General features: G+C 57.9%; 104 protein-coding genes and 1 tRNA gene. 38 read left to right on the top strand and 67 right to left on the bottom strand.

Going from position 1 to position 109,652, the window contains the following annotated elements:
* Positions 1–23: 23 nt before the first annotated feature.
* The 10 genes from IM273_RS01875 to mltB all read right to left on the bottom strand — a co-directional run bounded on the left by IM273_RS01875 (position 24) and on the right by mltB (position 9,750).
* A tRNA-Ser gene (locus tag IM273_RS01875) sits at positions 24–116 on the bottom strand.
* A 342-nt stretch (positions 117–458) separates the two neighbouring features.
* Positions 459–644: a carbon storage regulator CsrA gene (csrA, locus tag IM273_RS01870; protein WP_000906486.1), complete on the bottom strand. Its 186-nt coding sequence runs from the start codon at positions 642–644 to the stop codon at positions 459–461.
* A gap of 241 nt (positions 645–885) precedes the next feature.
* Positions 886–3,513: an alanine--tRNA ligase gene (gene alaS / locus IM273_RS01865; RefSeq protein WP_193050542.1), complete on the bottom strand. Its 2,628-nt coding sequence runs from the start codon at positions 3,511–3,513 to the stop codon at positions 886–888.
* A gap of 131 nt (positions 3,514–3,644) precedes the next feature.
* The gene (recX, locus tag IM273_RS01860; protein WP_193050544.1) at positions 3,645–4,145 is read right to left on the bottom strand and encodes a recombination regulator RecX; all 501 of its coding nucleotides are present in this window, start codon (positions 4,143–4,145) and stop codon (positions 3,645–3,647) included.
* Between the two features lie 68 nt (positions 4,146–4,213).
* Complete coding sequence (gene recA / locus IM273_RS01855; protein ID WP_028014189.1) at positions 4,214–5,272, bottom strand: recombinase RecA; 1,059 nt, start codon at positions 5,270–5,272, stop codon at positions 4,214–4,216.
* Between the two features lie 89 nt (positions 5,273–5,361).
* Complete coding sequence (gene pncC / locus IM273_RS01850; RefSeq protein WP_028014190.1) at positions 5,362–5,859, bottom strand: nicotinamide-nucleotide amidase; 498 nt, start codon at positions 5,857–5,859, stop codon at positions 5,362–5,364.
* Between the two features lie 129 nt (positions 5,860–5,988).
* Positions 5,989–6,867 (bottom strand): metal ABC transporter substrate-binding protein, encoded by an 879-nt coding sequence (locus tag IM273_RS01845; protein WP_028014191.1) that lies wholly within the window; start codon positions 6,865–6,867, stop codon positions 5,989–5,991.
* A gap of 14 nt (positions 6,868–6,881) precedes the next feature.
* Positions 6,882–7,742: a metal ABC transporter permease gene (locus IM273_RS01840; RefSeq protein ID WP_108780345.1), complete on the bottom strand. Its 861-nt coding sequence runs from the start codon at positions 7,740–7,742 to the stop codon at positions 6,882–6,884.
* Positions 7,739–8,392 (bottom strand): metal ABC transporter ATP-binding protein, encoded by a 654-nt coding sequence (locus IM273_RS01835; RefSeq protein WP_028014193.1) that lies wholly within the window; start codon positions 8,390–8,392, stop codon positions 7,739–7,741. Before IM273_RS01835 ends, IM273_RS01840 begins: the two co-directional genes overlap by 4 nt.
* A gap of 257 nt (positions 8,393–8,649) precedes the next feature.
* Positions 8,650–9,750, bottom strand: a complete 1,101-nt coding sequence (mltB, locus tag IM273_RS01830) for a lytic murein transglycosylase B (RefSeq protein WP_168733281.1) — start codon at positions 9,748–9,750, stop codon at positions 8,650–8,652.
* Between the two features lie 253 nt (positions 9,751–10,003).
* On the opposite strand from mltB, the gene srlA reads away from it, so the two are divergent.
* The 7 genes from srlA (at position 10,004) to gutQ (ending at position 14,914) form a co-directional block, all read left to right on the top strand.
* Positions 10,004–10,567 carry a PTS glucitol/sorbitol transporter subunit IIC gene (srlA, locus tag IM273_RS01825; RefSeq protein WP_003862164.1) on the top strand — a complete coding sequence of 188 codons (564 nt, stop codon included), beginning with the start codon at positions 10,004–10,006 and terminating at the stop codon, positions 10,565–10,567.
* Positions 10,564–11,523: a PTS glucitol/sorbitol transporter subunit IIB gene (locus IM273_RS01820; RefSeq protein WP_045261264.1), complete on the top strand. Its 960-nt coding sequence runs from the start codon at positions 10,564–10,566 to the stop codon at positions 11,521–11,523. The genes srlA and IM273_RS01820 overlap by 4 nt, the downstream gene beginning before the upstream one ends.
* Positions 11,524–11,535: 12 nt before the next feature.
* Positions 11,536–11,898, top strand: coding sequence for a PTS glucitol/sorbitol transporter subunit IIA (gene srlB, locus IM273_RS01815; protein ID WP_041908503.1), 363 nt, complete (start codon positions 11,536–11,538; stop codon positions 11,896–11,898).
* Between the two features lie 14 nt (positions 11,899–11,912).
* Positions 11,913–12,692 (top strand): sorbitol-6-phosphate dehydrogenase, encoded by a 780-nt coding sequence (srlD, locus tag IM273_RS01810; RefSeq protein WP_023294411.1) that lies wholly within the window; start codon positions 11,913–11,915, stop codon positions 12,690–12,692.
* Between the two features lie 67 nt (positions 12,693–12,759).
* Entirely contained in the window at positions 12,760–13,119 is a 360-nt protein-coding gene (gene gutM, locus IM273_RS01805; RefSeq protein ID WP_028014197.1) for a transcriptional regulator GutM, read from the top strand.
* Between the two features lie 63 nt (positions 13,120–13,182).
* Positions 13,183–13,956, top strand: coding sequence for a DNA-binding transcriptional repressor (locus tag IM273_RS01800; RefSeq protein WP_010434430.1), 774 nt, complete (start codon positions 13,183–13,185; stop codon positions 13,954–13,956).
* Entirely contained in the window at positions 13,949–14,914 is a 966-nt protein-coding gene (gene gutQ / locus IM273_RS01795; RefSeq protein ID WP_041908497.1) for an arabinose-5-phosphate isomerase GutQ, read from the top strand. The genes IM273_RS01800 and gutQ overlap by 8 nt, the downstream gene beginning before the upstream one ends.
* Here gutQ and norR read toward each other — a convergent pair.
* Positions 14,911–16,425 (bottom strand): nitric oxide reductase transcriptional regulator NorR, encoded by a 1,515-nt coding sequence (norR, locus tag IM273_RS01790; protein ID WP_045261262.1) that lies wholly within the window; start codon positions 16,423–16,425, stop codon positions 14,911–14,913. The two genes, gutQ and norR, sit on opposite strands and share 4 nt — an antisense overlap.
* Before the next feature lie 187 nt (positions 16,426–16,612).
* On the opposite strand from norR, the gene norV reads away from it, so the two are divergent.
* Together norV and norW are read left to right on the top strand one after the other, a co-directional pair.
* On the top strand, positions 16,613–18,055 hold the full coding sequence (norV, locus tag IM273_RS01785) for an anaerobic nitric oxide reductase flavorubredoxin (protein ID WP_193050546.1): 1,443 nt from the start codon (positions 16,613–16,615) through the stop codon (positions 18,053–18,055).
* Positions 18,052–19,185 (top strand): NADH:flavorubredoxin reductase NorW, encoded by a 1,134-nt coding sequence (gene norW / locus IM273_RS01780; protein ID WP_193050548.1) that lies wholly within the window; start codon positions 18,052–18,054, stop codon positions 19,183–19,185. Before norV ends, norW begins: the two co-directional genes overlap by 4 nt.
* A gap of 90 nt (positions 19,186–19,275) precedes the next feature.
* On the opposite strand, the gene IM273_RS01775 is transcribed toward norW, so the two are convergent.
* The 4 genes from IM273_RS01775 to IM273_RS01760 form a co-directional block, all read right to left on the bottom strand.
* Positions 19,276–20,298 (bottom strand): HoxN/HupN/NixA family nickel/cobalt transporter, encoded by a 1,023-nt coding sequence (locus IM273_RS01775; RefSeq protein WP_063155075.1) that lies wholly within the window; start codon positions 20,296–20,298, stop codon positions 19,276–19,278.
* 1 nt (position 20,299) lies between these two features.
* Positions 20,300–22,516 carry a carbamoyltransferase HypF gene (gene hypF, locus IM273_RS01770; RefSeq protein WP_193050550.1) on the bottom strand — a complete coding sequence of 739 codons (2,217 nt, stop codon included), beginning with the start codon at positions 22,514–22,516 and terminating at the stop codon, positions 20,300–20,302.
* A gap of 6 nt (positions 22,517–22,522) precedes the next feature.
* Positions 22,523–23,068 carry an electron transport protein HydN gene (gene hydN, locus IM273_RS01765; protein WP_008499565.1) on the bottom strand — a complete coding sequence of 182 codons (546 nt, stop codon included), beginning with the start codon at positions 23,066–23,068 and terminating at the stop codon, positions 22,523–22,525.
* Positions 23,069–23,201: 133 nt separating this feature from the next.
* The gene (locus IM273_RS01760; protein WP_032644912.1) at positions 23,202–24,215 is read right to left on the bottom strand and encodes a LacI family DNA-binding transcriptional regulator; all 1,014 of its coding nucleotides are present in this window, start codon (positions 24,213–24,215) and stop codon (positions 23,202–23,204) included.
* Positions 24,216–24,428: 213 nt separating this feature from the next.
* Here IM273_RS01760 and ascF point away from each other — a divergent pair, with 213 nt between their 5' ends.
* Positions 24,429–25,880 (top strand): PTS cellobiose/arbutin/salicin transporter subunit IIBC, encoded by a 1,452-nt coding sequence (ascF, locus tag IM273_RS01755; RefSeq protein WP_045261256.1) that lies wholly within the window; start codon positions 24,429–24,431, stop codon positions 25,878–25,880.
* Positions 25,881–25,898: 18 nt separating this feature from the next.
* Entirely contained in the window at positions 25,899–27,323 is a 1,425-nt protein-coding gene (locus tag IM273_RS01750) for a 6-phospho-beta-glucosidase (RefSeq protein ID WP_045261255.1), read from the top strand.
* 79 nt (positions 27,324–27,402) lie between these two features.
* On the opposite strand, the gene hycI is transcribed toward IM273_RS01750, so the two are convergent.
* From hycI to hycA, 9 genes are all read right to left on the bottom strand, one after another.
* Positions 27,403–27,858: a hydrogenase maturation peptidase HycI gene (gene hycI / locus IM273_RS01745; protein WP_193050552.1), complete on the bottom strand. Its 456-nt coding sequence runs from the start codon at positions 27,856–27,858 to the stop codon at positions 27,403–27,405.
* Positions 27,851–28,261 carry a formate hydrogenlyase maturation HycH family protein gene (locus tag IM273_RS01740; RefSeq protein ID WP_028014209.1) on the bottom strand — a complete coding sequence of 137 codons (411 nt, stop codon included), beginning with the start codon at positions 28,259–28,261 and terminating at the stop codon, positions 27,851–27,853. Before IM273_RS01740 ends, hycI begins: the two co-directional genes overlap by 8 nt.
* Positions 28,258–29,025 carry an NADH-quinone oxidoreductase subunit B family protein gene (locus tag IM273_RS01735; protein WP_028014210.1) on the bottom strand — a complete coding sequence of 256 codons (768 nt, stop codon included), beginning with the start codon at positions 29,023–29,025 and terminating at the stop codon, positions 28,258–28,260. Before IM273_RS01735 ends, IM273_RS01740 begins: the two co-directional genes overlap by 4 nt.
* Positions 29,025–29,567 (bottom strand): formate hydrogenlyase complex iron-sulfur subunit, encoded by a 543-nt coding sequence (locus tag IM273_RS01730; protein WP_193050554.1) that lies wholly within the window; start codon positions 29,565–29,567, stop codon positions 29,025–29,027. The genes IM273_RS01735 and IM273_RS01730 overlap by 1 nt, the downstream gene beginning before the upstream one ends.
* A 9-nt stretch (positions 29,568–29,576) precedes the next feature.
* Entirely contained in the window at positions 29,577–31,286 is a 1,710-nt protein-coding gene (gene hycE / locus IM273_RS01725) for a formate hydrogenlyase subunit HycE (protein ID WP_069732775.1), read from the bottom strand.
* Between the two features lie 15 nt (positions 31,287–31,301).
* Positions 31,302–32,225: a respiratory chain complex I subunit 1 family protein gene (locus IM273_RS01720; protein ID WP_193050556.1), complete on the bottom strand. Its 924-nt coding sequence runs from the start codon at positions 32,223–32,225 to the stop codon at positions 31,302–31,304.
* A 1-nt stretch (position 32,226) separates the two neighbouring features.
* The gene (hycC, locus tag IM273_RS01715; protein ID WP_193050558.1) at positions 32,227–34,041 is read right to left on the bottom strand and encodes a formate hydrogenlyase subunit 3; all 1,815 of its coding nucleotides are present in this window, start codon (positions 34,039–34,041) and stop codon (positions 32,227–32,229) included.
* A complete protein-coding gene (locus IM273_RS01710; protein WP_028014215.1) occupies positions 34,038–34,646 on the bottom strand; it encodes a 4Fe-4S dicluster domain-containing protein in 609 nt (202 codons plus the stop codon). The genes hycC and IM273_RS01710 overlap by 4 nt, the downstream gene beginning before the upstream one ends.
* A 73-nt stretch (positions 34,647–34,719) precedes the next feature.
* Positions 34,720–35,184, bottom strand: coding sequence for a formate hydrogenlyase regulator HycA (gene hycA / locus IM273_RS01705; protein WP_041908468.1), 465 nt, complete (start codon positions 35,182–35,184; stop codon positions 34,720–34,722).
* A gap of 211 nt (positions 35,185–35,395) precedes the next feature.
* On the opposite strand from hycA, the gene hypA reads away from it, so the two are divergent.
* From hypA to IM273_RS01655, 10 genes are all read left to right on the top strand, one after another.
* Positions 35,396–35,746, top strand: coding sequence for a hydrogenase maturation nickel metallochaperone HypA (hypA, locus tag IM273_RS01700; RefSeq protein WP_192978742.1), 351 nt, complete (start codon positions 35,396–35,398; stop codon positions 35,744–35,746).
* Positions 35,747–35,749: 3 nt separating this feature from the next.
* Positions 35,750–36,613 carry a hydrogenase nickel incorporation protein HypB gene (gene hypB / locus IM273_RS01695; protein ID WP_193050560.1) on the top strand — a complete coding sequence of 288 codons (864 nt, stop codon included), beginning with the start codon at positions 35,750–35,752 and terminating at the stop codon, positions 36,611–36,613.
* Positions 36,604–36,876: a HypC/HybG/HupF family hydrogenase formation chaperone gene (locus IM273_RS01690; protein WP_100170788.1), complete on the top strand. Its 273-nt coding sequence runs from the start codon at positions 36,604–36,606 to the stop codon at positions 36,874–36,876. Before hypB ends, IM273_RS01690 begins: the two co-directional genes overlap by 10 nt.
* 3 nt (positions 36,877–36,879) lie before the next feature.
* Complete coding sequence (gene hypD, locus IM273_RS01685; protein ID WP_193050562.1) at positions 36,880–38,001, top strand: hydrogenase formation protein HypD; 1,122 nt, start codon at positions 36,880–36,882, stop codon at positions 37,999–38,001.
* Entirely contained in the window at positions 37,998–39,008 is a 1,011-nt protein-coding gene (hypE, locus tag IM273_RS01680) for a hydrogenase expression/formation protein HypE (protein ID WP_193050564.1), read from the top strand. Before hypD ends, hypE begins: the two co-directional genes overlap by 4 nt.
* Before the next feature lie 63 nt (positions 39,009–39,071).
* Positions 39,072–41,144: a formate hydrogenlyase transcriptional activator FlhA gene (gene flhA / locus IM273_RS01675; RefSeq protein ID WP_193050565.1), complete on the top strand. Its 2,073-nt coding sequence runs from the start codon at positions 39,072–39,074 to the stop codon at positions 41,142–41,144.
* Positions 41,145–41,295: 151 nt separating this feature from the next.
* Positions 41,296–42,294, top strand: coding sequence for an ABC transporter substrate-binding protein (locus IM273_RS01670; protein WP_193050566.1), 999 nt, complete (start codon positions 41,296–41,298; stop codon positions 42,292–42,294).
* Positions 42,294–43,331, top strand: coding sequence for an iron ABC transporter permease (locus IM273_RS01665; RefSeq protein WP_193050616.1), 1,038 nt, complete (start codon positions 42,294–42,296; stop codon positions 43,329–43,331). Before IM273_RS01670 ends, IM273_RS01665 begins: the two co-directional genes overlap by 1 nt.
* Positions 43,331–44,092, top strand: coding sequence for an ABC transporter ATP-binding protein (locus IM273_RS01660; RefSeq protein WP_048960092.1), 762 nt, complete (start codon positions 43,331–43,333; stop codon positions 44,090–44,092). The genes IM273_RS01665 and IM273_RS01660 overlap by 1 nt, the downstream gene beginning before the upstream one ends.
* 16 nt (positions 44,093–44,108) lie before the next feature.
* Positions 44,109–45,329, top strand: a complete 1,221-nt coding sequence (locus tag IM273_RS01655) for an MFS transporter (RefSeq protein ID WP_193050567.1) — start codon at positions 44,109–44,111, stop codon at positions 45,327–45,329.
* 5 nt (positions 45,330–45,334) lie between these two features.
* On the opposite strand, the gene IM273_RS01650 is transcribed toward IM273_RS01655, so the two are convergent.
* A complete protein-coding gene (locus IM273_RS01650) occupies positions 45,335–45,679 on the bottom strand; it encodes a nitrous oxide-stimulated promoter family protein (RefSeq protein ID WP_193050568.1) in 345 nt (114 codons plus the stop codon).
* Between the two features lie 175 nt (positions 45,680–45,854).
* Here IM273_RS01650 and IM273_RS01645 point away from each other — a divergent pair, with 175 nt between their 5' ends.
* On the top strand, positions 45,855–46,085 hold the full coding sequence (locus IM273_RS01645; RefSeq protein WP_193050569.1) for a SymE family type I addiction module toxin: 231 nt from the start codon (positions 45,855–45,857) through the stop codon (positions 46,083–46,085).
* 113 nt (positions 46,086–46,198) lie between these two features.
* Positions 46,199–48,760 (top strand): DNA mismatch repair protein MutS, encoded by a 2,562-nt coding sequence (gene mutS / locus IM273_RS01640; RefSeq protein ID WP_059358075.1) that lies wholly within the window; start codon positions 46,199–46,201, stop codon positions 48,758–48,760.
* A gap of 93 nt (positions 48,761–48,853) precedes the next feature.
* Here mutS and IM273_RS01635 read toward each other — a convergent pair whose 3' ends face one another.
* The 3 genes from IM273_RS01635 to IM273_RS01625 are packed head-to-tail and all read right to left on the bottom strand — an operon-like array spanning position 48,854 to position 51,105.
* Positions 48,854–49,075, bottom strand: a complete 222-nt coding sequence (locus IM273_RS01635; RefSeq protein WP_003862116.1) for a non-oxidative hydroxyarylic acid decarboxylases subunit D — start codon at positions 49,073–49,075, stop codon at positions 48,854–48,856.
* Between the two features lie 10 nt (positions 49,076–49,085).
* Positions 49,086–50,513, bottom strand: a complete 1,428-nt coding sequence (locus IM273_RS01630; protein ID WP_041908445.1) for a non-oxidative hydroxyarylic acid decarboxylases subunit C — start codon at positions 50,511–50,513, stop codon at positions 49,086–49,088.
* Complete coding sequence (locus IM273_RS01625; protein ID WP_028014231.1) at positions 50,503–51,105, bottom strand: non-oxidative hydroxyarylic acid decarboxylases subunit B; 603 nt, start codon at positions 51,103–51,105, stop codon at positions 50,503–50,505. The genes IM273_RS01630 and IM273_RS01625 overlap by 11 nt, the downstream gene beginning before the upstream one ends.
* 173 nt (positions 51,106–51,278) lie before the next feature.
* On the opposite strand from IM273_RS01625, the gene IM273_RS01620 reads away from it, so the two are divergent.
* Entirely contained in the window at positions 51,279–51,686 is a 408-nt protein-coding gene (locus IM273_RS01620) for a MarR family winged helix-turn-helix transcriptional regulator (RefSeq protein WP_028014232.1), read from the top strand.
* Here IM273_RS01620 and IM273_RS01615 read toward each other — a convergent pair.
* The gene (locus IM273_RS01615; protein WP_193050618.1) at positions 51,683–52,570 is read right to left on the bottom strand and encodes a LysR family transcriptional regulator; all 888 of its coding nucleotides are present in this window, start codon (positions 52,568–52,570) and stop codon (positions 51,683–51,685) included. The two genes, IM273_RS01620 and IM273_RS01615, sit on opposite strands and share 4 nt — an antisense overlap.
* Positions 52,571–52,678: 108 nt before the next feature.
* Here IM273_RS01615 and IM273_RS01610 point away from each other — a divergent pair, with 108 nt between their 5' ends.
* A complete protein-coding gene (locus tag IM273_RS01610; RefSeq protein WP_193050570.1) occupies positions 52,679–53,881 on the top strand; it encodes an MFS transporter in 1,203 nt (400 codons plus the stop codon).
* Complete coding sequence (locus IM273_RS01605) at positions 53,878–54,255, top strand: DUF4440 domain-containing protein (RefSeq protein WP_049002053.1); 378 nt, start codon at positions 53,878–53,880, stop codon at positions 54,253–54,255. Before IM273_RS01610 ends, IM273_RS01605 begins: the two co-directional genes overlap by 4 nt.
* A 52-nt stretch (positions 54,256–54,307) precedes the next feature.
* Here the strand turns inward: IM273_RS01605 and rpoS are convergent, their stop codons facing one another.
* The 13 genes from rpoS to cysG all read right to left on the bottom strand — a co-directional run bounded on the left by rpoS (position 54,308) and on the right by cysG (position 65,300).
* A complete protein-coding gene (rpoS, locus tag IM273_RS01600) occupies positions 54,308–55,300 on the bottom strand; it encodes an RNA polymerase sigma factor RpoS (protein WP_013098493.1) in 993 nt (330 codons plus the stop codon).
* Positions 55,301–55,359: 59 nt separating this feature from the next.
* On the bottom strand, positions 55,360–56,484 hold the full coding sequence (nlpD, locus tag IM273_RS01595; protein ID WP_041908436.1) for a murein hydrolase activator NlpD: 1,125 nt from the start codon (positions 56,482–56,484) through the stop codon (positions 55,360–55,362).
* Positions 56,485–56,600: 116 nt separating this feature from the next.
* Entirely contained in the window at positions 56,601–57,227 is a 627-nt protein-coding gene (locus IM273_RS01590; RefSeq protein ID WP_028014237.1) for a protein-L-isoaspartate(D-aspartate) O-methyltransferase, read from the bottom strand.
* Entirely contained in the window at positions 57,221–57,982 is a 762-nt protein-coding gene (gene surE / locus IM273_RS01585; RefSeq protein ID WP_028014238.1) for a 5'/3'-nucleotidase SurE, read from the bottom strand. Before surE ends, IM273_RS01590 begins: the two co-directional genes overlap by 7 nt.
* The gene (gene truD, locus IM273_RS01580) at positions 57,963–59,012 is read right to left on the bottom strand and encodes a tRNA pseudouridine(13) synthase TruD (protein WP_193050571.1); all 1,050 of its coding nucleotides are present in this window, start codon (positions 59,010–59,012) and stop codon (positions 57,963–57,965) included. The genes surE and truD overlap by 20 nt, the downstream gene beginning before the upstream one ends.
* The gene (gene ispF / locus IM273_RS01575) at positions 59,009–59,488 is read right to left on the bottom strand and encodes a 2-C-methyl-D-erythritol 2,4-cyclodiphosphate synthase (protein ID WP_006811766.1); all 480 of its coding nucleotides are present in this window, start codon (positions 59,486–59,488) and stop codon (positions 59,009–59,011) included. The genes truD and ispF overlap by 4 nt, the downstream gene beginning before the upstream one ends.
* Positions 59,488–60,198, bottom strand: coding sequence for a 2-C-methyl-D-erythritol 4-phosphate cytidylyltransferase (gene ispD / locus IM273_RS01570; protein ID WP_028014240.1), 711 nt, complete (start codon positions 60,196–60,198; stop codon positions 59,488–59,490). Before ispD ends, ispF begins: the two co-directional genes overlap by 1 nt.
* Positions 60,199–60,217: 19 nt before the next feature.
* Complete coding sequence (gene ftsB / locus IM273_RS01565; protein ID WP_003862095.1) at positions 60,218–60,529, bottom strand: cell division protein FtsB; 312 nt, start codon at positions 60,527–60,529, stop codon at positions 60,218–60,220.
* Positions 60,530–60,608: 79 nt separating this feature from the next.
* Positions 60,609–60,935, bottom strand: a complete 327-nt coding sequence (locus tag IM273_RS01560; RefSeq protein WP_028014241.1) for a DUF3561 family protein — start codon at positions 60,933–60,935, stop codon at positions 60,609–60,611.
* A 58-nt stretch (positions 60,936–60,993) separates the two neighbouring features.
* On the bottom strand, positions 60,994–61,599 hold the full coding sequence (gene cysC, locus IM273_RS01555) for an adenylyl-sulfate kinase (protein ID WP_028014242.1): 606 nt from the start codon (positions 61,597–61,599) through the stop codon (positions 60,994–60,996).
* Complete coding sequence (gene cysN / locus IM273_RS01550) at positions 61,599–63,023, bottom strand: sulfate adenylyltransferase subunit CysN (protein WP_045261235.1); 1,425 nt, start codon at positions 63,021–63,023, stop codon at positions 61,599–61,601. Before cysN ends, cysC begins: the two co-directional genes overlap by 1 nt.
* Positions 63,024–63,032: 9 nt before the next feature.
* Entirely contained in the window at positions 63,033–63,941 is a 909-nt protein-coding gene (cysD, locus tag IM273_RS01545) for a sulfate adenylyltransferase subunit CysD (RefSeq protein WP_008499613.1), read from the bottom strand.
* 9 nt (positions 63,942–63,950) lie between these two features.
* A complete protein-coding gene (gene cysG, locus IM273_RS01540) occupies positions 63,951–65,300 on the bottom strand; it encodes a siroheme synthase CysG (protein ID WP_193050620.1) in 1,350 nt (449 codons plus the stop codon).
* A gap of 246 nt (positions 65,301–65,546) precedes the next feature.
* On the opposite strand from cysG, the gene IM273_RS01535 reads away from it, so the two are divergent.
* Complete coding sequence (locus tag IM273_RS01535; RefSeq protein WP_045261234.1) at positions 65,547–66,590, top strand: aminopeptidase; 1,044 nt, start codon at positions 65,547–65,549, stop codon at positions 66,588–66,590.
* A 71-nt stretch (positions 66,591–66,661) separates the two neighbouring features.
* Here IM273_RS01535 and cysH read toward each other — a convergent pair whose 3' ends face one another.
* Genes cysH through cysJ form a run of 3 tightly spaced genes read right to left on the bottom strand, consistent with a single transcriptional unit; the run spans position 66,662 to position 70,929 of the window.
* Positions 66,662–67,396: a phosphoadenosine phosphosulfate reductase gene (gene cysH / locus IM273_RS01530; RefSeq protein WP_008499616.1), complete on the bottom strand. Its 735-nt coding sequence runs from the start codon at positions 67,394–67,396 to the stop codon at positions 66,662–66,664.
* Between the two features lie 15 nt (positions 67,397–67,411).
* On the bottom strand, positions 67,412–69,124 hold the full coding sequence (gene cysI, locus IM273_RS01525) for an assimilatory sulfite reductase (NADPH) hemoprotein subunit (RefSeq protein ID WP_045261277.1): 1,713 nt from the start codon (positions 69,122–69,124) through the stop codon (positions 67,412–67,414).
* A complete protein-coding gene (gene cysJ, locus IM273_RS01520) occupies positions 69,124–70,929 on the bottom strand; it encodes an NADPH-dependent assimilatory sulfite reductase flavoprotein subunit (RefSeq protein WP_193050573.1) in 1,806 nt (601 codons plus the stop codon). The genes cysI and cysJ overlap by 1 nt, the downstream gene beginning before the upstream one ends.
* 306 nt (positions 70,930–71,235) lie before the next feature.
* Between cysJ and queD the strand changes: the two genes are divergently transcribed.
* Positions 71,236–71,598: a 6-carboxytetrahydropterin synthase QueD gene (gene queD / locus IM273_RS01515; RefSeq protein WP_003862700.1), complete on the top strand. Its 363-nt coding sequence runs from the start codon at positions 71,236–71,238 to the stop codon at positions 71,596–71,598.
* A gap of 29 nt (positions 71,599–71,627) precedes the next feature.
* Here queD and queE read toward each other — a convergent pair whose 3' ends face one another.
* From queE to IM273_RS01500, 3 genes are read right to left on the bottom strand one after another with little or no spacing between them, the layout of a single operon-like run.
* Positions 71,628–72,299, bottom strand: a complete 672-nt coding sequence (queE, locus tag IM273_RS01510) for a 7-carboxy-7-deazaguanine synthase QueE (RefSeq protein ID WP_028014249.1) — start codon at positions 72,297–72,299, stop codon at positions 71,628–71,630.
* Between the two features lie 54 nt (positions 72,300–72,353).
* Positions 72,354–73,061: an N-acetylmannosamine-6-phosphate 2-epimerase gene (locus IM273_RS01505; RefSeq protein WP_028014250.1), complete on the bottom strand. Its 708-nt coding sequence runs from the start codon at positions 73,059–73,061 to the stop codon at positions 72,354–72,356.
* Positions 73,061–74,620 carry a PTS transporter subunit EIIC gene (locus IM273_RS01500; protein WP_193050575.1) on the bottom strand — a complete coding sequence of 520 codons (1,560 nt, stop codon included), beginning with the start codon at positions 74,618–74,620 and terminating at the stop codon, positions 73,061–73,063. The genes IM273_RS01505 and IM273_RS01500 overlap by 1 nt, the downstream gene beginning before the upstream one ends.
* A 165-nt stretch (positions 74,621–74,785) precedes the next feature.
* Between IM273_RS01500 and IM273_RS01495 the strand changes: the two genes are divergently transcribed.
* Together IM273_RS01495 and IM273_RS01490 are read left to right on the top strand one after the other, a co-directional pair.
* Positions 74,786–75,610, top strand: a complete 825-nt coding sequence (locus tag IM273_RS01495; protein ID WP_028014252.1) for a MurR/RpiR family transcriptional regulator — start codon at positions 74,786–74,788, stop codon at positions 75,608–75,610.
* 357 nt (positions 75,611–75,967) lie between these two features.
* Positions 75,968–77,077 (top strand): SDR family oxidoreductase, encoded by a 1,110-nt coding sequence (locus IM273_RS01490; RefSeq protein WP_028014253.1) that lies wholly within the window; start codon positions 75,968–75,970, stop codon positions 77,075–77,077.
* A gap of 53 nt (positions 77,078–77,130) precedes the next feature.
* Here the strand turns inward: IM273_RS01490 and eno are convergent, their stop codons facing one another.
* The 5 genes from eno to rlmD all read right to left on the bottom strand — a co-directional run bounded on the left by eno (position 77,131) and on the right by rlmD (position 84,810).
* On the bottom strand, positions 77,131–78,429 hold the full coding sequence (gene eno, locus IM273_RS01485) for a phosphopyruvate hydratase (protein ID WP_006811784.1): 1,299 nt from the start codon (positions 78,427–78,429) through the stop codon (positions 77,131–77,133).
* A gap of 81 nt (positions 78,430–78,510) precedes the next feature.
* Entirely contained in the window at positions 78,511–80,148 is a 1,638-nt protein-coding gene (pyrG, locus tag IM273_RS01480) for a glutamine hydrolyzing CTP synthase (RefSeq protein ID WP_028014254.1), read from the bottom strand.
* Positions 80,149–80,371: 223 nt separating this feature from the next.
* The gene (mazG, locus tag IM273_RS01475) at positions 80,372–81,163 is read right to left on the bottom strand and encodes a nucleoside triphosphate pyrophosphohydrolase (RefSeq protein ID WP_193050576.1); all 792 of its coding nucleotides are present in this window, start codon (positions 81,161–81,163) and stop codon (positions 80,372–80,374) included.
* 65 nt (positions 81,164–81,228) lie between these two features.
* Positions 81,229–83,460 carry a GTP diphosphokinase gene (gene relA / locus IM273_RS01470; protein ID WP_193050578.1) on the bottom strand — a complete coding sequence of 744 codons (2,232 nt, stop codon included), beginning with the start codon at positions 83,458–83,460 and terminating at the stop codon, positions 81,229–81,231.
* A 51-nt stretch (positions 83,461–83,511) separates the two neighbouring features.
* Entirely contained in the window at positions 83,512–84,810 is a 1,299-nt protein-coding gene (rlmD, locus tag IM273_RS01465) for a 23S rRNA (uracil(1939)-C(5))-methyltransferase RlmD (protein ID WP_193050580.1), read from the bottom strand.
* A gap of 57 nt (positions 84,811–84,867) precedes the next feature.
* Between rlmD and barA the strand changes: the two genes are divergently transcribed.
* Positions 84,868–87,627: a two-component sensor histidine kinase BarA gene (barA, locus tag IM273_RS01460; RefSeq protein ID WP_126326398.1), complete on the top strand. Its 2,760-nt coding sequence runs from the start codon at positions 84,868–84,870 to the stop codon at positions 87,625–87,627.
* An 86-nt stretch (positions 87,628–87,713) separates the two neighbouring features.
* Here barA and IM273_RS01455 read toward each other — a convergent pair whose 3' ends face one another.
* From IM273_RS01455 to syd, 8 genes are all read right to left on the bottom strand, one after another.
* Positions 87,714–88,853, bottom strand: a complete 1,140-nt coding sequence (locus IM273_RS01455; protein WP_193050582.1) for a glycerate kinase — start codon at positions 88,851–88,853, stop codon at positions 87,714–87,716.
* Positions 88,854–88,930: 77 nt separating this feature from the next.
* Positions 88,931–90,268: a glucarate dehydratase gene (gudD, locus tag IM273_RS01450; protein ID WP_045261271.1), complete on the bottom strand. Its 1,338-nt coding sequence runs from the start codon at positions 90,266–90,268 to the stop codon at positions 88,931–88,933.
* 15 nt (positions 90,269–90,283) lie between these two features.
* Entirely contained in the window at positions 90,284–91,624 is a 1,341-nt protein-coding gene (locus IM273_RS01445) for an enolase C-terminal domain-like protein (protein ID WP_063155170.1), read from the bottom strand.
* A complete protein-coding gene (gene gudP / locus IM273_RS01440; protein WP_041908405.1) occupies positions 91,624–92,979 on the bottom strand; it encodes a galactarate/glucarate/glycerate transporter GudP in 1,356 nt (451 codons plus the stop codon). The genes IM273_RS01445 and gudP overlap by 1 nt, the downstream gene beginning before the upstream one ends.
* A 292-nt stretch (positions 92,980–93,271) precedes the next feature.
* A complete protein-coding gene (locus IM273_RS01435) occupies positions 93,272–93,721 on the bottom strand; it encodes a flavodoxin (protein ID WP_193050584.1) in 450 nt (149 codons plus the stop codon).
* A gap of 24 nt (positions 93,722–93,745) precedes the next feature.
* Entirely contained in the window at positions 93,746–94,522 is a 777-nt protein-coding gene (gene truC / locus IM273_RS01430) for a tRNA pseudouridine(65) synthase TruC (protein ID WP_045261316.1), read from the bottom strand.
* Positions 94,519–94,848, bottom strand: a complete 330-nt coding sequence (locus tag IM273_RS01425; protein WP_028014265.1) for a YqcC family protein — start codon at positions 94,846–94,848, stop codon at positions 94,519–94,521. Before IM273_RS01425 ends, truC begins: the two co-directional genes overlap by 4 nt.
* Positions 94,849–95,478: 630 nt before the next feature.
* A complete protein-coding gene (gene syd, locus IM273_RS01420) occupies positions 95,479–96,024 on the bottom strand; it encodes a SecY-interacting protein (protein WP_063943196.1) in 546 nt (181 codons plus the stop codon).
* A 69-nt stretch (positions 96,025–96,093) separates the two neighbouring features.
* Here syd and queF point away from each other — a divergent pair, with 69 nt between their 5' ends.
* From queF to xni, 5 genes are all read left to right on the top strand, one after another.
* On the top strand, positions 96,094–96,936 hold the full coding sequence (gene queF, locus IM273_RS01415; RefSeq protein ID WP_193050586.1) for an NADPH-dependent 7-cyano-7-deazaguanine reductase QueF: 843 nt from the start codon (positions 96,094–96,096) through the stop codon (positions 96,934–96,936).
* A 114-nt stretch (positions 96,937–97,050) separates the two neighbouring features.
* Positions 97,051–98,415, top strand: a complete 1,365-nt coding sequence (ppnN, locus tag IM273_RS01410) for a nucleotide 5'-monophosphate nucleosidase PpnN (protein WP_023309027.1) — start codon at positions 97,051–97,053, stop codon at positions 98,413–98,415.
* Positions 98,416–98,929: 514 nt separating this feature from the next.
* Entirely contained in the window at positions 98,930–100,225 is a 1,296-nt protein-coding gene (locus tag IM273_RS01405) for an HAAAP family serine/threonine permease (RefSeq protein ID WP_028014268.1), read from the top strand.
* A gap of 65 nt (positions 100,226–100,290) precedes the next feature.
* On the top strand, positions 100,291–101,658 hold the full coding sequence (gene sdaB / locus IM273_RS01400; protein WP_028014269.1) for an L-serine ammonia-lyase II: 1,368 nt from the start codon (positions 100,291–100,293) through the stop codon (positions 101,656–101,658).
* 112 nt (positions 101,659–101,770) lie between these two features.
* Positions 101,771–102,526 carry a flap endonuclease Xni gene (gene xni, locus IM273_RS01395; RefSeq protein ID WP_028014270.1) on the top strand — a complete coding sequence of 252 codons (756 nt, stop codon included), beginning with the start codon at positions 101,771–101,773 and terminating at the stop codon, positions 102,524–102,526.
* 62 nt (positions 102,527–102,588) lie between these two features.
* Here the strand turns inward: xni and rlmM are convergent, their stop codons facing one another.
* From rlmM to IM273_RS01375, 4 genes are all read right to left on the bottom strand, one after another.
* Entirely contained in the window at positions 102,589–103,689 is a 1,101-nt protein-coding gene (rlmM, locus tag IM273_RS01390) for a 23S rRNA (cytidine(2498)-2'-O)-methyltransferase RlmM (RefSeq protein WP_193050588.1), read from the bottom strand.
* On the bottom strand, positions 103,682–104,077 hold the full coding sequence (locus IM273_RS01385; RefSeq protein WP_193050590.1) for a DUF423 domain-containing protein: 396 nt from the start codon (positions 104,075–104,077) through the stop codon (positions 103,682–103,684). Before IM273_RS01385 ends, rlmM begins: the two co-directional genes overlap by 8 nt.
* 39 nt (positions 104,078–104,116) lie before the next feature.
* On the bottom strand, positions 104,117–105,034 hold the full coding sequence (gcvA, locus tag IM273_RS01380) for a glycine cleavage system transcriptional regulator GcvA (protein WP_014885066.1): 918 nt from the start codon (positions 105,032–105,034) through the stop codon (positions 104,117–104,119).
* Positions 105,035–105,383: 349 nt separating this feature from the next.
* Complete coding sequence (locus IM273_RS01375) at positions 105,384–105,611, bottom strand: YgdI/YgdR family lipoprotein (RefSeq protein ID WP_008499648.1); 228 nt, start codon at positions 105,609–105,611, stop codon at positions 105,384–105,386.
* A gap of 192 nt (positions 105,612–105,803) precedes the next feature.
* Between IM273_RS01375 and csdA the strand changes: the two genes are divergently transcribed.
* Positions 105,804–107,009, top strand: a complete 1,206-nt coding sequence (gene csdA, locus IM273_RS01370) for a cysteine desulfurase CsdA (RefSeq protein ID WP_193050591.1) — start codon at positions 105,804–105,806, stop codon at positions 107,007–107,009.
* The gene (gene csdE, locus IM273_RS01365) at positions 107,009–107,455 is read left to right on the top strand and encodes a cysteine desulfurase sulfur acceptor subunit CsdE (protein WP_045261322.1); all 447 of its coding nucleotides are present in this window, start codon (positions 107,009–107,011) and stop codon (positions 107,453–107,455) included. The genes csdA and csdE overlap by 1 nt, the downstream gene beginning before the upstream one ends.
* Here the strand turns inward: csdE and tcdA are convergent.
* Both tcdA and mltA read right to left on the bottom strand, forming a co-directional pair.
* Entirely contained in the window at positions 107,446–108,252 is an 807-nt protein-coding gene (gene tcdA / locus IM273_RS01360) for a tRNA cyclic N6-threonylcarbamoyladenosine(37) synthase TcdA (protein ID WP_045261323.1), read from the bottom strand. The two genes, csdE and tcdA, sit on opposite strands and share 10 nt — an antisense overlap.
* Positions 108,253–108,327: 75 nt before the next feature.
* Positions 108,328–109,425: a murein transglycosylase A gene (gene mltA, locus IM273_RS01355; RefSeq protein WP_028014275.1), complete on the bottom strand. Its 1,098-nt coding sequence runs from the start codon at positions 109,423–109,425 to the stop codon at positions 108,328–108,330.
* Positions 109,426–109,652: the final 227 nt, after the last annotated feature.

Here is a 109,652-nt window from a genome sequence, read left to right as displayed (position 1 = left end):
CCAGCTGAGCTACGGATGCAAAATGGCGGTGAGGCGGGGATTCGAACCCCGGATGCAGCTTTTGACCGCATACTCCCTTAGCAGGGGAGCGCCTTCAGCCTCTCGGCCACCTCACCACACAACGCCTCTTTCGAGTGCTTCGAGCAACTCGTTAAGAGCTTCTCGTCGCTGCGTGGCGCATATATTACTTTCTGGGACTTATAAGTCAAACAATTTTCCAAAAGCTTTTATCGTTTGCACAAATCACACGCAATTCGCATGTAAAAGCCGCAAAGAGGGTGTTTTATAAGCGGATTTTGCAGGCAACGCCACAGAAAACATCTGCCGAAATGGCGGTATTGAGACGAGTTAAGGGTAACGGAGTGGTTAAAAAGAGAGCGATTGAAATTAAACGGTAACTTTGAGCAGGAAAAATAGCGGGAGGGTTGCGTCTCGCCCGACAGCGAGACGCGACAATATCAGTAACTGGACTGCTGGGATTTTTCAGCCTGGATACGCTGGTAGATCTCTTCACGGTGGACAGATACTTCTTTAGGAGCGTTAACACCAATACGTACCTGGTTACCCTTTACCCCTAAAACTGTCACGGTGACCTCATCCCCAATCATGAGGGTCTCACCAACTCGACGAGTCAGAATCAGCATTCTTTGCTCCTTGAAAGATTAAAAGAGTCGGGTCTCTTGTATCCCGGCATTATCCATCATATAACGCCAAAAAGTAAGCGATGACAAACACGTAAAGTGTAAGCAGTCACGGCATCACATTCTGTTAAACGTAAGTTTAGCCGATATACACAAACTCAACCTGACTTTATCGTTATCGATAGCACAGTGAACAAGACGCCATAACGTTGCCGCTATGGCGTCTGCTTGTGCTTTGTAGTTATTACAGTTTCGCGCTTACCCAGCTTTCAACGCTGGCTAATGCCGCAGGAAGTGCCGCCGCATCCGTACCACCGGCTTGCGCCATGTCCGGACGACCGCCACCCTTGCCACCCACCTGCTGAGCGACCATACCAATCAGTTCCCCTGCTTTAACGCGGTCGGTCACATCCTTAGAGACGCCCGCAATCAGAGAAACCTTACCTTCTGCCACCGTCGCCAGCACGATAACGGTAGAACCAAGCTGGTTCTTGAGATCGTCGACCATAGTGCGCAGCATCTTAGGCTCAACGCCCGCCAGATCGCTGACCAGCAGTTTGACGCCCTTAATGTCTACAGCCTTGCTGGAGAGGTTTGCACTCTCCTGCGCCGCAGCCTGCTCTTTCAGCTGCTGCAGCTCTTTTTCCAGCTGACGCGTGCGATCCAGCGCAACGCGCACTTTCTCGCCCAGGTTCTGGCTATCGCCTTTCAGCAGCTGCGCGATGTCGTGCAGCTGATCGCTCTGCGCATGCAGGCTGGCAATCGCACCTTCACCGGTCACCGCTTCAATACGACGCACACCTGCCGCCGTTCCCGACTCGGAAATAATGCGGAACAGGCCAATGTCACCGGTGCGCGAGGCATGCGTACCGCCGCACAGCTCGGTGGAGAAGTCGCCCATGCTCAGCACGCGAACACGTTCGTCATATTTCTCACCAAACAGCGCCATCGCACCTTTTTTCTTCGCGTCCTCAAGATCCATGATATGGGTCTCGATTGGCAGGTTACGACGGATCTGCGCGTTCACCAGATCTTCCACCGCGCGGATTTCACACGGCTTCATCGCTTCAAAATGCGAGAAGTCGAAGCGCAGCACTTTGTCGTTAACCAGAGAACCTTTCTGTGCAACGTGGTTACCGAGCACGTCGCGCAGGGCAGCGTGCATCAGGTGGGTTGCCGAGTGGTTCAGACGAATGCGCGCGCGGCGAGCTTCATCAACGTTAGCCTGGACGCCCTCGCCCACTTTCAGAGAACCGGAAACCAGTTTGCCCTGGTGACCGATCGCCTGACCGTATTTCTGGGTGTCGCTGACGCTGAAGCTAAAACCGTTGCCTTTCAGTTCGCCTTTATCGCCAACCTGGCCGCCGGATTCCGCATAGAACGGCGTTTTGTCCAGAATGACAACGGCTTCCTGACCCGCGCTGATGCTGTCTACGGCTTTACCGTCAACAAACAGGGCGGTCACTTTGCCGGTCAGTTCCAGCGCTTCATAACCTTTGAATTCAGACGCGCTATCAACGCGGATCATCGCGTTGTAGTCTGCACCGAAACCGCTGGACTCACGCGCACGACGACGCTGCTCTTCCATCGCGGCTTCAAAGCCTGCTTCATCAACTTTGATGTTGCGCTCGCGGCAAACGTCCGCCGTCAGGTCAACCGGGAAGCCGTAAGTGTCGTACAGGCGGAAAGCAGTTTCGCCATCCAGCGTGTCGCCCTTAAGCTTCGCCAGTTCTTCGTCCAGCAGCGCCAGACCGCGCTCCAGCGTACGAGCGAACTGCTCTTCTTCGGTTTTCAGAACCTGCTCAACCTGCGCCTGCTGGCGTTTCAGCTCGTCGCCGGCTGACCCCATCACGCCAATCAGTGGCCCAACGAGTTTATAGAAGAAGGTGTCCTTCGCGCCCAGCATGTTGCCGTGACGGATCGCACGGCGAATGATACGACGCAGCACGTAGCCACGGTTTTCATTCGACGGAATAACGCCGTCGGCAATCAGGAACGCACAGGAACGAATATGGTCTGCGATAACGCGCAGCGATTTGTTGTTCAGATCGGTCGCGCCGGTAACGTTCGCAACGGCTTTGATCAGAGTGCTGAACAGGTCAATCTCGTAGTTGGAGTTAACGTGCTGCAGAACCGCGGCGATACGCTCCAGGCCCATACCGGTATCAACGGATGGCTTCGGCAGCGGCTCCATAGTGCCGTCAGCCTGGCGGTTGAACTGCATGAAGACGATGTTCCAGATCTCAATATAGCGATCGCCGTCTTCTTCCGGGCTGCCTGGAGGGCCGCCCCAGATATGGTCGCCGTGATCGTAGAAGATCTCGGTGCACGGACCGCAAGGACCGGTGTCGCCCATCTGCCAGAAGTTATCAGACGCATATGGCGCGCCTTTGTTATCACCGATGCGAATAATACGCTCGCGCGGGATACCCACTTCTTTTTCCCAGATTTCGAACGCTTCGTCATCGGTTTCGTAGACGGTCACCCACAGACGCTCTTTCGGCAGGTTGAACCAGTTTTCACCGGTCAGCAGCTCCCATGCGTATTGAATGGCATCATGTTTGAAGTAGTCGCCGAAGCTGAAGTTACCCAGCATTTCGAAGAAGGTGTGGTGGCGCGCGGTGTAACCGACGTTTTCCAGGTCGTTGTGTTTACCGCCCGCACGCACGCAACGCTGTGAGGTTGTGGCGCGGGAATAATTACGCTTGTCGAGACCAAGGAACACATCCTTGAACTGGTTCATCCCGGCGTTGGTAAACAGCAGAGTCGGATCGTTGTTCGGTACCAGGGAGCTGCTGGCAACAACCTGGTGTCCCTTACTATGGAAAAAATCGAGAAACGCCTGACGGATCTCAGCGGTGCTCTTGCTCATAATTATCCTGAAATCAAGCTAACGAAATGTCGTAGCCAGCCTGTATCGGTAAACCGTTGGACGGACCAGCTACTGGAAAAAGTGGGAATAAGATAAGTTTTCTTTAGTGGGAAGTAAAATCCCGCATGCGTTCAATCGGCAAAATTACGCCAGATATCCTGAATATCTTCCATCAGAAAGCCGCGGTAGAGCAAAAAGCGCTGGATTTTGACTTTTTCTGAAAATTCACGCGGCAGCGGTTCGCCGTACTTACGAATCGCCTGCTCTTTTGCCAGATCGCACCAGTCGATGTCGCTTTCGCGCATCGCTTTTTCGATGGACTCCCTGGCCACCCCTTTCTGGCTTAGCTCCTGGCGGATGCGCGCGGGCCCATACCCTTTGCGACCACGGCTGGCGAGAAAACGCGAGGCAAACCGGTCATCGTCCAGGTAATGATGCTCATAGCACCAGGCCACCACGCGGTCGTAGTCTTCCGCAGTGGCATCAATCTCCTCCGGCCCGTTTTTGCTCATGACGGGCGCTGACAGCTTCCGCCGCAGCTCCTGTTCACTGTGGTCGCGCACGGCGAGAATGCGTACCGCACGATCCAGCAAGCGCGCGTAGGCGGGTCGGCGTGATGTCGGTTCACTCATAAAAAACCTGCAGAATCAGAAATGCAAAAAGGGCCGCGTCAGCAGCCCTTCATCTTTACACGAGAGACTTAAAAGTCTTCGTTGGTTTCTTCAGCATCCGCGGCATCCACCACGAAATCAGGTTTGGAGTCCTGGTTGTTCAGCAGAAGCTCACGCACCTTCTTCTCAATCTCTTTCGCCGCAGCCGGGTTCTCTTTCAGCCAGGAGATAGCATTCGCTTTACCCTGACCAATCTTGTCACCGTTGTAGCTGTACCAGGCGCCCGCTTTTTCAATCAGCTTCTCTTTCACGCCCAGGTCAACCAGCTCGCCGAGGAAGTTGATACCTTCGCCGTAGAGGATCTGGAATTCAGCCTGTTTGAACGGTGCTGCGATTTTGTTCTTCACAACCTTCACGCGGGTTTCGCTACCCACCACGTTCTCGCCCTCTTTCACCGCGCCGATACGGCGGATATCCAGACGGACAGAGGCGTAGAATTTCAGGGCGTTACCACCGGTGGTGGTTTCCGGGTTACCGAACATCACACCAATTTTCATACGGATCTGGTTGATGAAGATCAGCAGCGTATTGGACTGCTTCAGGTTACCGGCCAGCTTACGCATCGCCTGGCTCATCATACGTGCCGCGAGGCCCATGTGAGAGTCACCGATTTCACCTTCGATTTCCGCTTTTGGCGTCAGCGCCGCAACGGAGTCGACGATGATCACGTCAACCGCACCGGAACGTGCCAGCGCGTCACAAATTTCCAGCGCCTGCTCGCCGGTGTCCGGCTGGGAACACAGCAGGTTGTCGATATCAACGCCCAGCTTACGGGCATAGACCGGGTCCAGCGCGTGCTCGGCATCGATAAACGCACAGGTTTTACCTTCGCGCTGTGCCGCTGCAACAACCTGCAGGGTCAGCGTCGTTTTACCTGAGGATTCCGGACCGTAGATTTCTACGATACGCCCCATCGGCAAACCGCCCGCGCCCAGTGCGATATCCAGAGAAAGCGAACCGGTGGAGATTGTTTCCACATCCATGGAACGGTCTTCACCCAGGCGCATGATGGAGCCTTTACCGAATTGCTTTTCGATCTGGCCCAGTGCTGCCGCCAACGCTTTCTGTTTGTTTTCGTCGATAGCCATTATTACTCCTGTCATGCCGGGAGAAGCAACTGCGCTTCACCATGGACTTCTGTTCTGTTGGTGCAATTATACTGTATAGTCATACAGTATCAAGTATTTTGTAGAAATTGTTGCCAGAGCGTTTTTAACGCATAAACGGTAGCCTGACGACGCACGCTTTCGCGATCGCCGCTGAAGCACTCCCGGCGGGTGATCCCCTCCCCTTTGGACGTGGCAAACCCGAACCAGACGGTGCCGACAGGCTTCACGTCGCTGCCGCCGTCCGGCCCCGCGATGCCGCTGATGGAAATGGCGTAATCTGCCCGCGCCTCTTTCAGCGCGCCAATGGCCATTTCAATGACAACCGGTTCGCTGACCGCGCCATGCTGTTCCAGCGTGGCTTCGCGCACGCCAATCATCTGCGCCTTAGCTTCGTTACTGTAGGTCACAAAGCCACGTTCAAACCAGGCGGAACTGCCGGCGATATCGGTAATCGCTTTCGCCACCCAGCCGCCGGTGCAGGATTCCGCGGTGGTAATAGTCGCGCCACGCTGCTTCAGGGCAAGGCCAACGATCTCGCTTAGCTGCATCAATTCATGGTCAGTCATTCTTGCTCCAGGCTTGAGAAAAACGTGCAGCACAAGATAGCACTTTCTCGTCAGATATGGGGATGCGCTTCAGGTTTTACGAGGGGGCTTCAGAAAAAAGCCGGTGCGGGCGCACCGGCTGTAGAAATATTATTTCATGCTGTTCGCAAGCGTATCGACATTATGGCGAAACGCCTTAACGTAGGTGTCTGCTGCTCCACCTTTTGCCGACAAGGCTTCCGGGTAAAGTTCGCCGCCCGGCTGTGCGCCCGTCGCCGACGCAATCTGCTTCACCAGACGCGGGTCGAGCTGGTTTTCCATAAACCACGTTTTCACGCCGTCGGCTTTAATCTGCTTGATAATCTCCGCCACCTGCGACGCGCTGGCCTCGCTCTCTGAAGAGAGTCCTTGAGGTGCCATGAAGGTTACGCCGTAAGCGCGGCCAAAATAACCAAACGCGTCATGGCTGGTCAGCACTTTGCGCTTTTCCTGCGGGATCTGGCTAAAGCGCGTTTTGGCCCAGCTGTCCAGTTGGGTCAGTTGCGCAATGTATGGTTTTCCTGAAGCCTCCAGCGCCGCTTTGTCTTCCGGATCGGCTTTCACCAGCCCGTTCAGAATATTTTGCGCATACAGCGCACCGTTCGCCGCGCTGTTCCAGGCGTGCGGATCGGTCACGGTCTTTCCATCTTCCTCAAGCGTGTGGGTTTTCACCCCGTTTGAGGCAACGACCAGCTGGCCTTTGAACCCGGAGGCTTTCACCAGGCGGTCGAGCCAGCCTTCCAGCCCTAAACCGTTGACCACGACCACGTCAGCCTTGCTCAGCGCTGCGCTGTCCTTAGGCGACGGTTCGAAGGTATGCGGATCGCCGTCCGGCCCCACCAGCGTCGTCACGTTTACACGATCGCCCCCCACCTCCTGCGCGATATCCCCCAGTATCGAAAAGCTGGTGACTACATTCAGCGTTTTCGCCATCACGCTATGCGACATCATCCCCAGCGCTAGCGCCATGATTAATCCTGTACTTTTCATCGTTTCCCCTTGCGTTAATAAAGCGCCCGCAGGCTGCCAGCCAGCCTGCTGCGCGTGCCAAATAAAACGGAAATAAAGAACAGCGCGCTGGCGGTCAGCACAATAGATGGCCCCGCGGGTAAACTTGCCGCCCAGGAGAGGCTTAGCCCCAGCCACGCGCAGAAAATACCGCTGATACCAGCCATCAGGAGTAATCCGGGTAAGGTGCGGACCCAACAGCGCGCCGCCACCGCCGGGAGCATCATCAGCCCGACGGCCATCAGCGTGCCGAGCACCTGAAAACCGGCCACCAGGTTCAGGACCAGCAGCGCCAGAAACAGACCGTGCAATAAGCCTGGTAGCCAGCGGGCATTCACCTCCAGCCAGGCGGTGTCAAACGCCTCCGTCACCAGCCCGCGGTAAAAAAGGGCCAGCATGATAAGGGTGAAGATGCACACGCCGGTCACAAACAGCGCGGCGTCGTTGTCCACCGCGAGGATTGAGCCAAACAGCAGATGCAGCAGATCGACATTCGAGCCGCGAAGAGATACCAGCGTGACGCCCAGCGCCAGTGACCCCAGGTAAAAACCGGCAAAGCTGGCATCCTCTTTCAGCGGCGTGCGGCGGCTGACCAGCCCGGCCACCAGCGCAACGGCAATCCCGGCGATAAACCCGCCGACGGTCATAGCCAACAGCGACATCCCGCTGAGCAAATACCCCACGGCGACGCCGGGCAAAATGGCGTGAGAAAGCGCATCGCCCATCAGGCTCATCCGGCGCAGCTGAAGAAACACGCCGAGCGCGGTGGTGCTGACGGAGAGCGCCAGGCAAACCACCAGCGCGCGGCGCATAAAGCCGAATTCGATAAACGGCTGGAAGAATGTGTGCCAGATCATGCCACCCTCACCCGTTCGGTTTTCCACTGGGGGGCGTCAGCATCCAGCCGCAGCGTCTGCGGGAAGTGGCGCGCCACGCGCTCGCTGTCGTGCAGTACCGCGAGCAGCGTTTGCCCCTGCATATACATCTCCAGCATCAGGTCCATCAGCACGTTGCAGGTCGCTTCATCAACGCCGGTGAAGGGCTCGTCGAGCATCACCAGCGGCGCCTGCTGTACTAACACGCGGGCAAAAAGCATGCGCTGAAACTGGCCGCCGGAGAGTTCATCAATGGTGGAGAGCGCCATCGACTCCAGCCCCACGCGCTCAAGCGCACCACTAATGCGCAGACGCGCTTCGCGACGAAAACCGGCGAAAAGCGAAATTCCGGGCCAGCAGCCCATGCTCACCACGTCCTGCACGGTCAGCGGAAACTGCGCTTCCAGCGCGTGACGCTGCGCCAACCATCCGATTACCGGTCGTCTACCCTGCCAGTGAAATCTGCCGCTGACGGGCGGAATAAATCCGGCGAGGGTTTTCAGCAGCGTGGATTTGCCGCAGCCGTTGGCGCCGATAATGGCGGTCATGCTGCCGCGCTCAATCACGCCCGAAAGCGGACGCGTGACGGGCTGGCGGTCGTAGCCCGCAACCAGTGCGTTCATCACGATCATGGCAGCGCCACCGCCCAGCGCACGGCCAGCCCGAGAAAAAGAATGAGCACCATCGCCAGCAGCAGCCGAACCGGGGATGAGAGAGAAAACAGGGACATGGATATTTCAACTCAAAAATAATGTTATAACATAACAATAATGAAAGGCGATGAAGATGTAAACGGCGGGAATGAAATGGGAGTGTGGCGAAATGTTTCTGCGGGAAAGAGGTGCGCGCGGGTGCCCTCTCCCACAGGGAGAGGGCGGAATAAGGCGAGTTACTGACTAAACGGCGACGCCGCCGGGACGCGAGCCTGCGATACCGCCAGCCCCAGTTGCCACACCGCCATCGCATAGTGGGTGCTATGGTTGTAGCGGGTGATGGTGTAGAAGTTCGGCATGCCGTACCAGTACTGGTAGCCGGTTCCCACGTCCAGACGCAGCAGGCTCACCTGGTCAACGTTGCCCAGCGGCTGGGTTGGCGTTAAGCCTGCCGCCGTCAGCTGCGCAACGCTGTATTTGGTTTTAAAGCCGTTTTCCAGACCAAACGCTTCACCGTTCGCCTGCACGGCAACCTGGCCGCCCGGCGTCCAGCCGTGTGCTTTAAAGTAGTTCGCCACGCTGCCGATGGCATCCACCGGATCCCACAGGTTAATGTGACCATCCCCGTTAAAGTCGACAGCATACTGCTTATAGGAGGACGGCATAAACTGGCCGTAGCCCATCGCGCCGGCAAATGACCCTTTCAGATCGAGCGGATCGTCCTGCTCGTTGCGCGCCATCAGCAGGAAGGTTTCCAGCTCGGAAGAGAAATACTCCGCGCGGCGCGGGTAGTTAAAGGAGAGTGTCGCCAGTGCGTCGAGGATGCGGGTTTTGCCCATCACGCGCCCCCAGCGGGTCTCTACGCCGATAATCCCGACGATGATTTCCGGCGGCACGCCGTACACCTGCCACGCGCGGTTGAGCGCATCTTCATACTGGTTCCAGAACGCCACGCCGTTTTGCACGTTGTCCGGGGTAATAAACTGTTTGCGGTAGCGCAGCCATGCGCCGTTCGGCCCGCTCGGCACCTGGGCGGACGGTGCCTGCCTGTCCATCAGGCGCAGAACGTAGTCCAGACGCTTCGCCTGAGACAAAATTTCATGCAGCTGCTGGCGGTCGAAACCGTGTTTGCTCACCATTTTATCGATGAACTGCTCGGCCGCCGGGTTATTCGCGAAGTCGCCTCCCATCTGCATCATATTGTGCTGCGGCTCCAGCAGGAATCCCCCGGAAGGCGCGCCCGCCGTTTGCTGAACGGCTTCGGTCTTAGGTTTGCTGCTACAGGCAGACAGCAGGATAAGCGCAGGCAACAGCGCTGCATAACGACGCTTGAACATGAGACATCCATTTAACGGGTTCGATAAGAACCCAGTATGGTAAAGCATCCGCAACACCTCAAGGAAGCGGTACGCGCCTCCACAACGCAAATCCGCGCTTTTTTCCACCGAAAATCATTCACCCCATCAATTAACTTTCAAAATAATACATTTTTCTTTCATTGTGAGATCTAACTAACACTTTAAAACCTTTCAAAGTGATTATTATTAGCCGCAGTTATACAAAAACAAAAAAGCCCCACAGGAGAGAAGAATGATAGAGACCATTACCCACGGCGCCGAGTGGTTCATCGGGCTGTTTCAGAAAGGCGGAGAAGTGTTCACCGGCATGGTGACCGGGATCCTGCCCCTGCTGATCAGCCTGCTGGTGATCATGAACGCGCTGATCAACTTTATCGGCCAGCAGCGCATCGAACGCTTTGCCCAGCGCTGCGCCGGTAACCCGCTGTCCCGCTACCTGATATTGCCATTCATCGGCACCTTTGTTTTCTGTAACCCGATGACCTTAAGCCTCGGCCGCTTTATGCCGGAAAAGTACAAGCCGAGCTACTACGCCGCCGCCTCCTACAGCTGCCACTCGATGAACGGCCTGTTCCCGCACATCAACCCCGGAGAGCTGTTTGTCTACCTCGGGATCGCCAGCGGCCTGACCACGCTTGGCCTGCCGCTCGGCCCGCTGGCGGTGAGCTACCTGCTGGTTGGCCTGGTGACCAACTTCTTCCGCGGCTGGGTGACTGACCTCACCACCGCTATTTTCGAGAAAAAAATGGGCATCCAGCTTGAACAGAAGGTCCATCTTTCAGGAGCGACAGCATGAACCGGATCCGCATTGAGAAAGGCACGGGCGGCTGGGGCGGCCCGCTGGAGTTCGACGCCACCGAAGGCAAAAAGATCGTCTACATCACCGCGGGCACGCGCCCGGCGATTGTCGACAAGCTGCGCGAGCTGACCGGCTGGGAAGCGGTTGACGGCTTTAAAGAGGGCGAGCCGCCGGAAGCGGACATCGGCGTGGCGGTGATTGACTGCGGCGGCACGCTGCGCTGCGGCATCTATCCGAAGCGCCGCATTCCGACGGTGAATATTCACTCCACCGGGAAATCCGGCCCGCTGGCGCAGTACATCCTCGAGGACATTTATGTCTCGGGCGTGAAGGAGGACAACATCACTCTGGTGAATGGCACTGCCGCGCCGCAAAAAGCAGCCCCGCGCGAGTACGACACCAGCAAGAAGATCACCGAGCAAAGCGACGGCCTGCTGGCGAAGGTCGGGATGGGGATGGGCTCCGCCGTGGCGGTGCTGTTCCAGTCCGGGCGCGACACTATCGATACGGTGCTGAAAACGATTCTGCCGTTTATGGCGTTCGTCTCGGCGCTGATCGGCATCATCATGGCGTCCGGTCTGGGCGACTGGATTGCCCACGGCCTCGCCCCGCTCGCCAGCCACCCGCTCGGGCTGGTGACGCTGGCGCTGATCTGCTCCTTCCCGCTGCTGTCGCCGTTCCTCGGCCCGGGCGCTGTGATTGCTCAGGTCATCGGCGTGCTGATTGGCGTGCAGATTGGACTGGGAAACATTCCCCCGCACCTCGCCCTGCCCGCCCTGTTTGCCATTAACGCCCAGGCGGCGTGCGACTTCATCCCCGTGGGGCTGTCGCTGGCCGAAGCGCGCCAGGACACCGTGCGCGTGGGCGTGCCGTCCGTGCTGGTGAGCCGCTTCCTGACGGGCGCGCCGACGGTGCTGATTGCCTGGTTTGTCTCCGGCTTTATCTATCAATAAGAGGTTCCTGCAATGAACGTCATTTACCAGACCACCATTACCCGCATCGGCCAGAGCGCAGCGGACGCGCTGAGCGACCAGATGCTGATCACCTTCCGCGAAGGCGCTCCGGCGGATATCGAAGAGTTTTGCTTTATCCACTGCCACGGCGAACTGAACGGCGAGCTGAAGGCCGGAAGCCAGCTGGAGCTGGGCGAGGCGCGCTATGCCGTCACCGCCGTCGGCGACGTGGCGGAGCAAAACCTGCGCGAGCTCGGCCACATCACCCTGCGCTTCGACGGCCAGCCGCAGGCGGAATACCCCGGTACGGTTCACGTGGATGGCCCGGTTCCGCAGTCTGTCACCCCAGGCTGCACGTTAAAATTTGTTGCGTAATTAAGGAGAGTCACATGAGTCAGGTTGCCGTTGTCATTGGTGGGGGACAAACCTTAGGCGAGTTCCTCTGCCGTGGGCTTGCCGCAGAAGGTTACCGCGTGGCGGTAGTGGACATTCAGAGTGAAAAAGCCGCCCGCGTGGCGGACACCATTAACACCGAGTTTGGTGAAGGGATGGCGTACGGGTTTGGCGCCGACGCCACCAGCGAGCAGAGCGTGATGGCGCTGGCCCGCGGCGTGGACGAGATTTTTGGGCGCACCGACCTGCTGGTCTACAGCGCGGGGATTGCGAAAGCGGCGTTTATCAGCGATTTCGAACTGGGGGATTTTGACCGTTCGCTGCAGGTGAATCTGGTGGGCTATTTCCTTTGCGCCCGCGAGTTTTCCCGCCTGATGATCCGCGACGGCATTCAGGGGCGCATCATTCAGATCAACTCAAAATCCGGGAAAGTGGGCAGCAAGCACAACTCCGGGTACAGCGCGGCGAAGTTTGGCGGCGTGGGGCTGACGCAGTCCCTGGCGTTGGATCTGGCCGAATACGGGATTACCGTGCACTCGCTGATGCTGGGCAACCTGCTGAAATCGCCGATGTTCCAGTCCCTGCTGCCGCAGTACGCCACCAAGCTCGGCATCAAGGCTGAGGAAGTGGAGCAGTACTACATCGATAAAGTGCCGCTGAAGCGCGGGTGTGACTATCAGGACGTGCTGAACATGCTGCTGTTTTACGCCAGTCCGAAAGCGTCGTACTGCACCGGGCAGTCGATTAACGTGACCGGTGGGCAGGTGATGTTCTGATCGAGCGGCCTGATGCCCTCACCCTAACCCTCTCCCACCGGGAGAGGGAACAAAACAAGGAGTCGATATGGTAACCGCACTCATCACCGTCGCCGCCCTCGCCTGGCTGTGCCAGATGGCGTTTGGCGGCTGGCAGATCCACCAGTTTAACCGCGCGTTTGATGCGCTGTGTCAGAAGGGCCGCGTCGGCGTCGGGCGTTCCGGCGGACGCTTTAAACCGCGCGTGGTCGTCGCCGTAGCGCTGGACGAGCACGACCGGGTGTGCGATTCCCTCCTCATGCGTGGCATGACGGTATTTGCCCGTCCGGCCAAAATCCAGGCAATCAACGGCCTCTTGTTACAGGAATTGCAGCCTGATGTGATCTTTCCCCATGATCCACTCTGTCAGAATGCACTATCATTAGCGCTCAATCTGAAACATGGATAATTTCGTTGTGAAAGTTATAGACTTGCGAAATTATCATTTCGCAACCTAAGGAACGAAGCGCCTATGAAACCACGTCAGCGGCAGGCGGCCATTCTCGAGCATCTGCAAAAGCAGGGAAAATGTTCGGTAGAGGATCTGGCCCACTACTTTGACACCACCGGCACGACAATACGCAAGGACCTGGTATTGCTCGAAAACTCTGGCGCCGTTATTCGCACCTACGGTGGCGTGGTGCTCAACAAGGACGAAGCGGACCCGCCAATCGATCACAAAACGCTGATCAATACCCACCAGAAAGCGCTGATTGCCGAAGCCGCCGTCAAATTTATCCAGGACGGCGATTCCATCATCCTCGACGCAGGCAGTACCGTCCTGCAGATGATCCCCCTGCTCAGCCGCTTTAACAACATCACGGTGATGACCAACAGCCTGCACATCGTCAACGCGCTGTCCGAGTTCGACAGCGAGCAGACCATCCTGATGCCCGGCGGCACCTTCCGCAAAAAATCGGCGTCCTTTCACGGCCAGCTGGCGGAGAACGCTTTCGACCACTTCAGCTTCGATAAACTGTTTATGGGCACCGACGGCATCGACCTGAACGCAGGCGTCACGACGTTTAACGAGGTGTTCAGCGTCAGCAAAGCCATGTGTAACGCCGCGCGGGAAGTGATTTTAATGGCCGACTCGTCGAAGTTTGGCCGCAAAAGCCCCAATATTGTCTGTAGCCTCGAAAGCGTTGATAAGCTGATTACCGACGCGGGTATCGATCCGGCGTTCAAAAAAGCGCTGGAAGAGAAAGGGATCGACGTGATCGTAACCGGAGAAAGAGATGAGTGATTTTCTGTTAGAAACGGGCCGCCAGACGCTGATGCTGGAGCTGCAGGAAGCCAGCCGCCTGCCGGAACGTCTGGGCGAGGATTTTGTCCGCGCCGCCAACACCATTATCCACTGCGAAGGCAAAGTGATTGTGGCGGGCATCGGTAAATCTGGCCATATCGGCAAGAAGATTGCCGCGACGCTCGCCAGCACCGGTACCCCGGCGTTCTTCGTGCATCCGGCAGAGGCGCTGCATGGCGATCTCGGGATGATCGAAAGCCGCGACGTGATGCTGTTTATCTCCTACTCCGGTTCGGCCAAAGAGCTGGATCTGATTATTCCGCGCCTGCAGGAAAAATCTGTCGCCCTGCTGGCGATGACCGGGAAACCCCGCTCGCCGCTGGCGCTGGCCGCCAAAGCGACGCTGGATATTTCCGTTGAGCGTGAAGCCTGCCCGATGCACCTCGCCCCGACCTCCAGCACCGTTAACACCCTGATGATGGGCGACGCGCTGGCGATGGCGGTAATGCAGGCGCGCGGATTCAATGAGGAAGATTTTGCCCGTTCGCATCCGGCAGGTGCGCTCGGCGCGCGACTGCTCAACAAGGTTCACCATCTGATGCGCACTGACGATGCCATTCCGCAGGTCAAACTCGATACCAGCGTGATGGACGCGATGCTGGAGCTGAGCCGCACCGGTCTGGGGCTGGTGGCGGTATGCGATGACGGCGGAAACGTGAAGGGCGTGTTCACCGACGGCGACCTGCGCCGCTGGCTGGTGGGCGGCGGCAGGCTGGAAACAAACGTGTCTGACGCCATGACCAAAGGCGGGCTGACGCTCAACGCCGACAGCCGCGCCATTGAAGCCAAAGAGGTGCTGATGAAGCGCAAAATCACTGCCGCACCGGTGGTGGACGAGCACGGCAGGCTGTGCGGCGCTATCAACCTGCAGGACTTCTACCAGGCCGGGATTATTTAACCCTTCAGCCCAAGACGCTTCGCCAGCCGGTGCAGGTTGGCGACGTCCATCTCCAGCGCCCGCGCGCACGCCGCCCAGCTGCGGTTATTCTGCTCCAGCGCGCGGGTAATCATCTGACGCTGAAACTCTTCCGTCGCTTCGCGCAGGTTTTCGATTGCGATCTCAGGCACAGCAGGCTTCACGGTCGGAGCATTTTCCTCATGCAGCGCAAAATGGCGCGCATGAATCACCACTTCATCCCCCGAGCGCGTCGCCCTCGCCAGCACCACCGCGCGGTGAATCGCATGCTCCAGCTCGCGCACGTTGCCCGGCCAGCCGTAGCTGAGCAGATGCGCTCTCGCCCCTGGGCTAAGCACCACGCGGGACAGCCCCATTTTGAGACGGCACTGTTCGCAGAAATAACCCGCCAGCAGCACCACGTCGTCTCCGCGCTCGCGCAGCGGCGGCACGGACAGCGGGAACACGCTCAGGCGATGGAACAGGTCGGCGCGGAACTGCCCGGCCAGCACCGCTTCGCGCAGATCCCGGTTGGTCGCAGCAAGGACCCGCACATCCACCCGCAGGCTGCGGTCATCCCCCACGCGCTGGATGTCGCCGTACTGCAATACGCGCAGCAGCTTGGCCTGAAGTGAAAGGGAAAGCTCGCCAATCTCATCAAGAAACAGCGTGCCGTTATCGGCCATTTCAAACTTGCCGCTGCGGTTGCTGATGGCCCCGGTAAACGCCCCTTTGACGTGACCGAAAAGTTCGCTCTCCGCCACGCTTTCCGGCAGCGCGGCGCAGTTGAGGTACACCAGCGGGTTGACCGCGCGCGGCGAAGCTTCATGGATGGACTTCGCCACCAGCTCCTTACCGGTACCGGTCTCTCCGAAGATCAGCACGTTCAGATCGGACGCGGCAACAATCTCAATCTCTTTTTTGAGCTGCGCCATGCCGGGCGAAAGGCCGATCATCTCCGTATGCGCCACCTGCTCAAACGCCGCCGGGCTGCCGGGAAGAATATTCTGGCTCTCCAGCTGCTCTATCAGCAGCGCATTATTCAGCGCCCCGGCGGCCAGCGCGGCAATCAGCCGTAGCTCTTCGTCGCTGAAGGTGTCGAACTGATCCGGCGACATCCCGTCGAGGGTTAATGCGCCAATCAGATTCTGCCCGGCGAAAAGCGGCAGACCAATACAGGCGTGCACCTTCAGGCTCTCCTGCCCCGGAATCAGGCCGTCGTACGGATCGGGCAGATCGCTATCTGCCGGGAAACGCACCACGTCGCCCGCGCGGGCGATGGTTTCCAGACGCGGGTGGCCCTCCAGCGTAAAGCGCCGCCCGAGTACGTCCTTCGCCAGGCCGTCGATAGCCAGCGGAATAAACTGCCGCCCTTCGTAACGCAGCAGCGCCGACGCATCGCAATCCAGCACGTGGCGCAGCGTGGAGATCAGGCGCTGAAAGCGGTCCTGATGGCCGATACCGGTTTGCAGCTCAATGGCGATCTTCGCCAGGACGTCTACGGAAAAGCTCATGTCTGCCTCACTGTCATTTTGACAATGCATAATGTCATATTGACTCTTTTTAGGATAGTCATAATGACTACTCATTATGGGGCATTAAATCACAACTTATTGAATATAAATAACTTAAAAAGTTGGCACGCAACTTGATATGAGCAAACCATCTTATTTGAAAACGCTGTATTAAGTTGAGGTTGCTATGTCTATTCTGGTTAAAAATAACATTCATTGGGTGGGTCAACGTGACTGGGAAGTGCGCGATTTCCACGGGACGGAATACAAAACGCTGCGCGGCAGCAGCTACAACAGCTATCTCATCCGCGAAGGTAAAAACGTCCTGATCGATACCGTCGATCACAAATTCAGCCGTGAGTTCGTGCAGAACCTGCGCGGTGAAATCGACCTGAATGACATCGACTACATCATCATCAACCATGCGGAAGAGGACCACGCCGGGGCGCTGACCGAGCTGATGTCCCACATTCCGGATACCCCAATCTACTGCACCACCAACGCCATTGATTCAATTAACGGCCACCACCACCATCCGGAGTGGAACTTCCACACCGTAAAAACCGGCGACACGCTGGATATCGGCAACGGCAAGCAGCTGATCTTCGTCGAAACCCCGATGCTGCACTGGCCGGACAGCATGATGACCTACATGACCGGCGACGCGGTGCTGTTCAGCAACGACGCCTTCGGCCAGCACTACTGCGACGAACGCCTGTTCAATGACGAAGTGGATCAGACCGAGCTGTTCGAACAGTGTCAGCGCTACTACGCCAATATCCTGACCCCGTTCAGCCGTCTGGTGACGCCTAAAATTACCGAGATCCTCGGCTTCAACCTGCCGGTGGAGATGATTGCCACCTCCCACGGCGTGGTGTGGCGTGAAAACCCCACCCAGATCGTCGAGCTGTACCTGAAGTGGGCCGCGGATTACCAGGAAGATCGCATCACCATCTTCTACGACACCATGTCCAACAACACCCGCATGATGGCGGACGCGATTGCCCAGGGTATCAATGAAGTTGACCCGAACGTGGCGGTGAAAATCTTCAACGTGGCGCGCAGCGATAAGAACGAGGTATTGACCAACGTCTTCCGCTCCAAAGGCGTGCTGGTGGGTACCTCCACCATGAATAACGTGATGATGCCGAAGATTGCCGGCCTGGTGGAAGAGATGACCGGCCTGCGCTTTCGTAACAAACGCGCCAGCGCCTTTGGCTCTCACGGCTGGAGCGGCGGCGCGGTAGACCGTCTTTCCACCCGTTTACAGGATGCGGGTTTTGAGATGTCCATTAGCCTGAAGGCGAAATGGCGTCCGAATATCGACGCGCTGGAAATCTGCCGCCAGCATGGCCGCGACATCGCCCGTCAGTGGGCGCTCGCCCCGCTTCCTGAAGTCACCGCAAAACCTGCGGAACAGCCACAAACCTGTTCTACGGCAGCCAGCGCCGATCTCGGTCCGCGCATGCAGTGCAGCGTCTGCCAGTGGATCTACGATCCTGAGCTGGGCGAACCGCTGCAGGATGTTGCCCCGGGCACGCCGTGGAGCGAGGTGCCGGACAACTTCCTCTGCCCGGAATGCTCCCTCGGTAAAGACGTGTTTGATGAACTGGCAACGGAGGCAAAATGAGCAACGGCATCGTTATCATCGGCTCGGGCTTTGCTGCCCGCCAGCTGGTGAAAAATATCCGCAAACAGGATGCAAACGTGCCGTTGACGCTGATCGCCGCCGACAGCATGGACGAGTACAACAAGCCTGATTTAAGCCACGTCATTAGCCAGAATCAGCGCGCCGATGACCTCACCCGCCAGACGGCGGGGGAGTTTGCGGAGCAGTTCAACCTGCGTCTGTTTCCGTACACCTGGGTCACCGATATCGATGCCGACGCCCACGTGGTAAAAGCGAAAGAGAAAACCTGGCAGTACGACAGGCTGGTGCTGGCGACCGGGGCATCTGCGTTTGTGCCGCCGGTTGAAGGCCGCGAGCTGATGATTACCCTCAACAGCCAGCAGGAGTATCAGGGCAGCGAAACCCTGTTACGCGATGCGCAACGGGTGATGATTGTCGGCGGCGGGCTGATCGGCACCGAGCTGGCGATGGACTTCTGTCGGGCGGGTAAATCCGTCACCCTGGTTGACCACGCGGCCTGCATTCTGTCGGCGCTGATGCCCGCGGAAGTGAGCAGCCGCTTACAGCATCGTCTGACCGATATGGGCGTGCATCTGATGTTGAAATCGCAGCTACAAAGCCTGAGCAAAACCGAAGGCGGTATCCGTGCCACGCTCGACCGCAGCCGCAGCGTAGAAGTGGATGCGGTGGTTGCCGCGACGGGCCTGCGCCCGGAAACTGCGCTGGCGCATCGCGCAGGGGCTGAAATAAACCGCGGCGTGAAGGTAAATAGCTACCTGCAAACCACGCGGCCGGATATTTATGCCCTGGGCGACTGCGCGGAAATTAACGGCCAGGTGCTGCCCTTCCTGCAGCCGATTCAGTTAAGCGCCATGTATCTGGCAAAAAACCTGCTCGGCGGCAGCGCGCCGCTGAAATTACCCGCCATGCTGGTAAAGGTCAAAACGCCGGAATTGCCGCTGCATCTTGCAGGTGAAACGCAGCGTCAGGATCTGGACTGGCAGATTGCCCTTTCGCCGCAGGGCATGGTGGCGCGCGGCACCGATGCTGACGGTCAGATACGCGCCTTTGTCGTCAGCGAAGACCGGATGAAGGAGGCCTTCGCCCTGCTGAAATCGCTACCAGCTTAACCCTCGTATTGCCGGGTAGCGCTCCGCTTACCCGGCCTACATGCAGACCCGTGCAAGCGTAGCGCCGCCGGGTAAAACAGGGTGGGGAGTTCAGGAGCGCACCACCAGCGCGTCGTAGCCGCGCCAGCGATAGTTGGCCATGGAGATGAGCCAGCAGGCAACGAACAGCCCGACAACCACAAACCCGGCGTTGCCCAGGTTGTCATTTACCGCGCCGATCAGATCCCAGATGCCGCCGCTGAGGGCAAATTTATCCATCAGCAGGCCCAGCGCTTCCAGCCCGCCGATAAACAGCGCAACCACCACGGAGGTGCCGGTGATGGTCATGTTGTAGTAGAGCTTGCGCTGCGGTTTATCAAACGCCCAGCCGTAGGCACCGACCATCAGCAGGTTATCGAGCGTATCCACCAGCGCCATGCCGCTGGCGAAGAGCGCCGGGAAGATCATGATTGACCACACGGACATCCCGCTGGAGGCGCTGGCGGCGGAGATCCCCAGCACGCCAATTTCGGTGGCCGTGTCGAAGCCGAGGCCAAACAGGAAACCCACCAGATACATCTGCCAGCTTTTATTGACGAGGCGGAAGGTTTTACCGAACAGCCAGTTCATAACGCCCCCCTGGGTAGGCAGCGTGACGTCCCCCTGCACCGTCTGGCCCTTTTTCAGCGCCTGGAAACTGCGCCAGACGCCGCGCAGGATCACCATATTCACCAGCGCCATCGCCAGCAGGAAAGTGGCGGATACCGCAGTGCCAATCAGGCTGCCGGTTTCGTGGAACCATTCCATGTTTTTCTGAAACGCCGTGGCGGTGGCGGCGATGGCAATGGAGGCCAGCACCACGATGGTGGAGTGCCCCAGCGAGAACCACGCCCCCACCCCGCACGGGCGTTTGCCCTGCTGCATCATCTTACGCGTCACGGTATCAATGGCCGCGATGTGGTCGGCATCCACCGCATGGCGCAGCCCGTAGCACCACGCCAGCAGGCTGGCGGCCATCAGCGCCGTGCTGCCGCTAAAAGAGTGCCATGCCCATCCCCAGGCCAGCAGGTTTGCCATTACCAGAGCCAGCAGCAGAAGCGCGGCGCGAGGTTCGTTGCGTAACAGTCGTAACATTTTAAATCCTTTTTGAACATGACCGGGCAGCGGCAACCACCGCCTGCCCGAAGGAGATCGCTCCGTCACCTGCGGGCAGGCGCGAAGGAAAAAGAAGCGTAAAGTCAGAGAGATGATGACGCAGGCGTGCGCGCAGCAGGCGGTTGTGCAACACGCCGCCGCTGAAGCAGATTGTCGAAATCGATAAGCGTCGGGCATTGCGCGCGGCGAGCTGAGCCAGCCCTTTTGCCAGCGCGTCGTGAAACGCCCACGCGCGCTCGCAGGGCTCCGCCTGCCAGTTCAGCCACTGCTGCCAGAACAGCGCAAGGTTATTCGCGTCCAGAATCACCGGATGGTCAACGCCCGCGCACTGCGATGCCAGCGCCTCCAGCCTGCACGCTGCCTCGCCTTCATAGCGCTGCGCGTCGATGCCCAGCGCGCAGGCGACCGCGTCAAACAAACGACCGCAGGACGACGCCTGCGGCGCGTTGATACCACGCTGGATCGCCGTTGCCAGCAGCGGCCAGCTGTGGCGCTGAACCGCTCGCGTTTCCGGGTAGCGTTGCCAGTCCGGGACAAACGCCAGGCAGTGGGCGAGCAGATTACGCCACGGCTGCTTTGCCGCCAGATCGCCGCCCGGCAGCGCCACGGCAGGCAGGCCGCCGAGCCGTTCGCAGTCGAGATAGTTCACCCGCAGGCACTCTCCGCCCCACAGCGCGCCGTTCTCGCCCATGCCGATCCCGTCCAGCGTCAGAGCGATAGCGTCTCCGCCGTCGAGCGGCCAGCCGTTCTCCGCCAGGCACGCCGCCGCGTGAGCGTGATGATGCAGCACGGTTTCGACGGGCAGCGCCTGCTCCTGCGCCCACCGGCGCGCGCGATACCCCGGATGGGCATCGCACACCAGCTTATCAGGCTGGAAAGCGTAGATGCCCTGCATCGTCGAGAGCGCGCTGCGCCACTGCGCCTCTACGCCCTCGTCGCTCAGATCGCCAAAGTGCTGGCTCAGCACCGCCTGGTTGCCGCGCACCAGGCAGAAGGTGTTTTTCATCTCTGCACCGGTGCACAGCATGGCGGGGATATTCTCAAAACCCGCGGGCAACGTGACGGCATCGGGCACAAAACCCCGGGCGCGACGCAGGATAGCGCCATCCCGATCCATCACCGAATCATCCATGCGCTGCAGGATGTCGCGGTTGTGCAGCAGGAAGCCGTCCGCGATGCCGCTGAGATCCTCCAGCGCCTGCGCGTTGGTGACGGCAGGCGGCCTGCCACTGAGGTTGCCGGAGGTCATCACCAGCGGGCGCCGGCAGTCCATCAGCAAAAGATGCTGGAGCGGGTTCGCGGGCAGCATCACGCCTACGCAGTCGAGCCCTGGGGCAATTTCCTCGGGAAACGCGGGAAGCGAAGCTTTCGGCGTCAGCACGATCGGTGCCGCGGGCGAGCGTAACAGCGTCTGTATCGTCTCCGGCAGATCGTCCGCATCCGGTAGCATCACCGCCAGCGGCTTCGTCGGGCGCTGCTTGCGTGCCCGTAGCGTCGCCACTGCCTGCGGGTTAAGCGCGTCGCAGACCAGATGAAATCCCCCCAGCCCTTTAACCGCCACGATCCCGCCGTTTTTCAGCCTCTTCACCGCCGCGTTTAAGGCCGATTCGCGAGTGGCAATAGTGTCTCCGGCTCGCCATTCCAGCTGCGGCCCGCAGTCCGGGCAGGCCACCGGCTGGGCGTGGAAGCGGCGGTCGGCCGGGTTGCGGTACTCGGTTTCGCACGGCGGGCAGAGCGGGAATGCGGCCATCGACGTGGCCGGACGGTCGTACGGCATGGCGCGGATAATGGTAAACCGCGGCCCGCAGTGGGTGCAGTTGATAAACGGGTAACGATAGCGGCGCTCGCGGGGATCGCGTATTTCAGCCAGACACGCCGGGCAGGTGGCGGCATCCGGTACGATTTGCGTATCCATCGCCCCGCGATCGCTGTGGCGGATGGTAAAGTCCTCAGGCATGTCCGCCCAGGTGAACGGCTGCGTTTCAACGCGATCGATGCGCGCCAGCGGTGGGCAGTCCTGATGCAGCCTCGCGGTAAAGTCCCCCCCATTACCCGCGAGACGCACCAGGACACCCTCTCCGTCGTTGCAGACATCGCCCACAAGCTTCAGCCGGTGCGCCAGCTGCCAGACGAAGGGCCGAAACCCCACGCCCTGCACTTTGCCGCGCACCCGAAGCAGTACGCCGTTAACGCTCATCGCAGCTTAAAACAGCAGCGATGACGAGGTGTCGAACGCCGCGCGACGGCGTTTTTCTGCGCTCATCTGCTCAAGCTTGTCACGATCCACGCAGACCAGCGCGTGCGTCGGGCAGGCCTCCATACAGGCCGGGCCGGCTTCGCGGTGATAGCAAAGATCGCATTTATTGGCTTCGGCTTTCTCTGCCCGCACGCTCAGCCCCATGCCGCTGTTGCGCACCACCGGGCGGACAACCACCTCCATCGCGCCATACGGACACGCCACCACGCAGGTTTTGCAGCCGATGCAGCGCTCCTGCATCACGTGCACAAAGCCCTTCTCGCGCTTAATCGCCCCGTTCGGGCAGACGTTCGCGCACGGCGCATCTTCGCACTGGCGACAGATGGCGGCGGTGGAAATATTCACACCTTTAATGACGTGAATGCGCGGCAGGAAGGTATCGGGAGTGAGAGAGGCGCAATCCTGCTCCGCCTGGTGGGAAACCACGCACGCCACTTCACAGGTACGGCAACCAATGCACTTGCTGGCATCGGCCATAATAAAACGGTTCATCTGCTTCTCCGGCATAACTGTTATGCGCGAAGCTATTCATAAACCGTGCCAATATTTAACGTACTGATTTTTAAGAATAATAAAAACGCAGCGTTTCTGTCATCGTCATTAGTGACGATGACAGATGTCGACGTCAGCGGTGCGGGCCATCGGTAACGGAGTCGCGCAGGACAAGCTCGCCAGAAAAGGTTTGCTGATATTTGAACTCTCCGCCGTCGAGCATGAAAATCAGGCGACTGACGATCTCCTGGATCATCGCCGTCACCGGAATACGCACGCTGGAGAGCGACGGCACGATGTAGGGCGCAATCGCCACGTCGTCAAAGCCGATGACGGACACCGCGTCCGGCGTGGCGACCCCGCTGTCGTGCAGCTGCTTGATGGCGCCGATCGCCATATCGTCGTTGCTCGCCACCAGCGCGGTAAACGGTTCGCCGCGGGAGAGGAGTTGAGTGACCGCCGCCGCGCCGCTGGCCGGGTTCCACTTCCCTTCGGCGATAAGCGCGTCACGCGCTGCAATACCGTGCTGCGCCAGCGCATCCCTGTAACCGGAAAGACGCTCAACCCCGGTGGGGGAATCCAGCGAACCGGTGATAAAGGCAATCTCCCGGTGCCCTTTCGCAATCAGCTGCGACACCGCGTCCTGACACGAGGCTTTATGATCGGACCAGACGCTGTGGCTGCTGTTTTTCCGCAGGCGGCGGTTAAGCACCATAATCGGCTGCTCGCATTTCTCGACGAGCTCGTCCAGCTCTTCCACGCTCAGAAAACGCGGGTAGATAATTACCGCATCGCAGCGCATATCCAGTAAATACTGGATCGCCTCGCGCTCTTCTTCGGCGCTGTGCTTGCCGTCGGCGAGGATCAGCTGCCGCCCTTTTTCTTCCGTCATCCGCGCGGCGTTAAACAGCAGCTCGCTAAAGTAGACGCCGTGATACAGGGTGTTGGTCACTACCAGCCCAAGCGTCTGGGTGCGTTTGGTCGCCAGGTTTCGCGCCAGCAAGTTCGGGCGATAGCCGCTCTCTTCAATGGCCTGAAAAACCCGGTCTTTGGTCTCCTGGCTAACGTAGCCGTTGCCCGACAACACCCGGGAGACCGTCGCTTTCGATACGCCTGCCCGCTTCGCCACTTCCAGCATCGTGGTCATATTGTTCTTCCATCCGAAACTCATGCGGGCAGTGTACTGCACCGCGAAAAAATTGTCGCAGCGACGACGTCACGCTTTCTACACCCCACTGCGATCTTCATCACGAAAAGAAAAAATGTCCAAAAAGCGGTCTTGTTTCGACAAAAGAAACTCATGATGATTATGTGGAACCGGTTTCCTACATTTCACACAACGATAACAGGAACAGATCCGATGGCCAAAAACTACGCTGCGCTGGCAAACGACGTTATCAGCGCGCTGGGCGGCAAAGAGAACATCGTCGCCGTCACCCACTGCATGACGCGCCTGCGTTTCGTTCTGAAAGACGAAAATCTTACCGACGTTGCGCGCCTGAAAAGCATCAGCGGCGTGCTTGGCGTGGTGCGTAACGACAACCAGTGCCAGGTGATTATTGGCAACACGGTTTCACAGGCGTACCGCGAAGTAGTGAGCCTGCTGCCCGTTGACCTGCAGCCCGTGGTACCGGAAGGCCCGCAGAAGCTGACGTTACGCCGCATTGGCGCCGGGATCCTCGACGCGCTGATCGGCACCATGTCGCCGCTGATCCCGGCGATCATCGGCGGTTCGATGGTCAAGCTGCTGGCGATGATCCTCGAAATGACTGGCGTGCTGGAAAAAGGCGCGCCGACGCTCACCATTTTGACGGTCATTGGCGACGGGGCGTTCTTCTTCCTGCCGCTGATGGTGGCGGCCTCGGCGGCGGTGAAGTTTAAAACCAACATGTCGCTGGCGATTGCCATCGCGGGCGTGCTGGTGCACCCGAGCTTTATCGAGCTGATGGCGAAAGCCGCGCAGGGCGAGCACGTTGAGTTCGCCTTTATTCCGGTGACGGCGGTGAAATACACCTATACGGTGATCCCGGCGCTGGTGATGACCTGGTGCCTGTCGTATATCGAACGCTGGGTGGATCGCATCACCCCGGCGGTGACCAAAAACTTCCTCAAGCCGATGCTGATCGTGCTGATTGCCGCCCCGCTCGCCATCGTGCTGATTGGCCCGCTGGGGATCTGGATCGGTAGCGCCATCTCCGCGCTGGTTTACACCATTCACGGCTACCTGGGCTGGCTCTCCGTCGCCATCATGGGCGCACTGTGGCCGCTGCTGGTGATGACCGGGATGCACCGCGTGTTTACGCCGACAATCATTCAGACCATTGCCGAAACGGGCAAAGAAGGAATGGTGATGCCGTCAGAAATCGGTGCCAACCTGTCGCTCGGCGGCTCGTCGCTGGCGGTGGCATGGAAAACGAAAAACCCGGAACTGCGCCAGACGGCGCTGGCCGCGGCGGCCTCCGCCATCATGGCGGGGATCTCTGAACCGGCCCTGTACGGCGTAGCGGTACGCCTGAAGCGTCCGCTGATTGCGAGCCTGATCAGCGGCTTTATCTGCGGCGCGGTGGCGGGTATGGCAGGCCTTGCCAGCCACTCGATGGCGGCGCCGGGGCTGTTTACCAGCGTGCAGTTCTTCGACCCGGCCAACCCGATGACCATCGTCTGGGTGTTTGGCGTAATGGGGCTGGCCGTGGTGCTGTCATTTGTTCTGACCCTGCTGTTAGGGTTTGAGGATATCCCGGTCGAAGACGAGGCTGAAAAAGCGCGCGCCCTGCAGACCGCACCGGTACAGAACAACGCAGCAAAAGCATAAATTGAAAGCGAGGTAAGAATGTCTGTTTTTCCACAAGGATTTTTATGGGGCGGCGCGCTTGCCGCCAACCAGAGTGAAGGTGCTTACCGTGAAGGCGGCAAAGGACTGACGACGGTCGATATGATCCCCCACGGCGCGAACCGCCTGGCGGTGAAGCTGGGTAAGGAAAAGCGTTTTTCGCTGCGTGACGATGAGTTTTACCCGAGCCATGAAGCGATTGATTTTTACCATCGCTATAAAGAGGACATCGCCCTGATGGCGGAGATGGGCTTTACGGTGTTCCGCACCTCGATCGCCTGGAGCCGCCTCTATCCGAACGGCGACGAGCCGCTGCCGAATAAAGAGGGCATCGCCTTCTACCGCGCGGTGTTCGAGGAGTGCAAAAAGTACAACATTGAGCCGCTGGTAACGCTTTGCCACTTCGACGTGCCGATGCACCTGGTGACGGAGTACGGCTCCTGGCGCAACCGTAAGATGGTCGATTTCTTCGCCCGCTACGCCCGCACCTGCTTCGAGGAATTTAACGGGCTGGTGAAATACTGGCTGACCTTCAACGAAATCAACATCATGCTGCACAGCCCGTTCTCCGGCGCGGGGCTGGTGTTTGAGGAAGGTGAAAACGAGGATCAGGTGAAATACCAGGCCGCGCACCACGAGCTGGTGGCGAGCGCGCTGGCGACCAAAATCGCTCACGAGGTGAACCCGGAAAACCAGGTCGGCTGCATGCTGGCGGGCGGTAACTTCTACCCGTACTCCTGCAAGCCGGAAGACGTGTGGATGGCGCTGGAGAAAGACCGCGAGAACCTGTTCTTTATCGACGTGCAGGCGCGCGGCAGCTATCCGGCCTACTCTGCCCGCGTGTTCCGCGAAAAAGGCGTTGTGATTGTGAAAGATCCCGGCGACGACGAACTGCTGAAAAACACCGTCGATTTTGTCTCGTTCAGCTATTACGCCTCGCGCTGCGCGTCGGCGGACATGAACGCGGGCAACACCAGCGCGGCAAACATCGTGAAGTCCCTGCGTAACCCGCATATTCAGGTAAGCGAGTGGGGCTGGGGCATCGATCCGCTCGGCCTGCGTATCACCATGAACATGATGTACGACCGCTACCAGAAGCCGCTGTTCCTGGTGGAAAACGGCCTCGGCGCGAAGGACGTCATTGATGAAAACGGCGAGATCAACGACGACTACCGCATCAGCTATCTGCGCGAGCATATCCGCGCGATGGGCGATGCGATTGAGGACGGCGTGCCGCTGATGGGCTACACCACCTGGGGCTGCATCGACCTGGTGTCGGCCTCAACGGGCGAGATGAGCAAGCGCTACGGGTTTGTGTACGTTGACCGCGACGACGCCGGCAACGGCACGCTGGACCGCAAGCGCAAGAAGTCGTTCTGGTGGTATAAGAAGGTGATTGCGAGTAACGGGGCGGATCTGGCGTAGCCAGTTGCCCGGTGGCGCTAAGCTTACCGGGCCTACGGTTTTGTAGGCCGGGTAAGGCGTAGCCGCCACCCGGCGCTGCTCAGAGCGGAGAAAACCCTCCATCCCCAACCCACCCCGCCAGCCGCGAATACACCTCTTCCACCGCCGCCTTCACCGGCGGCGTCATCGGGTAATAAAAGCCGACAATGTCCGGCTGGATCCCCAAAAACAGCACCTCGCCCACGTCGTCTTTAATCTGATCGACCAGGTAGTTCAGCGGCATATTGTGGGTGGTCATCATAAACATCTCGGCGATGTCGTCCGGATCAATCAGGCGGATTTCGCCCGGGTTCAGCCCCATATCGGTGGCATCGACGATTAGCAGCCTTTCCGGGTGCAGCTCGCGAATGGCGACCACATCGTTTTCCGGCGCGCTACCGCCGTCGATTACCACCCAATCGCCCTGCGGTTTTGCGGCACACATCTCCGCCAGCAGCGGGCCCGCGCCGTCGTCGCCCATCATGCTGTTGCCGACACACAGTAAAACGTCAGTCACGTAATCTCCTCACCATCAGGTAGATGGCGCTCTCCTGATGAATATCGTGCAGCATGCCGAGCAGCGTTTTGCTCCACGCCTGCTGCGCCGGGGTTTGCCTGCCGAGCGCCGCGTCAAAGGCGTTGGCGAGCATTGTGATATGGTTGGCGTCGATGACGATCTCGCCATACTTCGGCACGCCCTCCATCTTGCGCCGCGCGGTGCTGCCCTCCTCCAGCGTGGCGATCCACGCCAGGTATTCCGTCCACGGGCAGGTTAGCGCCGCCTCCAGACAGTCGATCACCCCGAGGTGGTGCCCAATCGCCAGGCTGTAATAGACCACCTGCTGCGCCGCATCCGGCGTGGCATCGTTCTCATCAATAAACTTACGGCTCAGCTGGCTGAACACCACCGTTTCACTCATCGGATACGCGCCTCATCCACAATGCTGTTCAGGTTCGCCACGATCTCATTGAGACGCGGATCGTTTTCCGCCTCCAGCCAGCGCGCCACCTGATGGTCGCCCTGGCTCAGCAGGCGCAGGTAATCGTCGGCAATCTGACGCCCGTAGCGATAGCCCGCCAGCCTGCGCGCCGTGCGGTCCACCTTCACGCGCAGCGGCTGCACCATGTCCGGATGCAGAATGGCCGCGGGCTGGTTGTCGATCTCGCCAGGGGCGCGGGCATGGATCTTCTGCTCCAGCAGGCCGAGCGCCATCGCAAAGCCGTACAGCGTGGCGGCAGGCGTCGGCGGGCAGCCCGGAATATAGACATCCACCGGCACGATTTTGTCGGTGCCGCCCCAGACGCAGTAAAGATCGTGGAAGATGCCGCCGCTGTTGCCGCAGGCGCCGTAGGAGATGCAGATTTTCGGATCCGGCGCGGACTGCCAGGCGCGCAGCGCGGGCGATCGCATGGCGCGGGTCACCGCCCCGGTAAACAGCAGAATGTCCGCATGACGCGGGGACGGTACCACTTTGATGCCGAAGCGCTCGGCGTCAAATAGCGGCGACAGGGTGGCGAAGATCTCGATCTCACAGCCGTTGCAGCCGCCGCAGTCCACGCGGTAGACGTAGGCCGAGCGTTTGATTTTTTTCAGTAGCGACGCTTTCATGCTGGCGATGGACTCCTCCACCGTCAGCGGCACCGGAATGCCGTTATCGTCGCGCGGGCCGAGTAAGTTTTCCATCAGCTGGCCTCTCTCATATGGCGGGTAATATCAATGCGGTCGGACGGCAGCAGGCACTTCTGACGTTTGCACTCCGGGCAGGTTTCGAAGCTTTCGCGGTGATGCTCCGCGCGGGCGTCGCCGTTGTGCTGCAGCAGCGCGATGGCGTAGTCGATCTCTTTTTGCACGGCGAACGGACGCGTGCAGACGCGGCAATTGCACAGCGCGAAGCGCGACTGCTGGAGAAAATCCTCTTTTTTCCACACCGCCAGTTCGTACTCCTGAGAAAGTCGAATGGCGACCGTCGGGCAGACCTCCTCGCAGCGGCCGCAGAAGATGCAGCGCCCGAGGTTAAACTGCCAGGCCAGCTCGCCGGTTTTGAGGTCCGTTTCCACCGTTAAGGCGTTCGACGGGCAGGCGTTGACGCAGGCCGCGCAGCCGATGCACTGCTGCGGGTTGTGCTCCGGCTTGCCGCGAAAGTTTTTATCCACCGGGATCGGCTCCAGCGGATAGCTGCTGGTCTGCGCGCCGGTTTTGATTACTTTTTTGATAAAGGTAAACATGGCGTGTCCTTATTTCAGCGGCGAGTTCTTGCGCTCGATGCCGTAGCGCTCAAGCTCTTTGTACGGCACTACCTGGCTTTTCTTCTTGCGCACGTCCACCACCGTCATGCGGTCGGTGCAGGAGTAGCACGGATCGAGGCTGCCGATGATCAGCGGCGCGTCAGAGACCGTGTTACCGCGCAGCATATAGCGCAGGGTAGGCCAGTTGGCGTAGGTCGCCGCGCGACAGCGCCAGCGGTAGAGCTTCTGATTGTCGCCGGTCATGCTCCAGTGGATATCATCCCCTCGCGGCGCTTCGGCAAAGCCGAGGGCAAAGCGGTTTGGAATGTAGGTGAAGCCCTCCACCATCAGCGGACCGCCCGGCAGGTTGTCCAGGCCGAAGTCAATCATGTTCAGGGCGGTGTAGACCTCGTTGATACGAACCTTGAGGCGAGAAATAACATCGCAGCCCTGTTCGCTGTGCACGGTCATCGGCAGCAGGCCGTAGCCGACGAACGGGTGATCGGCGCGGGTGTCGCGGGCGTGGCCGCTGGCGCGCACCATCGGGCCGACATTGCTGAAGTCGCGGGCAATTTCCGGATCGAGGCGACCAATCCCGACGGTGCGCTGCTCGATGTTTGGCGTGCTGAGCAGCATGTCCACCAGCTCCTGCACGTCCCGGCGCATCTGCTGCGCCAGCTGGCGGGTCTTGATCATATCGTCTTTCAGCAGGTCGCGGCGGATCCCGCCGATCAGATTCAGGCCGTAGGTTTTACGCGCCCCGGTGAGAATTTCCGCCATCTTCATCGACGCTTCGCGCACGCGGAAGAACTGCATAAACCCGGAGTCAAAGCCGACGAAGTGGCAGGCCAGGCCGAGGTTCAGCAGGTGCGAGTGCAGGCGCTCCACCTCCAGCAGAATGGCGCGGATCATCTGCGCGCGCTCCGGCACCACGATCCCCATGCCGTTCTCCACCGAGGTGGTGTAGGCGGTACTGTGGGCGAAGCCGCAGATGCCGCACACGCGGTCTGAGAGGAACGTGACCTCGTTGTAGCCCATGCGGGTTTCCGCCAGCTTCTCCATGCCGCGGTGGACGTAGAACAGGCGGTAGTCGGCGTCGATGATATTTTCGCCGTCGACGAACAGGCGGAAGTGGCCCGGTTCGTCGGAGGTGACGTGCAGCGGGCCGATCGGCACCACGTTGTTCTTCTTGCTGCCCAGCTCGTTGATGAACTCGTAGGTTTCGCTGTCGGTGGTCGGGGCCGGACGCTGGCGGTAATCCATGCTGTCCTTGCGCAGCGGATAGAGTTCATCCGGCCAGTCGTCCGGCAGCACCAGACGACGCTCGTCCGGCAGGCCGACCGGCACCAGGCCGTACATGTCGCGCACCTCGCGCTCACCCCAGACGGCGGCAGGAACGCGCGGCGTCACGGACGGGTATTCCGGCTTATTCGGGTCGACTTCGACGCGCACGGTGAGCCAGCACTTCTCGCCCTGCTCCATCGACATCACGTAGTACACCGCGTAGTTGCCGCACAGCTGGCGCTCGTCGTTGCCGAACAGCACCGACAGCCAGCCGCCCTGCTGGTAATAGAGAAACTCCACCACTTCCGGCAGGTAGTTCACCTTCACGGTAATGGTGATCTGATCTTTGGTTTGCCAGGACTCCTCCAGCACCACGCCGGGGAAAGCCTGATGCAACGCGGCGAGATACTGCTGACCTTTCTTTTCTTCAGACATAAACACTCTCTTTAATCACGCCACCAGCAAGGAGACGAACGCTAAAAATGCAAAACCAAAACCGGCCCAGGTGATGCGCGAGGTTGCCGCAAAACGCAGGCGTGCCATGCTGTTTTCAAACAGGGCGATGACCAGCACGCCGACCAGCAGCTTGAGGGCGGCCACCACCACGGCCAGCAGCAGGCCGCCTGCAGAGAAGTACGTCATCTGCCCCCACGGGAAGAAAACGCCAACAAACATCTGCAACACCACCAATTGCTTAAGGCTGATGCCCCACTTCAGCACCGCAAAGCCGTAGCCGCTGTACTCGGTGAGCGGCCCTTCCTGCAGCTCCTGCTCCGCTTCCGCGAGATCGAACGGCAGCTTGCCCATCTCAATAAACGTGGCGAATGCGCAGGCGCAGAGTGCCAGCACGAGCGGGATGGAGCGGGCCACCGGCCAGTGGTAAACGGTGTCGGTGATAAAACTGATGTGGGTCGAACCTGCAACCTGCGCGGCCACCCACAGCCCCAGCAGCAGGATCGGCTCAACCAGCACGCCGAGCATCGCCTCGCGGCTGGCGCCGATGCCGGTAAACGGGCTGCCGGTGTCCAGGCCCGCAATCGCAAAGAAGAAGCGCGCGATGGCGAATAGATAGATGAGCGTAATCAGATCGCCGAGCACCGGCAGCGGCGAGCCTACCGTGACCACCGGCAGCGCGGTGGCGATGGTGAGCATCACGCCGACCATCACGAACGGCGTCAGGCGGAACACCCAGCCCGCGGCATCCGGCGCGACGCTCTGGCGGGAGAGCAGTTTGAAGAGATCGCGGTACTCCTGGAGCACGCCAGGCCCGCGACGGTTGTGCATTCGGGCGCGCGCCACGCGCGTGATGCCCGACAGCAGCGGCGCGGCGGCGAACAGCACCAGCGCCTGAAGAATTGCCAGTAACAGACTCATGTCAGGCTCCTCGTGAAATCACAATCACCACCAGCACCGCCAGCTCGATCAGCGCCAGTCGGCGGAACAGCACGGGCACGGCAGCACTCTGCCAGCCCGGCACCCAGCCCTGCGGGTTAAGCCACTGGCGCAGCTTCAGCACGGCGGCAAAGTTCTCCTTCACCGGCATGGCAAAACCGTGGGCGGTGATAACCATTGACGGCTCGTGTTCGTAACCGCAGGCCCACGCCGCGCCGCGAGAGCGGGAGGCGAGACGGTCGCGTCTGAAGAACAGCATCAGCACGAACGGCAGGAGCGTCCCGGCGATCAGCAGCAGCGCCATCATCGGCTGGGAGACAACGGTATGCGCCGTCGACAGCGGCAGCGGAACGGCGTGGCCCAGCAGCGGCAGCAGCCACGGCGCGGCAATTCCGCCCGCAATGCAGCACAGCGCCAGCGCGACCACGCTGGCACACATCAGTACCGGGGCGCAGCAGGCGTTCTCCGCTTCACGGGTGCGCGGCGCGCCGAGGAAGGTGACGCCATAGACTTTCGCCATGCACATCACCGCCAGCGCCCCGGTGATCGCCAGGCCCACCGCCAGCAGCGGGCCGAGCAGCCGCGCGATAAACGCGTCGCTCTGGCCGAGCGCGAAGAAGGACTGATAGATCACCCATTCCCCGGCAAAGCCGTTCAGCGGCGGCAGCGCGGCCATCGCCATCAGCCCCACCAGCATGGCGAGTGAAATCATCGGCATCTTTTTGCCAATCCCACCGAGCTTTTCGATATCCCGGTGCCCGGTGCGGAACCAGACGCTGCCCGCGCCGAGGAACAGAGTGGTTTTAAACAGGCTATGGTTGACGAGGTGATACAGACCGCCGATAAACCCGGCGGCAATCAGCGCCGGTTGGTTGAGCGCCAGCCCGGTGACGCCCGCGCCCATGCCGAGCAGGATAATCCCGATGTTTTCCAGGGTGTGGTACGCCAGCAGACGCTGGATGTTGTGCTCCATCAGGGCGTACAGGCCGCCGACAAAGGCGGTGATCATCCCCGCAATCAGCAGCGCTACCCCCCACCACAGCGGCGGCTGACCGCCCGTCAGGGTAATCGTCAAAATGCCGAACAGACCGACCTTCATTACCACCGTCGAAAACAGCGCGGCGGCGGGCGCAGAGGCATTCGCGTGCGCCTGCGGGACCCAACCGTGCAGCGGGATAATCCCGGCCAGCAGGCCAAAGCCGACTGCGCCCAGCAGCCAGACGTCGTTCCCCAGCGGCTGGCCGTTAAGCGCGGCAAAATCCAGGGTGCCGAAACGCTGCCACACCAGCCAGCAGGCCAGCGCCAGCAGCAGCGTGCCGAGGCGTCCGAGCGCAAACCACAGCTTGCCGGAGGCGCTGCAGCCGGTCAGGAACACGCCACACAGCGCCATGATCTCCGCCATCACCACCAGCGCGCCAAGGTTGCTGGCGATAACCGTGCAGACCGCGGCGGCCATCAGCAGATTGACCAGCAGGCCGTTGGCTTTGGTCTGCTGATGGCGGTGCCAGTCGATATTGAACAGGCTGATAAACAGCCCGCACAGGCCAAAGGTCACCAGCCAGATGGCGTTCAGCGGCGTAATCGCCACGGTATGGCGAATCAGCGGCATGAGTGTTTCCACGGATTGTCCGCCGAGCAGGACGACACCGCCCGCCGCCAGCGTCATCAGGCTGCCGACTGCCCCGCCGATACCGGCTATCCAGCCGCTCAGGGTTTTATGGAAAGAGAACACCAGCGCCAGCGCGGCGGCAGCGGCAAAGTACGCCACGGCGCTGTTAATCATAAATATCGCGTTCATTTCGCCCCCTCGTTAAGCGCCTGCAGAAGCGAAAGATCGCCGACGTCGGTATTAATGGTCAGCTCGCGTTTGCGCCTGCTGGTGCGGGCGATATCGCGGATGTTAACCAGGATCAGCGCTTTGGTCGGGCAGGTCCGCACGCAGGCCGGGCCCTGTTCGTCAAAGCTGCACAGGTCGCACTTCACCGCAATAGCGCGGATGCCGGGCACCCAGTCCAGCAGCGTGCTCACGCGTGCCGGAGCCGGTGGCGCAGGCGGCGCTTTCGGGGTATTGGCGTTCGCCGGGATATGCAGCGGGCGGCTGCCGGAGAATTCAATGGCACCGAACGGGCAGGCGATGCCGCACAGCTTGCAGCTCACGCACAGGCTTTCGTTCAGCTGGACCGCGCCATCGACGCGGGTGATGGCATTGACGGGACAGACGCCCGCGCACGGGGCATCTTCACAGTGGTGGCAGAGCTGCGGGGCAGACTCTTTTTCATTACGCATGACGCGCAGGCGCGGCATAGACTGCAGCCCGTGCAGGCGGTGCGTTTCCGAACACGCCGCCTCACAGGTCCGACAGCCAATACAGACCGTCGAGTCAGCAATTACAAAACGGTTCACCGGGCAATCCTCTGGTGATGGTCATTTTTGACGACGAAAAACTGTCTCATCGACACTTTTCGACATTCGGTTATCAGGCAAGATTTGCGGGGGCCTTTCCCACGACGAGCTGTTTGAGGTCGACCGGCAAGTCGTGCTCAACCGCGGCGTAGAGACCGTTGTAAACCGGCGCGATTTTCTCCAGATAGTGCTCAAGTACCTGCTGGCGATCGCGGTTGCTGACGTAGCCGTCGACCATGCCGTCGGCCATCAGCTGCGCCTGCGCAATACGTTGTTTTTCACCCTCTTTATTCTCAACGTAGTACTCGATGGTGTGGCTGTTAAAGCTGTCTGCCAGGGTCACAAAGACCGTGAAATGACCGAACAGGACAAAGCGCATATCCCCCTGCGCCGCACAGCTCATCGCATGATGCAGTCGGGCTTTTGACAGGGTGATCCCCTGAACCAGAGAGTTACAGTAGAGGTGCCACTGATCCTGAAGCTGCTGGTGGCGCTGCGCGATGTAATCCGCTTTTTCGCTAATTTCCCAAATAGTCATAGAAGGTATCCGGTTAATGGAGATAGCGGCTGTTAAGCAGATTCCGTGCCAGTTTTTAATGTGTTGATTTGAATGATTTTTATCAAAAAAGATACTGTCAACGCCGCCGTGTCGACGTGTCATTTCGACAGCGCTGACATCGTCACGCCGTAACGCAAATCAAGCTGGCACCGTTATTGCATTTACTGGCGCAAATCATTGAGGAGGCGTCATGCACGAAATCACCCTCTGCCAGCGGGCTCTGGAACTTATCGAACAGCAGGCAGTGCAAAACCACGCGAAGCGCGTCACCGGCGTCTGGCTGAAGGTCGGGGCGTTTTCCTGCGTCGAGACCAGCGCCCTGAACTTTTGTTTTGAGCTGGTGTGCCGCGGCACGCTGGCGGAAGGCTGCGCACTGCATATTGAAGAGCAGCAGGCAGAGTGCTGGTGCGAGCAGTGTCAGCAGTACGTCACCCTGCTCTCATCAAAGGTTCAGCGCTGCCCGCAGTGTCAGAGCACGGGTCTTCGCATCGTGGCGGATGACGGCATGCAGATCCTGCGCCTCGAAATCGAGAAGGAGTAAGTTATGTGTAGTACCTGCGGTTGCGCCGAAGGCAACCTGTATATAGAAGGGGATGAACACCGTCCTCACTCCGCGTTTCGCTCCGCGCCCTTTTCCCCTGCCCCGCGTCCCGCGGCGGCACTGACCGGCATCACCTTTGCGCCGCAGCGTTCCGACGCGGGCGACCTGCATTACGGCCACGGCGAAGCGGGCACCCACGCGCCGGGCATAAGCCAGCGCCAGATGCTGGAGGTGGAGATCGACGTGCTGGACAAAAATAACCAGCTTGCCGCCCGCAACCGCGCCCGCTTTGCGGCCCGTCAACAGCTGGTGCTCAACCTGGTCTCCAGCCCCGGCTCCGGTAAAACCACGCTGCTGACCGAAACGCTCAAGCGCCTGAACGAACGCGTCTCCTGTGCGGTGATCGAAGGCGATCAGCAAACCGTTAACGACGCGGCGCGCATCCGCGAAACCGGGACGCCCGCCATCCAGGTTAACACCGGCAAGGGCTGCCACCTGGATGCGCAGATGATTGCCGACGCCGCCCCTCGCCTGCCGCTGGCGGATAACGGCATCCTGTTTATCGAAAACGTAGGTAACCTGGTATGCCCGGCAAGCTTCGACCTCGGCGAACGGCATAAAGTGGCGGTGCTCTCCGTGACCGAAGGGGAGGACAAGCCGCTGAAGTACCCGCACATGTTCGCCGCCGCCTCCCTCATGCTGCTGAACAAAGTTGACCTGCTGCCGTACCTGAACTTCGACGTGGATAAGTGCCTTGCCTATGCCCGCGAGGTGAACCCGGACATTCACATCCTGCTGGTTTCCGCCACGCGCGGCGACGGCATGGACGCCTGGCTGGACTGGCTGGAGAGCGAACGATGTGCATAGGCGTACCGGGACAAATCCATTCCCTCGACGGCAATCAGGCCAAAGTGGAGGTTTGCGGCATCCTGCGCGACGTCGACCTGACGCTGGTGGGCTGCACGGATGAGACGGGCGCGTCGCGCCTCGGCCAGTGGGTGCTGGTCCACGTGGGGTTTGCGATGAGCGTGATTAACGAAGCGGAAGCCCGCGACACGCTGGACGCGCTGCAAAACATGTTTGACGTGGAGCCGGACGTGGGCGCGCTCCTGTACGGCGAGGAGCGCTAGCCTATGCGTTACGTTGATGAATACCGCGCGCCAGAACAGGTGATGCAGCTTATCGGACATCTGAAAACGCGCGCGGCGCTGCTGGACTACACGAACGAAAGGCCGCTGCGGATCATGGAGGTGTGCGGCGGGCACACGCACGCCATCTTCAAGTTTGGCCTCGACCAGCTGCTGCCGGAGAACATCGAGTTTATTCACGGCCCCGGCTGCCCGGTGTGCGTTTTGCCGATGGGGCGTATCGACAGCTGCATCGAAATTGCCGGCCAGCCCGACGTTATTTTCTGCACCTTTGGCGACGCGATGCGCGTGCCGGGGAAAAACGGCTCGCTGCTGCAGGCGAAGGCGCGTGGCGCGGACGTGCGGATCGTTTACTCGCCGATGGATGCCCTGACGCTGGCAGAGGCTAACCCTGAGCGCAAGGTCGTCTTTTTCGGGCTGGGTTTTGAAACCACCATGCCCGCTACGGCCATCACGCTGCAGCAGGCGAAAGCGCGCAACGTCACTAACTTTTTCTTTTTCTGCCAGCATATTACGCTCATTCCCACGCTGCGCAGCCTGCTCGAAGAGCCCGACAACGGCATAGACGCGTTTCTGGCGCCGGGCCACGTCAGCATGGTAATTGGCACAGACGCCTACGGTTTTATCGCTGAGCAGTACAATCGTCCGTTAGTGGTGGCTGGTTTCGAACCGCTTGATCTACTGCAAGGCGTAGCCATGCTGGTTGAGCAGAAAATAGCGTCCCTGAGCGCGGTTGAAAACCAGTACCGCCGCGTGGTGCCCGATGCGAGAAATGAACGGGCGCAGCAGGCGATTGCCGACGTGTTTAGCGTTGAGGGCGACAGCGAGTGGCGCGGGCTGGGGCTGATTGCGGAATCCGGCGTGCGCCTGACGCCTGCCTATCGCGAATTTGATGCCGAAGCGCACTTCCGCCCTCAGCCGCAGCAGGTGTGCGACGATCCCCGGTCCCGCTGCGGCGAGGTGCTTACCGGCAAATGCAAACCTCATCACTGCCCGCTATTTGGCAACACCTGTAACCCGCAAACCGCGTTTGGCGCACTGATGGTCTCCTCTGAAGGGGCATGCGCCGCGTGGTATCAGTATCGCAACCAGGAGTGTGAAGCATGAACACGGTGGAAATGGCGCACGGAAGCGGTGGACAGGCGATGCAGCAGCTGATTAACCGGCTGTTCATGGAGGCCTTTAATAACCCCTGGCTCGCCGAGCAGGAGGATCAGGCGCGCATCGCGCTCTCAACCCTCACCGCACACGGCGACCGGCTGGCGTTCTCCACCGACAGCTACGTGATTGACCCGCTGTTCTTCCCGGGCGGCGATATTGGCAAGCTCGCCGTCTGCGGTACGGCCAACGACGTGGCCGTCAGCGGCGCCATTCCGCGCTACCTCTCGTGCGGATTTATCCTCGAAGAGGGATTACCGATGGAGACGCTTGCGGCAGTGGTCAACAGCATGGCGCACACCGCCCGCGAGGCGGGGATCGCTATCGTCACCGGCGATACCAAAGTGGTCCAGCGCGGCGCGGCGGATAAGCTCTTCATCAACACCGCCGGAATGGGGGCGATCCCCGCCGACGTTCACTGGGGCGCGCAACGCCTTAGCGCGGGCGACGTGCTGATTGTCAGCGGAACGCTGGGCTGCCACGGGGCAACCATCCTGAACCTGCGCGAAGGCCTGGGGCTGGACGGCGAGCTTCGCAGCGACTGCGCGTTGCTCACCCCGCTTATCCAGACGCTGCGCGACATGCCGGGCGTCAAAGCCCTGCGCGACGCCACGCGTGGCGGGGTGAATGCCGTCGTCCACGAGTTCGCCGCAAGCAGCGGGTGCGGGATTGAACTGAGCGAGCGCGCCCTGCCCGTTAAGCCTGCCGTCCGGGGGCTGTGTGAGCTTTTAGGGCTTGACCCGCTAAACTTTGCCAACGAGGGCAAGCTGGCGATCGGCGTGGAACGTTCGGCGGCGGAAGCCGTACTTGAACAGCTTAGAGCGCATCCCTTAGGGAAAGACGCGGCCATCATTGGCGACGTGGTTGAGCGCAAAGGGGTGCGCCTGACCGGACTTTATGGCGTGAAGCGCACGCTGGATCTACCGCACGCTGAGCCGTTACCCCGAATTTGCTAGAACCGCGCCATAAGCGGTCAGCAGTGAAGTCTCTTTTTTGCCAGTTTCTAGTGGAAAGCAATAATGCCGTATACACCGATGAGCGATCTTGGACAGCAGGGCCTGTTTGATATCACGCGCACACTTTTACAACAGCCCGATCTCGGCGCGCTGAGCGATGCCCTGACGCGGCTGGTCAGGCAATCAGCGCTGGCGGACAGCGCGGCGATTTTGCTCTGGCATAGTGGAACGCACCGCGCGAGCTACTATTCCACGCGCGAGAATGGCAAAACGTTTGAATACGAAGACGAAACGTACCTCGCGCACGGCCCGGTGCGCCGCATTCTCTCCCGGCCTGAAGTGCTGCACTGCAATTTTGAAGAGTTTCGGATGGCATGGCCGCGGCTGGCAGAGAGCAATCTCTATCAGCCTTTCGGTCATTACGGCATGCTGCCGCTGGCGGCGGAGGGCCATATTTTTGGCGGCTGCGAGTTTATCCGCAATACCGACCAGCCCTGGAGCGAGGCGGAGTACGAGCGGCTGCACACCTTTACCCAGATTGTGGCCGTCGTCGCGGAGCAGATCCAAAGCCGCGTCACCAATAACGTGGATTACGACCTGCTGAGCCGCGAGCGCGATAACTTCCGCATTCTGGTCGCCATCACCAACGCCGTACTCTCAAGACTCGACATGGACGAGCTGGTCAGCGAAGTCGCCAAGGAGATCCACCACTATTTCAGGATCGACGCCATCAGCATCGCGCTACGCGGGAACCGCAAAGGCAAGCTAAACATCTACTCCACCCACTATCTTGATGAGGCCAATCCGGCGCACGAGCAGAGCGAGGTGGACGAAGCGGGCACCCTTTCTGAGCGGGTATTTAAAAGCAAAGAGATCCTGCTGCTGAATCTTAGCGAGCAGGACCCGGTGGCGCCGTACGAGCGGATGCTGTTTAACACCTGGGGCAACAAAATTCAGACCCTGTGCCTGCTGCCGCTGATGTCCGGCAGCACCATGCTTGGGGTGCTCAAACTGGCGCAGTGCGATGAAGCCGTGTTTACCACCGCCAACCTGAAGCTGCTGCGCCAGATCGCCGAGCGTATTTCCATCGCGCTGGATAACGCCCTCGCCTATCAGGAGATCCACCGCCTGAAAGAGCGGCTGGTGGACGAAAACCTGGCCCTGACCGAACAGCTCAACAACGTGGACAGCGAGTTTGGCGAAATCATCGGGCGCAGCGATGCCATGTACAGCGTCCTCAAGCAGGTTGAAATGGTGGCCCAGAGCGACAGCACGGTGCTGATCCTCGGTGAAACCGGCACCGGTAAAGAGCTGATAGCCCGCGCCATTCATAACCTGAGCAACCGCAACAGCCGCCGGATGGTGAAGATGAACTGCGCGGCGATGCCCGCGGGTCTGCTGGAAAGTGACCTCTTCGGCCACGAGCGCGGCGCGTTTACCGGAGCCAGCAGCCAGCGGCTGGGCCGTTTCGAACTGGCGGATAAAAGCTCGCTGTTTCTCGACGAAGTGGGCGATATGCCGCTGGAGCTGCAGCCCAAGCTGCTGCGCGTTTTGCAGGAGCAGGAGTTTGAGCGCCTCGGCAGCAACAAGCTGATCCAGACCGACGTGCGGCTGATTGCCGCCACCAACCGCGACCTGAAAAAAATGGTCGCCGACCGCGAGTTTCGCAGCGATCTCTACTATCGTCTGAACGTCTTTCCGATCTGCCTGCCGCCGCTGCGCGAGCGACCTGAGGATATCCCGCTGCTGGTTAAAGCCTTTACCGCGAAGATTGCCCGCCGGATGGGGAGGAATATCGACAGTATTCCTGCCGAAACGCTACGTACCCTCTCGTCGATGGAGTGGCCCGGCAACGTGCGCGAGCTTGAAAACGTCATTGAGCGCGCGGTGCTGCTGACGCGCGGGAACGTGCTGCAGCTCTCTTTGCCTGAAGTCTCCCTTCAGGAAGCCCCCACGCTTTCGGCAGAAGTCGCGCAGGAAGGCGAAGATGAATATCAGCTGATATTGCGCGTGCTAAAAGAGACCAACGGCGTGGTAGCCGGACCGAAGGGCGCAGCTCAGCGGCTGGGGCTGAAACGAACTACCCTGCTCTCTCGCATGAAGCGTCTGGGAATCGATAAAGAGAGCCTGCTTTAACCCGTCATTCCGGCGCCGCTTATGGCGCCGCTTTTCGTCACCCTGCGCAATTGTCCCTCATTGACACAATATATTTTCCTCTGTATAAAATTCCGCCTTAATAATGCGTTTCATTTGCATCAAAAATAATATTAATGAAGGGTAGCGTTTCATGAAGAAGGTCATCTGCGCGTTAGGCCTGGCGATTGCGTCGGTCAGTTCTGCTCTGGCAACCACATATCCTCTGACGATTGAAAACTGTGGCTATAAAGAGACATTCACTAAAGCGCCGGAACGCGTCGTGGCCCTCGGTCAGAACACCGTGGAAATTTTGCTCCTGCTGGGGCTGGAAGATAAGGTCAAAGCCAGCGCCTTCTGGCCGACCAAAGTGCTGCCGCAACTGGCTGAGCAGAATGCAAAAATCAAAACCCTGACCGTCGAAATTCCGACTCTTGAATCCATCCTTGCGCAAAACCCCGATTTTGTTCCTGCACAGCTGCCCCTGCTGCTTGGGCCGGAAAGTAAGGTCGCAAAACGTGAAGATCTGGCTACCGTCGGCGTGAACAGCTATTTATCTCCAGGCATGTGCGCCACCAAAAAAGCGGCAGGCGATATGTACGGCAGCCGCCAGACGCTGTGGGATATGACGTACCTTTATAAAGAGATTGAAGATTTCGCGAAGATTTTCAACGTTGAAGCGCGCGGCCTGGCCGTTATCGCTGATTTCAAAAAACGTGAGGCCGACCTGCGTCAGGAATTTGGTAAAAACAAAAAAGATCTCTCGTTTGTTTTCTGGTTCTCAAGCGCCTCGCCTTCGGCAGATGCCTATGTCGGCGGGAAAAACAGCGCCTCCGGTTTTATTGCTAACGTACTGGGTGGCCATAACGCCATTACCGCTGAGACCGAATGGCCGACCGTCGGCTGGGAAAGTATTATTGCCGCGAACCCTGATGTGATTGTCGTCTCCAGTCTGGACCGCAACCGCTGGGCGCTGGATAACGCGGATGAGAAAATCAAATTCCTGAAAAGCGATCCTGCCGTGAGCCAGCTTGATGCCGTCAAAAAAGGCCATATCGTGGTGATGGACGGTCAGGCGATGAACCCGACGATTCGTACGATTTACGGTGCTGAACAGGTGGGTGAACAGCTCAGAAAACTGGGGCTGAAATGATGACGGCAGCCGTACTTCAGGCCCGCCAGAGCCTGATCCTGACCACTTCCGCTCTGCTTGCCGTTGTCCTGCTGTTTTTAGTGATTGCTCTTGGCGTCAGCGTCGGCGAGCTGTCGATTCCGCTGTCCAACGTCTTTTACGCTATTGGTAATAAGCTGGGGCTGACCGACGTTCCGCTCAACCGCATCTATGAGAGCGTAATCTGGGACTTTCGCCTGAGCCGCGCGCTGGTGGCGGCCTGCTGCGGAGCCGGTTTAGCCATCTGCGGGGCCGTGCTGCAAAGCCTGCTGAAGAACGCGCTGGCGGAACCCTACGTGCTCGGCGTGTCGGCGGGTGCCTCAACCGGGGCGGTGTCGGTCGTCGTCCTGGGCATCGGCACCGGCGCGGTGTCGCTCTCTGCGGGCGCGTTTGCCGGGGCGTTCGCCGCCTTTGCGTTTGTCGCCTTTCTGACGAACGGCGCGCGCGGCGGCAATGAACGCACCATTCTGGCAGGCGTTGCTGCATCTCAGCTTTTCAACGCCATTACCGCCTACACCATCAGCACCTCCGCCAGCGCGCAGCAGGCGCGCGACGTGATGTTCTGGCTGCTGGGCAGCTTTAGCGGCGTGCGTTGGCCGGAATTCCAGCTGGCGCTGGTTGTCGTGCTGGCGGGCCTTGCCGTCTGCCTCTACTATTCCCGGGCACTGGACGCCTTTACCTTTGGTGATGACGCGGCTGCCTCCTTAGGCATTGCCGTGCCCTGGGTGCGTCTTGCCCTGTTTACCACCACGGCCCTGATCACCGCGACCATCGTCAGCATGGCGGGCTCAATCGGCTTTGTAGGGCTGGTGGTGCCGCACGTCATGCGCTTCCTGTTCGGGCCGCTGCACCGCACGCTGCTGATTGCCAGCGCGCTGGCGGGGGCGATCCTGATGGTGCTGGCCGATATCGCCTCGCGGATGCTGATTGCCCCGCAGAGCCTGCCCGTCGGCGTGGTCACCGCGCTGGTGGGCGTACCTTTCTTTGCCGTGATTATCTACCGCTCAAGGAATAAGTGATGAGTATCTGCGCTGAAAATATTACCTGGAAGGTAGGCAAAAAAGTTATCGTCAATGGTGTCTCGCTGAAGGTTTCACGCGGCGAAACGGTGGGTTTGCTTGGTCCTAACGGCTGCGGCAAATCGTCCCTTTTGCGTATCCTGGCAGGCCTGCGTCGCCCGGATGCGGGCAGCGTGACCCTGGACGGGCAGGACATTTCCCGCATCGCCAAAAAGCAGCTTGCCCGCCGGGTGGCGTTCGTTGAGCAGCACGGGATGACCGACGCCAACATGCGCGTGCGCGACGTGGTCAAACTTGGACGTATTCCGCACCACTCCCCTTTTTCTAACTGGAGCGCGCAGGATGACGACACCGTCACCGCGGCTCTGCAGCGTGTCGATATGCTGGACCGCAGCGAGCAGGGCTGGCTGAGCCTGTCCGGCGGCGAGCGTCAGCGGGTGCATATTGCCCGCGCGCTGGCGCAAACGCCAACCGAAATCCTGCTGGATGAACCGACCAACCACCTGGATATCCATCATCAGATGCAGCTGATGCAGTTGATCAGCCAATTACCCGTTACCAGTATCGTCGCCATCCACGATCTCAACCACGCTTCAATGTTCTGCGACTCGCTGATTGTGATGCAGAAAGGGCAAATTGTGGCGACCGGAACGCCGCAGGACATCTTATCCGAGTCATTGCTCTGGGATGTCTTCCGGGTCAAAACCAAAATTGAGATCTCGCCCTTTCATGGCAAAAAGCACATTCACTTTATCGTTTAGGGACGAGTGATCGACAATGTCCCTTCGCCCCGCCACCACGCTCTGGCCGCCCGTTTTACTGGGTAGCCAGTTTGTTTTTAACATTGGTTTTTACGCCGTCGTTCCCTTCCTGGCGGTATTTCTGCGTGACGACATGCTGCTCTCCGGTGGGCTCATCGGGCTGATCCTGGGCCTGCGCACGTTCTCGCAGCAGGGGATGTTTATCGTTGGCGGTGCGCTCTCGGACCGGTTTGGCGCGAAGGTCATCATCCTCAGCGGCTGTATAGTTCGTGTTGCAGGCTATCTGCTGCTGGCCTTCGGGGGATCGCTGTGGCCGATTATTCTGGGCGCGTGTCTGACGGGCGTCGGCGGCGCGCTATTTTCTCCCTCAATTGAGGCTCTGCTGGCGAAAGCGGGTACCCACAGCGAGGCGAAAGGGAAACGAAGCCGGGCGGAGTGGTTTGCGCTCTTTGCCGTCTGCGGGGAGCTCGGCGCGGTACTGGGCCCGGTTGCTGGCGCTCTGCTAACGGGGCTTGGCTTCCGCCAGGTGGCGCTGGCGGGGGCAGGCGTCTTTATCATTGCGCTAGTGGTGCTTTACTTCTGTCTGCCTGCTGCCGGGCAACGTTCACAGAAGATAAAAATAGTGCCCTGGTGGACGACGTTCCGCCAGCCGCGCTTTGTCGCCTTTATCATTGCCTACAGCTCCTGGCTGTTAAGCTACAACCAGCTCTATCTGGCGCTGCCGGTGGAGATCCAGCGCTCCGGCGGTAACGAGAAAGATCTCGGCCCGCTTTTTATGCTGGCCTCCGTTCTGATCATTACCTTACAGCTGCCGCTGGCGCGTTTCGCCCGACGCGTGGGCGCGGTGAACATTCTTCCGGTGGGCTTTTTGCTGCTTTCCGCCGCCTTTGCGAGCGTGGCAATGTTTGCGGCAACAGAACCGCCTGAGGGCTGGCTGCGGCTTCTGCCCTCGGTCTCGTTTGTCACGCTGCTGACGCTGGGGCAGATGCTGCTGGTGCCGTCGGCAAAAGATCTCATTCCGCGGTTCGCCGATGAATCCACGCTGGGCGCGCACTATGGCGCACTCTCCACCGCCGGAGGCATTGCGGTACTGGCTGGAAACTTGTTATTTGGCAGCCTGCTGGATCGCGCGCTGGTGCCTTCAACGCACGCGATTTATCCGTGGCTGCTGCTGGCGCTCTTTCCACTCTGCAGCGCGCTGGCCCTGAACGTGATTTGCCGCCCGCTACGAAGCTGATCGGTTCACTTTTTCGGGCGATACTTCTCCGGCCGTTCCGGCACCGGACGACGGTCATCCATCAGATGGAGGAAGGTCAGAATGGGGTGACGCCATAACATACGCGGGCCTGCCCAGCGCATAATCTGCTTCATCTCTTCACGTCTGGCAGGCTGGTAGCAGTGCACCGGGCATTGTTTACAGGCGGGCTTTTCTTCACCAAAAACGCACTTATCCAGGCGCTTATCAGCATACGCGTTGAGCGCCTGATAATGCCCCGCTTCCTGAGAAGCCTGTGGACACTGCTTTGCGTACAACGCGATCATTTTCGCGATGGTCTCTTTTTCACGTGATATGCGTTTACCGGTCATAGCGACTTACCAAATAATAAGATGCATCAATAATACACTTTAAAACTGTGGATTTCAGGTGTTGCATTCCGTTTTCTGAAGCCTGATTCCACTATTAACCCTGCACCTCCTGAAAATCACTGGTATTTTATACAGGCATCAGGAATGACCGTTGTCCGTATAGTCTGGAGACCCTATGAAAGAGATCGCGATCGGCAAACCCTACCGCTATTTAAAAGTGGGATATTTCAGAAAACGTCACGAGGATCGAAAAACGAAGATACCAAAGCGATACAGCGTGCATGCGGCGCTGAGCTTAAAAGGAGACTGGCTTGAAAAGGCGGGCTTTACCACCAACTCCCAGGTCAGGGTGGGCGTTGAGCATGGAAAAATCGTCATTGAGTTAATGTCTGAAGGTGCCTCGTAAAGCCGCCACATTTTTCTGCGCCGTACCTTTTTTTCATGCGACAATAGAACGAACAAACGGCCAATGAGCCGCTCAAAACGGTTTATTTTCAAAGAAATGGACATCATAACTCCATGAGCACAATCGACAATTTCGACGCACATACGCCGATGATGCAGCAGTACCTGAAGCTGAAGGCACAGCATCCGGAAATCCTGCTGTTTTACCGCATGGGCGATTTTTACGAGCTGTTTTATGACGATGCTAAACGTGCCTCGCAGTTGCTCGACATCTCGCTAACCAAACGTGGCGCATCCGCAGGCGAGCCCATCCCGATGGCCGGTATCCCGCACCACGCGGTTGAAAACTATTTGGCCAAGCTGGTGAATCAGGGTGAGTCCGTTGCCATCTGCGAACAAATCGGCGATCCGGCAACCTCGAAAGGCCCGGTTGAGCGTAAAGTCGTACGCATCGTCACGCCAGGCACCATCAGTGATGAAGCCCTGCTTCAGGAGCGCCAGGATAACCTGCTGGCGGCGCTGTGGCAGGACGGCAAAGGGTTTGGCTACGCCACGCTGGACATCAGCTCCGGGCGTTTTCGCCTGAGTGAGCCGGCTGACCGCGAAACGATGGCTGCCGAACTGCAGCGCACCAACCCGGCAGAATTGCTCTACGCCGAAGACTTCGCCGAAATGGCGCTGATTGAAGGCCGTCGCGGATTGCGCCGTCGCCCGCTGTGGGAATTTGAAATTGATACCGCGCGCCAGCAGCTGAACCTGCAGTTCGGTACCCGCGATCTGATTGGCTTTGGCGTGGAAAATGCTCAGCGCGGGCTGTGTGCCGCTGGTTGCCTGCTGCAGTACGTGAAAGACACCCAGCGCACCGCCCTGCCGCATATCCGCTCTATCACCATGGAGCGCCAGCAGGACAGCATCATCATGGATGCCGCCACGCGCCGTAACCTGGAGATCACCCAGAACCTGGCAGGTGGCGTTGAAAACACGCTCGCGTCGGTGCTCGACAGCACGGTGACGCCGATGGGCAGTCGCATGCTGAAGCGCTGGCTGCATATGCCGATTCGCGATACCGATACGCTGGTTTGCCGCCAGCAGACGATTGCTGCGTTGCAGGATCGCTATACCGAGCTGCAGCCGGTCCTGCGTCAGGTGGGCGATCTGGAGCGTATCCTGGCCCGTCTGGCTCTGCGCACCGCGCGCCCGCGCGACCTTGCGCGTATGCGTCATGCTTTCCAGCAGCTGCCGGAACTGCGTGCGCAGCTGAGTGACGTTGACAGCGCGCCGGTACAGAAACTCCGCGAAACGATGGGCGAATTCACCGAGCTTCGCGAGCTGCTGGAGCGCGCCATTATTGATGCCCCTCCGGTTCTGGTGCGCGATGGCGGCGTGATTGCCCCAGGCTACAACGAAGAGCTGGACGAATGGCGCGCGCTGGCCGACGGGGCGACGGACTATCTCGATAAGCTGGAAATTCGCGAACGCGAGCGTCTTGGGCTCGACACGCTGAAAGTGGGATATAACGCGGTACACGGTTACTACATTCAGATCAGCCGCGGGCAAAGCCATCTGGCGCCGATTCACTACGTACGTCGTCAGACCTTAAAAAACGCCGAGCGTTACATCATTCCCGAGCTGAAAGAGTACGAGGACAAAGTACTCACCTCGAAAGGTAAAGCCCTGGCGCTGGAAAAACAGCTGTATGACGAGCTGTTCGACATGCTGATGCCACACCTTGCTGACCTGCAGCTCAGCGCCAGCGCGCTGGCGGAGCTGGACGTGCTGGTGAACCTGGCTGAACGGGCTGAAACGCTGAACTATACCTGCCCGACCTTTACCGACAAGCCCGGCATTCGCATTACGGAAGGCCGTCACCCGGTCGTTGAGCAGGTGCTGAACGAACCGTTCATCGCCAACCCGCTGAGCCTGTCGCCGCAGAGAAGAATGCTGATCATTACCGGCCCGAACATGGGCGGTAAGAGTACCTACATGCGCCAGACGGCGCTGATTGCTTTGCTCGCGTATATCGGCAGCTACGTCCCGGCGCAAAAAGTGGAGATTGGCCCCATCGATCGTATCTTCACCCGCGTTGGGGCAGCGGACGATCTGGCGAGCGGTCGCTCAACCTTCATGGTCGAGATGACCGAAACGGCTAACATTCTGCATAACGCGACGGAGCACAGCCTGGTGCTGATGGACGAAGTGGGACGCGGAACCTCAACCTATGACGGCCTGTCTTTGGCCTGGGCCTGTGCTGAAAGCCTCGCGAATAAAATCAAGGCCATGACGCTGTTCGCCACCCACTACTTCGAGCTGACGCAGCTGCCGGAGAAAATGGAAGGCGTGGCTAACGTTCATCTTGATGCGCTGGAGCACGGCGACACCATCGCCTTTATGCACACGGTGCAGGATGGCGCGGCGAGCAAGAGCTATGGCCTGGCCGTTGCGGCGCTGGCAGGTGTACCAAAAGAGGTGATCAAGCGCGCTCGCCAGAAGCTGCGTGAGCTGGAAAGCCTCTCGCCGAATGCGGCGGCGACGCAGATTGATGGCACCCAGATGTCGCTGTTGGCGCCAGCTGAAGAAACGTCGCCTGCGGTGGAAGCGCTGGAGAACCTCGACCCGGATTCACTGACGCCGCGTCAGGCGCTGGAGTGGATTTATCGGTTGAAGAGTCTGGTTTAGTTTTCTGCGGTCTGTTTTGTCGGGTGGCGGCTTCGCCTTACCCGACCTACAAAACCCTTAGGCCCGGTAAGCGCAGCGCCACCGGGCTTATTTTTACAACAGCGGCGGGATCGTCGGCACCTGCGGTGCTTCATCAATATCCTTCTGCGTCATGCGGAACGCTTCCGGGTAATGCTCGCGGCTGGTACGACGCAGCGGTTCGGTATCGCGCCAGGTATAAAGACAATGCTGGCACTGGTAAACGGTCCAGACCCCTTTCACCGGTGACGTCGCCATCACTTCAATATGCTCATCGGCACAACGTGGACAAATCATCTTTTCCTCCTTATTGGCGTGCTGCCAGCATCGCGGTCAGTTTTTCAGCCCAGGCTTTAGTTTCAGGCAGATCCTGTACCGGCTGGCTGTAGTGGCCACGGGTGTCCGGTGCAACAGGCGTGGTGGCATCAATAATCAGTTTGTCGGTAATGCCCGCCGGGCTGGAGCCAGGGTCGAGTTCAAGCACTGACATGTTCGGCAGCTGCACCAGATCCCCCGCCGGATTGACCTTCGATGAGAGCGCCCACATCACCTGCGGGAGGTTGAACGGATCGACATCCTCATCCACCATAATCACCATCTTCACGTAGCCCAGACCGTGCGGCGTGGTCATGGCGCGTAAACCGACCGCGCGGGCAAAACCACCGTAGCGTTTTTTGGTGGAGATAATTGCCAGCAGACCGTGGGTGTACATCGCGTTCACCGCCTGCACTTCCGGGAATTCCGCCTTCAGCTGCTGGTAAAGCGGCACGCAGGTGGCTGGTCCCATCAGATAGTCAATCTCGGTCCACGGCATGCCGAGGTAAAGGGATTCGAAGATCGGTTTGGTGCGGTAAGAAACTTTGTCGATACGGACCACCGTCATATTACGGCCACCGGAATAGTGTCCGGTAAACTCGCCGAACGGCCCTTCGATTTCACGCTTGCGGCCTTCAATCACCCCTTCCAGGATCACTTCAGACCCCCACGGCACGTCGAAGCCGGTCAGCGGCGCGGTGGCAATCGGGTACGGGCTTTCGCGCAGCGCGCCGGCCATTTCATACTCAGACTGATCGTATTTCAGCGGCGTGGCGCCCATCAGGGTGATGATCGGGTCGTTGCCGAGAGTAATCGCGATCGGCAGATCTTGTCCGCGCTCTTCCGCTTTGTGCAGATGGAGGGCGATATCGTGCATCGGTACCGGCTGCAGGCCGAGCTTGCGCTTGCCCTTGACCTCCATGCGGTAGATCCCGACGTTCTGCTTGCCGAAATGGTCCGGGTCGAGCGGATCGCGCGAGACAACGCACGCTTTATCGAGATAAAAACCGCCGTCACCGTCGTTCAGGCGAAACAGCGGCAGGATATCGAACAGGTTAATGTCTTCACCGTCGACCGTATTTTGCGCCCAGGCCGGGTTAGCGCGGCGCTCCGGCGTAACGGGGAATTTATCCCAGCGGCGAATAAACTCGTCGATCTGTTTTTTTACCGGGGTATTCGCTGGCAACCCCATCGATATGGCGTGGTTTTGCCACGAGCCGATGGTGTTCATCACCACGCGGGCATCGGTAAAGCCACGAATATTGTCGAACCACAGCGCGGGCGCGCCGTCGCCAATACGGCCTGTGGCGTTGGCTGCCGCCGCCAGATCCGGCTCCGCATTCACCTCTTCCTCAATTTTCAGCAGTTGCCCTTGCTCATCGAGCGCCTGCAGGAAGCTTCTCAAATCATCAAATGCCATCTTTGTTCTCCTGTGAAAAATGTTTCGCCTCCCGCAACCCGTTCCATCGGCGCGCCTTTTTGTGCTCCAGACCAAACTGGTCGAGCACACGGGTCACGATATGCTGGGTGATGTCATCGGCGGTTTGCGGGTGGTTGTAATACGCAGGCATGGGCGGCACCATCGCCACGCCCATGCGGGAAAGCGCCAGCATGTTCTCCAGATGAATGGTGCTGAGCGGCGTTTCGCGGGGAACGAGCACCAGCTTGCGGCCCTCTTTCAGCACCACATCTGCCGCACGGCCCACCAGCCCTTCGGCGTAGCCCGCGCGGATCCCCGCCAGCGTTTTCATGCTGCAGGGAATGACGATCATGCCGTCGGTGCGAAACGAGCCGGAGGAGATGGTGGCGGCCTGGTCAGCCGGGCTGTGAACAACGTCAGCCAGCGCAGCAACGTCCTGCACGCTGTAAGGCGTTTCCAGCTCAATGGTTGTTTTTGCCCACTTCGACATGACCAGATGGGTCTCTACCTCCGGCATTTCCCTCAGCGCCAGCAGCAGCGCCACGCCCAGCGGAGCCCCCGTTGCTCCTGTCATTCCCACGATCAATCTCATTCATCACCTCAATCAATTTGTTCGTGTACGAACATTTAAAGATAAACTACTCCCGGATCGCTCTACTGACAAGATCGTTCGCACACGATCACATTAATTGCTAAAAAATCCCGCGTTATCATCCCGGGCTTTAGCGGCTATCATAGGGGGTGATTTTTTCTGTCGGAGTGTTCATGGAACTAAGACAAGAGGCGTTCCACCTGTTACGTCAGCTTTTTCAACAGCATACAGCTAAGTGGCAACATTCCCTGCCGGAACTGACCAAGCCGCAGTATGCGGTTATGCGCTCCATTGCCGAGCACCCGGGCATTGAGCAGGTGGCATTGACCGAAGTGGCGGTCAGCACGAAGGCGACGCTGGCGGAGATGCTCAGCCGAATGGAGGCGCGCGGGCTGGTCAAACGCGAGCACGATCCCGCAGACAAGCGCCGCCGGTTTGTCTTCCTGACGCCGGAAGGCGAAGCCCTGCTTGCAGACTGCCAGCCGGTCGGCAACGAGGTGGATGAGGCGTTTTTAGGGCGTCTTAATAAGGCCGAACGGGAGCAGTTCTCTGCGCTCATCAAAAAGATGATGCACGATTAATTCACGCTGGCGCGCATAAAATCAATAAAGGTGCGCACTTTCGCAGGCACGTGCCGGGCATCCGGATAAACCGCGTGGATGCCCTGCCGCGCGAAGGTATATTCCGGTAAAACCGGGACCAGTTTTCCCGCATCAAGCGTATCGCGCACCAGCCATTCCGGCAGTAACGCCACGCCACTTCCCGCAAGCGCAAAAGCCATAAGCGCCTGCGCGCTGTCGGCAAACAGGCGCGGCGCTTTTTTTATCTCAAGCATTTCAGACGCACCGCTGGCATCTTTTACCTGCCAGCGCAGCGGCGACGCTAAGCGCTCGTGAATAATCCAGTCGGCTTGCGCCAGCTGCGCAAGCGATTCAACCGGATGATTCATCCGCCATTCCGGCGTCGCGACGGGCAGGATGGAAAAATGTGAAATCAATGCGGCGTGGTAGCGCGAGTCGGTAAGCGTTCCCAACCGAATAGCCACGTCAAAGCGCTCTGAGATCAGGTCGGCATGGAGTGAAGACGAAACATGACGCACGCGAAGCTCCGGGTGCAGCAGGCTAAACCTTGCCAGCAACGGTACCACGACCCGCGAACCATACTCAGGCGTGGTGGTGATCCGCAATTCCCCCGTGAGTCCTGCATGATTCGCGCGAACATCATCCTGCAGCCGTTCTGCGTCCTTCAGAAGCGCCACGCTGCGCTGATGAAAAAGCGCTCCCGCCTCGGTTAACGTCAGGCGGCGGGTGGAGCGCAGCAGCAGCGTCACCCCCAGCTCGGCTTCGAGCTGGCGAATATTGAAGCTGACCACGGCTTTTGTCAGGCCCAGCGCATCGGCTGCGGCAGTAAAGCTGCCGGTATCGGCCACCGCAACAAACATCTGCGTCCGCTGTAGGTTAATCATCATTACGCCTTTTACCGTCAAAATTTTTTTGACAGTATATCGCGCTTTGTCAGGTTTATCCGTGCTTCCGGGGTCGATACGATACGCCACCTCACGGGAGGATCCACCATGACGTATCGCAGCAAAGTCGCCGCTGTCTATCTGCTGGGCTTTTTTCTTGATTTGATCAACATGTTTATTGCCAGCGTCGCTTTTCCGGCGATGGCGCAAGCTCTTAACGCCACGCCTTCAGCGCTTGCCTGGGTCAGTAACGGGTACATTGCCGGCCTGACGCTGGCGATCCCGTTTAGCAGCATGCTCACGCGCCGCTTCGGACCAAAGCGGGTCATCCTGATCTCGCTTTTTCTATTCAGCGCGGCTTCTGCTGCGGCAGGCTTGTCTGCAACGCTGGAAAGTCTGATCGCCTGGCGCGTGCTGCAGGGCGTGGGCGGTGGCTTACTGATCCCCGTCGGACAGGCGCTGACCTGGCAACTGTTTCAGCCTCACGAGCGAGCCAGACTCTCCTCGGCGGTCATGCTGGTCGCGCTGCTTGCTCCCGCCTGCTCCCCCGCTATCGGGGGCCTGCTGGTCCAGATGCTAAGCTGGCGGTGGATATTTTTCGCGACGCTTCCGGTGGCCATCGTGACCTTTTTGTTGGCCTGCCTGTGGCTTAAACATGAAATACCCGCGATGAAAGCGGCCAGGCTGCTCAACCTGCGGTTGCTCGCGGACCCGCTTTTGCGTTTTGCCATGCTTGTCTATGTATGCGTTCCTGGCGTATTTATCGGGGTGAACGTTACGGGCATGTTTTATCTTCAGCACGAGGCGAACATGAGCCCAGCCGCAACGGGTATGCTCATGCTGCCGTGGTCCGTGGCATCGTTTATCGCCATCACGGCGACGGGACGCTATTTTAATCGTATCGGCCCACAACCGCTGATTGTTATCGGCTGCCTGCTGCAGGCGACGGGCATTCTGCTTTTGCTTAACGTCAGTTCGGCTACGCTGCTTCCTGTCGTTGCGTTTACGCTGATGGGCGCGGGGGGAAGCCTGTGCAGCAGTACCGCTCAGAGCAGCGCTTTTCTGACAACGCGCCGGGAAGAGATGCCGGATGCCAGCGCGCTGTGGAATCTCAATCGACAGTTGAGCTTTTTTGCCGGTGCCCTGCTGCTGGCAGAGGTGCTGAGTCTGGCGCAGAGTTATCTGGCGCCGCTTGCCGCATGGCACGGAATGTTTCTTTTTGCCGCAGGCATGACCCTATTGCCTGTACTGTACGTTTTCCGACTTAACAATACGCAGGTGCTTGCCCAGCTGCGACAGGAGAATTCATGACGCCTTTTGAACACGACATTATCGACCTCCACATTGCGCTTGAAAACTGGTTAGGCAAAGGCGAAGGCGACTCCAACGCCCTGCTCGCCCGTTTCCGGCCAGATTTTCTGATGATCCCACCGGGTGGCGTTCATATCGACTATCACGGCCTTGTGGACTTTCTGCACAGTCAGCGAGGAAGCCGCCCCGGACTGAAGATCGTCATTGACGAATTATCCACGATCGAGCGCTGGGATCGTGGCGCGGTACTGCACTACCGGGAGACGCAAACCCGGCCGGACCTGCCCGTCAACGTGCGCTGGTCAACCGCGGTGCTTAATCAGGAAGGCGGCGGGATTACATGGCGTCTGCTGCACGAAACGGCCCAGCCGTAGCACAAAAGAAAAAGGCCCGTCTCACGACGGGCCTTTTTTGACGAAAGGTTGCTTATTCGCGGAACAGCGCTTCGATATTCAGCCCTTGCCCCTGCAGGATTTCACGCAGGCGGCGCAGACCTTCTACCTGAATCTGACGAACACGTTCACGGGTCAGGCCAATTTCGCGGCCGACGTCTTCCAGTGTCGCAGCTTCATACCCCAGTAAACCGAAACGACGTGCCAGCACTTCACGCTGTTTGGCGTTCAGTTCGAACAGCCATTTGACGATGCTCTGCTTCATGTCATCGTCCTGCGTGGTGTCTTCCGGGCCGTTGTCTTTTTCATCGGCCAGGATGTCCAGCAGCGCTTTTTCGGAGTCGCCACCCAGCGGGGTGTCAACCGAGGTAATGCGCTCGTTGAGACGCAGCATACGGCTTACGTCATCAACCGGTTTATCGAGTTGTTCGGCAATTTCTTCTGCGCTTGGCTCGTGGTCCAGTTTATGGGACAACTCGCGCGCGGTACGCAGATAGACGTTCAACTCTTTGACGATGTGGATCGGCAGTCGGATCGTACGGGTCTGGTTCATAATAGCCCGTTCGATGGTCTGACGAATCCACCAGGTCGCGTAGGTTGAGAAACGGAACCCGCGTTCCGGGTCAAACTTCTCAACTGCGCGGATGAGACCTAAGTTGCCCTCTTCAATCAGATCCAGCAGAGCCAGACCACGATTGCCGTAACGGCGGGCAATTTTCACGACCAGTCGCAGGTTACTTTCGATCATGCGACGACGCGAGGCAACATCACCACGCAAAGCACGACGTGCGAAATAGACTTCTTCTTCGGCCGTTAGCAGTGGGGAGTAACCAATCTCCCCAAGGTAAAGCTGAGTCGCGTCCAGTACACGCTGTGTGGCGCCCTGCGATAACAGCTCTTCTTCAGCCAAATCGTTATCACTGGGTTCCTCTTCTACTAAGGCTTTTTCGTCAAAAGCCTCTGCTCCGTTCTCATCAAATTCCGCGTCTTCATTTAAATCATGAACTTTCAGCGTATTCTGACTCATAAGGTGGCTCCTACCCGTGATCCCTGAACGAGACACCCTGGCTGGCATGCCCCGTCAATTTATCGCTGCGGCAAGTACTGCAGCGGGTTTACGGATTTCCCCTTGTAACGAATTTCAAAATGCAAGCGTGTAGAACTGGTTCCGGTGCTACCCATGGTAGCGATTTTTTGCCCCGCCTTAACTTCTTGTTGTTCCCGGACCAGCATTGTGTCGTTATGGGCGTAGGCACTCAGGTAATCATCGTTATGTTTGATGATAATCAGATTACCGTAACCGCGCAGCGCGTTACCGGCATACACAACGCGTCCGTCTGCGGTCGCGATGATAGCCTGTCCTTTACTGCCTGCGATATCGATCCCTTTGTTCCCACCCTCAGAGGTTGCGAAGTTCTCGATAATCTTGCCGTCGGTTGGCCAGCGCCATGCGGTGATGGACGAACTGGCATTCTGACTGCTTGCAGTCGGTTCAGTAGAGCTAACCACAGGTGCCGTGGTCGGTGCTGTGACAACAGTCGCAGTCCCTTTATTATTCGGCAACATTTTGTTAGCAGTCTGATCACCTGAATCCTCAGAATACGTAATTACAGGTTGTGAAGCAACCACCGTGGTGGATTTTTGTGCAGGCTTAACGCTGTTATTTTGAGCCGTCACATCGGCCGCTGAAACCGTATTGCCAGGCGTCAGTGGCGTACCCGTTGCGTTGCCCACCTGGAGCGTTTGGCCAACTTCCAGAGCATACGGGGCCTGGACGTTATTGCGCTGCGCGAGGTCACGGAAATCGTTCCCGGTGATCCAGGCAATGTAGAACAGCGTATCGCCGCGCTTCACGGTATAGGTGCTGCCGCCGGTATAGCTGCCTTTCGGAATGTTCCCATACTGACGGTTATAGACTATGCGGCCATTTTGGGTCTGAACAGGCTGTTCAACTGGCTGAATCTGCGTTGGCTGTGTAACAGGATGTTGCACAGGCTGAATTTGTGGTGTTTGCTGCGGCGCAGCAGTACCCATTTTAGGCGGAGGCGTGATTAACATTCCGCTGGACGTGTTACCGGAGCCGCTGTTTCCCCCGACGGAACTGACGGGCGCAGGCGCGTTATTGGAACTTGTACAGCCTGCCAGCCAGAGCGAAACCAGTGATAATGCCGCAACACGGCTGATGGTGAATTTAGGGCTTCCCGCGCTCATTTATCCCCCAGGAATGTGTTAACTACCAGTGACTTAAAATTTACCGTGATGACACGAATCTTTCGCGCCACACCATACGCTGAATTTGCCTTAATAACCCTGGATAAATCCGAGTCTCAGGCCAACTCCCCCTTTACCAGAGGCACAAAGCGCACGGCTTCCACGGTGTCGATAATATACTCGCCGCCGCGCCGACGAACGCGCTTTAATAGCTGCTGCTCGTCCCCGACGGGCAGAACAAGAATGCCCCCCTCATCCAGCTGCGACAAGAGCGCAGCGGGAATTTCAGGCGGAGCCGCCGTCACGATGATAGCGTCAAACGGGGCGCGAGCCTGCCAACCCTGCCATCCATCACCGTGTCGTGTCGAAACATTATGTAAATCAAGTTGTTTCAGGCGACGACGCGCCTGCCATTGCAAACCTTTGATCCGCTCTACGGAACAGACATGGTGTACCAGATGCGCCAGGATGGCGGTCTGATACCCCGACCCGGTGCCAATCTCCAGCACGCGTGAGTCGGGCGTGAGCTCCAGCAGCTCCGTCATCCGCGCCACCATATAAGGCTGCGAAATCGTCTGGCCTTGCCCGATGGGCAGCGCTACGTTTTCCCACGCTTTGTGTTCAAACGCCTCGTCTACAAATTTCTCACGCGGGACCTGAGCGAGCGCTTCAAGCACGTGCTCGTCGCGGATCCCCTGTGCGCGAAGTTGTTCCAGAAGAGTTTGTACACGTTTGCTTACCATTGCGCGTTCACTCCTGCGCGATCCAGCCAGCCCGACACCACATCATGCGCGCTATACGCGGTTAAATCTACGTGCAGCGGAGTGACCGAGACATAGCCTTCATCCACGGCAGCAAAGTCGGTGTCCGGACCCGCATCGCACTTATCGCCAGGTGGCCCGATCCAGTAAAGCGTGTTGCCGCGAGGATCCTGCTGCGGGATCACCTGATCGGCCGGATGCCGGCTTCCGCAGCGCGTAACGCGAATGCCCTTAATTTCATTGAGAGGAAGATCCGGCACGTTGATGTTCAGAATGCGCCCGGTACGCAGCGGCTCGCGGCCGAGCGCCCGCAGGATCGAGCAGGTCACCGCGGCGGCGGTATCGTAGTGCGTGTGGCCGTTTAACGAGACCGCCAGCGCCGGGAACCCCAGATGGCGCCCTTCCATTGCCGCCGCTACCGTTCCGGAGTAAATCACGTCATCGCCGAGGTTCGGCCCGGCGTTAATGCCGGAGACGACGATATCCGGACGCGGGCGCATCAGCGCGTTCACGCCCAGAAACACGCAGTCCGTCGGCGTGCCCATCTGCACGGCAATATCGCCATTTTCAAAGGTAAAGGTGCGAAGCGACGACTCCAGCGTCAGTGAGTTAGACGCTCCACTGCGGTTACGATCGGGGGCCACGACCTGCACATCCGCAAATTCACGGAGGTGCTTCGCCAGGGTCTGAATGCCCGGCGCGTGGATCCCGTCATCGTTACTCAGCAATATTCGCATAATCACCCGAGGTGTTGATTAGTTCCCTGACAACACTGGTGGCAAAGCTACCTGCCGGCAGCCAGAAGCGTAACTCGACGGTCACGTCATCCCACCAGTTCCAGCTTAACTGCTCCGGATAGAGCAGCATCGCGCGGCGCGCTGCTTCGACTTTTTCCCGCACCAGCAAGGATTGTAATTCCGGCGCATCCGCCACGGCGGACTGCTCAGCGCTCAACGCGTCGCCCTGGGTGCCCCAGTCGCCTGAGCCCGGCAAAGCTGCGGTAATCATCAGCGCTTTGGCATCCACGCGCGACTGCACATCGGCCATTTCTTCGGCCGTTGCCACAAACCAGCTTCCGCGTCCCGCTAATTGTAGCGCATCGCCAACAACAACTTGATTCGCGTCCGGTTTTTTCAGCCTTTCGCTCACAATCTGATTAAACAACGCGCTGCGGGCCGCCGACAACCAAAAACTGCGTTTATTCCTGTCGCGCACCGGCGCATCGCTTTGCGCCCAGCGCAGCGCGCCCTGCAGGTTGCTGCCGCCAATGCCAAAGCGCTGCGCGCCAAAGTAGTTCGGAACGCCGCGTTCATTAATGGCGTTGAGACGTTTTTCAACGTCTTCACGGTTAGTCACTTCGCGCAGCACCAGCGTAAATGCGTTGCCTTTCAACGCCCCCAGGCGCAGCTTGCGCTTGTGGCGGGCGTACTCCAGCACCTTACAGCCTTCAAGCTCAAATTTGCTTAAATCAGGCATCGCATTGCCGGGCACGCGGGCGCAGAGCCACTGCTCGGTGACAGCGTGTTTATCTTTCTGCCCGGCAAAGCTCACTTCCCGGGCGTGAATTTTGAGGAATTTTGCCAGCGCGTCGGCCACAAAGCGGGTGTTGCAGCCGTTTTTCAGAATACGCACCAGGATATGTTCGCCTTCGCCATCGGGCTCAAAGCCCAGATCCTCAACCACGAGGAAATCTTCCGGGCTGGCTTTCAGCACCCCGTTCCCCTGCGGCTTGCCGTGCAGGTATGTCAGGTTATCGAAGTCCGTCATTTTGCCGCCTTCACCAGCAGCGCCACGGCTTCACAGGCAATCCCTTCGCCACGACCGGTAAAGCCCAGCTTCTCCGTGGTGGTGGCTTTGACGTTGACGTCGTCCATATGGCAGCCCAGATCTTCAGCGATAAATACGCGCATCTGCGGAATGTGCGGCAGCATTTTCGGGGCCTGGGCAATAATCGTCACGTCGACGTTGCCGAGTGTGTAACCTTTCGCCTGAATACGGCGCCACGCTTCGCGCAGCAGTTCGCGGCTGTCCGCCCCTTTAAAGGCCGGGTCGGTGTCCGGGAACAGCTTGCCGATATCACCCAGCGCGGCAGCGCCGAGCAGCGCGTCGGTCAGCGCATGCAGCGCCACGTCGCCATCAGAATGCGCCAGCAGCCCTTTTTCGTAAGGAATACGTACGCCGCCAATGATAATTGGGCCTTCTCCGCCAAAGGCGTGTACATCAAAACCGTGTCCAATTCGCATTATGCCTTCTCCTGATGGGTCGAACGGGTAAGATAAAATTCCGCGAGCTGTAAATCTTCCGGGCGCGTCACTTTTATATTATCAGCGCGCCCTTCAACAAGCGTGGGGTGAAAACCGCAATACTCCAGCGCGGAGGCTTCGTCCGTGATGGTCGCGCCTTCATTAAGGGCACGCGTTAAGCAGTCGTGGAGCAGTTCGCGGGGGAAAAATTGCGGCGTCAGCGCGTGCCATAAGTCGACGCGCTCAACGGTGTGGGCGATGGCACGCTTGCCCGGCTCGGCACGCTTCATGGTATCGCGCACCGGCGCGGCCAGAATGCCGCCCACTTTACTGGTTTCGCTCAGCGCCAGCAGGCGTGCCAGGTCGTCCTGATGCAGGCACGGACGTGCCGCGTCATGGACCAGCACCCACTGGGCGCTTCCGGCAGCCTGAATGCCCGCCAGCACGGAATCGGCGCGCTCGGCGCCGCCATCAACGACGGTAATCTGTGGGTGGTTTGCCAGCGGCAGCTGCGCAAAGCGGGCATCGCCGGGACTGATGGCGATGACCACGTGCGTCACCCGCGGGTGCGCCAGCAGCGCCGCCACGGCGTGCTCAAGGATCGTTTTATCGCCAATTGAGAGGTACTGCTTGGGACATTCTGTCTGCATGCGCCGGCCAAAACCTGCGGCCGGCACCACGGCACATACGTCCGAAAAAGTTGCTGCCATGTCGTAATCCTGGGCCTGATTATCGATTGTTTTGTGCTGAGCCCTGATTGCGTTTAGACGCATCCGGAACCAGACGATAAAAGGTTTCGCCCGGCTTAGTCATACTGAGTTCATTGCGTGCGCGCTCCTCAATCGCCTCCTGGCCGCCATTGAGGTCATCAATTTCAGCAAAGAGTTGATCGTTACGCGCCTTAAGTTTGGCATTTGTTGCCTGCTGAGCCGCGACGTCATCGCTCACCCGGCTGTAGTCGTGCAGCCCGTTCTTACCGAACCACAACGAATATTGCAGCCAGACCAGCAAAGCCAGCAACAGCAGCGTTAGTTTACCCATCCTGCCCCCTGAAAAAACGGCATCATCATCCCATAACTTTCCGTTCGACTCTACTGCGGGGTTTTAATTATGTCGCAAGTTAGCCCATCAGCCATAAAAACAGCAGGCCAAAGATGACGACAACGGTGGCAATCGTGATAACCGTACTGTACAGGAGCTTGCCGTTGAAAAGGGAGTGCAGCGCAACCCCGACAACGACCGCAACGGGCATCAGCGCCAGGAAGAAGGGCCAGGTGTAGAGAAAGAAGAAAAGGGTGTTACCACCGTAGATCAAAAACGGAATACCCAGCGCCAGTAACCACGACGCAAAGCCGACTATCGCCCCAGGGAAGGACCAGGTCGTCTCATTGTCGGTGGTTAACGGTTCCGACCCGGTGGTGATAATGTAGTTTTCACTGTTGCGCATAGCTAATCCTGTGACCGTGACTCATCGTTCGGGAAGACAGCTCCCGAACGATACCGCCTCAGGATCTGATAATATCGTCCCGTCTGAGCAGGTCTAATAATTGGCTTACTAAATTTGTTACCAATTGTTGACCTTCCAGGTGAATCTCAGGCGATTCAGGCGCTTCGTAAACCGAGTCAATTCCGGTGAAGTTTCGCAGCTCGCCGGCACGCGCTTTTTTGTACAGCCCTTTCGGATCGCGCGCTTCGCAGATCTCCAGCGGCGTATCGACAAACACTTCGATAAAGCGATCCTGACCCACGCGCTCGCGCACCATCTGGCGCTCGGCGCGGTGCGGTGAGATAAACGCCGTCAGCACCACCAGCCCGGCGTCTGCCATCAGGCTGGCGACTTCGCCCACCCGGCGAATGTTCTCTTTGCGGTCGTCGTCGCTGAACCCCAAATCGCTGCACAGGCCGTGACGCACGTTGTCGCCATCCAGCAGGTAGGTACTTACTCCCTGCTGATGCAGCGCCTCTTCCAGCGCGCCCGCCACCGTGGATTTACCGGAGCCAGACAGCCCGGTAAACCACAGCACCACCCCACGGTGGCCGTGGAGCTGTTCGCGCTGGGCGACGGTGACCGGATGAGGATGCCAGACGACGTTCTCATCATGGGCGGCCATTACTTGCCTCCCAGCAGATCGCGGGCGCCCCAGTGCGGGAAGTGCTTACGCACCAGCGCGTTCAGCTCCAGCTCGAAGGCGCTGAACTCAGAGGTCACGCTCGCCTGCGCGTTAGGCTCGCGCACCATGCCCGCGCCGACGGTAACGTTGGTCAGGCGGTCAATAAAGATCAGCCCGCCCGTCACCGGGTTCTGCTGATACGGATCCAGCACCAGCGGCTCGTCGAAGGTCAGATCCACCAGGCCGATACCGTTCAGCGGCAGCTCGCTCACGTCACGGTGGGTCAGGTTGTTGATGTCCACCTGGAACTGAATGCCGTCCACGCGGGCGCGGGTTTTCTTGCCCGCAATTTTGATGTCGTAGCTCTGGCCTGCGGTCAGCGGCTGTTCGGCCATCCACACCACGTCCACGGAAGCGCCCTGCACCGCCGCCAGCGTCTCCTGCGCGTCGACCAGCAGGTCACCGCGGCTGATATCAATTTCGTCTTTCAGCACCAGCGTGACCGCTTCCCCTGCCCCGGCTTCCTGCAGGTCGCCATCGAACGTCACAATGCGAGCGATTGCCGACTCCACGCCGGATGGCAGCACCTTCACGCGCTGCCCCACCTTCACGGAACCGGAAGCAATAGTGCCGGAGAAGCCGCGGAAATCGAGGTTTGGACGGTTCACGTACTGCACCGGGAAGCGCATTGGCTGAGTGTCGACCACGCGATGAATTTCAACGGTCTCCAGCACTTCCAGCAGCGTCGGGCCGCTGTACCACGGCATGTTCGCGCTCTGGGAGGCGACGTTATCCCCTTCCAGCGCCGAGAGCGGCACAAAGCGAATATCCAGGTTGCCCGGCAGCTGTTCGGCAAAGGTCAGGTAGCTCTGGCGGATCTCCTCGAATTTTTCTTCGCTGAAGTTCACCAGATCCATCTTGTTGACCGCCACCACCAGGTGCTTGATCCCCAGCAAAGTGGAGATAAAGCTGTGGCGACGGGTTTGATCCAGCACGCCTTTACGGGCGTCCATCAGCAGGATCGCCAGATCGCAGGTGGATGCGCCGGTCGCCATATTGCGGGTGTACTGCTCGTGCCCCGGGGTGTCGGCGATAATAAACTTGCGCTTCTCGGTGGAGAAATAGCGATAGGCCACGTCAATAGTGATGCCCTGCTCGCGCTCCGCCTGAAGGCCGTCCACCAGCAGCGCCAGGTCAAGTTTTTCGCCCTGGGTGCCGTGACGCTTGCTGTCGTTATGCAGGGAAGAGAGCTGATCTTCATAAATCTGGCGCGTGTCGTGCAGCAGGCGGCCAATAAGGGTACTTTTCCCGTCATCCACGCTGCCGCAGGTCAGAAAGCGCAGCAGGCTTTTATGTTGTTGGGCGTGCAGATACGCTTCCACGCCGCCTTCGTTGGCAATTTGTTGAGCAATAGTGGTGTTCATGGCGGCTCCTTAGAAATAACCCTGACGTTTCTTCAGCTCCATGGAGCCTGCCTGGTCGCGGTCAATCACGCGCCCCTGTCGCTCGCTGGTTGTGGACACCAGCATCTCTTCGATGATCTCCGGCAGCGTCTGCGCGTTCGATTCCACCGCGCCGGTCAGCGGCCAGCAGCCGAGGGTACGGAAACGGACCATCTGTTTTTTGATCACTTCACCCGGCTGCAGGTCGATACGATCGTCGTCAATCATCATCAGCATGCCGTCGCGCTCCAGCACCGGGCGCTCGGCGGCCAGGTACAGCGGAACAATCTCGATGTTTTCCAGATAGATGTACTGCCAGATATCCAGCTCGGTCCAGTTAGAGAGCGGGAAGACGCGAATGCTTTCGCCCTTGTTGATCTGGCCGTTGTAGTTGTGCCACAGCTCCGGGCGCTGGTTTTTCGGATCCCAGCGATGGAAGCGGTCGCGGAAGGAGTAGATTCGCTCTTTGGCACGGGACTTTTCTTCGTCACGCCGCGCGCCGCCGAAAGCCGCGTCAAAACCGTACTTGTTCAGCGCCTGCTTCAGCCCTTCGGTTTTCATGATGTCGGTATGCTTGGCGCTGCCGTGGACGAACGGGTTAATGCCCATCGCCACCCCTTCCGGATTTTTGTGCACCAGCAGCTCGCAGCCGTAGGCTTTGGCGGTACGGTCGCGGAATTCGTACATTTCGCGGAATTTCCAGCCGGTATCCACGTGCAGCAGCGGGAACGGCAGCGTGCCCGGATAAAACGCTTTACGCGCCAGGTGCAGCATGACGCTGGAATCTTTACCGATGGAGTACATCATCACCGGGTTAGAGAACTCGGCGGCCACTTCGCGGATAATATGGATACTTTCCGCTTCGAGCTGCCGCAGGTGAGTAAGTCGTTTTTGGTCCATAACCGTTCCTTAAGCCAAATTTACAACAGAAGAACCAAAGCCTTCTGTATCGGTTGTGTGTTGGAACCAGGCGAGGGTGCTGTGCAGCTGCACCACCTCTCCCACCACGATCAGGGCAGGCATCGGGGCGTCTTTCGCCAGGGTTGCAAGGTCTTGTAATGTGCCGATAGCGACATGCTGATCGACGCGCGTACCGCGAGAAATGACGGCAACGGGCGTCGTCGCCTCGCGACCGTGCTGAATAAGCTGTTCGCTGATGTCCGCCGCCTTCATCGTGCCCATGTATATCGCCAGCGTTTGTCGGCTCTGGGCGAGGTGCGACCAGTCAAACGGCGTGCTGTCGGCCTTGTAGTGCCCGGTCACAAAGGTGACGCTCTGGGCGTAATCGCGATGGGTTAGCGGAATGCCGGCGTAGGCCGTCACGGCTGACGCCGCCGTGATGCCGGGCACCACCTGGAACGGCACGCCAGCTTCGGCTGCCGCCTGCAGTTCTTCACCGCCGCGACCGAAAATGAACGGGTCGCCCCCTTTCAGGCGCACCACGGTTTTGCCCGCTTTCGCGGCGGCAATCAGCATCTGGTTGGTATCGTGCTGCGGCACGGAGTGTTCCCCCGCCCGTTTGCCGACGCAGATTTGCTCCGCATCGCGACGGATCAGCTCGCGCACGCCATCGGTGACCAGGTGGTCGTAGAACACTACGTCCGCATCCTGCAGAACCTGCAGGCCGCGCAGCGTCAGCAAACCGGCATCGCCCGGCCCGGCTCCCACCAGAATAATTTCCCCGCCCGTACTGCCGGGGTTATCCAGTTCGTCTTCGAGAATTTTCTGCGCCGCCGTCTCATTGCCCGCCTGCATCAGGCTGGCAAAGCGGCCGCGAAATACGCGCTCCCAGAAGCGACGGCGTTCCGTCACGCTGGTCAGGCGGTTTTTTAAATGGTTGCGCCAGTAGCTGGCTTTCTCCGCCATGCGCCCGAGGCTGGTCGGCAGCAGCGCTTCGATCTTTTCCCGCAGCACGCGCGCCAGCACCGGCGCGGTGCCGCCGGAGGAGATCGCCACCAGCAGCGGCGAGCGGTCAACGATCGACGGGAAGATAAACGAGCATAAAGGCTGGTCGTCCACCACGTTCACCAGACGGTAACGGGCCTGGGCCGCGTCGGAGATCCGCCGGTTCAGTTCCCGATTTTCAGTCGCCGCAATCACCAGCACTACGCTATCGATCTGTGACTCGTCGAAATCCGCCTCTTCAACAACCCGCACCTGTGCCCCTGCGCGCTGCAAAAACGCGATTTTGCGATCGGCAATTTCTCCCGTGCCGACAACCAGTACCGGTCGGTCTTTTAAGGCGGCAAAAAGGGGCAGATAGTCCACAGGCAACAACTCACTAACAACGAGGAATAGAGGGACTATAGGGGGCGGCTTAGATCGAATGAAATTACGAATTGGAATGAGTAGTTACTCAATGGAATAACGCCGTGAAAAAGCAAATACCAAAAAATGCTTAACACGCGAAATTTCGGGCATTTAAGAGCAATTCAAATTGTGTATGGACGATCACAGTTTCATACTATGCACGTTATTATTTTGCTCTGTTTTTAAGGACTCACTATGTTTTCCGCAACGCGCCACCGTATTGCTGCCCTGGCGCTCGGCGTTTGCTTTATCCTTCCGGCTCAGGCAAAAAATCAACCTTATGGTGAAATCGCCACTATGCAGGCGCGACATATTGCGACGGTTTTCCCTGGCCGCATGACCGGTTCACCCGCGGAGATGCTCTCCGCCGACTATATTCGCCAGCAGTTTGCACTGATGGGCTACCAGAGTGACATACGCTCGTTTCACAGCCGCTACATCTATACCTCACGCAATAAAACGCAAAACTGGCATAACGTGACCGGCAGCACGGTGATTGCGGCGCATGAGGGGAAAGCGGCTGAGCAGATTATTATCATGGCGCACCTGGATACCTATGCGCCAATGAGCGACGCCGATATTGATAATAACCTCGGGGGACTGACGCTGCAGGGCATGGACGATAACGCAGCGGGTCTCGGTGTGATGCTTGAACTGGCTGAACGCCTTAAAAATATTCCGACGAAATACGGTATTCGCTTTGTGGCGACCAGCGGCGAAGAAGAAGGAAAACTCGGCGCTGAGAATCTCCTTAAACGGATGAGCGCTGAGGAGAAGAAAAATACGCTGCTGGTGATTAACCTCGATAACCTGATCGTGGGCGATAAGCTCTATTTTAATAGTGGACAGAGCACGCCGAGCAGCGTGCGTAAACTCACCCGCGACCGTGCGCTGGCGCTTGCCCGTACGCATGGCGTCTATGCCGCAACAAACCCAGGCGGTAACCCGGATTATCCAAAAGGCACTGGCTGTTGTAACGACGGGGAAGTGTTTGATAAGGCAGGCATTCCGGTGTTGTACGTCGAGGCGACGAACTGGGCGCTGGGCAAAAAGGATGGCTATCAGCAGCGCGCTAAATCGAAAGCGTTCCCGGACGGGACCAGCTGGCATGACGTGCGGCTGGATAATCAGCAGCACATTGATAAAACGCTGCCGCAGCGGATTGAGCACCGCAGCCGGGACGTGGTGAAAGTGATGCTGCCGCTGGTGAAGGAGCTGGCGAAAGCGGGCAAAGCCTGAGGTTTTTAAGTATAGCGGGGCCTGATGCCCTCACCCCAACCCTCTCCCACAGGGAGAGGGAGGATAAAGGATCACCCTTCGTGCAGCCCGCACTCGCGCTTCAGCCCGAAGAATCGCGTCTCTTCTTCCGCCATTCCCGGCTCCCATTTGCGCGTGGTGTGGGTGTCGCCCACGGACAGGTAGCCCTGGTCCCATAGCGGATGGTACTTGAGCCCGTGTTTTTGCAGATACTGATACACCGTGCGGTTATCCCAGTCGATAATCGGCAGCACTTTGAACACGCCGCGCTGTACCGCCAGTACCGGTAAGGTTGCGCGGCTCCCGGACTGCTCGCGGCGCAGGCCGGCAAACCACGTCTGGGCGTTCAGCTCTTTCAGCGCCCGGTTCATCGGCTCAACTTTGTTGATCTCATTGTATTTCTCAATACCCTCAACGCCCTGCTCCCACAGCTTGCCGTAGCGCGCCTCCTGCCAGGCCGCGCTTTCCGTTGCGCGGTAGACTTTAAGGTTCAGCCTGAGCTTGTCCGTCAGCTCGTCGATAAACTGGTAGGTTTCCGGGAACAGGTAGCCGGTATCGGTGAGGATCACCGGTATGTCCGGACGGATCTGATTCACCAGATGCAAACTGACCGCCGCCTGAATACCAAAGCTTGATGAGAGCACATACTCTCCCGGCAGGTTTTCCAGCGCCCACGCTACGCGCCCTTCGGCGTCCAGCTTTTCAAGGTGAGCGTTAGTTTCTGCCAGCGCCAGAATGCGTTCGACTTTTGGCAGGTCATTAAGGGCGTTTAGATCGAGTACGGACATAATTACCTCTCGTGGTTACTCCCAGAAATCCCTTGCGGGATCGAGCACCGGGCGAATGATGCCCGCACGCACCGTAAAGTCGCCAAAGCCTTCACCCGCTTCGCGCTCTTTCGCCCAGCGCCCGACAAGCTCGTCGATAGAATCAAGAATTTCCGGCTCGGTGATGTTCTCGCGGAACATGCGTGGAATACGCGTGCCGATACGGTTACCACCCAGGTGCAGGTTATAACGACCCGGCGCTTTCCCCACCAGCCCCAGCTCGGCCAGCATCGCGCGACCGCAGCCGTTCGGGCAGCCCGTCACGCGCATAACAATATGCTCGTCCGGAATACCGTGTTTTTCCAGAATCGCTTCCACTTTGTCAGTAAATGACGGCAGGAAACGCTCGGCTTCGGCCATCGCCAATGGACAGGTCGGGAACGACACGCAGGCCATCGAGTTTTCACGCTGTGGCTTCACCGCATTCATCAACCCGTGCTCGCGCGCCAGTTCCTCAATTTTCGCCTTTTCGCTTTCCGGCACGCTGGCGACGATCAGGTTCTGGTTAGCGGTGATACGGAACTCGCCTTTGTGGATCTTCGCGATTTCCAGCAGACCGGTTTTCAGCGGGCGGCCCGGATAATCCAGAATACGGCCATTTTCAATGAACAGCGTCAGGTGCCAGTTATTGTCGATGCCTTTCACCCAGCCGATGCGATCGCCGCGACCGGTGAATTCGTAAGGGCGGATCGGCTCAAATTTGATCCCCGCACGACGCTCCACTTCCTCTTTGAACGTTTCAACGCCCACGCGCTCCAGAGTGTACTTGGTTTTCGCGTTTTTACGGTCGGTACGGTTGCCCCAGTCGCGCTGGGTGGTCACTACCGCTTCCGCCACGGCCAGAGTGTGCTCCAGCGGCAGGAAGCCGAACTCGCTCGCGGTGCGGGCGTAGGTTTTCTTGTTACCGTGCTCAATAGACAGGCCGCCGCCCACCAGCAGGTTAAAGCCAATCAGCTTGCCGTTTTCGGCAATCGCCACGAAGTTCATGTCGTTGGCGTGCAGATCGATGTCGTTCTGCGGCGGGATCACCACCGTGGTTTTGAACTTACGCGGCAGGTAGGTCTGACCGAGGATCGGTTCTTCGTCAGTGGTCGCGACTTTTTCCTGATCGAGCCAGATCTCCGCATAGGCGCGGGTACGCGGCAGCAGGTGCTCGGAAATTTTCTTCGCCCACTCATACGCTTCGGCGTGCAGCTCGGACTCGTACGGGTTCGAGGTGCAGAGCACGTTACGGTTCATGTCGTTGGCGGTTGCCAGCGCGTCCAGACCCACGGAGTGGAGCATCTGGTGCACCGGCTTCACGTTCTTCTTCAGAATCCCGTGGAACTGGAAGGTCTGACGGTTGGTCAGGCGGATGCTGCCATAAATCGTGTTTTCACCCGCAAATTTGTCGATCGCCTGCCACTGTTTGGTGGTGATCACTCCACCCGGCAGGCGGCAGCGCAGCAGCATCGCGTGGCGCGGCTCCAGCTTCTGTTCTGCGCGCTCGGCGCGGATATCGCGGTCGTCCTGCTGATACATGCCGTGGAAACGGATCAGCAGGAAGTTGTCGCCTTTGAAACCGCCGGTCAGGCCGTCATTCAGATCTTCAGCAATAGTGCCGCGCAGATAGTTGCTTTCCAGCTTCATGCGCTCGGCGTCTGTCAGTTTACCTTCGACCACCAGTGGCCCTGGATGTTTTTCGCTCATTAGTAGACATCTCGCTGATAACGGCGCTCAACGCGCAGCTCACTTAAAAATTCATCCGCCGCTTCGGCATCCATACCGCCGAATTCGGCAATCACTTCCAGCAGTGCCTGCTCAACGTCTTTCGCCATGCGATTGGCGTCGCCGCAGACATAAATGTGGGCACCGTCATTGATCCAGCGCCACAGCTCTGCGCCCTGTTCGCGCAGTTTGTCTTGTACGTATACTTTTTCTTTCTGATCGCGGGACCAGGCCAGATCGATGCGGGTCAGTACGCCCTCTTTGACGTAGCGCTGCCACTCAACCTGGTAGAGGAAATCTTCGGTAAAGTGCGGGTTGCCGAAGAACAGCCAGTTTTTACCCGGCGCGTCGTCCGCGGCACGCTGCTGCATAAAGGCGCGGAACGGCGCGATGCCGGTGCCCGGGCCAATCATGATCACCGGAGTTTCCGGGTTCGCCGGCAGGCGGAAGTTGTCGTTGTGCTCGATAAAGACGCGCACCTCGCCCTCTTCTTCCACGCGGTCCGCCAGGAAGCTTGATGCCCCACCCGCGCGGGCGCGGCCTTCGATGTCGTAGCGCACCACGCCGACGGTAACGTGAACTTCGCTTTCCACTTCCGCCTGGGAAGAGGCGATAGAGTACAGGCGTGGGGTCAGCGGACGCAGCAGACCGATCAGCGCATCGGCATCCAGCTGTGCCGGAGAGAAACGCACCATATCGACAATTGGCGTCGTCGCGGCGTAATGCTGCAGCTTCGCTTTGTCGCCCACCAGCGGCAGCAGGGATTCGCTGCGCGTTAGGGTGGCATAATTCTCGACGATATTCGGAGTGTTCACCGTCAGCTCGAAATGCCACTGCAGCGCCTCTGAAAGTGGCTGGGTTTTGCCGTCAACGGTGACGGGCTCGTCACCCTTCAGCCACAGCAGTTCCACCAGCTCTTTCACCAGCGCCGGATCGTTCTGATACCAGACGCCCAGCGCATCGCCAGGCTGATAGCGCAGGCCGGAGTCGCCAAGATCGATTTCAATATGGCGCACGTCTTTTTCCGAGTCGCGGCCCGTAATTTTCTGGTTCACCGACAGGCTCGCCGTCAGCGGCGACTCTTTGGTGTACGGGCTGGTGTGGATCTCATTGACGGTGCCCGCAGCGGTCACCGCGGCCTGCGCTCGCGTCTCTTTCGGGACGCGGGCTTTCAACACCTCAACGATGCGCGCACGCCATTCAGCGGCGGCAGTCTGGTATTCCACATCCGCGTCCACGCGGTCCAGCAGGCGCTCCGCGCCCAGCTCCGCCAGCTTGCTGTCGAAGTCTTTACCGGACTGGCAGAAGAATTCATAGGAGGTATCGCCCAGGCCAAAGACGGCAAACGCCGTGCCGTTCAGCTTCGGCGCTTTTTTCGAGAACAGGAACTTATGCAGCGCCACCGCTTCTTCAGCAGGTTCACCTTCACCCTGGGTCGAGGCGACCATCACCAGCAGTTTTTCTGACGCGATTTGTTTGAATTTATAATCCCCGGCGTTGACCAGGTTCACGTTCAGTTTGGCGGCCAGCAGATCATCACGCAGCGCTTCGGCCACGCGGCGGGCGTTGCCCGTCTGCGAGGCGCTAATCAGCGTAATAGCAGGAATTTCCACGGCCGTTGCCGGTGCGCCAGCCACCGCGCCAGGCTGCTGGTTGAGCATTCCCCAGAAATAACCGGAGACCCAGGCAAGCTGAGTGGGAGAAAAATCAGAGGTGGCAGCCTGAAGGCGCGCCAGTTGCTCCGGGTTAAGGGGAAGCAAATTTGAAGGTGGGGCCTGTGTTGTCATGCGTCGTTATGTTCCAGTAGTCAAGCGGACTTTAAGCGAATAAATCCAAACTGAAGATAAGGTTAACGGCGTGGATAATAACAATTAAAGAAGGGATGGAAATAATAAATAACCAAATGGACTAACCTGTTTTAGTTATCGTTCTTAGCGATAAAAACGATTGAATAACCATCTGAAATAAAAGAATAAAAACCAATAATCACCCTGAATACCGGGCGTTCACCGTTCAGAGCCGTTTTAGTTAATGCTAAAAATTGTGCTTTCCGGTACTATGCGGCGGTTTTTTCCGCATTACTGAGAGCGATCATGTCCACCACACTGTTTAAAGATTTCACCTTCGAAGCCGCCCACCACCTTCCGCACGTTCCTGCAGGACATAAATGCGGCCGCCTGCACGGGCATTCGTTTATGGTGCGTCTTGAGATCACCGGTGAAGTTGATCCGCATACCGGTTGGATCATGGACTTTGCCGAGCTGAAGGCCGCGTTTAAGCCGACCTACGATCGTCTGGATCACTACTATCTCAACGATATTCCGGGTCTGGAAAACCCGACCAGCGAAGTGCTGGCAAAATGGATCTGGGATCAGATGAAGCCGCTGGTACCGCTGCTGAGCGCGGTGATGATCAAAGAAACCTGCACGGCAGGCTGCGTGTATCGCGGAGAGTAAAAAAAAGCCCGGCAAAACCGGGCTTTTTTTTAGGCAATATTCAGATACTTGTGCGTCTGCATCGACAGGCGCCAGTTGCGCGCAATGCAGGTTTCAATGCACAGGCGCGTCGCATCCTCTTTCTGGCTGATCGGCTGTAGGGCGATTACCCGCTGCTTCTCATCCGTCAGCGTCGCCAGCAGTTCATCCAGCGCTTCGATATCACGTACGCGTCCTACCGGATGCTTAATTTCATCCGCGCGCTCCAGCGCCTGAGACAGCACGTCATACCCGCCACGCATATTCACTTTTGGCGATACCGTCACCCAGGTGGTGTGCGAGCAGCGCACTTCATGGGTGCCGCTGGTCTCAATCTGGCAGCTGTAGCCGTTCTTTTCGAGCAGCTCGGTCAGCGGCGTCAGATCGTGAATGCAGGGTTCGCCGCCGGTGATGACGACGTGGCGAGCCGTCCAGCCCTGGCGACCAATAATGGCCAGCAGGTCTTCTGCACTGCCCGCGCCCCACTTATCGCTCTCTTTGGTTTTCGCCAGAATGCTAAACAGCGACACTTCCCGATCTGCGAGCTTATCCCACGTATGTTTGGTATCACACCAGGCACAGCCAACCGGGCATCCCTGTAAACGAATAAAGATAGCGGGAACGCCGGTAAAGTAACCCTCGCCTTGCAGGGTCTGGAACATCTCGTTAATCGGGTACTGCATAGTCATCTCAGTAAAGGGGATAAACGATAAGTATCGCAGATCCCCGTCGGATGGTCATGCTCCATCGGTGCTTTGCGCGCTAATCGCCGCCATAAAGCGCGCAGTAATTTGCTGTGGGCGGGTGATCGCCCCGCCGACAACGACCGTATGCGCGCCCAGCGCCAGACACCGGGCCGCGCGCTCGGGCGTATCCACGTTGCCTTCGGCAACCACGGGGACCGTCACGGCCGCCAGCACCGCTTTCAGGAACGCACAGTCATTCTCCGGAAGCGTATGGCCTGCCGTTTCCGCCGTATAGCCGTACAGCGTGGTACCGACGCAGTCAAAGCCAAGCGTCTGCGCCGTCACGGCTTCGTCTACGGTGGAAATATCTGCCATCAGCAGTACCGAGGGGTAACGTGAGCGGATGGCCGTGACCAGTGTTTCCAGGGATTCACCGCCAGGACGTTCCCGCGCCGTCGCATCAAGGGCAATGATTTCCGGAGAGACGGCCATGAGCTCATCCACCTCTCTCATCGTAGCGGTGATAAATACTTCGCTCCCTGGATAGTCCCGTTTGATGATGCCGATAACCGGTAAAGACACCTGCTGCTTAATGGCCTCGATATCCACCACGCTGTTGGCGCGAATGGCGAAGGCTCCGCCCTGTGCCGCCGCCAGCGCCATTCGCGACATGATAAACGGGCTGTGCAGCGGTTCGTTTTCCAGCGCCTGACAGGAGACGACCAGTTTTCCCTTCAGGTTATCCAGTACATTTTTCATTACGATAAGATCTCTTCCACTTCGTTTTTGATAATCGTGACGTGCGGGCCATAAATGACCTGTACACCGTTACCGCGCACGATAACGCCGCGCGCGCCGGTGGCTTTCAGCGCCGCGTCATTCACTTTGCTGCCGTCTTTGACCGTCACGCGAAGCCGCGTGGCGCAGCAGTCCACCTCTTCCAGATTGTCTTTTCCGCCTAACCCGGCGATCACCGCCGCAGCGCGCTCGCTTTGCGGCAGGCTGACGTCATCAACCATCGCCTCCTTTTCACGGCCCGGCGTGGCGAAATCAAAGCGGTTAATCAGGTAGCGGAAAGTGAAGTAGTAGAGGAAGAACCACGGCACGCCGACCAGCGGAACGAACATCCAGTTGGTTTTGGCCTCCCCCTGCAATATGCCGAACAGCACGAAGTCAATAAAACCGCCGGAGAAGGTCTGCCCGATGGTTATGTGCAGCATGTGCGCGAGCATAAACGCCAGCCCGTCAAACAGCGCGTGAATGACGTAGAGCACCGGGGCAATGAACAGGAAGGAGAACTCGATGGGCTCGGTAATTCCCGTCAGGAATGAGGTTAACGCCGCGGAGAGCAGCAGCCCGGCAACGCGCTTTTTGTTCTCCGGTTTCGCCGTGTGGTACATCGCCAGACACGCGCCGAGCAGGCCAAACATCATCGTGATAAAGCGCCCGGACATGAAGCGTGACGTGCCTTCATAGAAATGCTGCGTGTTCGGGTCGGCGAGCTGGGCGAAGAAGATCCGCTGCGTGCCCTCAACCAGGTGGCTGTTGACGATCTCGCTGCCGCCGAGCGCGGTGGTCCAGAACGGCAGATAGAAGATATGGTGCAGACCAAACGGGCCAAGCATGCGCAAAATAAAGCCGTACAGCAGCGTGCCAAGATAACCGGTGGCATCCACCAGCCCGCCCAGACCAAAAATAAGCTTCTGGAAATGCGGCCAGACCACGGTCATGATCGCGCCAACGAGTATTGCCGCCAGCGAGCTGATAATCGGGACAAAGCGCGAGCCGCCAAAAAAGCCCAGGAACTGCGGAAGCGCTATCTTGTTAAACCGATGATGCAGCGCGCAGGTCACGAGACCAATCACCACGCCGCCAAACACCCCGGTTTCCAGCGTCTGAATACCCAGCGTCATGCCCTGCCCTACAGCGCCCGGGTTCTCGTGCGCCAGTTTGCCGGTGAGGATCAGCAGCGCGTTGATGGTGGCGTTCATCACCAGAAACGCGAGTAGCGCTGCCAGCCCAGCCGTGCCCTTATCGTTTTTTGCCAGCCCGACGGCCACCCCAACCGCAAACAGCACCGAGAGGTTCGCAAACACAATCGAACCCGCACTGCTCATGATGGTGAAAATGGCCTGTAGCCAGCTCACATCTAAAAACGGATAGGCCGCCAGCGTATTAGGGTTCGATAACGCCCCGCCGATACCGAGCAGCAGACCCGCCGCGGGCAATACGGCGATAGGCAACATAAAGGATTTGCCAAAGCGCTGCGCTTTTTCAAACCATCCACCCGATGAAGCGCCACTGAATATTTGCATCATTTTTTCATCCCCCCATTAAAAGATGAAAATTTTTACCATATAAATATTTTATAGTGAAAATTATCATCACAAACCAGGAGGCCGATCATACTTTTTTAAAATGACTGGCATCTTTCCCCCGCTTTCCGCCACACTAGTCGCAGTGAAATACATTAAGGACGTGGCATGTCGGACCATGAAAACCTGCTGCTGAAGCTCCGCCAGGAGGCTTCCGGGTACAGCCCAACGCAACAAAAACTCGGTGAGTTTGTCCTCAGCGACCCTGCCCGGGTGCTCTACCTGACCATCACCGAACTGGCGCGAGAGAGCCACACCAGCGAGGCCAGCGTGACGCGTCTTTGCCGGACGCTGGGGTGTAAGGGGTATAACGAATTCAAAATGGCGCTGGCGCTGGATATTCAGCAGGGCCAGCCCGCGCGTCAGGCGGGGGATGAGATTGACAGCGTGGTGGATGAATCGGTGCAGGCTTTGCAGGATACCGCGAGACTCCTCGACCGCGCGCTGCTTGAAAAAGCCGCACTGGCGCTGCATCAGGCGCAGTCCGTGCAGATTTATGGCGTCGCGGCCAGCGCGATCCTCGGGGAGTATCTGCATTACAAGTTATTAAGGCTGGGTAAATCCGCACAGCTGTTTAGCGATATGCACCGCGCAGCCATGAATGCGACCACGCTTTCGGCAGAGACGCTGGTGGTGGCGATCTCCAGCTCCGGTTCAACGCGAGATTTACTTCACGTGGTGAAACTTGCCCGCAAGCGCGGGGTGAAGGTTCTGGCGCTCAGCAACACGCCCCGCAGCCCGCTGGCGTCTCTTAGCGATATGCTGCTGGTGGCCGCCAAGCCAGAAGGCCCTCTTAGCGCGGGCGCGCTCAATGCCAAAGTTGGGGTGATGCTGCTGGTCGAATTACTTACGACATCCATGATTGCGCTGGATGGTCATTACGCTGACGTCAGCCAGCAAACGGCCAGCGCCACGCTTCCTCTTCTGCTCTGAAAACCCTTCGCAGGCTAAATAAAATAGCCTGCGTTTTATTTTGTTTAATTTTACTTAAGCAGGGCTCAATTCATTTATACGATAAATGTTTGGTGTAACAAATTATTTTGTTTATTACAGTTTGAATTATTTCCCTCGCGCCACCCCAGAGACAAAAACAGATTAAAATCATTAAGTTAAAATAAAAACATGAATAAATTGAATTTTTCCGCTTTCTGCAATGTCCAATATTTTCACCCGATTTCCTTTCCTTAAAATAAGCTTAAGACGCTGTCGGTCCCGACGTTTTATTATTTAAACGCCGTTTACTTTTGCGCGCCTACAATCCGCCTCATCAATCATAATGAGACGGTAATAATGAAGATGTTATTAATTACAGGCGTGACTGGGTTTCTGGGCGGTGCAGTACTTGAAAAAATCCTGACCAGCGATCAATCCGTAAAACTCCTTTTGCTTGCCCGTGCCGGCGATCCGCAAAGTGGGCTGGCGCGCGTGCAGGAGAATATGCGTAAGTTCAACATTTCTGAGGAGAAACTGGCCTCCCTGAGCGTAGATAATATCCTCATCGGCGACCTCAGCCAGCCGGAAGCCTTTCTGAACGATCCCCGTCTGGACCAGGTTACGCATGTCGTTAACTGCGCGGCAGTTGCGTCATTTGGTAATAACCCGCTGATCTGGAGGGTGAACGTAGAGGGTACGCTAGCGCTGGCGCGCCGCATGGAGCAGGTCGCAGGGCTGCAGCGTTTCCTGCATGTAGGCACCGCAATGTCATGCACGCCGGAGCAGGATTCGCTGGTCGCCGAAAGTGCGGAATTCAGAGAAAACGCTGAGCACCTGGTGGAATATACGTATTCGAAGTCAACCATCGAACAGCTGATGCGCCAGGAATGTCCTAACCTGCCGCTGCTCATCGCCCGTCCGTCCATCGTCGTCGGCCATACCCGCCACGGCTGCACGCCGTCGAGCAGTATCTTTTGGGTCTTCAGCATGGGCCTGATGCTGCAGAAGTTTATGTGCTCGATGGAAGACCGGATCGACGTTGTCCCGGTAGATTATTGCGCCGACGCAATGTTAATGCTGCTGAGCAGCAACGCGCGTCCGGGGGAAGTGGTACACATTTCAGCCGGGGAAGAGAACAGCGTTCGCTTTGCGGATATCGATCGGGCAATGGCGCAGGCGCTGGAGAAAGCGCCCGTTGGCGATAAGTACGCGCAGGTCAGCTACGAAACGCTGGTCAAAATGCGCCGTGAACTGAAAACCATTTTTGGTCCGTGCAACGAACGTCTGATGCTGAGAGCGATGCGCTTATACGGTGCCTTTGCCACGCTGAACGTGCGCTTCAGCAACGATAAGCTGCTCAGCATGGGGATGCCGAAGCCACCTCGTTTTACGGATTATATCGCCCGCTGCGTGCAAACCACCCGGGGACTGACCATTCCCGAGCAGATGGCGGTCGATTTTAAATAACCAAAAAAAATGCCAGTCATTCGACTGGCATTTTCATGTTAAGGCTTAAGCAATTATGCCTGGCCTTTGATCTCTTTACGACCGTTGTAAGGTGCTTTTTCACCCAGCGCTTCTTCGATACGAATCAGCTGGTTGTATTTAGCAACACGGTCAGAACGGCTCATAGAACCGGTTTTGATCTGGCCAGCAGCGGTACCAACAGCCAGGTCAGCAATGGTCGCGTCTTCAGTTTCGCCAGAACGGTGAGAGATAACAGCGGTGTAGCCAGCGTCTTTCGCCATTTTGATCGCAGCCAGCGTTTCGGTCAGAGAACCGATCTGGTTGAATTTGATCAGGATGGAGTTAACGATGCCTTTCTCGATGCCTTCTTTCAGGATCTTAGTGTTGGTTACGAACAGATCGTCACCAACCAGCTGGATTTTGTCGCCCAGTACTTTGGTCTGGTATGCGAAACCATCCCAGTCAGACTCGTCCAGACCGTCTTCGATAGAAACGATTGGGTACTGTTTGGTCAGGTCTTCCAGGAAGTGAGTGAACTCTTCGGAGGTGAACGCTTTGTTGCCTTCGCCAGCCAGAACGTATTTACCGTCTTTGTAGAATTCAGATGCTGCACAGTCCATCGCCAGGGTGATGTCTTTGCCCAGCTCGTAGCCTGCTGCTTTAACCGCTTCAGCGATAACAGCCAGTGCTTCTGCGTTAGAACCCAGGTTTGGCGCGTAGCCACCTTCGTCACCAACAGCAGTGTTCATACCTTTAGCTTTCAGAACTTTAGCCAGGTTGTGGAACACTTCAGAACCCATACGAACCGCTTCTTTCAGGGTTTTCGCGCCAACTGGCTGAATCATGAATTCCTGAATATCAACGTTGTTGTCTGCGTGCTCACCACCGTTGATGATGTTCATCATTGGTACAGGCATAGAGTATTTGCCTGGGGTGCCGTTCAGTTCAGCGATGTGCTCGAACAGTGGCATACCTTTAGCAGCGGCTGCTGCTTTGGCGTTCGCCAGGGAAACGGCCAGGATTGCGTTCGCACCGAAGTTAGATTTGTTTTCAGTACCGTCCAGATCGATCATGATCTTGTCGATGCCAGCCTGATCTTTGGCATCTTTGCCAACGATAGCCTGAGCAATAGGACCGTTAACAGCGCCAACCGCTTTCAGTACGCCTTTGCCCATGAAACGGGATTTGTCGCCATCACGCAGTTCCAGCGCTTCACGGGAACCCGTAGAAGCACCTGATGGAGCAGCTGCCATACCGACGAAACCACCTTCCAGATGAACTTCGGCTTCAACGGTCGGGTTACCACGGGAGTCGATGATTTCACGACCGATGACTTTAACGATTTTGGACATTAGATTTTCCTCAGTACAAGTTAAACTAAAACTCCAGACAAACAACGCGTACCGTTGGTACGCGTTGCCGTTCTAACTTTTTTACTTCGCCTGACGCTTCTGGTACTCGCTGGCGGCTTTCACGAAGCCTGCAAACAGCGGATGTCCATCACGCGGCGTTGAAGTAAATTCCGGGTGGAACTGGCAGGCAACAAACCACGGATGGTTTGGCACCTCGATGATCTCGACTAACTGATCGTCCCCGGAGCGACCCGCAACACGCAGGCCCGCGGCTTCAATTTGTTTCAACAACATATTGTTGACTTCATAGCGGTGACGATGGCGCTCGGTGATGACCGGCTCGCCGTACAGCTTGCGAACCACGCTATCGTCGGACAGCTGGCAGGCCTGCGCGCCAAGACGCATAGTGCCACCCAGATCGCTCTTCTCGGTACGGACTTCGACGTTACCGTCTTCGTCGCGCCATTCCGTAATCAGCGCCACGACAGGGTACTTACAGTCTGGCACAAATTCCGTAGAGTTCGCGTTTTCCATTCCCGCTACGTTGCGCGCAAATTCGATCAGCGCAACCTGCATACCCAGGCAGATGCCGAGGTATGGAATATTGTTTTCACGCGCATAGCGTGCAGTGGCGATCTTGCCTTCAACACCACGGTAGCCGAAGCCGCCAGGGATGAGGATAGCATCCAGATCTTTCAGAATTTCAACGCCACGTGTTTCAACATCCTGCGAATCAATCAGCTTGATGTTCACGGAGACGCGGTTCTTCAGACCACCGTGCTTCAGCGCTTCGATAACGGACTTATAGGCGTCCGGCAGTTCGATGTACTTGCCGACCATACCGATAGTCACTTCGCCTGCCGGGTTCGCTTCTTCATAAATAACCTGTTCCCATTCAGACAGGTTAGCTTCCGGACAGTTCAAGCTGAATCGTTTACAAATATAATCGTCCAGACCCTGTGATTTCAACAGGCCCGGGATTTTATAAATGGAATCGACATCTTTCATTGAAATAACGGCTTTTTCAGGCACGTTACAGAACAATGCAATTTTCGCACGTTCGTTCGCTGGAATGGCACGATCGGAACGGCAAACCAGGATGTCAGGCTGAATACCGATGGAGAGCAGTTCTTTAACGGAGTGCTGAGTCGGTTTGGTTTTCACTTCACCTGCCGCCGCCATGTAAGGCACCAGCGTCAGGTGCATGAACAGCGCGTGTTCACGACCAATGTCTACCGCCAGCTGACGAATCGCTTCGAGGAACGGCAGGGATTCGATATCACCCACGGTACCGCCGATTTCAACCAGCACAACGTCATGCCCTTCGCCACCGGCAAGAACACGCTCTTTGATGGCGTTAGTGATGTGTGGGATAACCTGCACGGTCGCGCCCAGGTAGTCACCGCGGCGCTCTTTACGCAGTACGTCAGAGTAGATGCGGCCAGTCGTAAAGTTGTTACGACGGGTCATTTTGGTACGAATGAAACGCTCGTAGTGGCCAAGATCCAGATCGGTTTCAGCGCCGTCTTCAGTAACGAACACTTCCCCGTGTTGGGTTGGGCTCATGGTGCCAGGATCGACGTTGATGTACGGATCCAGTTTCATCATGGTCACATTGAGGCCACGGGCTTCAAGAATGGCTGCGAGGGAGGCTGCGGCAATGCCTTTACCCAGAGAGGATACGACCCCGCCGGTCACAAAAATATAGTTCGTTGTCATGCTGAACCTGAGAAGTTAGGGTGAAACGATGGAATAACCAGGACGGGAAAGTAGTATACCCGAACACGGCGAGCGCCACAAACTTTCATTCTCCGTCTCCATTCCAGGCCATGACAAACATAAGGAGTGAGAAAATAGCCCCTTTTGGGTAAATGTTTTTGACGCAAATCAAGCGCTTGTCATTTAAAAAATCACACAAATTGCGCTTGATCGCAAAATTCCGTTAGAGATCAGATTCCTGGCGTTTTACTTCCTGCCAGACTTCTTCCATCGCGTCGAGGTCAATTCCGGTCATTTCCAGGCCGCGCGAGGCCACAATCCGCTCGACTTCACGAAAGCGTCGTTCGAATTTCAGGCTGGCTTTTTGCAGCGCGGTTTCCGCTTTTACCCCTAGATGGCGAGAAAGATTGACGGTGGCGAACAGCAGGTCGCCCATCTCTTCCTCCAGCTTTGCTTCATCGACCACCGCCTGCTGCGCTTCATGCATCACTTCGTCGATCTCTTCATGCACTTTATCCAGCACGGGTCCCAGGGAATCCCAGTCAAATCCTACCGCCGAGCAGCGCTTTTGAATTTTGTGGGCGCGCATCAGCGCGGGCAGGCTCAGCGGGATGTCGTCCAGCGCAGAGTGTTGGGACTTTTCAGCGCGCTCGGCGCTTTTAATCTGCTCCCAGCGGGCCAGCACCTCTGCGCTGTTTCCTGCGGTGGCATCGCCAAAGATATGCGGATGGCGGCGCTCCAGCTTGTCGCTGATAGCGGCACAGATATCGTCAAAGTTAAAGCGCCCTTCCTCCTGCGCCATCTGGGCGTAGAACACTACCTGGAACAGCAGGTCGCCGAGTTCACCGCGCAGGTCATCGAAATCCTCGCGTGAAATGGCGTCCAGCACCTCATAGGTCTCTTCGAGGGTATAAGGTGCGATGGTCGCGAAAGTCTGCTCCTTGTCCCACGGGCAGCCGTTTTCCGGGTCGCGCAGGCGTTTCATGATGCCGAGCAGGCGGTCGATTTGAGTCATAGTTCTGTCCTGATGAAAAATGCCGGGTGGCGGCGTTGCCTTACCCGGCCTACGGAAGAGGATGTTTAGCCGCCGTGCAGACGACGCGCGTCAATCACATCCGGCACCTGGTTCAGTTTGCCCAGCACGCGGCCGAGCACCTGCAGGTTGTAGATTTCGATAGTCATATCGATGGTGGCAAGCTGCTCGCGGGTATCGCTGCGGCTGGCAACGCCCAGCACGTTGACCTTCTCGTTGGCGAGAATGGTGGTGATGTCGCGCAGCAGCCCGCTGCGATCGTTGGCAGTGACGCGCACCACCAGCGAGTAGCCGGCGGAGTAGCTCTCCCCCCAGACCGCTTCCACGATACGCTCCGGCGCGTGGGACTGCAGTTCGGCAAGCTGGTCGCAGTCGGAGCGGTGGATCGAGATCCCGCGCCCCTGGGTGATAAAGCCGACGATATCGTCCCCCGGAATCGGCTGGCAGCAGCGGGCAATGTGGTGCATCAGGTTGCCCACGCCCTCGACCACCACGCGGCCGTTGTCTTTGCTGCGCTGCTGCGGGGCATAGGTTTTCTGCTGCAGCTGCTTCAGCGCCGCCGCGTCCTGCTCTTCCGCGCTAGGCTTGTTGAACTGGGCCTGCAGGAAGTTGACCATCTGATTCAGACGGATATCACCGCCGCCAATCGCCGCCAGCAGCTCGTCCAGCTCGTTGAAGTTGTAGCGCGGCAGCAGGAATTTCTCTGCCTCTTTCAGGCTGATCCCGATATGCTCCAGCTCGTCGTCAAGGATCTGGCGACCGGCAAGAATGTTTTTGTCACGATCCTGCTTGCGGAACCAGGCGTGTATTTTGGAGCGCCCGCGGCTGGTGGTGATGTAACCGAGGTTCGGGTTAAGCCAGTCGCGGCTCGGGTTTGGCTGCTTCTGGGTAATGATTTCAATCTGGTCGCCCATCTGCAGCTGATAGGTAAACGGCACGATACGTCCGCCGATCTTCGCCCCGATGCAGCGGTGCCCCACGTCGCTGTGGATGTGGTAGGCAAAATCGAGCGGCGTAGAGCCAGCCGGCAGGTCGACAACGTCCCCTTTCGGGGTAAAGACGTAGACGCGGTCATCAAAGACCTGGCTGCGCACCTCGTCGAGCATTTCGCCGGAGTCGGCCATCTCCTCCTGCCACGCAATCAGCTTGCGCAGCCAGGCGATGCGGTCTTCGTGGCCGGAGCGTGCCCCACCAGAAGTGCCCTCTTTGTACTTCCAGTGCGCGGCTACGCCCAGCTCGGCGTCTTCGTGCATCTGTTTGGTGCGGATTTGAATCTCGACCGTTTTGCCGCCGGGGCCAAGCACCACGGTATGAATGGACTGGTAGCCGTTCGGTTTTGGGTTCGCGACATAGTCGTCAAATTCATCCGGCAGGTGGCGGAAGTGAGTATGTACTATCCCCAGCGCGGCGTAGCAGTCCTGCAGACGCTCCGCCACGATACGCACGGCGCGCACGTCAAACAGCTCGTCAAAGGCGAGGTGTTTCTTCTGCATTTTGCGCCAGATGCTGTAGATGTGCTTAGGCCGACCGTAAACTTCGGCACGCACATTCTCTTCTTTCATGGCCTGGCGCAGCCCGCTGACAAACTCGTCGATGTAGTGCTCACGATCGATACGGCGCTCATGCAGGAGTTTGGCAATGCGCTTGTATTCTGCCGGATGCAGATAGCGGAAGCAGTAATCTTCCAGCTCCCATTTCAGCTGACCAATCCCTAAGCGGTTCGCCAGCGGCGCATAGATGTTCGTACACTCTTTGGCGGCCAGCACGCGCTCGTCTTCCGGCGCATCTTTCACTTCACGCAGATGGGCAATACGCTCGGCCAGCTTGATGACCACGCAGCGAAAATCATCCACCATGGCCAGCAGCATCCGGCGGACGTTATCAACCTGCTCAGAGGAGACGGAATCGGTATGCGCGGCTTTTAGCTGGCGAATGGCCGCCATATCGCGCACGCCGTGGATCAGCGCAACGACGGATTTGCCGACGCTGTCGCGCAGCACATCTTCGCTGACCACATCCGCATCCGCGAGGGGGAACAGCAGCGCGGCCTGCAGCGTTTCGATGTCCATGTTCAGCATGGACAAGATTTCAACCATCTCCACGCCGCGCCACAGGAGAAGATCGGCATCCGGGTGTCCCTGCGTGGTGCGCAGACAGTAGGCCCAGGTTTCGGTTAAGCGTTCACACGACTGCTGGCTGGAAATTCCCAGACTTGCGATCCATTTTTGTGGGTCAAACTCCCCAGCTTTATTGAGATGTGCACTTCTTACCGCAACCATTGTCCTCTCCTTTAGGGACCAGGGCCTGTCGAAGTCGACAAGCCAAACAAATTAGATGTGCTCGAACAACGCCATCGATTCCAGATGTCCAGTGTGCGGGAACATGTCCAGCATTGCCAGACGCCGAATCTGGTAACCCGCGCTGTTTAACGCCTCACTGTCACGGGCAAGCGTTGCCGGGTTACAGGAAACATAGACCACGCGCCTGGGCGCGAGTTTAATAATATGCGCCATGACGCCTGGGGCACCTGCACGCGCCGGGTCGAGCAGGATTTTGTCGAAACCCTGCTTTGCCCACGGCTGTTGAGTGACATCTTCCTCAAGATTTTGATGAAAGAATGTCACATTTTGCAAGCCGTTCTGCTCTGCGTTTTCCTGACCTTTGACCACCAGCGCCTCAACGCCTTCCACCCCGACCACGCTTGCCGCTCTGCGCGCCAGCGGCAGGGTAAAGTTACCCATGCCGCAGAACAGATCGAGCACACGGTCAGTGGGCTGTACGTCAAGCCATTCCAGGGCCTTCGCCACCATTTGCTGGTTTATGCCGTCGTTGACCTGGATAAAATCACGCGGACTGAACGTTAAGCGTAGCCCGTCTGACGCATACCAGGGAGCTTCGCCCGATACCTGTTCAAGTATCTCGCTTTGCGGCGCGAGGAAAAGCGCAAGCTCATGAGAATGCGAAAAGCGTTCCAGTTTTTCGCGATCTTTTTTCGACAGCGGCGCGGTGTGGCGCAGCACCATCAGCGGGCCGTTGTTCGCCAGCACCAGTTCAACGTGGCCCAATGAACGCACCCCGTCGAGCGATGCAAGACAGCGGTGCACGTCCGGAAGTAACGCCTCAAGATGGGGCACCAAAATGGGGCACCGCTTCACGTCAACAGTATCGCTGGAGGCCGCTTTGCGAAAACCCATCTCCAGCTGCTCCGTTTTGGGCTGATAGCTCAGGCTCAGGCGCGCGCGGCGGCGATAGCCCCAGGGCTCATCGGCGATAATCTCGTCAACTTCGTGTTTAAGGAGGCGCGCCAGCGCGCGGCTTTTACTTTTTTGCTGTAATTCTGTGCTCGCATGCTGTTGCTGGCAGCCTCCGCACACGCCAAAATGGGGACAGCGGGGCTCCACGCGCTCCGGGCTCGCGTTGAGGCGACGCTTCACCTGTCCGCGCGCGTACTGACGCTTGTCTTCCGTCAGCGTAATTTCTGCTCGTTCTCCTGGCAGCAAACCTGTTATAAACAGAGTCTTACCGTTGTGACGAGCCACTCCCTGACCAAACGGATCAAGGTCCGTGGCTTCAACAGTAATGATTTGACGCGTCGTCACGCGTCGCTTTGCAGAGTAGAATTGCGCCATCGCCGAGATTTTTCTCACATAAACATAATTATCTTAATTGTCCCATAACGGAACGCCATGACCAACTACAGCCTGCGCGCGCGCATGATGATTTTGATCCTCGCCCCCACCGTTCTCATCGGTTTGCTGCTGAGTATCTTCTTTGTAGTGCACCGCTATAACGATTTGCAGCGACAGCTGGAGGACGCGGGCGCCAGCATTATCGAACCGCTCGCCGTCTCAAGCGAGTATGGGATGAACCTGCAAAACCGTGAATCCATTGGGCAGTTAATCAGCGTGCTTCACCGTCGCCACTCGGATATCGTCCGCGCCATTTCCGTCTACGACGAACATAACCGCCTGTTTGTCACCTCAAACTTTCATCTCGATCCGACCACGCTGAGGATCCCTGACGGTACGCCCTTCCCGCGCCATCTCACCGTGTTGCGGCGCGGCGACATCATGATCCTGCGCACGCCGATCGTGTCGGAAAGCTATTCACCCGATGAGTCTGCGCAATCCGATGCCAAATCCAGCAATAACATGCTGGGATATGTAGCGCTTGAGCTGGATCTCAAGTCGGTACGGCTGCAGCAGTACAAAGAAATTTTTATCTCCGGCGTGATGATGCTGTTCTGCATTGGTATTGCGCTGATCTTCGGCTGGCGTCTGATGCGCGACGTCACGGGCCCCATCCGCAACATGGTTAATACCGTTGACCGCATCCGCCGGGGACAGCTCGACAGCCGCGTGGAAGGGTTTATGCTGGGCGAGCTGGATATGCTGAAAAACGGCATTAACTCGATGGCGATGTCGCTGGCGGCCTATCACGAAGAGATGCAGCATAACGTTGACCAGGCCACCTCTGACCTGCGCGAAACGCTGGAGCAGATGGAGATCCAGAACGTTGAGCTGGATCTGGCGAAAAAGCGCGCTCAGGAAGCGGCGCGTATCAAGTCTGAGTTTCTGGCCAATATGTCGCACGAGCTGCGTACGCCGCTCAATGGCGTGATCGGCTTTACCCGCCTGACCCTGAAAAGCGAGCTCAACCCAACTCAGCGCGATCACCTGCACACCATTGAACGTTCGGCCAATAACCTGCTGGCGATCATTAACGACGTGCTGGACTTCTCCAAGCTGGAGGCGGGTAAACTGATTCTGGAGAGCATCCCGTTCCCGCTGCGCAGTACGCTCGATGAAGTGGTGACGCTGCTCGCGCACTCGTCGCACGACAAGGGCCTTGAGCTAACGCTCAATATTAAAAACGACGTGCCGGACAACGTTATTGGCGATCCGCTGCGCCTGCAGCAGGTCATTACCAATCTTGTCGGGAATGCCATTAAATTCACCGAAAGCGGCAACATCGACATCCTGGTAGAAAAACGCGCCATCAGTAATAACAAGGTGCAGATTGAGGTTCAAATCCGCGATACCGGTATCGGCATTCCGGAGCGGGATCAGTCGCGTCTGTTCCAGGCCTTCCGCCAGGCAGACGCCAGCATTTCCCGCCGCCATGGCGGTACCGGACTGGGGCTGGTGATCACGCAGAGGCTGGTAAACGAGATGGGCGGCGATATCTCTTTCCACAGCCAGCCAAACCGCGGCTCAACCTTCTGGTTCCATATTAATCTCGACCTCAATCCGAACGTGCTGACCGACGGCCCGGTGACGGACTGTCTGAAAGGTAAGCGCCTGGCCTACGTCGAGCCTAACGCGGCAGCGGCCCAGTGTGCGCTGGATATCTTAAGCACCACGCCGCTGGAGGTGGTTTACAGTCCAACCTTCTCAGCCCTGGCCGTTGATCATTACGACATTCTGCTGATGGGGATCCCGGTGACCTTCACCGGCGAGCTGACCATGCAGCAGGAGCGGCTGGCGAAAGCCGCGTCGATGACCGACTATCTGCTGCTGGCGCTGCCCTGCCACGCCCAGCTTAATGCGGAAGAGTTGAAAAACGACGGGGCGGCCGCGTGCCTGCTTAAACCACTCACCGCGACCCGCCTGCTGCCCGCCCTCACGGAGTATTGCCGTCTTAGCCAGCACGCACTGCCGTTGATTAACGACGAGCAAAAACTGCCCATGAGCGTGATGGCGGTGGATGATAATCCGGCAAACCTGAAGCTAATCGGCGTATTGCTGGAAGACCAGGTTCAGCATGTTGAGCTGTGTACCAGCGGCGCCCAGGCGGTTGAACTGGCTAAACAGATGCAGTTCGACTTAATTCTGATGGATATTCAGATGCCGGGCATGGATGGCATTCGTGCCTGCGAGCTGATCCACCAGCTCCCGCATCAGCAGCAAACCCCGGTGATTGCGGTCACCGCGCATGCGATGGCCGGTCAGAAAGAGAAGCTGCTGAGCGCCGGGATGAATGATTATCTGGCGAAACCTATCGACGAAGAGAAGCTTCATAACCTGCTGTTACGCTATAAGCCGGGGCACATTGGCGGAACATATACGGTTTTCAGCGAGCCGGTTGAGGTAAGCGTTAATCAAAATGCGACCTTTGACTGGCAGCTGGCGCTGCGCCAGGCGGCAGGGAAACCCGATTTAGCGCGAGAGATGCTGCAAATGCTGGTCGCGTTTCTGCCGGAGATCCGTAATAAGGTTGAAGAACAGCTGGTGGGCGAGAACCCGGAAGAGCTGCTGGAAGCGATCCACAAGCTGCACGGCAGCTGCGGCTACAGCGGCGTACCGCGGCTGAAAAACCTCTGCCAGCTGCTGGAGCAGCAGCTGCGCGCGGGTACGCCGGAATCGGAGCTTGAACCGGAGTTCCTGGAACTGCTGGATGAGATGGATAACGTGACGCGGGAAGCGATGAAGGTGTTGGGTAGCTGAGGTAAAAGCCCGGCGCTACGCTTACCGGGCTTACAGGTGCGCTAACGTTGGCCGGGTAAGGCGAAGCCACCACCCGGCAATCACAGTTAAAATTCCTGCCCTACTTTCAGCACCGCCGCGATATTCCTTGCAGCCATCTGGACATTCGCGCTGGCATTTTCCAGCGCGTCCTCCAGCGAGCAGATGGTGTAGATCACGCTAAACACCGCGTCTAAGCCGTGATCGTGTACCACGCCAACATCCGCCGTCAGGCTGCCTGCAATGCCGATAACGGGCTTATTAAAGCGTTTCGCCACTTTCGCCACCCCTACCGGCACTTTGCCGTGGATCGTCTGGCTGTCGATGCGGCCTTCCCCGGTGATCACCAGATCCGCATCGGCCACCTGGTCTGCCAGGTGTAGCGCATCGGTCACAATCTCAATGCCCTGGCGCAACTGCGCACCACAAAAAGCGTACAGCGCCGCGCCCATGCCACCCGCCGCACCGCCGCCAGCAAGGTTGAGCACATCAATGTCCAGATCCCGGGCAATGACTCTCGCATAGTGCGCAAGCGCGTTGTCCAGGGTGACGATCATCTCGGGTGTGGCGCCCTTTTGCGGGCCAAATACCGCTGACGCGCCATCCTTACCGGTGAGCGGATTCGTCACATCGCAGGCGACTTCTATCCGGCACTCCGCCAGACGCTGGTCGAGACCGCTCAGGTCGATCCGCGCAAGCTTATCGAGCTCGCCCCCGCCCTGCCCCAGCGGCTGTTCATTGTCGTCCAGCAGCTTCGCCCCCAGCGCCTGCACCATCCCGGCGCCGCCGTCATTGGTGGCGCTGCCACCGATACCGATGATGATATGCTTAACGCCCGCATCCAGCGCGTGGCGGATAAGTTCCCCCGTGCCCCAGGAGGTCGTATTCAGAGGGTCACGCAGTGAAGGGGCTACCAGTTCCAGACCGCTTGCCGCCGCCATTTCAATAAAGGCGCTCTGCTCGTCACCGGATATCCCATAAAACCCGTCCACGCGCTCGCCCAGCGGACCGGTCACCGGAACGTGCACAATGCGTCCCCGGGTTGCCGCGATCATCGCCTCAACCGTGCCTTCACCGCCATCAGCGACCGGCAGTTTGACGTACTCCGCCTCAGGGAAAATCTCGCGAAAACCGCGCTCGATCGCTGTCGCAACCTCAAGCGCACTCAAACTTTCCTTATACGAGTCCGGTGCGATAACAATTTTCATAAGCCATCCTTACGCATAGTCGTTACGTTAAGCATACACCACGTAGGAAACCGCTCATGGGAGCGGTCCCAATGCGTTTATCGTACCATGCACGGACGTTTATTGTCGAATGTCCAGTCAGGGATCAGGTACTGCATCGCCATCGCGTCGTCGCGCGCGCCCAGACCGTGTTTTTGATACAGCTCGTGTGCTTTCATTACCTGATCCATATCCAGCTCAACGCCCAACCCCGGCGTGGACGGCACCTGCACCATGCCACCTTTGATCTCAAACGGCTCTTTGGTGAGGCGCTGGTTACCCTCCTGCCAGATCCAGTGCGTGTCGATAGCGGTAATGGTGCCCGGCGCGGCGGCGGCAACGTGGGTAAACATCGCCAGCGACACGTCAAAATGGTTGTTGGAGTGCGAACCCCAGGTCAGGCCAAACTCGTGGCACATCTGCGCCACGCGAACCGAGCCCTGCATTGTCCAGAAGTGCGGGTCCGCCAGCGGGATATCCACCGATTGCAGAGAGAGCGTGTGCCCCATCTGACGCCAGTCGGTGGCGATCATATTGGTCGCGGTCGGTAGCCCCGTAGCGCGACGGAATTCCGCCATGACTTCGCGGCCCGAAAAGCCTTGCTCAGCCCCGCACGGATCTTCCGCGTACGCCAGCACGCCTTTCAGCTGCTTGCCAATATCGATCGCTTCATCAAGCGACCACGCGCCGTTCGGATCCAGCGTCACGCGCGCCTGCGGGAAACGTTTTGCCAGCGCGGTAATGGCTTCCGCCTCCTCTTCCCCCGCCAGCACGCCGCCTTTCAGTTTGAAATCATTGAAGCCATATTTTTCATACGCAGCTTCTGCCAGCCGCACCACCGCATCCGGGGTCATCGCTTCTTCGTGACGTACGCGGTACCAGTCACATTGCTCATCCGGCTGGCTCTGATACGGCAGCGGCGTCAGCTTGCGGTCGCCGACAAAGAACAGATAGCCGAGCATCTCCACTTCACTGCGCTGCTGGCCCTCGCCCAGCAGCGACGCGACGTTAACGCCCAGGTGCTGGCCCAGCAGATCCAGCATCGCGGCTTCAATGCCGGTCACCACGTGGATAGTGGTGCGCAAATCGAAGGTTTGCAGACCGCGGCCGCCGGCATCGCGATCGGCAAAGGTGTTGCGCACGGTGTTGAGGACATTTTTGTACTCACCCAGCGTTTTGCCCACCACCAGCGGAATGGCATCCTCCAGCGTTTTGCGGATCTTCTCCCCGCCCGGAATTTCACCCACGCCGGTATGGCCGGCATTGTCTTTGATAATGACAATATTGCGCGTGAAGAACGGCGCATGCGCCCCGCTCAGGTTCATCAGCATGCTGTCATGACCTGCGACCGGAATGATTTGCATGGAGGTAACGACAGGGGTCGTAAAAGTACTCATCGTGTAATCCTTTTATCAGTGACGTCCAAAAACAGGGCGCTTACGGTCAAATGTCCAGCCGGGGATAAGGTACTGCATCGGGCCCGCGTCGTTACGCGCGCCGCCCGGTAGCTTTTTATACGCCTCATGGGCTTGATGAACCTGATCCCAGTCAAGCTCCACGCCCAGCCCCGGCGCATCGGGTACGGCAATTTTACCGTTTTTGATCTCCAGCGGATTTTTCGTCAGGCGAGCTTCACCTTCCTGCCAAATCCAGTGGGTGTCGATGGCGGTCGGGTTACCCGGCGCCGCCGCGCCAACGTGGGTAAACATCGCCAGCGAGATATCGAAATGGTTATTGGAGTGGCAGCCCCAGGTCAGGCCCCAGTCATCGCACAGCTGCGCCACGCGCACCGCGCCGGAGAGCGTCCAGAAGTGCGGATCTGCCAGCGGAATGTCGACGGCGTTCAGCATCACCGCGTGGCCCATTTCGCGCCAGTTGGTGGCGATCATATTGGTCGCAACCGGCAGCCCGGTTGCGCGGCGGAATTCGGCCATCACCTCGCGGCCAGAGAAGCCCTGCTCGGCGCCGCACGGGTCTTCCGCGTAGGTCAGCACGTCACCGAGACCTTTACACAGGCTAATCGCCTCATCCAGCAGCCAGGCGCCGTTCGGGTCAACGGTGATGCGCGCCTCCGGGAAGCGTTTTTTCAGCGCCCGGGCCGTTTCAATCTCCTGCTCGCCGGGCAGCACGCCGCCTTTCAGCTTGAAATCCTTAAAGCCGTAGCGATCCTGCGCAGCTTCAGCCAGGCGCACAACCGTCTCGCTGGAGAGCGCTTCCTGATGGCGCAGCTGATACCAGTCGTGGTCACCCGGTGAACGAGCCAGATAGGGGAGATCGGTTTTATTGCGATCGCCAACGTAGAACAGATAGCCCAGCACGGTGACCGCATCGCGCTGTTTGCCCGGCCCCAGCAGTTCGCAGACCGGAACGTTAAGGGCTTTACCGAGTAAATCCAGCAGTGCCGCTTCCAGGGCGGCGACCGCATTGACGCGCAGTTCAAACGTCCACGCGCCCTTGCCGAAGGTATCAAAGTCCGCCGACTGATTGCCCTTATGCACCCGCTGAACCACCTTGTTCAGACGAGCCACTTCCTGGCCCACGACCTGTGGAATAGCCTCTACCAGGGTCTGGTAGATCACTTCCCCGCCGGGGGCTTCACCTACCCCGGTATTGCCTGCGCTATCGGTCAGCACCACGATATTGCGGGTAAACCATGCGTTATGCGCGCCGCCAATATTGAGCAGCATGCTGTCCTGACCGGCCACCGGGATAACTTTCATTTCCGTGACGATAGGGCTTGATTGTGTTGTCATCATCCGCGCTCCACAACAGGTTTAAGTTCGACGCGTTTAATATCGCCCACCAGCACCAGGTAACTCAGCACCGCCACCAGGGCATGCACACCAACGTAGATCAGCGCGCCGTTGAAAGACCCCGTGGTGCCGACGATGTAGCCGATAGCGATAGGTGTAACAATCCCGGAAACGTTGCCGAACATATTGAACAGACCGCCGCTCAGGCCGCTGATCTCTTTCGGTGCCGTATCCGCCATCACCGCCCAGCCCAGCGCGCCAATCCCTTTGCCGAAGAAGGCCATCGCCATAAAGCCGATAATCATCCACTCGGCACTGACGTAGTTACAGAACACCATGGTCATGGAAAGCAGCATGCCGAGCACAATCGGCGTTTTACGCGCGATGTTCAGCGAACCCGTGCGGCGCATCAGCCAGTCGGAAATGACCCCGCCAAGCACGCCGCCGATGAAGCCGCAGATTGCCGGGACCGAGGCAACAAACCCCGCTTTGAGGATCGACATGCCGCGCGCCTGCACCAGATAAACCGGGAACCAGGTGATAAAGAAGTAAGTTAAGGCGTTGATACAGTACTGACCGAGATAGATACCGATCATCATGCGCGAGCCGACGAGCTGCTTGATCTGCGCCCATTTCTGGCTGAAGGGGACTTTTGCTTTGTCAGATTTCTGATCCATATTGATCAGCGCCCCGCCCTCAGCAATGTATTCCAGCTCCTTCTTGTTCACGCCAGGGTGCTGATTCGGTTCGTGGATCACTTTCAGCCAGATAAAGCTGATGACGATCCCAAGCCCGCCCATAAAGAAGAAGACGTGCGACCAGCCCACCTCATGCGTCAGCCAGCCCATAATGGGTGCAAAGATCACCGTTGCGAAATACTGGGCGGAGTTAAAAATTGCCACCGCTGTTCCCCTCTCCTGCGCAGGAAACCAGGCCGCGACAATGCGGCTGTTGCCCGGGAAGGAAGGGGCTTCCGCCAGGCCTACCAGAAAGCGCAGCGTAAAGAGCGCCACGATAATGCCAAAGCCGCTGAAGATATCGACGAAACCCTGCAAAAGGGTAAAAGCAGACCAGATAAAGATGGACCAGAAATAGACGCGTTTAGAGCCAAAACGGTCCAGCAGCCAGCCGCCAGGAATTTGGCCGATGACGTAGGCCCACGAGAATGCAGAGAAAACGTAACCCATGCCCACCGGATCAAGGCCGATGTCTTTTGCCATTTCCGAGCCGGCAATCGACAGCGTGGCGCGGTCACCATAGTTAAAGGACGTGACGATAAACAGCATCACCACTATCCAGTAGCGGGCGTTAGTGCGCTTTTCAGCACTGCTCGCTGCGTGGCTTAATGTACTCATTGTTGCACTCCTGAAACATAGCTTTCGCCTGTTCATTCTGTACAGCACCGGTAGGGTAATCAGAATGAGATAAGTTTTGTCGTTTTAGTACGGCCTGGAGCCGTTTTATTGTGACCGGAAAAGTATATGAAGGAGTGACAGGTTCGCTCACCGTGCAGAAACACAACATTGAGGAGTGTGGGGAACGTGGTTTGAGGCATAAGCCCAAAGCAGTGGAAGATACTTCACGGAATTGAGGATTTGATGCGGCTTTGTTGCCGGGTGGCGGCTACGCCTTACCCGGCCTACGAAACTATTTAAGAAGCGTTGCCCAGTGTTCAACCCACGGGTTCGACTCGCTTTCGGGTTCAGGATGCTCACCGGCATCAATCAACAGCATCTCGCCGACGCGCTGGGCGCTCTGTTCCTGAAGAAGCGCATCGAACTGCTTGCCGCCGCCGCAGAAGTTGGCGTAAGAGCTATCGCCGAGGGCAATAATGCCGTAGTGGACGTCCGGCTGGTAGCCAAGCCGATCTTTAATGCCCTGGAAAAGCGGCACGATGCTGTCCGGGAGATCGCCCTGACCGGTGGTGGAGGTCACTACCAGAATGTATTTATCTTTATACTTTTCCCAGTCCGCCAGTTCCGGGTCTTCATAGACCGTGGTTTTATGGCCCTGGCTTGTCAAAATCGCCTCAGCCTCTTCTGCTACCAGCAGCGAGTTGCCGTACATTGTGCCGACAAAAATGCCTACTTCAGCCATGCTTTGCTCCCGTAATTATTGCGCTTACCGTTCATCCTGAACGTTGCCTGATACAAACTCAACCCTTTCATTTTCGGGGAGTTGTCCCCGCCAGCCAAACTGTGACAGCGCCTGCATCCAGACGTCGTCCAGCCCGGCACGAATAATCAGTGGTTCACCGGTAAACGGGTGAATCAGGCTAAGCTCGCTGGCGTGCAGCATCAGTCTGTTACAGCCAAAATGCTCTGCCGCGCTGCGGTTCTGGCGCAGATCGCCGTGCTTGCTGTCGCCAATAATCGGGTGGCGCAGGTGCGCAAGATGACGGCGAAGCTGGTGCTTGCGTCCGGTTTTGGGCAAAAGCTCAACCAGGCTGTAGCGTGTGGTGGGGAATTTGCTGGTTGCTACCGGCATTTCCGTTGTCGCCATGCCGCGATAATCCGTCACCGCGGGCTGCGGGCCTTTGTCATCGCGGGCAAATTTATCGGCGATTTTGTCCAGCTCCTCCACCAGCGGATAGTCCAGCGTGGCGGATTCGGTCAGCCAGCCACGAACGATCGCGTGGTAGCGCTTCTGGATCTGGTGCTGTTCGAACTGCTGCGCCAGCAGGCGGCCCGCCTCGCTGGAAAGCCCCATCAGCAGGACGCCAGAAGTCGGTCTGTCGAGGCGGTGCGCGGTAAACACATGCTGACCAATCTGGTCGCGCACGGTTTGCATCACCACCACTTTCTCATCGCGATCCAGCCAGCTGCGGTGCACCAGCCAGCCAGACGGTTTATTCACCGCCACCAGCCACTCGTCCTGATAGAGGATTTCCAGCGTCATGCCTCTTCACCGGCAAACAGGGCGTCCAGTTTTTCCAGCTCAACCAGCATCACATCGCGCGCAGGGTGCGTCGCCTCAAGCGCCATTTCATAGTAGGGAGAAACGGCGAACGCCTGCGGCAAAGGGTGGCCGCCTTCCAGCAGCGCGTGCATGCGCGGAATTAATACCCACTGGAGCCACTCGAACGGTGCCAGCGTATCCAGGCAGAATGGCTGGGTACTGGCAAACGCTTCCGGATTCGGCGCGGTCTCCTGCCACAGCTGATGCTGGCGCAAAAGGGCTTCGATGGCGTGCAACTGAGCACGAACGCTATCGTGTTGCGTCATAGTAACCTCAACTGAAAAAGTGAACGGCGCGCAGCATAGCATTGCGGAAGACAGAAATAAAAAAGGGAGCACTGTAAAAACAGTGCTCCCGGTTCGTTTCGCAGCATTCCAGCTACAATTCGTGCTCCCTGCTCTTCCGTGACAACTTTTCCTGATGCCCGAAGGCCTGGTCATCCTTATACCTTTTGCATCCTGCACACATCTTCCTGACGTGTTTGTTTCATCCTGAAACGTCCTGGCCTTCCTGACCCACCGACCATCCTGTTCGGTTCTCGTTCTCCTTCCTGGAGGTGTCCCTTACGCGTCCTGCGTTATCCTTTTGCTTCATCCTGAAGCCTTCCTGCAGCGCCATCCTGACGTGTCCTGAGTAAGAAACGCCATCATCCTGATGTTCGTTTCTCGTGTCGGCATCCTGTCGACGGAGATAGAATCCGCTATTCCGCTTCGTCTTACAACCCACCCTTGCAGCACTGTAAGCCGTAAGAAATCCCTAAAAAAGATGCGATGAACAACTAATTCTTTGAAAAACAGAGTGATATTAATCTGAATTAAATAAGGCAATACTGAATGATCCAGCGATCTCTCACAAACCTTGTAAGAGATCTCTCACACGCGTCGTAGCATCATGGATTACAGAAGTGGCTCAAGCCGGGTAAGGAAATCCGCAAGAGAGGGGGCGAGCGTTTCGCGATTGCGGGTACCGATGGTCTCTTTAATCACTTCCCCGGACAGGTTGCAGACGGATATCACATCCAGTTCGCTGTCCAGCGTGGCAATAAAGAGCGTCGGAGAAAGCTTAAGGCGTTTTTGCGTGACCAGATGACCAATCAGGTTTTCCTGAACACGCTGCAGATCGTCTTCGCTCCAGGTCTGCAACAGCGTCAGCGTCAAATCACCCAAGTGCGCGGGCATATCCCCTGCAAACTGCGTGGCATAAAACGCGTGAACCGCTGGTTGTACCACAAGGTCCATAGCCCGTTCAACCGCATTTACATTTTGCTCAGCGGTATTGGGCTTCGGCTGCCAGATAACATAGTCATCCTGCGAAGAGATAATGCACGGCGACGGCACGCCATATAAATCAGCGCTTTGCGGCCATGTTCCGTGCTTTTCATGCCACGCGTCGCAATAGCGGGTTGTGAAGGTAGTAAGGGCATTTGCAGTTTCGATGTCCACTGATTTCTCTCTTCTTGTAAGACAGGATAAACTCTGCCCATAAGTGTACCTGTAAAGTGGCTATGAAACATGTCTTACGAAAATCATCAGGCGTTAACCGGCCTAACGCTGGGTAAATCAACCGATTACCGCGATACCTACGATGCAAGCCTGCTGCAGGGCGTGCCGCGCAGCCTGAACCGCGATCCTCTTGGACTGCATGCGGACGCGTTGCCGTTTGTCGGCGGCGATATCTGGACGCTGTACGAACTCTCCTGGCTTAACGCGCGCGGTCTGCCGCAGGTGGCCGTGGGCCACGTTGAGCTGGACTATGCCAGCGTGAACCTGGTGGAATCCAAAAGCTTTAAGCTCTATCTCAACAGCTTCAACCAGACCCGATTCAACAGCTGGGACGAGGTTCAGCAAACGCTGGAGCGGGATTTAGCCGCCTGCGCGCAGGGGAACGTGTCCGTCTCGTTATACCGCCTGCACGAGCTGGAAGGACAGCCCATTGCCCATTTCCACGGAACCTGCATCGACGATCAGGACATCGAGGTGGAGAATTATGAATTCAGCACCGATTACCTCGAAAACGCGGCGGGCGGAAAAGTGGTTGAAGAGACGCTGGTCAGCCATTTGCTGAAGTCCAACTGCCTGATTACCCACCAGCCGGACTGGGGTTCGGTGCAGATCCAGTACCGAGGCCCGAAAATTGACCGGGAAAAACTGCTGCGCTATCTGGTGTCGTTCCGCCATCACAACGAATTTCACGAGCAGTGCGTGGAGCGTATTTTTAACGATATTCAGCGTTTCTGCCAGCCGGAGAAACTGAGCGTTTACGCGCGCTATACCCGCCGTGGCGGGCTGGACATTAACCCGTGGCGCACCAACACCGATTTTGTGCCAGCAACGGGCCGTCTGGTGCGTCAATAATATAAATATTTTCACAATATGCGTGCGGTATTCCGCCGAAGTGTTGTGAAACGTCACGCGCCAGAGCTATTGTAATCAAAGGGAATGACGATAATCGTCCCATAAGGAGCTCACTTGATTACACATATTAGCCCGCTTGGCTCAATGGATATGTTGTCGCAGCTGGAAGTGGACATGCTTAAACGCACGGCCAGCAGCGATCTTTATCAACTGTTTCGTAACTGTTCACTTGCCGTACTGAACTCCGGAAGCCTGACAGATAACAGTAAAGAACTGCTGTCCCGCTTCGAAAGCTTTGATATTAACGTGCTGCGCCGCGAGCGTGGCGTGAAACTGGAAGTGATCAACCCGCCGGAAGAGGCCTTTGTCGACGGACGTATCATTCGTTCCCTTCAGGCCAACCTGTTTGCCGTCCTGCGCGACATCCTGTTTGTTAACGGGCAGATTCACAACGCGGGCCGCTTCCAGCATCTCGACCTGGAAAGCTCCGTTCATATCACCAACCTGGTGTTCTCTATTCTGCGCAACGCCCGCGCCCTGCACGTTGGCGAAGCACCAAACATGGTCGTCTGCTGGGGCGGCCACTCGATTAACGAAACCGAATATCTCTATGCCCGTCGGGTCGGAACGCAGCTTGGCCTGCGCGAGCTGAATATCTGTACCGGCTGTGGTCCGGGTGCAATGGAAGCACCAATGAAAGGTGCAGCCGTGGGTCATGCGCAACAGCGTTACAAAGAGGGGCGGTTTATCGGCATGACCGAGCCGTCAATCATCGCCGCTGAGCCGCCTAACCCGCTGGTCAATGAGCTGATTATCATGCCGGATATCGAGAAGCGTCTTGAGGCGTTTGTTCGTATCGCTCACGGGATTATCATCTTCCCGGGCGGCGTGGGAACGGCGGAAGAGCTGCTCTATCTGCTGGGGATTCTGATGAACCCGGCCAACAAAGATCAGGTTCTGCCGCTGATCCTGACCGGCCCGAAAGAGAGCGCCGACTACTTCCGCGTGCTGGACGAGTTTATCGTGCATACGCTGGGAGAAGCCGCGCGTCGTCACTATCGCATCATCATTGATGATGCGGCGGAAGTGGCACGCCAGATGAAAAAAGCGATGCCGCTGGTGAAAGAGAATCGTCGTGATACCGGTGATGCGTACAGCTTTAACTGGTCAATCCGTATTGCGCCTGACCTGCAGATCCCGTTCGAGCCGACCCATGAAAATATGGCGAACCTGAAACTCTACCCGGACCAGCCGGTGGAAGTGCTGGCCGCCGACCTGCGTCGCGCCTTCTCCGGGATTGTGGCGGGCAACGTGAAGGAGATGGGCATCCGCGCGATTGAGCAGTATGGTCCGTACAAGATCCACGGCGACCCGGAGATGATGCGCCGTATGGACGACATGCTTCAGGGCTTTGTGGCTCAACACCGCATGAAGTTGCCGGGTTCAGCCTACATTCCGTGCTACGAAATCTGCACGTAACGCTCAGTTTCTTCTTCTCAAAGCCGGGGCACCCTGTAGCGGGTCCCGGCTTTTTTATTAGCGAATCAATTCATAGGCCTCACTTATAACTTAAACAAACTTACGGCGAACGCAATCGATTACCTCCATTTAACAACCGTAATTTATCAGCCTTAAACTAAATTACCCGCAAGAAAATCCTAAAAACCCATATCTTTACAGCGGAAGACACCTATATTGCTGGCCGCTCTTTTAGCCCACATGTCGTTGATGGTAGCCTTCGCGCCCGTAAATTCTCTTTGATGTTTTTTTAACAGATAAATGGTCTAAAGATGCCCACATCATAAGTGGATTATTGCATTTGGGATCGCGATCACTGATAGATTCATAACGAGAATGTATCTTTCCGCCCGCCAATAGTTACGGGCGAAAATTATTAAAAAACCGTCACTGAACGAATTTCATATTACCGTCAGGCACTTTTTCATCGGATTTGACTAAAAACCTGACAATTTGCTTCCTCCAGGAGATACAGATGGAAACCACTCAAACCAGCACCGTTGCTTCGATTGAATCCCGAAGTGGTTGGCGCAAAACGGATACCATGTGGATGCTGGGCCTTTACGGCACGGCAATCGGCGCTGGTGTACTGTTCCTTCCTATCAACGCAGGCGTCGGCGGTCTGATTCCGCTGATCATCATGGCCATCATCGCCTTCCCGATGACCTACTTCGCACACCGCGGGCTGACCCGCTTCGTGCTGTCCGGTAAAAACCCGGGCGAAGACATCACCGAAGTGGTTGAAGAACATTTCGGCGTTGGCGCAGGTAAACTGATTACCCTGCTCTACTTCTTCGCGATTTACCCAATCCTGCTCGTCTACAGCGTGGCGATCACCAACACCGTTGAAAGCTTCATGACGCACCAGCTGCACATGACGCCGCCACCGCGTGCCATTCTGTCTCTGATCCTGATCGTCGGCATGATGACCATCGTGCGCTTCGGCGAGCAGATGATTGTTAAGGCCATGAGCGTGCTGGTCTTCCCGTTTGTGGCTGCGCTGATGCTGCTGGCCTGCTACCTGATCCCACAGTGGAACGGTGCAGCGCTGGAAACCCTGTCCCTGAGCAGCGCGTCTGCGACCGGTAACGGCCTGCTGATGACCCTGTGGCTGGCGATCCCGGTAATGGTCTTCTCCTTCAACCACTCCCCAATCATCTCCTCTTTCGCCGTGGCGAAACGCGAAGAGTACGGTAATGGTGCAGAGAAGAAGTGCTCCAGCATCCTGGCCCGCGCTCACGTGATGATGGTGCTGACCGTGATGTTCTTCGTCTTCAGCTGCGTACTGAGCCTCTCCCCGGCGGACCTGGCGGCAGCGAAAGAACAGAACATCTCTATTCTGTCTTACCTGGCGAACCACTTTAACGCACCGCTGATTGCGTGGATGGCACCGATCATCGCGATGATCGCCATCACCAAATCCTTCCTGGGCCACTATCTGGGCGCGCGTGAAGGCTTCAACGGTATGGTGATTAAATCTCTGCGCGGTAAAGGCAAGAGCATTGAAATCAACAAGCTGAACAAAATCACTGCACTGTTCATGCTGCTCACCACCTGGGCGGTAGCGACCCTGAACCCAAGCATCCTGGGCATGATTGAAACCCTGGGTGGCCCGGTTATCGCGATGATTCTGTTCCTGATGCCGATGTACGCAATTCAGAAAGTGCCTGCCATGCGCAAGTACAGCGGCCAGGTCAGCAACGTGTTTGTGGTTATCATGGGCCTTATCGCTATCTCTGCGATCTTCTACTCCCTGTACACCATGTTCTGATGAACGCCCGCGCCGCCTTCGGGCGGCGCACTCCTCCCCCTCTGACTGAAAGCAATGGACGCATCATGATTAGCGTATTCGATATTTTCAAAATCGGTATTGGTCCTTCCAGCTCTCACACCGTCGGACCAATGAAAGCCGGTAAGCAGTTCACGGATGACTTGATTGCACGCGGCATTCTGCACGACATCACCCGCGTGGTTGTCGATGTGTACGGCTCGCTTTCCCTGACCGGGAAAGGCCACCATACCGATATCGCCATTATCATGGGTCTGGCGGGAAATCTGCCGGATACCGTTGATATTGACGCGATCCCTGGCTTCATCCAGGACGTGAACACCCACGGTCGTTTGCTGCTGGCAAACGGTGAGCATGAGGTTGAATTCCCGGTTGACCACTGCATGAATTTCCATGCGGACAACCTGTCGCTGCACGAAAACGGCATGCGCATTACCGCGCTGGCCGGCGACAAAGCGGTTTACAGCCAGACGTATTACTCCATCGGCGGCGGCTTTATCGTCGACGAAGATCACTTTGGTCAAACCACCACCTCTTCTGTTGAGGTGCCGTATCCGTACAAAACCGCGGCAGATCTCCAGCGCCACTGTCAGGAGACGGGGCTTTCCCTCTCTGGCCTGATGATGAAAAACGAGCTGGCCCTTCACAGCAAAGAGGAGCTGGAACAGCACTTCGCTAGCGTCTGGGAAGTGATGCGCGGCGGCATTGAGCGCGGGATCACCACCGAAGGCGTTCTGCCGGGCAAGCTTCGCGTACCGCGTCGTGCGGCGGCGCTGCGTCGTATGCTGGTGAGCACCGACAAAACGACAACGGACCCGATGGCCGTCGTCGACTGGATCAACATGTTCGCCCTGGCGGTGAACGAAGAGAACGCCGCAGGGGGCCGCGTCGTCACGGCGCCAACCAACGGTGCCTGCGGTATCGTTCCGGCCGTGCTGGCGTACTACGACAAGTTTATCCGTGAAGTGAACGCTAACTCCCTGGCGCGCTACCTGCTGGTCGCCAGCGCGATTGGTTCTCTGTATAAAATGAACGCCTCCATTTCCGGTGCGGAAGTAGGCTGTCAGGGCGAAGTCGGCGTGGCATGCTCCATGGCGGCGGCGGGCCTGGCGGAGCTGTTGGGCGCAAGCCCGGCGCAGGTCTGCATCGCTGCGGAAATCGGCATGGAACATAACCTGGGGCTAACCTGCGATCCGGTTGCCGGACAGGTACAGGTGCCGTGCATCGAGCGTAACGCCATCGCCTCCGTCAAGGCGGTGAACGCGGCGCGTATGGCGCTGCGCCGCACCAGTGAGCCGCGCGTCTGTCTCGATAAAGTTATCGAAACCATGTACGAAACCGGTAAAGATATGAACGCCAAATACCGCGAAACCTCTCGCGGCGGCCTGGCGATGAAGATCGTAACCTGCGATTAAGCCTCTCAGGAAGCCTCGTTTTGCGAGGCTTCTTCCTGTTTTCCCTCACGCTATTCGTTTCATCCTGCCGACAGTGATACCCTTTACCCATTAGATTTAAGGGAGAATATCTGTGGCTGTTCATTTGCTTATCGTCGACGCGCTCAATCTGATTCGCCGAATCCATGCGGTACAAGGCACGCCCTGCAAGGACACCTGCCTGCACGCGCTGGAGCAGCTTATTCGCCACAGCGAGCCGACGCACGTCGTGGCCGTGTTTGATGACGAAGCGCGCAACAGCGGCTGGCGACATCAGCGCCTGCCCGACTACAAGGCTGGACGCGCGCCGATGCCGGACGATCTCCATGCCGAAATGCCCGCTCTGCGTGCCGCCTTTGAGCAGCGTGGCGTCCCCTGCTGGGGTGCACAGGGCAATGAAGCCGACGATCTCGCGGCCACCCTGGCCGTAAAAGTGGCAAGTGCCGGGCATCAGGCCACTATCGTTTCAACTGACAAAGGCTACTGCCAGCTGCTCTCCCCAACTATCCGCATTCGCGACTATTTTCAAAAACGCTGGCTGGACGCGCCGTTTATTGCCAGCGAGTTCGGCGTCTTGCCTGAGCAACTGCCGGATTATTGGGGTCTGGCAGGCATCAGCAGCTCTAAGGTTCCGGGTGTCGCCGGTATTGGACCAAAGAGCGCCGCCCAGTTGCTGACCGATTTTCAGAGTCTGGAAGGGATTTACGCCCGTCTGGATGAGGTGCCAGAAAAGTGGCGCAAGAAGCTGGAGGCGCATAAAGAGATGGCGTTTATCTGCCGCGAGGTGGCGACGCTACAGACAGATTTACAGCTGGACGGGAATTTACAGCAGTTGCGGTTAGAACGTTAAAACGTCAACACCGTTTTGTAGGCCCGGTAAGCGCAGCGCCACCGGGCAAAACAAAGCACGCACTATCGCTCGTCGCGACGTCCGCCTACAGCCGCCCACCAGCGACGGATGTGTACCGTCACCTCTTCGCGGTCGTGGTACAACTGACGCGCCTGGATCTCCACGTTAATACCGTGCTCATCCAGCTGTGCCTGAATATAGGCCAGGTTCTGGGATACCTCCTCGTAGCGCTTTTTCATCGGCAGCTTGAGGTTGAAAATTGTCTCACGGCACCAGCCGTTCACCAGCCAGGAGGCCATCAGCGCGGCCACTTTCGCCGGCTTCTCCACCATGTCGCACACCATCCACGAGATGTTGTTGCGGGTTGGGCGATAGCGGAAACCGTCTTCTCGCAGCCAGGTGACCTGTCCGGTGTCCATCAGGCTTTGCGCCATTGGACCGTTATCCACAGACGACACCCACATGTTGCGTTTCACCAGCTGATAGGTCCAGCCGCCCGGACACGCGCCAAGGTCGACGGCATACATGCCGTTAGCCAGACGCTCGTCCCACTCATCTGCCGGGATAAAGACGTGAAACGCCTCTTCCAGCTTCAGGGTTGAACGGCTCGGCGCATCTGCCGGGAACTTCAGGCGCGGGATGCCCATAAAGAATGGCGAATTGTTATTGGTGTACGAATAGCCCGCATAGCAGCAGCCCGGTGCGATAAAGAAGATATGCACCACCGGACGCTTCGGCGTTTCGTAGTTTGTCAGTATGCCCGCGTCACGCAGCGCTGCGCGCAGCGGCACGGTGAACTTACGGCAAAACTTCATCAGCTCTTTGCTTTCGTTGGTATCGGCAACCTCAACGCGCAGGTCGCCGCCCTTCTCCACCACGCCCTGTAGCATGCCCACAATCGGCGTGATGCGATCTTCCGGCGGAAGATCTTTCAGCAACTCACCCGCGACGAACATCTGGCGGGCGAAGATCAGCGAGCTGAACGGCAGCCCGCGTGCCAGCTTGTCGGCGTCTTCAGGCTGATAACATTCGAATACCACATAACCCGCATTTTCTTTTACGCGAGCAAAGCCGAAGACTTCGCGCTTCGCCGCTTTATCGGTAATTTCCGCGGCGCACTCTTTCTCAAACCCCGGGCGACAATATAAAACAACCTTATTCATGAACAACGCCCTTGCGTTTCAGACGGATAGCTCCGATAAACATTAATACCCAACCCGCCAGGAAGCTCACGCCGCCGACAGGTGTAACAAACGCCCACAGGCGCAAATGCGAGAGGGCCAGACAGTAAAGGCTGCCGCTAAACAGCACGGTACCCAGCGCCATAAATACGCTACTCCAGTAAAACCAGATGCTTATCCGGCGCTGCATCGCTACCGCCAGCCCAAAAATAGCCAGCGTATGAAACGCCTGGTATTCAAGGCCGGTCTGGATCCAGCCCATCTCGACGGTGCCCAAAGACTTGCTCAATACGTGCGCGCCAAAGGCGCCCAGTGCAACAAAAATAAAGCCACTCACCGCGGCAAAAATCAGCATGAATCGGCTGGTCATGTTTAAGTCCTGAATTAATGCGTGCCCGGCACACAAACGTTATTGTTCATACCTGAAGCGGAATTTTTCTTGCTCGCTTGCCGCTTTCGCCAGTATCCACTGCCGGAAGGCGGCTATTTTACCCAGTTCTGCCTGACTGTCATGACAAACCAGATAAAATGCATTCTTGCTGACCAGTACATCATTAAAAGGGCAAACCAGACGGCCTGCCTCAATTTCGGACTGCGCCATCACGTTGTTCGCCAACGCCACGCCCTGTCCGTGAATGGCAGCCTGTAGCACCATCGCACTATGGCTAAAAATGGGGCCCTGCTGCACGTTTATATGACTAAGACCTAATTGACGGGTATAAGTTTGCCAGTCGCGGCGAGAGGCATCATGTAAAAGCGTATGCTGCGCCAGGTCAGCGGGTGTTTTCAGCGCCTTGTCGCCTGTTAAAAGCAGAGGCGAACAGACCGGCAGCAGATATTCTGCGTATAATTTCTCGACACGCAAGCCCGGCCAGTTGCCGCGACCATAAAAAATGGCGACATCCACATCATCGGCCAGCTTGTCTTCCTGACGATCCACCGCCTGGATTCGAACGTCGATCCCCGGATAAGCTGAGTTAAAGCTTGAGAGTCTTGGCACCAACCACTGAATGGCAAAACTGGGCAATAAACTAACAGTCAGGGCACCTTTTGCACTGCGGGCCTGCAGCTTACGCGTGGCTTCCGTGAGCTGGGAAAAAATCTCTTTAATATCCTGAAAATAGCTCTGCCCCTCTTCGGTCAGCAGCAAGGAACGATTGCGTCGGCGGAACAGCTTAAGGCCCAGGAAATCCTCCAGGGACTTGATTTGGTGACTTACTGCGGCCTGTGTCACAAAAAGCTCATCTGCCGCACGGGTGAAGCTCAGGTGACGTGCTGCTGCATCAAAAACGCGTAATGCATTAAGGGGTGGCAATCGCTTTGACATGGTTATCTGGCTTAGATGTTAACGGAATTTAACAAACAGGAAACAACGTTTAACCTATTAGTTTTTTTTATCTGAGCCATTATAATTTGTCCGTTGAGGAACTACCAGCAAATACCTATAGTGGCGGCACTTCCTGAGCCGGAACGAAGAGCTTTTTTCGGAATGCGTGTTCTGAAGGGCTTTTGGCTTACGGTTGTGATGTTGTGTTGTTGTGTTTGCAATTGGTCTGCGATTCAGACCACGGTAGCAACGCTACCAATTTTTCACTTCCTGTACATTTACCCTGTCTGTCCATAGTGATTAATGTAGCACCGCCAATTTGCGGTGCTTTTTTTTCGCCTGCGATCGGTTAATGCTCGATCTCTTTCATCTCTTTCACGTCCGTGCGGTTGATCTGCTGCTTGTTCCCGTTAGCATCTTTGTACGAAATCATCCCGGTATCGTTATCGGTAGTCGGTTTCCCTTCCGAAACGATAGAACGACCATCGTTTGTGTGCATCACGTAGTTGTTACCAGAACAGGCGCTCAGGGCAAAAGTAAACGCACAGGCAGAAATGATTGCAGCTGTCTTATTCATGATTATTCTCCTTTAGCAATTAATGCTATTCAAACCTCGATTTATAACAGGCTAAAACATCCGCCTAACACTATTTAGCATAACCTGCTTTTTCGAGGTCGCCAGGATAAGCAGACAAATCTGATAGATATCAACCTCCTTGCCCTGCCGCTGAAATTGCGCGACGATCTCTCTATCGACACGAGGAATTCCATGAACGCTTTCAGTCCTGCGCAGTTTCGCGCACAGTTTCCGGCGCTGGCCGATGCCGGTATTTATCTTGATAGCGCCGCCACGGCCCTGAAGCCCCAGGCGGTGATCGAGGCCACGCAGCAGTTCTACAGCCTGAGCGCCGGCAACGTACATCGCAGCCAGTTTGCCGAAGCGCAGCGCCTGACCGCGCGCTATGAAGCCGCACGCGATCAGGTTGCACGCCTGATCAATGCCGAAAGCGGGAAAAATATCGTCTGGACGCGCGGTACGACTGAAGCCATCAATATGGTGGCCCAGTGCTATGCCCGCCCGCTGCTGCAGCCAGGGGACGAGATCATTGTCAGCGAAGCAGAGCACCACGCTAACCTGGTGCCGTGGCTGATGGTGGCTGAGCAAACGGGCGCGCGCGTTATTAAGCTCCCGTTGAGTGCAGACTTTCTGCCTGACGTGGCCCGTCTCCCTGAGCTGATTACCCCCCGCAGCCGTATTCTGGCGCTGGGGCAGATGTCCAACGTCACCGGCGGCTGTCCGGATCTGGCTCGCGCCATTGAGATTGCCCATGCCAGCGGCGTGGTGGTGATGGTCGACGGTGCTCAGGGCGTGGTTCATTTCCCCGCTGATGTGCAGGCGCGGGATATCGACTTCTACGCCTTCTCCGGGCACAAACTCTACGGGCCAACCGGGATTGGCGCGCTGTACGGTAAGCCAGAACTGCTGGCAAAAATGACGCCGTGGCTCGGCGGCGGCAAAATGATTACCGAAGTGACCTTCGACGGTTTTAAAACGCAGGAGGTGCCTTACCGTCTGGAAGCGGGCACGCCGAACGTGGCCGGGGTCATCGGCCTGAGCGCCGCACTTGAATGGCTGGCGGAAACGGACGTGGTTCAGGCGGAAAGCTGGAGCCGAGGGCTGGCGACGCTGGCTGAGGAAGAACTGAAAAAACGCCCGGGTTTCCGCTCGTTCCGCGTTCAGGATTCCAGCCTGCTCGCCTTTGATTTTGCTGGTGTGCATCATAGCGATATGGTGACGCTGCTGGCCGGGTACGGCATTGCCCTGCGCGCCGGACAGCACTGCGCCCAGCCGCTGCTGGCGGCGCTCGGCGTCAGCGGTACGCTGCGCGCCTCGTTTGCGCCGTATAATACCCAAAGCGATGTCGATGCGCTGGTTAGCGCCATTGACCGCGCCCTTGAAATACTGGTGGATTAATGACTAGCGCTGCTTTAGCCGGACATCCGTTTGGCACGGTCATCACTGAAGAGACCTTAAAACAGACCTTCGCCCCGCTCCAGCAGTGGGAAGATAAATATCGTCAGCTGATCCTGCTGGGTAAACAGCTCCCAGCTCTTTCCGACGATCTTAAAGCGCAGGCGAAAGAGATTGCGGGCTGTGAAAACCGCGTCTGGCTGGGCGTGAGCGTCTCCGGCGAGAAGCTGCATTTCTTCGGCGACAGCGAAGGGCGCATCGTCCGGGGCCTGCTGGCGGTCCTGTTAACCGCTATTGAGGGGAAAAGCGCGGCGGAATTGTTAACGCGCTCGCCGCTGGCGCTGTTCGACGAGCTGGGGCTGCGCGCGCAGCTTAGCGCCTCGCGCGGTCAGGGCCTGATCGCGCTCAGCGACGCGGTGCTGGACGCCGCACGTCAGGCTCAGGCCTGACGTTCCGCCTTCGCCATCATCTTCTTCAGGGCGTGAGAGACCGCCACAAAGCCAAAAGAGGCGGTTACCATGGTGGCCGCTCCAAAGCCTGACGCGCAGTCCATGCGTTTTGGCCCTTCCGCCGTGCTTTTCATCGCACAAACTGAACCATCCGCCTGCGGGTAGACCAGCGCTTCGGTGGAGAACACGCAGTCGACGCCCAGCTTGCCCTTGCTGTTCTTCACCACATTGAAGTCGCTCTTCAGGCGTTCACGCAGCTTGGCAGCCAGCGGATCCTGAATGGTTTTCGCCAGATCGGCAACCTGGATCTGCGTGGGATCGATTTGCCCGCCCGCGCCGCCGGTCGTGATCAGCGGCACCTTGTAACGACGGCAGTATGCGATCAGCGCCGCTTTAGGCCGCACGCTGTCGATGGCGTCAATCACATAGCTGTAGCCTTTGCTCATGTACTCCGCGACGTTATCTGCCGTCACAAAGTCGTCGATCACCGTCACCCGACACTCCGGATTGATGAGACGAATGCGCTCCGCCATCACCTCGGACTTCGCCAGGCCGACGTTATCACGCAGGGCGTGGATCTGACGGTTAGTGTTGGTCACACAAACGTCATCCATATCAATCAGCGTGATTGCGCCAATCCCGGTTCTAGCCAGCGCTTCCGCCGCCCAGGAGCCGACACCGCCAATGCCCACGACGCAGACGTGCGCATCCGCAAACAGCTGCAGGGCTTTTTCACCATAGAGACGTGCCGTGCCGCCAAAACGCTGGCGCCAGGCATCGCTGATTACCACAGACATAAAACCTCAGATGTAAAAAGGGTGAGGTTTTCCTCACCCTGAACAGTAATCCGTATTGCGCTCAGAATACCACAATCAGCCGCTGAATACGTTTCCGGTGCCCGGCGCGGCCTTCAGCACCCATACGCGTCCGTAGTGGTTATACCAGCCTGCACGGTGACCGGCATCCGGGCCAATGCCCTGATAGATATCAAAGTGCTGGCCCTTAATCGCTCCGCCCACATCCAGGGCTACCATCAGACGCAGCTCATATTTGCCGTTGAACTTGCCGTTGTTGTCGAGCAGAGGGACTTCCGCCAGCAGCGTGGTACCCGCAGGAATGATAGAACGATCCGATGCCACCGACGCGCGGCCAATCAGCGGCACGGCGCTGGCCCCTTTCACCGGCGCGAAGTTTTGCGGCTTGAAGAAGACGAACGATGGGTTCTGCTCCAGCAGCTCGCGCACCTCGGCTTCACTGTGCTTTTCGCCCCACTCGCGGATCGCCTGCATCGACATATCTTCTTTTTTCACTTCGCCGCGGTCAATCAGCACCTTACCGATGCTGCGGTAGGCATGGCCGTTTTTCCCGGCATAGCTGAAGAAGTTAAGCGGTGAACCGTCGCCAAAATCAATGTAGCCGCTGCCCTGCACGTCCATGATGAAATTATCCATCAGGGAGTTGCTGTAGGCCAGGACGTAGTTTTCGCTCAGCGCACCGGCGTAGATTTCGGCGCGGGACGGCAGACGGCCGCGTTTTGGCGGCATACGGTAGATAGGGTACTGGAACTCGCCCTGGCGCGTGTGTCGCGCCTGAACCACGGGCGTGTAATAGCCGGTGAACTGGACGTTGCCGTAGTTATCCGCCCCTTCCATTTGCCAGGCATCAATACCAAACTGGCGCATGTTGCGCGTATCGCCGCCCGCCTTCAGCCAGTCCTGTACCGCGCTATAAACATTGTTCTGTGAGCTATACAGACGCGGCGACGCGTTGCGGATCTGGTAGACCTGCTCGGAGAAATCACCGGCGTTGATCGGCGCGCCAACGGCGTCAGGCTGATTAACTAAAGAGAAAGGCTGGGATAACTTCCCGTCTTTATACTGCTGACCGCGATCGGTCGGTTTGGAAGAACAGGCCGCAAGAATCGCTACCATTGCGCCCGCCATCAGATACTTCGCCCAACGTCCTTTCATTATATCTCGTCTTTAAGTTGACCATTTCCGCGTGATGAAGATAACAAACCGACAAAGCGAATGAAATGCGATCGCATGCCCTTTGGCAAATTCAGAGCAAAAAATAGTCTAAATGTCGCAATGCCGTTCACTTTACATACAAAGTTAATGATTTATGTGAAAAAGGGGTTGCATCACAAACCTATCCGAGTATAGTGCGCTTCCACGGACGCGGGGTGGAGCAGCCT

The organism is Enterobacter cloacae complex sp. P13B, assembly GCF_014895915.1.
In the GTDB taxonomy this organism is placed as follows: domain Bacteria; phylum Pseudomonadota; class Gammaproteobacteria; order Enterobacterales; family Enterobacteriaceae; genus Enterobacter; species Enterobacter bugandensis.
This window is presented reverse-complemented; position numbering and strand designations above follow the sequence as displayed.

Excerpts from the sequence above, each read along its gene's own strand:
- gudD (WP_045261271.1), bottom strand. The coding sequence starts at position 90,268 with ATGAGTACTTTTACGACCCCTGTCGTTACCTCCATGCAAATCATTCCG.
- hycC (WP_193050558.1), bottom strand. The coding sequence starts at position 34,041 with ATGAACGCGATATTTATGATTAACAGCGCCGTGGCGTACTTTGCCGCT.
- IM273_RS01385 (WP_193050590.1), bottom strand. The coding sequence starts at position 104,077 with ATGACCAGCCGATTCATGCTGATTTTTGCCGCGGTGAGTGGCTTTATT.
- srlA (WP_003862164.1), top strand. The coding sequence starts at position 10,004 with ATGATAGAGACCATTACCCACGGCGCCGAGTGGTTCATCGGGCTGTTT.
- IM273_RS01425 (WP_028014265.1), bottom strand. The coding sequence starts at position 94,848 with ATGACGCAACACGATAGCGTTCGTGCTCAGTTGCACGCCATCGAAGCC.
- IM273_RS01655 (WP_193050567.1), top strand. The coding sequence starts at position 44,109 with ATGTCCCTTCGCCCCGCCACCACGCTCTGGCCGCCCGTTTTACTGGGT.
- cysN (WP_045261235.1), bottom strand. The coding sequence starts at position 63,023 with ATGAACACCACTATTGCTCAACAAATTGCCAACGAAGGCGGCGTGGAA.
- recX (WP_193050544.1), bottom strand. The coding sequence starts at position 4,145 with ATGAGTGAACCGACATCACGCCGACCCGCCTACGCGCGCTTGCTGGAT.
- IM273_RS01645 (WP_193050569.1), top strand. The coding sequence starts at position 45,855 with ATGAAAGAGATCGCGATCGGCAAACCCTACCGCTATTTAAAAGTGGGA.
- IM273_RS01445 (WP_063155170.1), bottom strand. The coding sequence starts at position 91,624 with ATGACAACACAATCAAGCCCTATCGTCACGGAAATGAAAGTTATCCCG.
- rpoS (WP_013098493.1), bottom strand. The coding sequence starts at position 55,300 with ATGAGTCAGAATACGCTGAAAGTTCATGATTTAAATGAAGACGCGGAA.
- cysH (WP_008499616.1), bottom strand. The coding sequence starts at position 67,396 with ATGTCCGTACTCGATCTAAACGCCCTTAATGACCTGCCAAAAGTCGAA.
- hypE (WP_193050564.1), top strand. The coding sequence starts at position 37,998 with ATGAACACGGTGGAAATGGCGCACGGAAGCGGTGGACAGGCGATGCAG.
- IM273_RS01500 (WP_193050575.1), bottom strand. The coding sequence starts at position 74,620 with ATGATGCAAATATTCAGTGGCGCTTCATCGGGTGGATGGTTTGAAAAA.
- gcvA (WP_014885066.1), bottom strand. The coding sequence starts at position 105,034 with ATGTCAAAGCGATTGCCACCCCTTAATGCATTACGCGTTTTTGATGCA.
- hypF (WP_193050550.1), bottom strand. The coding sequence starts at position 22,516 with ATGAGCGTTAACGGCGTACTGCTTCGGGTGCGCGGCAAAGTGCAGGGC.
- IM273_RS01660 (WP_048960092.1), top strand. The coding sequence starts at position 43,331 with ATGAGTATCTGCGCTGAAAATATTACCTGGAAGGTAGGCAAAAAAGTT.
- surE (WP_028014238.1), bottom strand. The coding sequence starts at position 57,982 with ATGCGAATATTGCTGAGTAACGATGACGGGATCCACGCGCCGGGCATT.
- hydN (WP_008499565.1), bottom strand. The coding sequence starts at position 23,068 with ATGAACCGTTTTATTATGGCCGATGCCAGCAAGTGCATTGGTTGCCGT.
- pyrG (WP_028014254.1), bottom strand. The coding sequence starts at position 80,148 with ATGACAACGAACTATATTTTTGTGACCGGCGGGGTCGTATCCTCTCTG.
- ftsB (WP_003862095.1), bottom strand. The coding sequence starts at position 60,529 with ATGGGTAAACTAACGCTGCTGTTGCTGGCTTTGCTGGTCTGGCTGCAA.
- cysJ (WP_193050573.1), bottom strand. The coding sequence starts at position 70,929 with ATGACAACACAGGCCCCACCTTCAAATTTGCTTCCCCTTAACCCGGAG.
- cysD (WP_008499613.1), bottom strand. The coding sequence starts at position 63,941 with ATGGACCAAAAACGACTTACTCACCTGCGGCAGCTCGAAGCGGAAAGT.
- mutS (WP_059358075.1), top strand. The coding sequence starts at position 46,199 with ATGAGCACAATCGACAATTTCGACGCACATACGCCGATGATGCAGCAG.
- srlD (WP_023294411.1), top strand. The coding sequence starts at position 11,913 with ATGAGTCAGGTTGCCGTTGTCATTGGTGGGGGACAAACCTTAGGCGAG.
- IM273_RS01845 (WP_028014191.1), bottom strand. The coding sequence starts at position 6,867 with ATGAAAAGTACAGGATTAATCATGGCGCTAGCGCTGGGGATGATGTCG.
- IM273_RS01505 (WP_028014250.1), bottom strand. The coding sequence starts at position 73,061 with ATGAAAAATGTACTGGATAACCTGAAGGGAAAACTGGTCGTCTCCTGT.
- pncC (WP_028014190.1), bottom strand. The coding sequence starts at position 5,859 with ATGACTGACCATGAATTGATGCAGCTAAGCGAGATCGTTGGCCTTGCC.
- hycE (WP_069732775.1), bottom strand. The coding sequence starts at position 31,286 with ATGTCTGAAGAAAAGAAAGGTCAGCAGTATCTCGCCGCGTTGCATCAG.
- ispF (WP_006811766.1), bottom strand. The coding sequence starts at position 59,488 with ATGCGAATTGGACACGGTTTTGATGTACACGCCTTTGGCGGAGAAGGC.
- IM273_RS01670 (WP_193050566.1), top strand. The coding sequence starts at position 41,296 with ATGAAGAAGGTCATCTGCGCGTTAGGCCTGGCGATTGCGTCGGTCAGT.
- flhA (WP_193050565.1), top strand. The coding sequence starts at position 39,072 with ATGCCGTATACACCGATGAGCGATCTTGGACAGCAGGGCCTGTTTGAT.
- norV (WP_193050546.1), top strand. The coding sequence starts at position 16,613 with ATGTCTATTCTGGTTAAAAATAACATTCATTGGGTGGGTCAACGTGAC.
- IM273_RS01775 (WP_063155075.1), bottom strand. The coding sequence starts at position 20,298 with ATGTTACGACTGTTACGCAACGAACCTCGCGCCGCGCTTCTGCTGCTG.
- sdaB (WP_028014269.1), top strand. The coding sequence starts at position 100,291 with ATGATTAGCGTATTCGATATTTTCAAAATCGGTATTGGTCCTTCCAGC.
- norR (WP_045261262.1), bottom strand. The coding sequence starts at position 16,425 with ATGAGCTTTTCCGTAGACGTCCTGGCGAAGATCGCCATTGAGCTGCAA.
- alaS (WP_193050542.1), bottom strand. The coding sequence starts at position 3,513 with ATGAGCAAGAGCACCGCTGAGATCCGTCAGGCGTTTCTCGATTTTTTC.
- cysC (WP_028014242.1), bottom strand. The coding sequence starts at position 61,599 with ATGGCCGCCCATGATGAGAACGTCGTCTGGCATCCTCATCCGGTCACC.
- cysI (WP_045261277.1), bottom strand. The coding sequence starts at position 69,124 with ATGAGCGAAAAACATCCAGGGCCACTGGTGGTCGAAGGTAAACTGACA.
- gudP (WP_041908405.1), bottom strand. The coding sequence starts at position 92,979 with ATGAGTACATTAAGCCACGCAGCGAGCAGTGCTGAAAAGCGCACTAAC.
- truC (WP_045261316.1), bottom strand. The coding sequence starts at position 94,522 with ATGACGCTGGAAATCCTCTATCAGGACGAGTGGCTGGTGGCGGTGAAT.
- IM273_RS01760 (WP_032644912.1), bottom strand. The coding sequence starts at position 24,215 with ATGACCACGATGCTGGAAGTGGCGAAGCGGGCAGGCGTATCGAAAGCG.
- IM273_RS01720 (WP_193050556.1), bottom strand. The coding sequence starts at position 32,225 with ATGAGTCTGTTACTGGCAATTCTTCAGGCGCTGGTGCTGTTCGCCGCC.
- IM273_RS01820 (WP_045261264.1), top strand. The coding sequence starts at position 10,564 with ATGAACCGGATCCGCATTGAGAAAGGCACGGGCGGCTGGGGCGGCCCG.
- IM273_RS01490 (WP_028014253.1), top strand. The coding sequence starts at position 75,968 with ATGAAGATGTTATTAATTACAGGCGTGACTGGGTTTCTGGGCGGTGCA.
- nlpD (WP_041908436.1), bottom strand. The coding sequence starts at position 56,484 with ATGAGCGCGGGAAGCCCTAAATTCACCATCAGCCGTGTTGCGGCATTA.
- mazG (WP_193050576.1), bottom strand. The coding sequence starts at position 81,163 with ATGACTCAAATCGACCGCCTGCTCGGCATCATGAAACGCCTGCGCGAC.
- queE (WP_028014249.1), bottom strand. The coding sequence starts at position 72,299 with ATGCAGTACCCGATTAACGAGATGTTCCAGACCCTGCAAGGCGAGGGT.
- csrA (WP_000906486.1), bottom strand. The coding sequence starts at position 644 with ATGCTGATTCTGACTCGTCGAGTTGGTGAGACCCTCATGATTGGGGAT.
- IM273_RS01835 (WP_028014193.1), bottom strand. The coding sequence starts at position 8,392 with ATGATCGTGATGAACGCACTGGTTGCGGGCTACGACCGCCAGCCCGTC.
- IM273_RS01800 (WP_010434430.1), top strand. The coding sequence starts at position 13,183 with ATGAAACCACGTCAGCGGCAGGCGGCCATTCTCGAGCATCTGCAAAAG.
- IM273_RS01665 (WP_193050616.1), top strand. The coding sequence starts at position 42,294 with ATGACGGCAGCCGTACTTCAGGCCCGCCAGAGCCTGATCCTGACCACT.
- tcdA (WP_045261323.1), bottom strand. The coding sequence starts at position 108,252 with ATGTCTGTGGTAATCAGCGATGCCTGGCGCCAGCGTTTTGGCGGCACG.
- csdE (WP_045261322.1), top strand. The coding sequence starts at position 107,009 with ATGACTAGCGCTGCTTTAGCCGGACATCCGTTTGGCACGGTCATCACT.
- mltA (WP_028014275.1), bottom strand. The coding sequence starts at position 109,425 with ATGAAAGGACGTTGGGCGAAGTATCTGATGGCGGGCGCAATGGTAGCG.
- IM273_RS01535 (WP_045261234.1), top strand. The coding sequence starts at position 65,547 with ATGTTTTCCGCAACGCGCCACCGTATTGCTGCCCTGGCGCTCGGCGTT.
- recA (WP_028014189.1), bottom strand. The coding sequence starts at position 5,272 with ATGGCTATCGACGAAAACAAACAGAAAGCGTTGGCGGCAGCACTGGGC.
- IM273_RS01840 (WP_108780345.1), bottom strand. The coding sequence starts at position 7,742 with ATGATCTGGCACACATTCTTCCAGCCGTTTATCGAATTCGGCTTTATG.
- IM273_RS01690 (WP_100170788.1), top strand. The coding sequence starts at position 36,604 with ATGTGCATAGGCGTACCGGGACAAATCCATTCCCTCGACGGCAATCAG.
- IM273_RS01495 (WP_028014252.1), top strand. The coding sequence starts at position 74,786 with ATGTCGGACCATGAAAACCTGCTGCTGAAGCTCCGCCAGGAGGCTTCC.
- barA (WP_126326398.1), top strand. The coding sequence starts at position 84,868 with ATGACCAACTACAGCCTGCGCGCGCGCATGATGATTTTGATCCTCGCC.
- IM273_RS01455 (WP_193050582.1), bottom strand. The coding sequence starts at position 88,853 with ATGAAAATTGTTATCGCACCGGACTCGTATAAGGAAAGTTTGAGTGCG.
- norW (WP_193050548.1), top strand. The coding sequence starts at position 18,052 with ATGAGCAACGGCATCGTTATCATCGGCTCGGGCTTTGCTGCCCGCCAG.
- IM273_RS01615 (WP_193050618.1), bottom strand. The coding sequence starts at position 52,570 with ATGATTAACCTACAGCGGACGCAGATGTTTGTTGCGGTGGCCGATACC.
- srlB (WP_041908503.1), top strand. The coding sequence starts at position 11,536 with ATGAACGTCATTTACCAGACCACCATTACCCGCATCGGCCAGAGCGCA.
- ispD (WP_028014240.1), bottom strand. The coding sequence starts at position 60,198 with ATGGCAGCAACTTTTTCGGACGTATGTGCCGTGGTGCCGGCCGCAGGT.
- truD (WP_193050571.1), bottom strand. The coding sequence starts at position 59,012 with ATGACGGACTTCGATAACCTGACATACCTGCACGGCAAGCCGCAGGGG.
- hycA (WP_041908468.1), bottom strand. The coding sequence starts at position 35,184 with ATGACTATTTGGGAAATTAGCGAAAAAGCGGATTACATCGCGCAGCGC.
- queD (WP_003862700.1), top strand. The coding sequence starts at position 71,236 with ATGTCCACCACACTGTTTAAAGATTTCACCTTCGAAGCCGCCCACCAC.
- rlmM (WP_193050588.1), bottom strand. The coding sequence starts at position 103,689 with ATGAATAAGGTTGTTTTATATTGTCGCCCGGGGTTTGAGAAAGAGTGC.
- IM273_RS01735 (WP_028014210.1), bottom strand. The coding sequence starts at position 29,025 with ATGGAAAACTTACTCGGCCCGCGCGACGATAACGGCATTCCGGTGCCG.
- rlmD (WP_193050580.1), bottom strand. The coding sequence starts at position 84,810 with ATGGCGCAATTCTACTCTGCAAAGCGACGCGTGACGACGCGTCAAATC.
- IM273_RS01740 (WP_028014209.1), bottom strand. The coding sequence starts at position 28,261 with ATGAGTGAAACGGTGGTGTTCAGCCAGCTGAGCCGTAAGTTTATTGAT.
- IM273_RS01635 (WP_003862116.1), bottom strand. The coding sequence starts at position 49,075 with ATGATTTGTCCACGTTGTGCCGATGAGCATATTGAAGTGATGGCGACG.
- IM273_RS01650 (WP_193050568.1), bottom strand. The coding sequence starts at position 45,679 with ATGACCGGTAAACGCATATCACGTGAAAAAGAGACCATCGCGAAAATG.
- IM273_RS01405 (WP_028014268.1), top strand. The coding sequence starts at position 98,930 with ATGGAAACCACTCAAACCAGCACCGTTGCTTCGATTGAATCCCGAAGT.
- IM273_RS01605 (WP_049002053.1), top strand. The coding sequence starts at position 53,878 with ATGACGCCTTTTGAACACGACATTATCGACCTCCACATTGCGCTTGAA.
- gutQ (WP_041908497.1), top strand. The coding sequence starts at position 13,949 with ATGAGTGATTTTCTGTTAGAAACGGGCCGCCAGACGCTGATGCTGGAG.
- queF (WP_193050586.1), top strand. The coding sequence starts at position 96,094 with ATGTCTTACGAAAATCATCAGGCGTTAACCGGCCTAACGCTGGGTAAA.
- IM273_RS01590 (WP_028014237.1), bottom strand. The coding sequence starts at position 57,227 with ATGGTAAGCAAACGTGTACAAACTCTTCTGGAACAACTTCGCGCACAG.
- csdA (WP_193050591.1), top strand. The coding sequence starts at position 105,804 with ATGAACGCTTTCAGTCCTGCGCAGTTTCGCGCACAGTTTCCGGCGCTG.
- ascF (WP_045261256.1), top strand. The coding sequence starts at position 24,429 with ATGGCCAAAAACTACGCTGCGCTGGCAAACGACGTTATCAGCGCGCTG.
- relA (WP_193050578.1), bottom strand. The coding sequence starts at position 83,460 with ATGGTTGCGGTAAGAAGTGCACATCTCAATAAAGCTGGGGAGTTTGAC.
- IM273_RS01730 (WP_193050554.1), bottom strand. The coding sequence starts at position 29,567 with ATGTTTACCTTTATCAAAAAAGTAATCAAAACCGGCGCGCAGACCAGC.
- hypD (WP_193050562.1), top strand. The coding sequence starts at position 36,880 with ATGCGTTACGTTGATGAATACCGCGCGCCAGAACAGGTGATGCAGCTT.
- IM273_RS01750 (WP_045261255.1), top strand. The coding sequence starts at position 25,899 with ATGTCTGTTTTTCCACAAGGATTTTTATGGGGCGGCGCGCTTGCCGCC.
- gutM (WP_028014197.1), top strand. The coding sequence starts at position 12,760 with ATGGTAACCGCACTCATCACCGTCGCCGCCCTCGCCTGGCTGTGCCAG.
- mltB (WP_168733281.1), bottom strand. The coding sequence starts at position 9,750 with ATGTTCAAGCGTCGTTATGCAGCGCTGTTGCCTGCGCTTATCCTGCTG.
- IM273_RS01630 (WP_041908445.1), bottom strand. The coding sequence starts at position 50,513 with ATGGCATTTGATGATTTGAGAAGCTTCCTGCAGGCGCTCGATGAGCAA.
- IM273_RS01620 (WP_028014232.1), top strand. The coding sequence starts at position 51,279 with ATGGAACTAAGACAAGAGGCGTTCCACCTGTTACGTCAGCTTTTTCAA.
- IM273_RS01625 (WP_028014231.1), bottom strand. The coding sequence starts at position 51,105 with ATGAGATTGATCGTGGGAATGACAGGAGCAACGGGGGCTCCGCTGGGC.
- IM273_RS01435 (WP_193050584.1), bottom strand. The coding sequence starts at position 93,721 with ATGGCTGAAGTAGGCATTTTTGTCGGCACAATGTACGGCAACTCGCTG.
- eno (WP_006811784.1), bottom strand. The coding sequence starts at position 78,429 with ATGTCCAAAATCGTTAAAGTCATCGGTCGTGAAATCATCGACTCCCGT.
- IM273_RS01560 (WP_028014241.1), bottom strand. The coding sequence starts at position 60,935 with ATGCGCAACAGTGAAAACTACATTATCACCACCGGGTCGGAACCGTTA.
- hypA (WP_192978742.1), top strand. The coding sequence starts at position 35,396 with ATGCACGAAATCACCCTCTGCCAGCGGGCTCTGGAACTTATCGAACAG.
- IM273_RS01610 (WP_193050570.1), top strand. The coding sequence starts at position 52,679 with ATGACGTATCGCAGCAAAGTCGCCGCTGTCTATCTGCTGGGCTTTTTT.
- IM273_RS01375 (WP_008499648.1), bottom strand. The coding sequence starts at position 105,611 with ATGAATAAGACAGCTGCAATCATTTCTGCCTGTGCGTTTACTTTTGCC.
- hypB (WP_193050560.1), top strand. The coding sequence starts at position 35,750 with ATGTGTAGTACCTGCGGTTGCGCCGAAGGCAACCTGTATATAGAAGGG.